At 68.1% G+C, this 109,895-nt stretch carries 111 protein-coding genes and 1 tRNA gene; 47 read left to right on the top strand and 65 right to left on the bottom strand.

The window, feature by feature from the left end; genetic code table 11:
- Positions 1 to 92 precede the first annotated feature (92 nt).
- On the top strand, positions 93 to 527 hold the full coding sequence (locus O5O43_RS12855) for a VOC family protein (RefSeq protein ID WP_271084289.1): 435 nt from the start codon (positions 93 to 95) through the stop codon (positions 525 to 527).
- A gap of 124 nt (positions 528 to 651) precedes the next feature.
- On the opposite strand, the gene O5O43_RS12860 is transcribed toward O5O43_RS12855, so the two are convergent.
- Positions 652 to 3,555 carry an ATP-dependent DNA helicase gene (locus O5O43_RS12860; RefSeq protein WP_271084290.1) on the bottom strand — a complete coding sequence of 968 codons (2,904 nt, stop codon included), beginning with the start codon at positions 3,553 to 3,555 and terminating at the stop codon, positions 652 to 654.
- Between the two features lie 97 nt (positions 3,556 to 3,652).
- Here O5O43_RS12860 and O5O43_RS12865 point away from each other — a divergent pair, with 97 nt between their 5' ends.
- From O5O43_RS12865 to pdeM, 4 genes are read left to right on the top strand one after another with little or no spacing between them, the layout of a single operon-like run.
- On the top strand, positions 3,653 to 3,904 hold the full coding sequence (locus O5O43_RS12865; protein WP_271084291.1) for a type II toxin-antitoxin system Phd/YefM family antitoxin: 252 nt from the start codon (positions 3,653 to 3,655) through the stop codon (positions 3,902 to 3,904).
- On the top strand, positions 3,904 to 4,320 hold the full coding sequence (locus O5O43_RS12870) for a type II toxin-antitoxin system VapC family toxin (protein WP_271084292.1): 417 nt from the start codon (positions 3,904 to 3,906) through the stop codon (positions 4,318 to 4,320). Before O5O43_RS12865 ends, O5O43_RS12870 begins: the two co-directional genes overlap by 1 nt.
- Positions 4,317 to 6,809, top strand: coding sequence for a ligase-associated DNA damage response DEXH box helicase (locus tag O5O43_RS12875; protein WP_271084293.1), 2,493 nt, complete (start codon positions 4,317 to 4,319; stop codon positions 6,807 to 6,809). The genes O5O43_RS12870 and O5O43_RS12875 overlap by 4 nt, the downstream gene beginning before the upstream one ends.
- Complete coding sequence (pdeM, locus tag O5O43_RS12880) at positions 6,806 to 7,549, top strand: ligase-associated DNA damage response endonuclease PdeM (RefSeq protein ID WP_271084294.1); 744 nt, start codon at positions 6,806 to 6,808, stop codon at positions 7,547 to 7,549. Before O5O43_RS12875 ends, pdeM begins: the two co-directional genes overlap by 4 nt.
- On the opposite strand, the gene O5O43_RS12885 is transcribed toward pdeM, so the two are convergent.
- From O5O43_RS12885 to O5O43_RS12900, 4 genes are all read right to left on the bottom strand, one after another.
- On the bottom strand, positions 7,546 to 7,962 hold the full coding sequence (locus O5O43_RS12885; protein ID WP_271084295.1) for a DUF3429 domain-containing protein: 417 nt from the start codon (positions 7,960 to 7,962) through the stop codon (positions 7,546 to 7,548). The two genes, pdeM and O5O43_RS12885, sit on opposite strands and share 4 nt — an antisense overlap.
- The gene (locus O5O43_RS12890; RefSeq protein ID WP_271084296.1) at positions 7,962 to 8,777 is read right to left on the bottom strand and encodes a TIGR02186 family protein; all 816 of its coding nucleotides are present in this window, start codon (positions 8,775 to 8,777) and stop codon (positions 7,962 to 7,964) included. The genes O5O43_RS12885 and O5O43_RS12890 overlap by 1 nt, the downstream gene beginning before the upstream one ends.
- Positions 8,774 to 9,700, bottom strand: a complete 927-nt coding sequence (locus O5O43_RS12895; protein ID WP_271084297.1) for a sulfite exporter TauE/SafE family protein — start codon at positions 9,698 to 9,700, stop codon at positions 8,774 to 8,776. The genes O5O43_RS12890 and O5O43_RS12895 overlap by 4 nt, the downstream gene beginning before the upstream one ends.
- Positions 9,701 to 9,796: 96 nt before the next feature.
- Entirely contained in the window at positions 9,797 to 12,835 is a 3,039-nt protein-coding gene (locus O5O43_RS12900; RefSeq protein WP_271084298.1) for a hypothetical protein, read from the bottom strand.
- A gap of 223 nt (positions 12,836 to 13,058) precedes the next feature.
- Here O5O43_RS12900 and O5O43_RS12905 point away from each other — a divergent pair, with 223 nt between their 5' ends.
- Together O5O43_RS12905 and O5O43_RS12910 are read left to right on the top strand one after the other, a co-directional pair.
- Positions 13,059 to 13,256 (top strand): hypothetical protein, encoded by a 198-nt coding sequence (locus tag O5O43_RS12905; protein WP_348637141.1) that lies wholly within the window; start codon positions 13,059 to 13,061, stop codon positions 13,254 to 13,256.
- A 57-nt stretch (positions 13,257 to 13,313) separates the two neighbouring features.
- Entirely contained in the window at positions 13,314 to 13,817 is a 504-nt protein-coding gene (locus O5O43_RS12910; RefSeq protein ID WP_271084300.1) for a pyridoxamine 5'-phosphate oxidase family protein, read from the top strand.
- A 65-nt stretch (positions 13,818 to 13,882) separates the two neighbouring features.
- Here the strand turns inward: O5O43_RS12910 and argF are convergent, their stop codons facing one another.
- From argF to O5O43_RS12930, 4 genes are all read right to left on the bottom strand, one after another.
- A complete protein-coding gene (gene argF / locus O5O43_RS12915; protein WP_271086436.1) occupies positions 13,883 to 14,797 on the bottom strand; it encodes an ornithine carbamoyltransferase in 915 nt (304 codons plus the stop codon).
- The gene (locus tag O5O43_RS12920) at positions 14,797 to 15,978 is read right to left on the bottom strand and encodes an aspartate aminotransferase family protein (protein WP_271086437.1); all 1,182 of its coding nucleotides are present in this window, start codon (positions 15,976 to 15,978) and stop codon (positions 14,797 to 14,799) included. Before O5O43_RS12920 ends, argF begins: the two co-directional genes overlap by 1 nt.
- A gap of 194 nt (positions 15,979 to 16,172) precedes the next feature.
- The gene (locus O5O43_RS12925) at positions 16,173 to 16,994 is read right to left on the bottom strand and encodes an ABC transporter permease (protein ID WP_271084301.1); all 822 of its coding nucleotides are present in this window, start codon (positions 16,992 to 16,994) and stop codon (positions 16,173 to 16,175) included.
- A 38-nt stretch (positions 16,995 to 17,032) separates the two neighbouring features.
- Entirely contained in the window at positions 17,033 to 17,179 is a 147-nt protein-coding gene (locus tag O5O43_RS12930; RefSeq protein WP_271084302.1) for a hypothetical protein, read from the bottom strand.
- A gap of 257 nt (positions 17,180 to 17,436) precedes the next feature.
- On the opposite strand from O5O43_RS12930, the gene O5O43_RS12935 reads away from it, so the two are divergent.
- Positions 17,437 to 17,970, top strand: a complete 534-nt coding sequence (locus O5O43_RS12935) for a GcrA family cell cycle regulator (RefSeq protein ID WP_271084303.1) — start codon at positions 17,437 to 17,439, stop codon at positions 17,968 to 17,970.
- Between the two features lie 204 nt (positions 17,971 to 18,174).
- Here the strand turns inward: O5O43_RS12935 and O5O43_RS12940 are convergent, their stop codons facing one another.
- The 3 genes from O5O43_RS12940 to apaG are packed head-to-tail and all read right to left on the bottom strand — an operon-like array spanning position 18,175 to position 19,303.
- Positions 18,175 to 18,555, bottom strand: a complete 381-nt coding sequence (locus tag O5O43_RS12940) for a helix-turn-helix domain-containing protein (protein WP_271084304.1) — start codon at positions 18,553 to 18,555, stop codon at positions 18,175 to 18,177.
- A gap of 14 nt (positions 18,556 to 18,569) precedes the next feature.
- On the bottom strand, positions 18,570 to 18,863 hold the full coding sequence (locus tag O5O43_RS12945) for a type II toxin-antitoxin system HigB family toxin (protein WP_271084305.1): 294 nt from the start codon (positions 18,861 to 18,863) through the stop codon (positions 18,570 to 18,572).
- Positions 18,864 to 18,898: 35 nt separating this feature from the next.
- Positions 18,899 to 19,303: a Co2+/Mg2+ efflux protein ApaG gene (apaG, locus tag O5O43_RS12950; RefSeq protein WP_271084306.1), complete on the bottom strand. Its 405-nt coding sequence runs from the start codon at positions 19,301 to 19,303 to the stop codon at positions 18,899 to 18,901.
- A 150-nt stretch (positions 19,304 to 19,453) separates the two neighbouring features.
- Between apaG and O5O43_RS12955 the strand changes: the two genes are divergently transcribed.
- Positions 19,454 to 20,476 (top strand): 2'-deoxycytidine 5'-triphosphate deaminase, encoded by a 1,023-nt coding sequence (locus tag O5O43_RS12955; protein ID WP_271084307.1) that lies wholly within the window; start codon positions 19,454 to 19,456, stop codon positions 20,474 to 20,476.
- A 74-nt stretch (positions 20,477 to 20,550) separates the two neighbouring features.
- Here O5O43_RS12955 and O5O43_RS12960 read toward each other — a convergent pair whose 3' ends face one another.
- Positions 20,551 to 21,846, bottom strand: a complete 1,296-nt coding sequence (locus tag O5O43_RS12960) for an MFS transporter (protein ID WP_271084308.1) — start codon at positions 21,844 to 21,846, stop codon at positions 20,551 to 20,553.
- A gap of 67 nt (positions 21,847 to 21,913) precedes the next feature.
- Between O5O43_RS12960 and dapE the strand changes: the two genes are divergently transcribed.
- On the top strand, positions 21,914 to 23,101 hold the full coding sequence (dapE, locus tag O5O43_RS12965; protein WP_271084309.1) for a succinyl-diaminopimelate desuccinylase: 1,188 nt from the start codon (positions 21,914 to 21,916) through the stop codon (positions 23,099 to 23,101).
- Here the strand turns inward: dapE and O5O43_RS12970 are convergent.
- The 3 genes from O5O43_RS12970 to O5O43_RS12980 form a co-directional block, all read right to left on the bottom strand.
- Entirely contained in the window at positions 23,098 to 23,322 is a 225-nt protein-coding gene (locus tag O5O43_RS12970) for a hypothetical protein (protein WP_271084310.1), read from the bottom strand. The genes dapE and O5O43_RS12970 overlap by 4 nt on opposite strands.
- A gap of 38 nt (positions 23,323 to 23,360) precedes the next feature.
- Entirely contained in the window at positions 23,361 to 23,510 is a 150-nt protein-coding gene (locus O5O43_RS12975) for a hypothetical protein (RefSeq protein WP_271084311.1), read from the bottom strand.
- Between the two features lie 84 nt (positions 23,511 to 23,594).
- A complete protein-coding gene (locus tag O5O43_RS12980) occupies positions 23,595 to 24,899 on the bottom strand; it encodes an amidohydrolase (RefSeq protein WP_271084312.1) in 1,305 nt (434 codons plus the stop codon).
- Positions 24,900 to 24,992: 93 nt separating this feature from the next.
- Here O5O43_RS12980 and O5O43_RS12985 point away from each other — a divergent pair, with 93 nt between their 5' ends.
- The 3 genes from O5O43_RS12985 to O5O43_RS12995 all read left to right on the top strand — a co-directional run bounded on the left by O5O43_RS12985 (position 24,993) and on the right by O5O43_RS12995 (position 27,870).
- On the top strand, positions 24,993 to 25,367 hold the full coding sequence (locus O5O43_RS12985) for a hypothetical protein (protein WP_271084313.1): 375 nt from the start codon (positions 24,993 to 24,995) through the stop codon (positions 25,365 to 25,367).
- 742 nt (positions 25,368 to 26,109) lie between these two features.
- The gene (locus tag O5O43_RS12990) at positions 26,110 to 27,399 is read left to right on the top strand and encodes an MFS transporter (RefSeq protein ID WP_271084314.1); all 1,290 of its coding nucleotides are present in this window, start codon (positions 26,110 to 26,112) and stop codon (positions 27,397 to 27,399) included.
- A gap of 39 nt (positions 27,400 to 27,438) precedes the next feature.
- Positions 27,439 to 27,870, top strand: a complete 432-nt coding sequence (locus O5O43_RS12995) for an SRPBCC domain-containing protein (protein ID WP_271084315.1) — start codon at positions 27,439 to 27,441, stop codon at positions 27,868 to 27,870.
- Here the strand turns inward: O5O43_RS12995 and O5O43_RS13000 are convergent, their stop codons facing one another.
- From O5O43_RS13000 to O5O43_RS13040, 9 genes are all read right to left on the bottom strand, one after another.
- Positions 27,871 to 28,890 carry a type II secretion system F family protein gene (locus tag O5O43_RS13000; protein ID WP_271084316.1) on the bottom strand — a complete coding sequence of 340 codons (1,020 nt, stop codon included), beginning with the start codon at positions 28,888 to 28,890 and terminating at the stop codon, positions 27,871 to 27,873.
- Positions 28,891 to 28,899: 9 nt separating this feature from the next.
- On the bottom strand, positions 28,900 to 29,880 hold the full coding sequence (locus O5O43_RS13005; RefSeq protein WP_271084317.1) for a type II secretion system F family protein: 981 nt from the start codon (positions 29,878 to 29,880) through the stop codon (positions 28,900 to 28,902).
- Positions 29,881 to 29,886: 6 nt separating this feature from the next.
- On the bottom strand, positions 29,887 to 31,518 hold the full coding sequence (locus tag O5O43_RS13010) for a CpaF family protein (protein WP_271084318.1): 1,632 nt from the start codon (positions 31,516 to 31,518) through the stop codon (positions 29,887 to 29,889).
- Between the two features lie 3 nt (positions 31,519 to 31,521).
- Complete coding sequence (locus O5O43_RS13015; RefSeq protein WP_271084319.1) at positions 31,522 to 33,054, bottom strand: CpaE family protein; 1,533 nt, start codon at positions 33,052 to 33,054, stop codon at positions 31,522 to 31,524.
- Between the two features lie 6 nt (positions 33,055 to 33,060).
- The gene (locus O5O43_RS13020; protein ID WP_271084320.1) at positions 33,061 to 33,738 is read right to left on the bottom strand and encodes a CpaD family pilus assembly protein; all 678 of its coding nucleotides are present in this window, start codon (positions 33,736 to 33,738) and stop codon (positions 33,061 to 33,063) included.
- A 20-nt stretch (positions 33,739 to 33,758) separates the two neighbouring features.
- A complete protein-coding gene (locus O5O43_RS13025; protein ID WP_271084321.1) occupies positions 33,759 to 35,318 on the bottom strand; it encodes a type II and III secretion system protein family protein in 1,560 nt (519 codons plus the stop codon).
- Complete coding sequence (cpaB, locus tag O5O43_RS13030; protein ID WP_271084322.1) at positions 35,315 to 36,256, bottom strand: Flp pilus assembly protein CpaB; 942 nt, start codon at positions 36,254 to 36,256, stop codon at positions 35,315 to 35,317. Before cpaB ends, O5O43_RS13025 begins: the two co-directional genes overlap by 4 nt.
- Positions 36,257 to 36,366: 110 nt before the next feature.
- The gene (locus O5O43_RS13035) at positions 36,367 to 36,879 is read right to left on the bottom strand and encodes a prepilin peptidase (protein WP_271084323.1); all 513 of its coding nucleotides are present in this window, start codon (positions 36,877 to 36,879) and stop codon (positions 36,367 to 36,369) included.
- Positions 36,880 to 36,992: 113 nt separating this feature from the next.
- Positions 36,993 to 37,157, bottom strand: a complete 165-nt coding sequence (locus tag O5O43_RS13040; protein ID WP_271084324.1) for a Flp family type IVb pilin — start codon at positions 37,155 to 37,157, stop codon at positions 36,993 to 36,995.
- 363 nt (positions 37,158 to 37,520) lie between these two features.
- Here O5O43_RS13040 and O5O43_RS13045 point away from each other — a divergent pair, with 363 nt between their 5' ends.
- From O5O43_RS13045 to O5O43_RS13055, 3 genes are read left to right on the top strand one after another with little or no spacing between them, the layout of a single operon-like run.
- A complete protein-coding gene (locus tag O5O43_RS13045; protein WP_271084325.1) occupies positions 37,521 to 37,940 on the top strand; it encodes a pilus assembly protein N-terminal domain-containing protein in 420 nt (139 codons plus the stop codon).
- A 13-nt stretch (positions 37,941 to 37,953) separates the two neighbouring features.
- Positions 37,954 to 38,520 (top strand): TadE/TadG family type IV pilus assembly protein, encoded by a 567-nt coding sequence (locus O5O43_RS13050; RefSeq protein WP_271084326.1) that lies wholly within the window; start codon positions 37,954 to 37,956, stop codon positions 38,518 to 38,520.
- On the top strand, positions 38,517 to 39,062 hold the full coding sequence (locus tag O5O43_RS13055; protein ID WP_271084327.1) for a TadE/TadG family type IV pilus assembly protein: 546 nt from the start codon (positions 38,517 to 38,519) through the stop codon (positions 39,060 to 39,062). The genes O5O43_RS13050 and O5O43_RS13055 overlap by 4 nt, the downstream gene beginning before the upstream one ends.
- Here O5O43_RS13055 and O5O43_RS13060 read toward each other — a convergent pair.
- From O5O43_RS13060 to O5O43_RS13080, 5 genes are read right to left on the bottom strand one after another with little or no spacing between them, the layout of a single operon-like run.
- On the bottom strand, positions 39,059 to 40,357 hold the full coding sequence (locus O5O43_RS13060; RefSeq protein WP_271084328.1) for an anthranilate synthase component I family protein: 1,299 nt from the start codon (positions 40,355 to 40,357) through the stop codon (positions 39,059 to 39,061). The two genes, O5O43_RS13055 and O5O43_RS13060, sit on opposite strands and share 4 nt — an antisense overlap.
- A complete protein-coding gene (locus O5O43_RS13065) occupies positions 40,354 to 41,133 on the bottom strand; it encodes a tyrosine-protein phosphatase (RefSeq protein ID WP_271084329.1) in 780 nt (259 codons plus the stop codon). Before O5O43_RS13065 ends, O5O43_RS13060 begins: the two co-directional genes overlap by 4 nt.
- Positions 41,134 to 41,152: 19 nt before the next feature.
- Positions 41,153 to 41,455, bottom strand: coding sequence for a transcriptional regulator (locus O5O43_RS13070; RefSeq protein ID WP_271084330.1), 303 nt, complete (start codon positions 41,453 to 41,455; stop codon positions 41,153 to 41,155).
- 2 nt (positions 41,456 to 41,457) lie between these two features.
- Positions 41,458 to 42,078 (bottom strand): hypothetical protein, encoded by a 621-nt coding sequence (locus O5O43_RS13075; protein ID WP_271084331.1) that lies wholly within the window; start codon positions 42,076 to 42,078, stop codon positions 41,458 to 41,460.
- Positions 42,079 to 42,106: 28 nt separating this feature from the next.
- Positions 42,107 to 42,679 carry a hypothetical protein gene (locus tag O5O43_RS13080; RefSeq protein WP_271084332.1) on the bottom strand — a complete coding sequence of 191 codons (573 nt, stop codon included), beginning with the start codon at positions 42,677 to 42,679 and terminating at the stop codon, positions 42,107 to 42,109.
- Positions 42,680 to 42,788: 109 nt separating this feature from the next.
- Between O5O43_RS13080 and O5O43_RS13085 the strand changes: the two genes are divergently transcribed.
- Positions 42,789 to 43,535, top strand: a complete 747-nt coding sequence (locus O5O43_RS13085; RefSeq protein WP_271084333.1) for a methyltransferase domain-containing protein — start codon at positions 42,789 to 42,791, stop codon at positions 43,533 to 43,535.
- A gap of 365 nt (positions 43,536 to 43,900) precedes the next feature.
- On the opposite strand, the gene O5O43_RS13090 is transcribed toward O5O43_RS13085, so the two are convergent.
- Positions 43,901 to 45,355, bottom strand: coding sequence for an AMP nucleosidase (locus O5O43_RS13090; protein ID WP_271084334.1), 1,455 nt, complete (start codon positions 45,353 to 45,355; stop codon positions 43,901 to 43,903).
- Positions 45,356 to 45,541: 186 nt separating this feature from the next.
- Between O5O43_RS13090 and O5O43_RS13095 the strand changes: the two genes are divergently transcribed.
- Complete coding sequence (locus tag O5O43_RS13095; protein WP_271084335.1) at positions 45,542 to 46,372, top strand: tetratricopeptide repeat protein; 831 nt, start codon at positions 45,542 to 45,544, stop codon at positions 46,370 to 46,372.
- A gap of 3 nt (positions 46,373 to 46,375) precedes the next feature.
- On the opposite strand, the gene O5O43_RS13100 is transcribed toward O5O43_RS13095, so the two are convergent.
- The gene (locus O5O43_RS13100) at positions 46,376 to 46,951 is read right to left on the bottom strand and encodes a hypothetical protein (RefSeq protein WP_271084336.1); all 576 of its coding nucleotides are present in this window, start codon (positions 46,949 to 46,951) and stop codon (positions 46,376 to 46,378) included.
- A 148-nt stretch (positions 46,952 to 47,099) separates the two neighbouring features.
- Between O5O43_RS13100 and O5O43_RS13105 the strand changes: the two genes are divergently transcribed.
- From O5O43_RS13105 to thrS, 3 genes are read left to right on the top strand one after another with little or no spacing between them, the layout of a single operon-like run.
- Complete coding sequence (locus O5O43_RS13105) at positions 47,100 to 47,555, top strand: iron-sulfur cluster assembly scaffold protein (protein WP_271084337.1); 456 nt, start codon at positions 47,100 to 47,102, stop codon at positions 47,553 to 47,555.
- 5 nt (positions 47,556 to 47,560) lie between these two features.
- Entirely contained in the window at positions 47,561 to 47,815 is a 255-nt protein-coding gene (gene yidD / locus O5O43_RS13110; RefSeq protein WP_271084338.1) for a membrane protein insertion efficiency factor YidD, read from the top strand.
- Positions 47,812 to 49,746, top strand: a complete 1,935-nt coding sequence (thrS, locus tag O5O43_RS13115; RefSeq protein WP_271084339.1) for a threonine--tRNA ligase — start codon at positions 47,812 to 47,814, stop codon at positions 49,744 to 49,746. The genes yidD and thrS overlap by 4 nt, the downstream gene beginning before the upstream one ends.
- Here the strand turns inward: thrS and O5O43_RS13120 are convergent.
- Positions 49,743 to 50,318 carry a hemerythrin domain-containing protein gene (locus O5O43_RS13120; RefSeq protein ID WP_271084340.1) on the bottom strand — a complete coding sequence of 192 codons (576 nt, stop codon included), beginning with the start codon at positions 50,316 to 50,318 and terminating at the stop codon, positions 49,743 to 49,745. The two genes, thrS and O5O43_RS13120, sit on opposite strands and share 4 nt — an antisense overlap.
- Before the next feature lie 291 nt (positions 50,319 to 50,609).
- Positions 50,610 to 51,209: a CAP family protein gene (locus O5O43_RS13125; RefSeq protein WP_271084341.1), complete on the bottom strand. Its 600-nt coding sequence runs from the start codon at positions 51,207 to 51,209 to the stop codon at positions 50,610 to 50,612.
- Positions 51,210 to 51,332: 123 nt separating this feature from the next.
- Here O5O43_RS13125 and O5O43_RS13130 point away from each other — a divergent pair, with 123 nt between their 5' ends.
- Both O5O43_RS13130 and O5O43_RS13135 read left to right on the top strand, forming a co-directional pair.
- Positions 51,333 to 52,538, top strand: coding sequence for an acetyl-CoA C-acetyltransferase (locus O5O43_RS13130; RefSeq protein WP_271084342.1), 1,206 nt, complete (start codon positions 51,333 to 51,335; stop codon positions 52,536 to 52,538).
- Between the two features lie 17 nt (positions 52,539 to 52,555).
- Positions 52,556 to 54,733, top strand: a complete 2,178-nt coding sequence (locus O5O43_RS13135) for a 3-hydroxyacyl-CoA dehydrogenase NAD-binding domain-containing protein (RefSeq protein ID WP_271084343.1) — start codon at positions 52,556 to 52,558, stop codon at positions 54,731 to 54,733.
- Positions 54,734 to 54,810: 77 nt separating this feature from the next.
- On the opposite strand, the gene O5O43_RS13140 is transcribed toward O5O43_RS13135, so the two are convergent.
- A complete protein-coding gene (locus tag O5O43_RS13140; RefSeq protein ID WP_271084344.1) occupies positions 54,811 to 55,146 on the bottom strand; it encodes a hypothetical protein in 336 nt (111 codons plus the stop codon).
- Positions 55,147 to 55,237: 91 nt separating this feature from the next.
- On the bottom strand, positions 55,238 to 56,101 hold the full coding sequence (locus O5O43_RS13145) for an aldo/keto reductase (RefSeq protein ID WP_271084345.1): 864 nt from the start codon (positions 56,099 to 56,101) through the stop codon (positions 55,238 to 55,240).
- Positions 56,102 to 56,161: 60 nt separating this feature from the next.
- On the opposite strand from O5O43_RS13145, the gene O5O43_RS13150 reads away from it, so the two are divergent.
- Complete coding sequence (locus O5O43_RS13150) at positions 56,162 to 57,163, top strand: alpha/beta hydrolase (RefSeq protein WP_271084346.1); 1,002 nt, start codon at positions 56,162 to 56,164, stop codon at positions 57,161 to 57,163.
- A 27-nt stretch (positions 57,164 to 57,190) separates the two neighbouring features.
- Positions 57,191 to 58,564, top strand: a complete 1,374-nt coding sequence (locus O5O43_RS13155; RefSeq protein ID WP_271084347.1) for an alpha/beta hydrolase — start codon at positions 57,191 to 57,193, stop codon at positions 58,562 to 58,564.
- Here the strand turns inward: O5O43_RS13155 and O5O43_RS13160 are convergent.
- Together O5O43_RS13160 and O5O43_RS13165 are read right to left on the bottom strand one after the other, a co-directional pair.
- Positions 58,561 to 59,502: a pirin family protein gene (locus O5O43_RS13160; protein WP_271084348.1), complete on the bottom strand. Its 942-nt coding sequence runs from the start codon at positions 59,500 to 59,502 to the stop codon at positions 58,561 to 58,563. The genes O5O43_RS13155 and O5O43_RS13160 overlap by 4 nt on opposite strands.
- A 28-nt stretch (positions 59,503 to 59,530) precedes the next feature.
- Positions 59,531 to 60,019 (bottom strand): Lrp/AsnC family transcriptional regulator, encoded by a 489-nt coding sequence (locus tag O5O43_RS13165; protein ID WP_271084349.1) that lies wholly within the window; start codon positions 60,017 to 60,019, stop codon positions 59,531 to 59,533.
- A gap of 145 nt (positions 60,020 to 60,164) precedes the next feature.
- On the opposite strand from O5O43_RS13165, the gene O5O43_RS13170 reads away from it, so the two are divergent.
- Genes O5O43_RS13170 through lpdA form a run of 4 tightly spaced genes read left to right on the top strand, consistent with a single transcriptional unit; the run spans position 60,165 to position 65,574 of the window.
- A complete protein-coding gene (locus O5O43_RS13170) occupies positions 60,165 to 61,397 on the top strand; it encodes a 3-methyl-2-oxobutanoate dehydrogenase (2-methylpropanoyl-transferring) subunit alpha (RefSeq protein ID WP_271084350.1) in 1,233 nt (410 codons plus the stop codon).
- A 58-nt stretch (positions 61,398 to 61,455) separates the two neighbouring features.
- Positions 61,456 to 62,526 carry an alpha-ketoacid dehydrogenase subunit beta gene (locus O5O43_RS13175; RefSeq protein WP_348637159.1) on the top strand — a complete coding sequence of 357 codons (1,071 nt, stop codon included), beginning with the start codon at positions 61,456 to 61,458 and terminating at the stop codon, positions 62,524 to 62,526.
- Complete coding sequence (locus O5O43_RS13180) at positions 62,526 to 64,178, top strand: 2-oxo acid dehydrogenase subunit E2 (RefSeq protein ID WP_271084352.1); 1,653 nt, start codon at positions 62,526 to 62,528, stop codon at positions 64,176 to 64,178. Before O5O43_RS13175 ends, O5O43_RS13180 begins: the two co-directional genes overlap by 1 nt.
- A gap of 1 nt (position 64,179) precedes the next feature.
- Complete coding sequence (gene lpdA / locus O5O43_RS13185; protein WP_271084353.1) at positions 64,180 to 65,574, top strand: dihydrolipoyl dehydrogenase; 1,395 nt, start codon at positions 64,180 to 64,182, stop codon at positions 65,572 to 65,574.
- A 32-nt stretch (positions 65,575 to 65,606) separates the two neighbouring features.
- Here lpdA and O5O43_RS13190 read toward each other — a convergent pair whose 3' ends face one another.
- On the bottom strand, positions 65,607 to 66,839 hold the full coding sequence (locus tag O5O43_RS13190) for a PQQ-dependent sugar dehydrogenase (RefSeq protein WP_271084354.1): 1,233 nt from the start codon (positions 66,837 to 66,839) through the stop codon (positions 65,607 to 65,609).
- A 195-nt stretch (positions 66,840 to 67,034) separates the two neighbouring features.
- On the opposite strand from O5O43_RS13190, the gene O5O43_RS13195 reads away from it, so the two are divergent.
- Positions 67,035 to 67,111 (top strand) — tRNA-Met (locus O5O43_RS13195).
- 86 nt (positions 67,112 to 67,197) lie between these two features.
- Positions 67,198 to 67,548, top strand: a complete 351-nt coding sequence (locus O5O43_RS13200; RefSeq protein ID WP_271084355.1) for a hypothetical protein — start codon at positions 67,198 to 67,200, stop codon at positions 67,546 to 67,548.
- Positions 67,549 to 67,700: 152 nt separating this feature from the next.
- Here the strand turns inward: O5O43_RS13200 and O5O43_RS13205 are convergent, their stop codons facing one another.
- Positions 67,701 to 68,333: a TlpA disulfide reductase family protein gene (locus O5O43_RS13205; protein WP_271084356.1), complete on the bottom strand. Its 633-nt coding sequence runs from the start codon at positions 68,331 to 68,333 to the stop codon at positions 67,701 to 67,703.
- Between O5O43_RS13205 and argH the strand changes: the two genes are divergently transcribed.
- From argH to lysA, 3 genes are read left to right on the top strand one after another with little or no spacing between them, the layout of a single operon-like run.
- Complete coding sequence (argH, locus tag O5O43_RS13210) at positions 68,332 to 69,756, top strand: argininosuccinate lyase (protein ID WP_271084357.1); 1,425 nt, start codon at positions 68,332 to 68,334, stop codon at positions 69,754 to 69,756. The genes O5O43_RS13205 and argH overlap by 2 nt on opposite strands.
- Positions 69,757 to 69,767: 11 nt before the next feature.
- The gene (locus O5O43_RS13215) at positions 69,768 to 70,007 is read left to right on the top strand and encodes a hypothetical protein (protein ID WP_271084358.1); all 240 of its coding nucleotides are present in this window, start codon (positions 69,768 to 69,770) and stop codon (positions 70,005 to 70,007) included.
- A gap of 3 nt (positions 70,008 to 70,010) precedes the next feature.
- Positions 70,011 to 71,285, top strand: coding sequence for a diaminopimelate decarboxylase (lysA, locus tag O5O43_RS13220; RefSeq protein WP_271084359.1), 1,275 nt, complete (start codon positions 70,011 to 70,013; stop codon positions 71,283 to 71,285).
- Here lysA and O5O43_RS13225 read toward each other — a convergent pair.
- Entirely contained in the window at positions 71,282 to 72,265 is a 984-nt protein-coding gene (locus O5O43_RS13225) for an alpha/beta hydrolase (RefSeq protein ID WP_271084360.1), read from the bottom strand. The two genes, lysA and O5O43_RS13225, sit on opposite strands and share 4 nt — an antisense overlap.
- Before the next feature lie 13 nt (positions 72,266 to 72,278).
- Here O5O43_RS13225 and O5O43_RS13230 point away from each other — a divergent pair, with 13 nt between their 5' ends.
- Positions 72,279 to 72,800: a hypothetical protein gene (locus tag O5O43_RS13230; protein WP_271084361.1), complete on the top strand. Its 522-nt coding sequence runs from the start codon at positions 72,279 to 72,281 to the stop codon at positions 72,798 to 72,800.
- Between the two features lie 71 nt (positions 72,801 to 72,871).
- Here the strand turns inward: O5O43_RS13230 and gyrB are convergent, their stop codons facing one another.
- The gene (gyrB, locus tag O5O43_RS13235) at positions 72,872 to 75,319 is read right to left on the bottom strand and encodes a DNA topoisomerase (ATP-hydrolyzing) subunit B (RefSeq protein WP_271084362.1); all 2,448 of its coding nucleotides are present in this window, start codon (positions 75,317 to 75,319) and stop codon (positions 72,872 to 72,874) included.
- 232 nt (positions 75,320 to 75,551) lie between these two features.
- On the opposite strand from gyrB, the gene O5O43_RS13240 reads away from it, so the two are divergent.
- On the top strand, positions 75,552 to 76,775 hold the full coding sequence (locus tag O5O43_RS13240) for a cation:proton antiporter (RefSeq protein ID WP_271084363.1): 1,224 nt from the start codon (positions 75,552 to 75,554) through the stop codon (positions 76,773 to 76,775).
- Here the strand turns inward: O5O43_RS13240 and recF are convergent.
- The 6 genes from recF to O5O43_RS13270 form a co-directional block, all read right to left on the bottom strand.
- The gene (recF, locus tag O5O43_RS13245; RefSeq protein WP_271084364.1) at positions 76,772 to 77,902 is read right to left on the bottom strand and encodes a DNA replication/repair protein RecF; all 1,131 of its coding nucleotides are present in this window, start codon (positions 77,900 to 77,902) and stop codon (positions 76,772 to 76,774) included. The two genes, O5O43_RS13240 and recF, sit on opposite strands and share 4 nt — an antisense overlap.
- A 25-nt stretch (positions 77,903 to 77,927) precedes the next feature.
- Complete coding sequence (gene dnaN, locus O5O43_RS13250) at positions 77,928 to 79,046, bottom strand: DNA polymerase III subunit beta (protein WP_271084365.1); 1,119 nt, start codon at positions 79,044 to 79,046, stop codon at positions 77,928 to 77,930.
- Between the two features lie 93 nt (positions 79,047 to 79,139).
- A complete protein-coding gene (locus O5O43_RS13255; RefSeq protein ID WP_271086438.1) occupies positions 79,140 to 79,937 on the bottom strand; it encodes an enoyl-ACP reductase in 798 nt (265 codons plus the stop codon).
- A 102-nt stretch (positions 79,938 to 80,039) separates the two neighbouring features.
- Positions 80,040 to 81,269 (bottom strand): beta-ketoacyl-ACP synthase I, encoded by a 1,230-nt coding sequence (gene fabB, locus O5O43_RS13260; RefSeq protein ID WP_271084366.1) that lies wholly within the window; start codon positions 81,267 to 81,269, stop codon positions 80,040 to 80,042.
- Between the two features lie 58 nt (positions 81,270 to 81,327).
- Entirely contained in the window at positions 81,328 to 81,861 is a 534-nt protein-coding gene (gene fabA, locus O5O43_RS13265; RefSeq protein WP_271084367.1) for a 3-hydroxyacyl-[acyl-carrier-protein] dehydratase FabA, read from the bottom strand.
- Positions 81,862 to 82,550: 689 nt separating this feature from the next.
- Positions 82,551 to 83,120: an SH3 domain-containing protein gene (locus tag O5O43_RS13270; RefSeq protein WP_271084368.1), complete on the bottom strand. Its 570-nt coding sequence runs from the start codon at positions 83,118 to 83,120 to the stop codon at positions 82,551 to 82,553.
- A gap of 61 nt (positions 83,121 to 83,181) precedes the next feature.
- Here O5O43_RS13270 and O5O43_RS13275 point away from each other — a divergent pair, with 61 nt between their 5' ends.
- Together O5O43_RS13275 and O5O43_RS13280 are read left to right on the top strand one after the other, a co-directional pair.
- A complete protein-coding gene (locus tag O5O43_RS13275) occupies positions 83,182 to 84,168 on the top strand; it encodes a D-glycerate dehydrogenase (RefSeq protein WP_271084369.1) in 987 nt (328 codons plus the stop codon).
- 135 nt (positions 84,169 to 84,303) lie between these two features.
- The gene (locus tag O5O43_RS13280; protein WP_271084370.1) at positions 84,304 to 84,798 is read left to right on the top strand and encodes a superoxide dismutase; all 495 of its coding nucleotides are present in this window, start codon (positions 84,304 to 84,306) and stop codon (positions 84,796 to 84,798) included.
- A 75-nt stretch (positions 84,799 to 84,873) separates the two neighbouring features.
- On the opposite strand, the gene O5O43_RS13285 is transcribed toward O5O43_RS13280, so the two are convergent.
- Positions 84,874 to 85,128 (bottom strand): GlsB/YeaQ/YmgE family stress response membrane protein, encoded by a 255-nt coding sequence (locus O5O43_RS13285; RefSeq protein WP_271084371.1) that lies wholly within the window; start codon positions 85,126 to 85,128, stop codon positions 84,874 to 84,876.
- A gap of 194 nt (positions 85,129 to 85,322) precedes the next feature.
- Between O5O43_RS13285 and O5O43_RS13290 the strand changes: the two genes are divergently transcribed.
- Positions 85,323 to 85,709, top strand: a complete 387-nt coding sequence (locus O5O43_RS13290) for a helix-turn-helix transcriptional regulator (RefSeq protein ID WP_271084372.1) — start codon at positions 85,323 to 85,325, stop codon at positions 85,707 to 85,709.
- 89 nt (positions 85,710 to 85,798) lie between these two features.
- Positions 85,799 to 86,584: a histidinol-phosphatase gene (hisN, locus tag O5O43_RS13295; RefSeq protein ID WP_271084373.1), complete on the top strand. Its 786-nt coding sequence runs from the start codon at positions 85,799 to 85,801 to the stop codon at positions 86,582 to 86,584.
- A gap of 6 nt (positions 86,585 to 86,590) precedes the next feature.
- Here the strand turns inward: hisN and O5O43_RS13300 are convergent, their stop codons facing one another.
- Entirely contained in the window at positions 86,591 to 87,205 is a 615-nt protein-coding gene (locus tag O5O43_RS13300) for a DUF1134 domain-containing protein (RefSeq protein ID WP_271084374.1), read from the bottom strand.
- Between the two features lie 115 nt (positions 87,206 to 87,320).
- Positions 87,321 to 87,671, bottom strand: a complete 351-nt coding sequence (locus O5O43_RS13305; protein ID WP_271084375.1) for a hypothetical protein — start codon at positions 87,669 to 87,671, stop codon at positions 87,321 to 87,323.
- Positions 87,672 to 87,807: 136 nt separating this feature from the next.
- Here O5O43_RS13305 and O5O43_RS13310 point away from each other — a divergent pair, with 136 nt between their 5' ends.
- The gene (locus O5O43_RS13310) at positions 87,808 to 88,353 is read left to right on the top strand and encodes a hypothetical protein (protein ID WP_271084376.1); all 546 of its coding nucleotides are present in this window, start codon (positions 87,808 to 87,810) and stop codon (positions 88,351 to 88,353) included.
- Positions 88,354 to 88,380: 27 nt separating this feature from the next.
- On the opposite strand, the gene O5O43_RS13315 is transcribed toward O5O43_RS13310, so the two are convergent.
- From O5O43_RS13315 to O5O43_RS13370, 12 genes are all read right to left on the bottom strand, one after another.
- Positions 88,381 to 88,920 carry a TIGR00645 family protein gene (locus O5O43_RS13315; protein WP_271084377.1) on the bottom strand — a complete coding sequence of 180 codons (540 nt, stop codon included), beginning with the start codon at positions 88,918 to 88,920 and terminating at the stop codon, positions 88,381 to 88,383.
- Positions 88,921 to 89,021: 101 nt separating this feature from the next.
- Positions 89,022 to 91,445 carry a phenylalanine--tRNA ligase subunit beta gene (pheT, locus tag O5O43_RS13320; protein WP_271084378.1) on the bottom strand — a complete coding sequence of 808 codons (2,424 nt, stop codon included), beginning with the start codon at positions 91,443 to 91,445 and terminating at the stop codon, positions 89,022 to 89,024.
- 4 nt (positions 91,446 to 91,449) lie between these two features.
- The gene (locus tag O5O43_RS13325; RefSeq protein WP_271084379.1) at positions 91,450 to 91,836 is read right to left on the bottom strand and encodes a hypothetical protein; all 387 of its coding nucleotides are present in this window, start codon (positions 91,834 to 91,836) and stop codon (positions 91,450 to 91,452) included.
- The gene (locus tag O5O43_RS13330) at positions 91,829 to 92,248 is read right to left on the bottom strand and encodes a hypothetical protein (RefSeq protein ID WP_271084380.1); all 420 of its coding nucleotides are present in this window, start codon (positions 92,246 to 92,248) and stop codon (positions 91,829 to 91,831) included. The genes O5O43_RS13325 and O5O43_RS13330 overlap by 8 nt, the downstream gene beginning before the upstream one ends.
- Before the next feature lie 9 nt (positions 92,249 to 92,257).
- Positions 92,258 to 93,334, bottom strand: a complete 1,077-nt coding sequence (gene pheS, locus O5O43_RS13335; RefSeq protein ID WP_271084381.1) for a phenylalanine--tRNA ligase subunit alpha — start codon at positions 93,332 to 93,334, stop codon at positions 92,258 to 92,260.
- Between the two features lie 59 nt (positions 93,335 to 93,393).
- Positions 93,394 to 94,380 carry a polysaccharide deacetylase family protein gene (locus O5O43_RS13340; RefSeq protein WP_271084382.1) on the bottom strand — a complete coding sequence of 329 codons (987 nt, stop codon included), beginning with the start codon at positions 94,378 to 94,380 and terminating at the stop codon, positions 93,394 to 93,396.
- A gap of 99 nt (positions 94,381 to 94,479) precedes the next feature.
- Entirely contained in the window at positions 94,480 to 94,833 is a 354-nt protein-coding gene (gene rplT, locus O5O43_RS13345) for a 50S ribosomal protein L20 (RefSeq protein ID WP_271084383.1), read from the bottom strand.
- 107 nt (positions 94,834 to 94,940) lie between these two features.
- A complete protein-coding gene (rpmI, locus tag O5O43_RS13350) occupies positions 94,941 to 95,138 on the bottom strand; it encodes a 50S ribosomal protein L35 (RefSeq protein WP_003166435.1) in 198 nt (65 codons plus the stop codon).
- A 165-nt stretch (positions 95,139 to 95,303) separates the two neighbouring features.
- Positions 95,304 to 97,262, bottom strand: a complete 1,959-nt coding sequence (locus O5O43_RS13355) for a prolyl oligopeptidase family serine peptidase (protein WP_271084384.1) — start codon at positions 97,260 to 97,262, stop codon at positions 95,304 to 95,306.
- Positions 97,263 to 97,302: 40 nt separating this feature from the next.
- Entirely contained in the window at positions 97,303 to 98,598 is a 1,296-nt protein-coding gene (locus O5O43_RS13360) for an MFS transporter (protein WP_271084385.1), read from the bottom strand.
- Between the two features lie 82 nt (positions 98,599 to 98,680).
- On the bottom strand, positions 98,681 to 99,202 hold the full coding sequence (gene infC, locus O5O43_RS13365; RefSeq protein WP_271084386.1) for a translation initiation factor IF-3: 522 nt from the start codon (positions 99,200 to 99,202) through the stop codon (positions 98,681 to 98,683).
- Between the two features lie 111 nt (positions 99,203 to 99,313).
- Entirely contained in the window at positions 99,314 to 100,273 is a 960-nt protein-coding gene (locus tag O5O43_RS13370) for a glycosyltransferase family 9 protein (protein ID WP_271084387.1), read from the bottom strand.
- A 72-nt stretch (positions 100,274 to 100,345) separates the two neighbouring features.
- On the opposite strand from O5O43_RS13370, the gene O5O43_RS13375 reads away from it, so the two are divergent.
- Complete coding sequence (locus O5O43_RS13375; RefSeq protein WP_271084388.1) at positions 100,346 to 101,089, top strand: alpha/beta hydrolase; 744 nt, start codon at positions 100,346 to 100,348, stop codon at positions 101,087 to 101,089.
- On the opposite strand, the gene O5O43_RS13380 is transcribed toward O5O43_RS13375, so the two are convergent.
- Positions 101,086 to 102,420 carry a M23 family metallopeptidase gene (locus O5O43_RS13380; protein WP_271084389.1) on the bottom strand — a complete coding sequence of 445 codons (1,335 nt, stop codon included), beginning with the start codon at positions 102,418 to 102,420 and terminating at the stop codon, positions 101,086 to 101,088. The genes O5O43_RS13375 and O5O43_RS13380 overlap by 4 nt on opposite strands.
- Positions 102,421 to 102,838: 418 nt before the next feature.
- Between O5O43_RS13380 and O5O43_RS13385 the strand changes: the two genes are divergently transcribed.
- The 5 genes from O5O43_RS13385 (at position 102,839) to O5O43_RS13405 (ending at position 109,362) form a co-directional block, all read left to right on the top strand.
- Positions 102,839 to 106,003: a YdbH domain-containing protein gene (locus O5O43_RS13385; protein WP_271084390.1), complete on the top strand. Its 3,165-nt coding sequence runs from the start codon at positions 102,839 to 102,841 to the stop codon at positions 106,001 to 106,003.
- 76 nt (positions 106,004 to 106,079) lie between these two features.
- A complete protein-coding gene (locus O5O43_RS13390; RefSeq protein WP_271084391.1) occupies positions 106,080 to 106,277 on the top strand; it encodes a YnbE family lipoprotein in 198 nt (65 codons plus the stop codon).
- Positions 106,278 to 106,294: 17 nt separating this feature from the next.
- Positions 106,295 to 106,654 carry a DUF1318 domain-containing protein gene (locus O5O43_RS13395; protein ID WP_271084392.1) on the top strand — a complete coding sequence of 120 codons (360 nt, stop codon included), beginning with the start codon at positions 106,295 to 106,297 and terminating at the stop codon, positions 106,652 to 106,654.
- A gap of 81 nt (positions 106,655 to 106,735) precedes the next feature.
- Positions 106,736 to 108,787, top strand: a complete 2,052-nt coding sequence (locus O5O43_RS13400; protein WP_271084393.1) for an oligopeptide transporter, OPT family — start codon at positions 106,736 to 106,738, stop codon at positions 108,785 to 108,787.
- Between the two features lie 38 nt (positions 108,788 to 108,825).
- Positions 108,826 to 109,362, top strand: a complete 537-nt coding sequence (locus O5O43_RS13405) for a biotin transporter BioY (RefSeq protein ID WP_271084394.1) — start codon at positions 108,826 to 108,828, stop codon at positions 109,360 to 109,362.
- On the opposite strand, the gene O5O43_RS13410 is transcribed toward O5O43_RS13405, so the two are convergent.
- Positions 109,310 to 109,771 (bottom strand): cytochrome c, encoded by a 462-nt coding sequence (locus O5O43_RS13410; RefSeq protein ID WP_271084395.1) that lies wholly within the window; start codon positions 109,769 to 109,771, stop codon positions 109,310 to 109,312. The two genes, O5O43_RS13405 and O5O43_RS13410, sit on opposite strands and share 53 nt — an antisense overlap.
- Positions 109,772 to 109,895 lie beyond the last annotated feature (124 nt).

Below are 109,895 nucleotides of genomic sequence, written 5' to 3' on the forward strand. Positions count from 1 at the left end.
AAGCTTTGCGGCAAGGCCTGCGCCCTGCTGACAAAGGCGGGATCGGCGCCGTGTTACGGCCGTTCCCACATCACCGACGAAGGGAGAACGTCATGGAGACGCAGTCGCTGCACCGAGGTCGTCTGATCGACCATATCCATCTGGTCGTCCGCGACCTGGACGCCAGCCGGCGATTCTACGAGGCCGTGTTCGGGGCGCTCGGTTTCAAGGTCGAGGGCGAGGGGCCGGGGTTCTTCTGGATCGACGAACTGTTCGTCTCGACGGCCCAGTCGGAGGCGGCAGCGGGCGAGCTGACCGGCCGAGTGCATCTGGCCTTTCAGGCCAAGGATCGGGCCGCGGTGGAAGCCTTCCACGCGGCGGGCCTCGCGGTCGGCGCCGAGGACCACGGCGCGCCGGGCGAACGCCCCTATCACCCGGGATACTACGCCGCCTTCCTGATCGACCCGGATGGCAACAACATCGAGGCGGTCTATCACGGGCCGCACATTCGATCGGCGGACAGCGTGGTGGTAAGTTTCGACAGCTGATCCCTCTCCCGGTGGGAGAGGGCTTGAGCGCCTGAGAGCCGAACGCGATCAGACTCCCGCGAAAGGGTGAGGGTCGCCCCTCATCGGAAACGCACGACCCTCACACTTTCGGCTATGCGCATCGCTATCGCTCTGCGAGCCTCAAGACATCTCCCAATGGGAGAGGGTTCAGGAACTCCTTCGTCACCTCGATCGCCTCGACCAGTCCCATCCGCTGCACCTCCGTCCCCGGGGGCAGGGCGGCGAACAGCCGGGTCGGGGTGGCGGCGTCCAGCATCACGAACACACCCTTGTCGTCCGCCCGTCGGATCAGCCGCCCGAAGGCCTGGGCGATCCGCGCACGCGCCAGGGCGTCGTCATAGCCCTTGGCCCCGAACTTCTCGCGCCGCGCCTTGTGCAGCAGGTCAGGCCTCGGCCACGGTACCCGGTCGAAGGCCAGCAGCCGCAATGATCGACCGGGCACATCGACCCCGTCCCGCACTGCGTCGGTGCCTAACAGACAGCTGTCCTGCTCCGCCCGGAAGATGTCGACCAGCGCCCCGACCTCCAGGGGATCGACGTGCTGGGCGTAGAGCGGGATGCCGGCCTTCGCCAGATCCGGCCCCAGCCGCTCGTAGACCGCCTTCAATCGGCGGATGGCGGTGAAGAGGCCCAGGCCCCCGCCCCCGGCCGCGAGGAAGAGTTCACGCATGGCCGCCGCGGTCTGGCGCGGGTCGTCCTTGCCCAGATCGTTGACGACGATGACCCGGCTGTTGGCCTCATAGTCGAACGGGCTTTCGACCTTCAGCGTCCGCGCCGGTTCGATCAGCCGCGCCGCCCCGGTCCGCATCCGCGCCATGCCGAAGGGATCGCCGCCGTCCGCCTCGGCCAGCGGATCGCTGAGCGTCGCCGAGGTCACCAGCACGCCGTGGCTGGGCAGGATCACCGCCGCCTCCAGCGGCACGGTCGGGTCGATCCAGTGGCGGCGCAGGGCCACGTCGTGGATGCGGCCGAACGCCGTCTCGACTGACAGCCAGTCGACGAAATCGGGGTCCGGCTCGTCCCCGCCCTCCTCCAGCGCCGCCAGCATGGAGCGCCAGCCGGGCAGGGTCATGCGGGCGCGCCGGTCCAGACCGCGCAAGGCCCCCTCGATCCGGGCCCGCGACGCCGGCTCCAGCTCGGCCGCCTCGTCGTCGAGAATGTCCTCCAGATGCCGGGCCAGGGCCAGCAACGGCGCCTCGACGGCGGCCAGGGCGCGGGCTGCGCCCCGCGCGGTCTCCAGCAAGGGTTCGGTCGCGGGGCGGACGGCGCACTCCGTGCCGAACTCCGACGCGCCGGATGACGCAGCCTCCGAGGTGCGGGCCCGGATCTGCTCCAGCGCGGCCATCAGGAACTGTTCGATCGGCCCGACCGGATTGACCTCGCCCGACGGCGGGGCGATGCGGCCGGACACCCCCTCTCCCGGCAGGGCGGCGGCGGCGCGGATCGCGTCCTGCAGGGACTTCAGCGCAGCCTCGTTGTCGGCGCAGAGGTCGCCGAGCCGCTGTTCCAGACCCCGCCCGCGACGGCCGCGCCCCTCGGGCCCCCGGATCCAGCGCCGCAACTCGGCCGCCTCCTGACCCGACAGGCAGGCGGAGAAGGCGCTGTCGGCCGCGTCGAACAGGTGGTGTCCCTCGTCGAACACGATGCGTTTCAGGGCGGCGGTCTCTCCGTCCTGCTTCAGGCCGCGCGCCGAGCGGGCGCCGTCGAAGGCGGCCTGGGTCATGACCAGCGCATGGTTGGCGACGACGAGGTCGGCCCGGCGGCTGGCGCGGATGGTCTTCTCGACGAAACAGGTGCGGTAGTGGGGGCAGGCGGCGTGGACGCACTCGCCGCGCCGGTCGACGAGGTTGCCGGCGCTGGCCTGGGCGCCCGCCGGCGTCGCGAACAATCCGGGCAGCCAGCCGGGGAAATCGCCGCCGGTCATGTCGCCGTCGCGCGTATGCATCGCCCAGCGGCTGGTCAGGGCCAGGCTGATCAGGTCGCCATTCCCCAGCTGGGCCGCCTGGACCATGTCCTGAAGGTTCAGCAGGCAAAGGTAGTTCTCGCGGCCCTTCCGGACCACGGTCTTGCGCCTCCGCTCGGCGGCGTCGGGCCACAGGGCCGCGCTCTCGCGGTCGATCTGGCGTTGCAGGGCGCGGGTGTAGGTCGAGACCCAGGCCGCCCCGGCGTTCCGCTCCGCCCAGAGCGAAGCGGGGGCCAGATAGCCCAGCGTCTTGCCCGTGCCGGTCCCCGCCTCGGCCAGAAGCATGCGCGGCCGCCCCTCCTCGTTGCGGGGCGAGAAGGCGTAGGCCGCCTCGGCGGCGTAGTCGGACTGGGTCGGGCGGGTCTCGTCCAGGCCCGAGGCCTGAAGCAGCTTCTCCAGCCGGATGCGGGCGGATTCGGAATCGACGGGGGCCGACCCAGCCTCCCCGCGCGGGGCCTCGTCCTCCCACTCCGCCAGACGGGACCAGGCGTCGAGGCCCGAGCCGCGATACTGACGCTGGCGAAGAGGCGCGGCCTGCAGCGCGCCCGAGACCCGCCAGGCCCAGGACCAGCCCGCTCGGCCCAGGGTCTCGGCCAGGGTGAAGGCGTCCTCACGATGCGGATAGGCCGGGTCGGCCAGTTCCCGCAGCAACATCGCCGCCGCATCGCGCAGAGCCGCCGACTGCGCCTCCGCCCCCTTGGGCTCCGCCATGCCGAGCGCGAGCGCCAGCCCGGACGGCGACGGGGCACAGAATGTGGCCGGCCGCACGAAGGCCCACAGCTCCAGCACGTCCAGCAGATCGCTCGACCGCGACGGCGCCTGAAGCCCCAGCCGCCGCGCCGTCAACGAGGCGTGGGCCACCAGCACCGGCCCGCCAGTGAAGACACCCTCGGCCGCGCCGCGCCCGATCCTGCGCGCGCCTTCATCATCGCAGATCGCTCCCGCCCCCGGCGGCACGGCGAGCGCGGCGGGCAGGACGAGCCACGGCTCGGCGCCGGTGAGGCTGCGGGTGGTGATGACGGATTCGTCGGACACCGTCTGCATGTAGCGATGAACGCCATGAAACGGAACGGGAACATTTGCTTGCTCCGAGACTTGCACGAGAGTATAGCCACAAAGCATAGCCATAAAGGAAAACGCTATGAGCTGGAGCGTCGCCAAGGCAAAGGACAATCTTTCCGAGGTCATTCGCCGCTCGCGAACTGAGGGACCGCAGGAAATCTCGCTGCACGGTGAAGCGGCGGCTGTCGTCTTGTCCGCCGAAGACTTCCGCCGCCTGAAGGACCCGCGTGCGTCGCGGGACTTCAAGGATTGGCTGCTGAACGGCCCCTCTCTCGAGGGCGTCGATCTGGAACGGGACCGGCGTCCGGCGCGGGAGATCGATCCCTTCTGATGTTTCTGCTCGACACCAATGCGATCAGCGAGCCCAAGCGCGCACGACCGGATCCCGGGGTTGTGGCGTGGCTGGGCGAACAACTTCTCTCCGACCTTCATCTCAGCGTCATCACCGTCGGCGAGTTGCGCCGAGGCATTGTGCGGCTCGAACCGAGCCGGCGGCGGGACGACCTGGATTTCTGGCTTGAGGATATGATCCTCAGGTACGACGAGCGTATCCTGCCGGTTGATCTGGATGTCACGGAACGCTGGGCGTCAATCGCGGAAGCTCAGAGAGCGGCGGGACGGGTCTCGGAAATGACCGACGAGCTGATCGCGGCGACTGCCCATGTTCACGGGCTTACCGTCGTCACGCGCAACGTCCGTCATTTCGAAAACACGGGCTGCCGCGTGTTATCGCCGTGGAGCGAATGACCGCCAGTTTGCCGCCGCTGTTCGCCGACTGGTTCGCCAGCCGAGGCTGGAGCCCGAGGCGGCACCAGCTCGAGATGATCGCGGCGGCGCAGGGCGGATCGCACGCCCTGCTGGTCGCGCCGACGGGGGGCGGCAAGACGCTGGCGGGGTTCTTGCCGTCGCTGATCGATCTCGCCGAACGTGGGCCTCGGCCGGAGTTCGGGCCGGGCAGCGGGATCCATACGATCTATGTCTCGCCGCTGAAGGCGCTGACGACCGACGTCGAGCGGAACCTGATGACGCCCATCCGCGAGATCGGGCTGAACATCCATGTCGAGAGCCGGACCGGCGACACCAAACAGTCGAAGAAGCAGCGCCAGAGGGACAATCCGCCGGACATCCTGCTGACCACGCCGGAACAGCTGGCCCTGTTCTGCGCCTGGAGCGGAGCGCGGGCCTATTTCGCCGACCTGAAATGCATCGTGCTGGACGAGGTCCACGCCATCTGGTCGGGCAAGCGGGGGGACCTGCTGAACCTCGGTCTCGCACGGCTGCAGAGCTTTTCGCCGGGGCTGAGACGGGTGGCGTTGTCGGCGACGATCGACGATCCGGGGCTGATCGCGGAGTGGCTCGCGGCGCAGGACGAGCCGGTCGCGATGGTCAAGGGCGATCCCGGCGCAGCGCCCCTGATCGACGTGCTGGTGTCCGAGGGCCGCGTGCCCTGGGCCGGGCACACCGGCCAGCATGCGATCCCCGAAGTCTATGACGCCATCAAGCGCGCCCAACTGGCTCTGATCTTCGTCAACACGCGGTGGCAGTCGGAGTTCGTCTTCCAGCAGCTGTGGGAGATCAATGACGAGAACCTGCCCATCGGCTTGCACCACGGCTCGCTAGCGGCCGAGCAGCGGCGGAAGGTCGAGGCGGCCATGGCGCGGGGCGACCTGCGCGCCGTGGTCTGCACCTCGACGCTGGACCTCGGCATCGACTGGGGCGACGTCGACCTGGTCATCCAGATGGCGGCGCCCAAGGGATCCAGCCGCCTCGTCCAGCGCATCGGCCGGGCCAATCACCGGCTCGACGAACCGAGCCGCGCCCTCATGGTGCCCGCCAGCCGGTTCGAACTGCTGGAATGCCAGGCGGCGCGCGAGGCGGTCGCCGACAACGCCTTCGACTGGGAGCCGCACCACATCGGCACCCTCGATACCCTGGCCCAGCACGTCATGGGGGTCGCCTGTTCGGAGCCGTTCGACCTCGACGCCCTGCACGCCGAGGTGACGTCCTGCAGCCCCTATCGCGGCCTGACCTATGAGGCGTTCGAGGAGGTGGTGGATTTCGTCGCCACGGGCGGATATGCGCTGCGCACCTACGACCGGTTCGCCCGCATCGTCCGGACGCCCGAAGGCCAGTGGACCGTGCGAAACCAACTGGTCGCGCAGCGCCACCGCATGAATGTCGGGGCCATCGTGGCGGCCGGCACCCTGAACGTGAAGGTCGCCTCGCGACGCGGCGGCGCGTCGAAACAACTGGTCGGCGGGCGGAAGGTCGGCGAGGCCGAGGAGTGGTATTTCGAACAGCTCACGCCCGGCGACACCTTCGTCTTCGCCGGGCAGGTCTGGGCCTTCCAGGGCATCGTCGGCATGGACGCCCTGGTCACTCACGCCGCCGACAAGGACCCCAAGATCCCAAGCTGGGGCGGGTCGCAGTTTCCGCTCGGCACGTCTCTAGCCGCCCGCGTCCGCGCCATGGTCCAGGACCGCGACCATTGGCGCGTCCTGCCGCCCGACGTGCAGGAGTGGCTGGAGCTTCAGGATCAGCGCAGCCTGATCCCCGACGCCGACAGTTTGCTGGTCGAGACCTTCCCGCGCGGCAGCCGCCATTTCCTCGTCGCCTATCCGTTCGAGGGGCGGCTGGCCCATTCGACGCTCTGCATGCTGCTGACGCGCAGGCTGGATCGGCTGGGCGTCGGGCCGCTGGGGTTCGTCGTGACCGACTATTCGCTGGCCATCTGGGCCATCAAGCCGATGGACGGGCTGGACTGGGACGCTTTGTTCCAGCCCGACATGCTGGGCGACGATCTGGAAGCCTGGCTGGAGGAGAGCTTCATGATGAAGCGCACCTTCCGCAATTGCGCCCTCGTTTCGGGCTTGATCGAGCGCCGACAGCCGGGCGCCGAGAAGACGGGGCGCCAGGTGACCTTCTCCACCGACCTGATCTACGACGTGCTCCGCCGCCACCAGCCCGATCATCTGCTGCTCCGCACCGCCCGCGCCGACGCCGCGTCGGGCCTGCTGGACGTCGCGCGTCTGGGTCAGTTGCTGAGCCGGATCGCGGGCCACATCCGCCCCATCGCCCTGGAGCGGCCCTCGCCCTTCTGCGTGCCCGTCCTGGTCCAGATCGGACGCGAGCGGGTCGGGGGCGACGCGGCTGAAATGATCCTCGAAGCCTCGGCGCAGGAGCTGATCGACGAGGTCATGGAGGACGCCCCGCCTGAACTGCAGGGGGCGGCATGAACGCGGCCCTGAGAGCGACCCTGACCCCGGCGCGTCGCGTTTGCGGATCGCTGTCCGTGCGGGTCATGGGCGAGCACTGCGTGCTGCGCTGCTCGGGCGCACTGTGGCTGCCGGATTTCTTAACCTTGGTTGCAGGCGACCTCCACCTGGAGAAGGGCTCGGCCTTCGCCGCGCGCGGCCAGATGCTGCCCCCCTACGACAGCCGCGCGACGCTGGATCGGCTGGAGGCGGAGATCGCCGAGCTGAAGCCGGGGCGGGTCGTCCTGCTCGGCGACAGCTTCCACGATTCCAAATCCATCGGCCGGATGGCGGCGGACGACCGCGAGCGGCTCGATCGCCTGGCCTTCGGGCGCGACTGGGTCTGGCTGGAGGGCAACCACGACCGCGAGGCGCTCAACGTCGCCGATGCGGACGCCGTCTCGCGTCTGCCCGGCCGGATCGTCGGCGAGATGCGGCTGGGCGCCCTGTTTCTGACCCACGAGCCGATGCCGGAGGCTCAGAACGGCGAGGTTGCGGGACACCTCCACCCCTGCGCCCGGGTCGTCGCCCATGCGCGAATGGTGCGTCGGTCGTGCTTCGTTACGGACGGGCGGCGGCTGATCCTGCCGGCGTTCGGAGCGTTCACCGGGGGGCTGAACGTGCTGGATGCGGCCATCGCCGGCCTGTTCCGCGAACCTCCGATGGCGGCGGCTCTGGGCAAGGATCGGGTCCACGCCCTCGCTTGGGCCGGGCTCGTCTAGAGCGCCTGCAGGACCGCCAGCAGACTCAGGATCGCGCCCGCCGTCGCCACGCTGCGGAGCGTCCGATACCACGTCGGCGAAGCACGGAAGTCCCAGTACACCATGGCGACCAGGGCGAAGATCAGCACCACCAGCCGGAACTCATAAGGCACGCCCGGCAGGAAGGTCAGCCAGGCTGCGACCGGCGGCGCGTTGCTGAGGATCAGGGTCGCTGGACGCGGATCGCGCTCGGCCAGGCCCTTGCCCCACCGCGTACCCGCCAGAAAAGACACGATGACCGCGGCGTAGATCGTGAGCGGGTCCAGCCACTCGGCGCTTTCGTCCCGTTTCAGCAGAATCCAGCCCGCCAAGCCCACGAAGGGAATGAGGCCGGCCAGCGTCAGCCCCCAGGCCGTCAAGCGGGTCCGGTCCATCAGTTTCTCCTGAACACGCGACTGGCCAGATACCCCATCCCGGCGGCCAGCAGGACGCACAGGACGCCGTAGCTCCAGGGACGCCGATGGGCGAACTCGTAGACGTCGCGTTCGAAGCCGACCTTCTCGACCGTCAGGGTCAGGTTCGACACGCCCGCCGGTTCGCCGTCGCGGAACAGCCAGACCTCGGCGTGGTACTCGCCCGTCGGGGCCGTGGCCGGCAGTTCGACCTGGGCGCGGAACAGGCCGCGATCGACGAAGGTCACCCCTTCCGGATCGGTGTCGTAGAGCGCCGCCGCCTCCTTCAGCCGGATCACGGCGCGACGCCAGTCGAGATAGTCTTCGCCGAGACGCGAGATGACCACGTCGCGTACGCCGTAGCGGGTGACGGTGCGGCTCTCCTCCGGCGCGTCGATGCGCAGGTGATCGACCCCGACGCCGAGCCTGCGCAGCTGACCGAAGCCCGCGATGTCCGGCAGGGGTCGGGTCGAGGCGGTCATGTAAAAACCGGGGGCGCCCTCGAACAGGACCGGGCGACTGTTCAGCCAGACGCCGAGGTTGCGCGTCTTCTTGACGAGACGGATCGGAGCGTCGGGCCCGCGCACCACGACCACCACGTCGGTCGGATCGTCGGTCGGATTGAAGACCGCGCCGTAGAGGACGATGTTCGCGCCCCGGAAGCTGGAGTCGACCTGGACCCTCGCATCGGTCAGGGCGGCGGCGACGCGCAACTCGGCCGCGGTATCGACCGACTGTTCGGGCGCTGGGGCGACCGCTTCGATCAGTGGGGCGGGCGGGGGAATATCCTGGATCATCCGTCGGACACCCCGGGCGCCACAAGGAAGATGTCGGTCGGCCGCACGAACAGCTCCAGCCCCATCTGGATGCCGACGAAGAGGATCAGCAGACCCAGGGCCGCGCGCAGGATGTCGGCGCGGAACCGACCGGCGTATTTGGCGCCCAGCTGCGCCCCTACGACCCCGCCGATGAGGAGCAGGGTCGACAGGACGATGTCGACCGTCTGGTTCCGGCCCGCCTGCAAGATGGTGGTCATGGCCGTGGTGATGATGATCTGGAACAGGCTGGTGCCCACCACGACCCCCGCCTTCATGCGCAGGGCATAGAGCATCACCGGCACCAGGATGAAGCCGCCGCCGACCCCCATGATGGCCGACAGAACGCCCGCGAAGATTCCCAGGACCAGCGGCGGAATGGCGGAGATGTAGAGACCGGATTTTGGGAACCGCACCTTCCACGGCAGGCCGTAGAGCCAGAGCGGACGGCGACGTTCCTTGTGCGGAGCGATCTCGCCGCGATGCCGGCGCAGGATCTCGGTCAGGCTTTCCTGCAGCATCAGCAGACCGATGGCGCCGAGGAACAGCAGGTAGGACAAGGCCACGACCAGATCGGCCTGACCCAGGAGGCGTAGGTAGCGGAACACCTCGACGCCGGCGAGGGCGCCGATGACCCCGCCGGCGGCCATGATGCCGCCCATCTTGAAATCGACCGCGCCCTGGCCCGTGTAGCGGATGACGCCGGAGGTGGAGGAGGCCACGACGTGGCTGGCCTGGCTGGCGACGGCCACGGTCGGAGGAATGCCGAGGAAGACCAGCACCGGCGCCATCAGGAAGCCGCCGCCGATGCCGAACAGTCCGGACACGAATCCGACCAGCGCGCCCAGCAGAACCAGGAACGGCCAGTTCACCGAAACCTCGGCGATCGGCAGATAGATCTCCAAAGGGCGGGCCTTCGGCTGAAGATTACGCGAAACGCCGGAAGGCGACTGCTGGATGTCTTATCGGCGCGGCCTTTTCAGGGCTACCCACCAAGCGTGTCAGGCGAGCGGTTCCAGGGCGAAGGCCTCGGCCTGGGCGCGGGCGGTCTGGCGCGCGGCGGCCGGGATGGTCGGGGCCAGACGGTCGACGGCGGCCTGGGCCTGGGGATCGCCGGCGCGGGCGGCGATCAGATACCAGCGGTAGGCTTGCGTCGGATTGGGCGCGATGCCCTCGTCTCCGTTCTCGTAGATGCGGGCGACATTGTACTGGCTGTCGACCAGACCCTGATCGGCGGCCTTCTTGAGCCAGTCCAGGGCCTCGGGCCGGTTGCGCGCGCCGCCGACGCCGTCGAACAGATACATGCCGTAGGCATGCTCGCCGCCCGCGTCGCCGCCCTCGGCCGCACGGCGGGCCCACAGGCGGCTTTCCTGCAGGTTCCGGGCGACGCCGTTCTCACCCGACTGGAACAGGCCGGCCAGTTTCAGCTGAGCCTGGGGCTCGCCCAGATTGGCCGCCCGGGTCAGGGTCTCGACCCCGGCCGGATCGTTGCGGTCCAGTTGCTCGGTCGCCTGGGCGAACAGGGTCTGGGCCTCGGTCGCGTCGGCCGGCGAGGCGTCCAGCGGCGCGTCCGCAGGCGCCAGCGCCAGGGCCGCGATGGGCGTCGCACTGTCGGCCTCGGGGGCGCCGCCGACCAGACGGCTCAGGTCGTTGACGTCATACCCGGTGATGCGACCCAGCGAGATGACGCCGGCGACCACGGCGATGCCGGTGACCGAGGCCAGAAAGGCCTTCTTGGCCGTGCCGTCGCGCGAGGCCTGCTTGTCCAGTCGCTCCTGCAGGCGCGACTTGCCGCCCTTCTTGGCGCCGCCCAGGCCGAAGCCGGACCGTGGCGCGACTTCGGCAGCGGCGGCCTGCGGGGTGTTCATGGCCGCGCGGGCGGCGGAGATGGCGTCGCGGGTCGAGGCGCGACCGGCGGCCGCCCCTCCGCCCAGACCGGCGCGCAGCCGACGGGTGTCGACGAACTCGGTCTCGGCGGCGAAATCGTCATCGCCGCTGTCAAAGGTGCGGGTCGAAGGGAAGGCCTCGGCGACGGGCGCGGCGAAGGTCGGCTGGGGCGAGACCTCGGCGATGGCGTCCAGCGCGTCGGAAACATCCGCGCCGCCGAAGCCGCCGAAGGGCTGGGTCGCCGAGCCGAAGGGGGTCGGCTCGGGCGCCGTCGGTTCGAAGCGGCGCGGCAAGGCTTCGAAACTGTCCTCGGTCGGTTCAGCCGCCTCAGGCTCGCCCCAGGGTTCGATCTTGCGCTCGGACGACGCTGCAGCGGCGAACGGCGCCTCGGGGAAGGGTTCGATATCCGCAGCGAGAGAGTCGATCGACCAACCGTCGTCGTTCTGGCTGGGCGCGAAATCTTCCTCGGGGAAGGCCGCGGAGCGCCAGTCCGGTTGGGCGAACTCGGCGGCCATCGCCGGAGGGACGGCGGCGCGTTCGGGTATGGGGTCCGGAAGAGGCTGCGGCGTCGGATCGAAGGCGGGCGTCGCCGTGACCGGAGCGGCGACCCGCTGGTCCAGCGTCTCACGCGCCTCGGCCAGCAGTTTGGCGGTCCGTTCCTCGGACAGACGCATCCGCTCGGCCAGCTCGCCCGAGGCCCGGTCGTAGCGCTGCTCGATCCGCTCCGAACCCTCCATCATGCGCCGACCGATGTCCTCCAGCGCCTGGGCGGACTTCCGCTCCGACTGAGCGATGCGGTCGGCGAGACGGTCGGAGATGCGGGTGATCTCCACGCCGAGCTTCTCGATGGCGATGGCGTGCTGGTCGTCGGCGCGGTTCAGGCGGTGTTCGATCGCCTGGCCGTAGCGGCTCATGTCGCGGTCGATCTTGTCCGAAAGCGTCTGGGTCAGCGATCGCGCCAGCCCGGCTTCCAGCTTCTCCAGACGGCTATCGCCGACGGTCTCGACCTTGGCGACGCGGCTGTCCAGGTTCTGGGCGATGCGCAGGACCTCGCGGCCCATGGCGTCGATGCCCTGGGCGGAGCGCTGCTCGGCCGAGCGGGCCTGCTCGCCCAACGAGGCGATGGTGGCCTCGATGCGAGCCATCCGGCCTTCGCTCTCGGCCGTCTCGAGCTTGCGCAGCATCTCGGTGCGGTTGGCGTCGACCTGACGCGACAGGGTCTCGGCCAGTTTCTCGAAGCGGGCGGCCTCTCGCGAGCCTTCCGGCTCGACCCGGGTTTCGGCGGCGCGCAGACGCTGGTCCAGCCCGGCGAAGGAGCGTTCCAGGTTGCGAAGGGCCTCGGTCGTCTGGCTTTGGGCGGCGTCCAGCCGTTGACCGACGCGGGCCAGCAAGTCCGAACCGGCGCCCGCGCCGGCGGCCTTCTCGACCGCCTCGATGCGCGACAACAGGGTCTGGCCGTGGGCGCGGTTGCGTTCCTCCAGATCGTAGAGACGGCTGGTCAGGGCGGCGACGGCGGTGTCTGTCTTGCCCCAGGCGTCGGCCTTCTCGACGCCGTCGAGACGCTGGCGGACCTCCATCAGGCCCGAGCGCTGGCGCTCCTCGATGTCATACAGACGCCCCGCCAGACCGCCCAGGGCCTGTTCGACCTTGGTTATGGTCTCGGTGGTCTTGGGGCCGGCTTCCTGTTCGAACCGACGCAGGCGCTTGTGGCCTTCCTTCAGTTCGTCGGAGATGTCGTCGATGCGGCGGCCGTACTGACCGGCCTGCTGGTCCTGCGCCTCCATGCGTCGCACCAGACCGGCGACGGCCTGGTCCACGCCCTGGATCGCCAGGGTGGAGCGACGCTCTGCGGCCTCCAGACGGGCAGCGATGGCCTCGACCGAGGCGGCGACGCGCATCAGGGTCTCGTCGTCGCGCGAGCCCATGTCGTAGGCGTCGTCCAGGCGGCGCGAGCGGCCCCGACGCTCGAAGGTCTCGGAGGCGTGCGGACGGCGCGGCAACGGCGAGACGCCGTCGTCCTCGTCGTCCATGATCATGGTGTTGAGCCATTCGCCCAGCGTCATGCCGGATCGGCGCGCCAGGTCCTTGGCCACCTCACGCGCCTTCGGGTCGATCCCCTTTACGCTCCAAGGCGCTGCGGCGGCTGCGCTCACTGATTCGGCTCCCGACCCATACGACGCACGGTATATCGCCCATATCCGGGGTGTAAACGGACTGTTAACCCCAACATCTTGACGGTTCGCCATTCACCTGTGGATAGGCCGCGCCGCTACTCATTTCATCGGGCCGACATGGTTAACGCGGGATGAAGATTAAGACATCGGAAAGGGTTGGCTTGCGTCTGCGCGGGGTTCTCGCCACAGGACGCCGATGTCGATGACCCTGACCCTTTCGCTGCTGGCCGGCGCCCTGATCGTGGGCGTCTTCGCCGGATGGCGCGGCGCGCGACCCAGCGACTTCCTGAGGCCGCGCATGGTGCCGTGGCGGTTCATCATGCTGCTGGCGGGAGCGCTGGCCTTCCTGCTCATCATCCACCTCGGAACATTGCTCGGGGTCACGCCGCGCGGGACCTGACGGAACGGCGTGACGGCTGGGCGGTTATCCCCGCCGACCCATCACGAAGGAGCCGACATGGCCGACGAAACCCTCCCCGCCGCCGACGCCGAAAAGGAATTCTGGAAACATCTGAAGGATTCCAACACCGGCATGCTGGGCATCGACACGCCCGGGTATCATTCGCAGCCGATGACGGCCTATCGCGAGGAGGAGACCGGCACGATCTGGTTCTTCACCCTGGACACGACCGACCTGGCCAAGGACATCGCCAATGGCCAGACCCAGGGCATGTTCACCTACGGCTCCAAGGACCAACACGTCTGGGCCTGTATCCACGGCTCGCTGTCGCTGCGTCGCGACCAGGACGTCATCGACAAGCACTGGAACCCGATCCTCGCCGCCTGGTACCCCGAGGGCAAGGACGACCCACACCTGACCATCATCCGCTTCGACGGAGATGATGGCCGCATCTGGGTCTCCAAGAAGAGCGCTGCAGGATTCTTCTTCGAGATCGCCAAGGCTAATCTGACCAAGACCATGCCCGACGTCGGCGGCGTGGCGGACGTCAATCTGGGCTGAGACCCGGCTTTACATGAAGGGCGCCGTCTCGGGACGGCGCCCTTCATGTCGCGAACTCGGCCCGATCAGCCCGCGAAACACCAGGCCAGGACGGCCTTCTGGGCGTGGATGCGGTTTTCCGCCTCATCCCAGACCAGCGAGCGCGGCCCGTCGATCACCGCGTCGGTGACCTCTTCGCCCCGGTGCGCCGGCAGGCAGTGCAGGAAGACCGCGTCCGGATCGGCCAAGTCCATCAGGGCCTCGTCCACGGTGTAGCTCTCGAACGCGTGCAGGCGATCCTCGTAGTCGCTGTCGCCCATCGACACCCAGGTGTCGGTGATGACGACGTCCGCGCCCTTGACCGCATCGCGCGGGTCCGAGGTCAGGCTGACGGCGTTGCCGCCCTTGGCCAGGTCGTGCAGGTCCGGATGATATTCCGCCGGGCAGGCCACGTTCAGGTGGAAGCCCAGCTTCGGCGCCGCATGCATGAAGCTGTGGCAGACGTTGTTGCCGTCGCCGATCCACGCCAGCGTCTTGCCGGCGATCGGCCCGCGCTGCTCCTCGATGGTCATGATGTCGGCCAGGATCTGGCACGGGTGGGACCGGTCGGTCAGGCCGTTGACCACCGGCACGGTGGCGACGCGGGCGAACCGCTCCACGTCCTCGTGATCGTTGGCGCGGATCATGACGGCGTCGACCATGCGCGACAGGACCTTGGCCGTGTCCTCGACCGGCTCGCCCCGCCCCAGCTGCATGTCCGAGGCCGTAGCGATGATCGAGGCGCCGCCCAGTTGGCGGATGGCCGCGTCGAAGCTGAAGCGCGTTCGGGTCGAGTTCTTCTCGAAGATCATCGCCAACACGCGATCCTTCGCCGGCGCATCGGCGTCGACCCAGCCCTGGGGCCTGCCCTTGCGGGCGGCCTTGCGGGCGTGGGCGTCGTCGAGAATGGCGCGCAACTCGGCAGCGTCGAGCCGGTGGATGTCGAGGAAGTGCCGCACCATCAGACCGCCGCCTTGATCTTCGTCCGTGCGAACTCGCACGTCCGCTCCAGCCGCTCGACGGCCTCGCGGGCCTCGTCCAGCGTCAGGTTCAGCGGCGGCAGCATGCGCACACAGTTGTCGCCGCCGCCGGCGATCAGCAGGCGCTGATCGTCGCGCGCCCAGCCCATGAAGTCGCGGTTGTTCGGAACCAGCTTCAGCCCGATCAGCAGCCCCTTGCCGCGCACGTCCACGATCACGTCGGGGAAACGCTCGGCCAGACCGTTCAGCTGCTGTTTCAGATAGGCGGCGATCTCGGACACATTGCCCAGGATTTCCGGCGTGTTGATCGCGCCGAAGGCCGCCTTGCCGACCGCCATGGCCAGCGGGTTGCCGCCGAAGGTCGAGCCGTGGGCGCCGACCGTCATCCCCTTGGCGGCATGGGTGGTCGCCAGACAGGCGCCGACGGGAAAGCCGCCGCCCAGCGCCTTGGCCACGGCCATGATGTCGGGCGCCATGCCGGCCCACTCATGCGCCCACAGCTTGCCGGTCCGGCCCATGCCGCACTGGACCTCGTCGAAGATGATCAGCACGCCGTGCTCGTCGCACAGGTCGCGCAGGCCCCGCAGGCAGTGTTCCGGCATGGCGCGACAGCCGCCCTCGCCCTGCACCGGCTCGACGATGATCGCCGCCGTCGTCGACTGGGCGATGGCCGCCTTGATCGCTTCGTGGTCGCCCCAGGTCAGCTGGTGGAAGCCCTGCATCTTGGGCCCGAAGCCTTCGGTGTAGCTGGGGTTGGCCGCCGCGTTGATCGCGCCATAGGTCCGGCCGTGGAAGGCCCCGTCGAAGCCGTAGATGTCGATCCGATCCGGCTGACCATTCGCTGCGTGGAATTTCCGCGCCGTCTTCAGCGCGCACTCGACGGCTTCCGTGCCCGAGTTGGTGAAGAAGACGACGTCGGCGAAGCTGTTGGCCGTCAACGCGTCGGCTAGCTCTTCCTGACCGGGGATCTTGTAGATGTTGGAGACGTGCCAGAGCTTTTCGGCCTGGGCCTTCACCGCCTCGACCAGCACCGGATGGGCGTGGCCCAGGCCGTTGGTGGAGATGCCCTGGACGCAGTCCAGATACTCGGTCCCGTCCTTGCCCCACAGACGCGCGCCTCGCCCGCGATCCACTTCCAGCGGCGCGCGATTGTAGACACCCATCAAATGACCGGACACGGACGTACCTCCAAAAGAAACGAAGCCCCGCACGCGGAGCGGCGGGACTTTCTCAAAAAGGGGTTGTCGGGCGGGGGTGGGTCTGAGTCAACACCAGGCGGCGAGGCAAGAGGGAACAGGCAATAGGCGACAGGAGGCAGTGATCGCATTACGACACCGGCTCGCCCTGTTGCCTCCGCTCAGCTCTTCAGCCGCCAGCCCGACTTGAACACCAGCCAACAGCAGACGGCCATGACCACCGTCAGGGCGCCGGACATGACCACGCCGATCATCAGATTGCCCTCCGCATGGCCGATGAAGCCGTAGCGGAAGCCGTCGATCAGATAGAAGAAGGGGTTCCAGTGGCTGATGGCCGCGAACGGCTGGGGCAGGTTCTCGACCAGATAGAAGGCGCCCGACAGGAAGGTCATCGGCAGGACGACGAAGTTCTGGACCGCCGCCAGCTGGTCGAACTTCTCGGACCACAGGCCGGCCAGCACCCCGATCATCCCCATCAGGAGCGAGGCGATCAGGGCGAAATAGAGGATGGCCGCGACGTTGGTGACGCCCAGCTTCGCGAACGGCATGACGCAGACGGCGGTGACCAGACCCACCGCGATGCCCCGCGTCGCGGCGCCCAGCGAAAAGCCGATCGTCAGCTCAAGCGGCGACAGCGGCGGGGTCAGGAAGTCGGTCGAGGTGCCCATGATCTTGGCCTGGATCAGGCTCGACGAGGCGTTGGCGAAGGCGTTGTTCAGGATGGCCATCATGATCAGGCCGGGGGCCACGAACTCGGCGAAGGGCGTGCCGTGCAGGGGCGGCCGCGCCCCCTTCAAGGCCACGACGAAGACCAGCATGTAGAGCAGGGTCGTGACCACCGGTGCGGCGACCGTCTGGGCCCCCACCTTCCAGAAGCGGCGGACTTCGCGCAGATAAAGCGTCTGAACCCCGATCCAGTTGACCCCGGCATAGTGGCGCGGGGTCGGAAGGCCCGAAGGGCGGGTCGAGGCAAGATCGGTCATGACGCCCAGATGCGGCCGCAACTGGCGGGACGCAAGGCCTAGAGGGTCGGGTTGGCCTTGCGCCGCGCCGCGTCGGCCTCGGCGATCAGACGAAGGCCCGAAATCTCTGCGGCGTCCGCGGTCATGATGATCGGCGCGGAGGGAGGATCGACGACGGTCACCAAGCCCTCACCGGCCTTGGGCATCAATGGCTTACGCTGGATCGGCGGGTCGTTTGGAGCATCGGCGGGCATGCAAAACGAACACGAGACCCTTGGGCGGGTTCCGTATCGCGCCGCTTCGCGTCGGTCACAGAACACCGATTCAATATCTAGTTCCTGTGGACGACTGATTCGCACATCTTGCGTCTGTTAAGGTCTCGTTTACGATTAGTTGTGGCCGAAGGGATCCGGAGGGGACCTCGGGCGCCAGATATTGAATCAGATCGTACCCGGAGGGTGTCATGACCGCAGGCTGGACCGAGGATCGCGTCGGCGCGCTGAAGAAGCTGTGGCTGGAGGGGCAGTCGGCCTCGCAGATCGCCAAACAGCTGGGCGGCGGCGTCACCCGCAACGCCGTCATCGGCAAGGTTCACCGCCTGGGCCTGTCGGGCCGCGCCACCCCGTCGCAGCCGGCCCGCGCCGCCACGACCTTCCGTCCGGCCCGCACCCGCACGACCCCGCCGGCCCAGCCGTCGGCGCCCAGACGTCTCGAGGGGGGCCGCGTCGAGGCCGCCGCCCCCGCGCCGCGCCCGGTCGCCGTGGCTCCGACCCTGCCGAGCGTCGCCGAGCTGCCAGGCACCGCCACGGTGATGACCCTCGGCGCCCACATGTGCAAATGGCCGATCGGCGACCCGTCCTCGACCGAGTTCAGCTTCTGCGGCCGTCGCGCCTCGGAAGGCGTCTACTGCGTCGAACACGCCCGCGTCGCCTACCAGCCCGCCCTCAAGCGCGGCGGCAAGGAAGAACTGGCGCGGAGCCTGCGTCGGTACATTTAACGGGCGCTATCGCTCCCGACGCGGTCGCTCGCTGCTTGAGCGCATGTCGTGGGCGCGACCGTTCAGCGCGCGGCGCTTCACTGCTTGAGCGCTTGTCATCCCCGCGAAAGCGGGGACGGGGCGGGGCCATGGTTCTCCGGGTTGACGCGGCCCCAACTCTTTCGACCCTCCTCCGCCCTGCGGGGGAGGGTCTTCTATTTGGCGTCAGGCGGCCTGCGCCGTCCCGATCAGGGCGCCGGCCGGCACGCCCCACGCCGCGCTGATCGTGCGGATGTGATCGACGGACAGTCCACGTCGCCCACTGAGAATTTCCGAGGCCCGCGACCGCGACCCCAGCAATGACGCGAGGTCGGCCTGACTATAGCCCCGCCCCTCCATCACCAGACGCAGCACGTCGCGCGGAGCCGCAGCCCCGATCGGCCAACACCGCTCCTCATAAGCTGCTATGACCAGGCCGAGCAGTTCGAACCGGTCCCCTTCCGGCGTTCCCGGCTGGGGCTCGTCGTCGAACAAGGCCTCGTACGCGGCCATGGCGGCGGCCAGCTGCTCGTCGTCATGGATCACCCGAACGGTGAACGGGGTCATGGTCGCCTCTCCTTTCACACCGAGGCCGGATCGATCCGGTCGTATTCGGCATGGGTCCCGACAAACTTCACCAGCACCTGTTTGAACGGATAGGAAATCCGAACGACCAGCCGATAGTTGTTTCCGCCGATGTCGAAGATGACCCGGGTGTCACCGACGAAATCGACGGAGTTGAAGTCGTCGCGCACATCCTGCGGCGTCCGCCATTCGGCGGCACGGGCCAGGTCGTACCAGGCCGAGAGCGGACCCCTGGCGCGCGGGTGCCGGGTCCAGAACTCGACGAGCGTACGGCGCGCCACGACGTTCATGGATAGACCCTAACATGTTCCCGTATTGGGAGCAACTAGTTCAGGACCCGCCCACCCGGCACATCCAGGCTGAAGGCCGGGATCGCGGCCTCGAACGACCGACCGTCGGCGGCGGTCATCGTATAGGCCCCCTCCATCGACCCCGACGGCGTCGGGAGCGGACAACCTGAGGCGTAGGAATAGCTGTCGCCCGGCGCGATCAGGGGCTGTTCGCCGACCACGCCTGGCCCGCGCACCGTCTCCACATGGCCCGTGGCGTCGGTGATGATCCAGCGCCGCGCCATCAGCCGAACGGCCTCGTCGCCCCGGTTCTCGATCTCCACCTGATAGGCCCAGACCCAGCGGCCCTCGGCCGGATCGGACTGTCCGGCCAGATAGCTGGGGCGAACGCGGACGACGACGCCTTCCGTTTCAGCCACATAGGGGTTCGTGTCGTGCATGACCTATGGTCGCCTGACGCAAGCCAGAGTTCAAGCGCGCGCAAGTGGCGAGCGACCGCGCCCGCGCTCAAGCAGCGAGACGCCGCGCGTCGAGCGGTAGCGCTTCAGCCGGACGTGCGTCCGGCGACATCAGTGTGTAAGGCTCATTCCATGACTCTTGAATTCCCTACGCCCGGCATCCTGCCCGCCCAGTCCATCGAAGCCCTGATCGCGGGCGGCGCCATCACCTCCGCCACGGAATGGGATGCCGATCAGGTCCAGCCAGCCAGCCTGGACCTGCGTCTGTCCGAGCGCGCCTGGCGCGTCCGCGCCTCCTTCCTGCCCGGCAAGCGGCTGGTCGCCGACCGGATCGCCGACGTCTCCATGCACCCGATCGACCTCTCGGACGGCTATGTGCTGGAGAAGGGCTGCGTTTACATCGCCGAGCTGCAGGAGCGGCTGAGCCTGCCCAAGGGCCTGATCGCCCGCGCCAATCCCAAATCCTCGACCGGCCGCGTCGACGTCTTCGTGCGCCTGCTGACCGATCGCGGCGGCGCCTTCGACGACGTGGACGAGGGCTATGAGGGACCGCTGTATCTCGAGATCGCGCCCCAGACCTTCTCCATCCTGGTCCGCCCCGGCACCCGCCTGAACCAGTTGCGCCTCAAGGCCGGGGAGCCGCCGAAGCTGGAGACCCGCTCGGTCGGCGTCGACCTCCAGTCCGGCGACATCGTGGGTTTTCGCGGCCGTCGCCACGCCGGCGTCGTCGATCTGGACAACATCGACGGCCATGACCCGAAAGACTTCTGGGAGCCGCTGACGCTGCGTCGCGGCGAACTGCTGCTGGATCCGGGCGAGTTCTATATCTTGGCCTCCAACGAGGCGGTCGAGATCCCGGTCATGCAGGCCGCCGAGATGACCCCGATCGACCCCTCGGTCGGCGAGTTCCGTGTCCACTACGCCGGCTTCTTCGACCCCGGCTTCGGCACGGACGAAGCCCATGGTGCGGGCTCCAAGGGCGTGCTCGAGGTCCGCACCCACGACACGCCGTTCCTACTCGAACACGGCCAGATCGTCGCCCGACTGGTCTACGAACCCCTGACCGAACGGCCCAGCCGCCTCTATGGCGAAAGCGGCAGCCACTATCAGAGCCAGGGGCTGAAGCTGTCGAAGCACTTCAAGGTGTGGGGCTGAGGCAAGGCAACAGGGATCAGGCAACAGAGCTGCACGACCTCTGTTGCCTGTTGCCTAGTGCCTATTGCCTCGATCTAGATCAGCTTGTCCGCCTTCCGCAGCCCCGGGAACAGCTTCGCCCAGACCCCCGTCGCAGCCAGGGCCCCGAACCCGCCGAACACGGCCGCGCCGATGGGACCCAGGAACCGCACCATCACCCCGGAATAGGCCTCGCCGAGTTCATTGGACGCGCCGATGAACAGCATCGACACGGAGCTGACCCGCCCGCGCATGTGATCCGGCGTCGACAGCTGGATCAGGGTCTGGCGGATGTTGACGCTGACCATGTCGGCCATGCCGCCGACGAACAGGGCCGCCGCCGAGAGCCAGACGATCTTCGACAGGCCGAACACGACGGTGCAGATGCCGAACACGGCGACCGAGGCGAACATGATCATCCCGCCGCGTCCGGGCAGGGGATAGCGCGCCAGGACCAGCGCCATCAGGAAGGCCCCGCCCCCGAACGCCGCGCGCAAGAGGCCGAACCCTTCGGGACCGACATGCAGAATGTCGCGCGCGAAGATCGGCGTCAGCAGGGCGACCCCCGCGAACAGCACCACGATCAGATCCAGCGAGATCGCGCCCAGCACGATCTTGGTGTTCCAGACGTATTTCAGCCCGTCCTTGACTGCCTCCCAGCGATCGCCGGACGCCTCGATCGGGGTCGGCTTGCCGCTGGTGCGGATAATCAGGAAACAGATCAGGCCGACGGCGAACAGGCCCAACGACACCCCATAGGCCAGCGGCACATTGATCCCGACGATCACCCCGCCCAGGGCCGGCCCGGCGATGGCCCCGGTCTGGAAGGCGATCGACTGGGCCGCGATGGCGCGCGGCAGGGCGGCACGGCCGACCACCATCGGCAGATAGGCCTGGCTGGCGGGCGCCAGGAAGGCGCGCGACGCGCCGAAGCCGACCGCTACGGCCAGCAGCCCCCAGAGCGGCGGATGGCCGTGGATCGCCATGGCGAGAAAGGAGAGGGCGCACAGCGCCTCGGCCATGACCGACAGGATCACCGTCCGACGCCGGTCGCGCCGGTCCGCCATCTCCCCGGCCGGAAGGGTCAGCAGCAGAAGCGGAATGAACTGGGCCAGCCCGACCATGCCGAGATACAGGCTGGCCTGTTCGATCGGATGATCGCGGCGTGCGATCTCATAGACCTGCCACAACAGGGCCGAGGACTGGATCTGGATCGCCAGCACGGCCGACAGCCGGCCCAGCCAGATCAGGCGAAAGTCGTTGATCGCCCAGGGATTGGTCCCGTGAGCGGCGAGGGCGGCCTCGGCGTTCGGCTTGGTGATCGGCTCGGGCGTCTCGGGAGAATCGGTCATGCTGAGGGCGTCTCGTGGGGAGGCCCGGTCTTTGCGCCCGGTCGCGATCCCCGTAAAGCATGACCGCATGAGCGCCCCCGTCCCGACCGTCATCGATCCCGTAGACCTCTGTCGCGACCTGATCCGCCGGCCCTCCGTCACCCCGGCCGACGAAGGCGCGATGGACACGCTCCAGCGCGTGCTCGAGGGCCTCGGCTTCGCCTGCCGCCGCATGGCCTTCGAGGGGCCGGGCGGCGAGGGCAAGGAGGCGCGGATCGAGAACCTCTACGCCCGGCGCGGGACCGCTTCGCCCAACCTCTGTTTCGCCGGCCACACCGACGTCGTGCCGACCGGCGAAGCCGGCGCCTGGTCGTCCGATCCGTTCGAGGCCGAGGTCAAGGACGGCGTCCTCTACGGCCGGGGGGCGGTGGACATGAAGGGCGGCATCGCCGCCTGGGTCGCTGCGGTGTCCGAGGTGCTGGCGGCAGGCGAGGTGGAGGGCTCCCTCTCCTTCCTCATCACCGGCGACGAGGAAGGCCCGGCCCTGCACGGCACCAAGCGCGTCGTCGAGACCCTGATGGCCGAGGGCGAGGGCATCGACGCCTGCATCGTCGGCGAACCGTCGTCCCAGCAGCAGCTCGGCGACATGATCAAGATCGGCCGGCGCGGATCGCTCAACACCTGGATCACCGTCCACGGCAAACAGGGTCACGTCGCCTATCCCGACCGCGCGGCCAATCCGGCCCCGGTCCTGGTGCGTCTGCTGAGCCGTCTGGACGCCCACGTCCTGGATGCCGGCTACGAGGCCTTCCAGCCGTCGAATCTGGAGATCACCACCGTCGACATCGCCAATCCGGCGACGAACGTGATCCCGTCCGAGGCCCGCGCCCGGCTCAATATCCGCTTCAACCCGGCCCAGACCGGCGACGGCCTGATCGACTGGCTGAACCGCGAGGCGGGCCGCGTGCAGGCCGAGACGGGTCTGCAGATCACCCTCGAACACATGTGCTCCGGCGAGGCCTTCCTGACGCCCCACGGCGCCTTCGTCACGGCCGTGCAGGATGCGGTGGAACAGACGACCGGCCTCCGCCCCGACGCCTCGACCACCGGCGGTACGTCGGACGCCCGCTTCATCCGCGCCATGTGCCCGGTGCTGGAACTGGGTCTGGTCGGACAGACCATGCACCAGATCGACGAGCGGGTTCCGATCGCCGAGCTTCAGGCCCTAGCCGCGACCTACCGACGGGTCATCGAGACGGTCTTCGCCCGCACCTAGTTCAGCGGCCCGGTCGCCTTCGCGGCGGCCAGCTCCAGTCTGGCGATCCGGCGGTCCATGCCGGCGACGACCTCTTCCAGCCGCGCCTTCTCGGAGGCCATGTCGACGGGCGTCCCGTCCTCGTAGACGATCTGCGCGCCCTGCTCGATCAGGCGCAGGCGATGGATGGCCGTGTCGCGCGCGGCCTTGAAGCGGGCCAGTTCGGTGTCGGAGGCGGTCATCGCCTTCCCCTCGCCGCCCTTGCGCCGCAGGTCAAGCTTCAGGCCAGCACCGCCGCGGCGTGGTTCATCATCACCACGGCCCCGCCCAGGGTCGCGAGGAATGAGGCGAGGAAGAAGCCGGTCTCCCGCCACAGCTCGCGGCGCGGCTGGCGTTCGATGGGCGGCAGCTGGAAGTTCAGGACCCTCATGGTCGGTCTCCGGGCGTAACCCTCAAAGGCTGCGCCCATCGCCTTGAGCGTTCGCAAACAAACGTGGGCAACGCCCCGTTGACCCTACTGCCGCTCGAGGAACCTCAGCGCCGACATCGCGTGGGTCTTCACCCCCAGCACCAGCACGTCCTCGTTGACGTCGAACTGAGGCGAATGGTTCGGCGCCGTCGTGGCCGGATCGACCCCGTCCGCCGTCCCACCCAGGTGATAGAAGACGCCCGGGACCTCGTTTTGGAAATAGGAGAAGTCCTCCGCCACCGTTGTCGGCGGGGTGGCCGGATTGACGTTGCCTGCCCCCGCGACCTCGGTCAAAACCGGAGCCAGCCAGGCGGAGAGTTCCTCGTTGTTGAACACCAGGGCCGCGTTCTGGCGGATGGCAAAGTCGGCAGTCGCGCCGTAAGCCTCGGCCACATGGTCGATCGCCGCCTCGGCGCGGCGCACCAGATCGTCGCGCTGCGCCACGTCGAAGGTCCGCAGCGTCCCCGACATCACCGCCTCGTCGGGGATGATGTTGTAGCGGACCCCGGCGTTGACCGTGGCGATGGTGAAGACGGTCGGGGTCGTCGTCGGGTCGATGGTCCGCGCCGTCAGGGTGTTGACCGTGGAGATCACCTGCCCCGCCACCGCCACCACGTCGATGCCGCGCCACGGCCAGGCGCCGTGCGTCTGGCGTCCATGCAGGGTGATGTCCACCCGGTCCGAGGCCGCCATGAAGCCCTGCGGCCGATAGAAGACGGTCCCGGCCTTACCCGGTACGACGTGCAGACCGAAGATCGCCTCGACCTTGGGGTTCTCCAGCGCCCCGTCCTGGATCATCAGCTTGGCCCCGCCCATCGGCTCTCCCGGAGGCGCGCCCTCCTCCGCCGGCTGGAAGAGGAAGACGACGGTCCCGCTGAAGCGATCCTTCATTCCGCTCAGCACCTGGGCGGCGCCCAGCAGCATGGCGACGTGGGCGTCGTGGCCGCAGGCGTGGGCGACCGGCACGGTCTGGCCTTGATACGTCCCCGTCGCGGTCGAGGCGAACGGCAGGCCCGTCGTCTCCAGCACCGGCAGGGCGTCCATGTCGGCGCGCAGGGCGACCACATGCTGCGGTCCCGCCCCGGTCCCGCGCAGGACGCCGACGACCCCGGTCCGCCCGACCTGCTCTCGCACCTCGATCCCCATGCCGCGCAGATGTTCGGCCACGAAGGCGGCGGTGCGGGTTTCGGCGAAGCCCAGCTCCGGATGGGCGTGCAGGTCGCGGCGCCAGGCGATGACATCGGCCTCGATCCCTTGCGCGGCGGTCGCGACGTCGGCCGCCGGAACCTGTGCGAGGGCGGGCGCGGCCATGAGGGTCAGGGCGGCGGCGATGGCGGCGGTACGGATCATGAAAGCTCCCCGATCGGTGCGGGATGATGACGGTGTCGCGCCCGCCGACGCAAGCGTCTTGCGCCCGTCGCAGACGCAGCCGACATATCCGCCATGGCCGTGAAGATCTCGAAGACGAAATGGCGCGACGTCGTCCTGGTCTGCAGGAAATGCCAGAAGAAGCTCGACGGCGGCTTCGGCCCGCACGGCGACAAGAGCCTCAAGAAGGCCCTGAAGACATATCTGAAACCCGGCGACGGCAAGGGCCGCAAGGCCGAGCTGGCCGTGATCGAGACCGCCTGTTTCGACGTCTGTCCCAAGAACGCCGTGGTCTGCGTCAACGCCGCCGAGCCCAAGGCCCTCCTGATCGTCCCCGTCGGCGCGGACCTGTTCGAGGTCAAGGCCCGCCTGAACCTCGACGACGGGCGAAGACTGAAGCCGACCCTGAGCGTCGTCGGCGAAGGCCAACCCCTTTCCATCGACGCCTAGATCGCGTCCGGGCCTGGACGAGTCTCCGGGTCGGAATGGTCGCCAGACGTGGCCCTCTCGGTGCATCCCAGCGCAGGCTGGGGTCCGGAGGGAGGATTCCACCGTTGCGACCATCCCAGCCGCCTCAAGCCGCGACCTGGACCTCAGCCATTGCTGGGGTGCACGGGGCGATTTTGGTCGATACCCATCAATGGACACCCGAATTCGCCCAACGAATTCAACGCCCGGCTCTGATTAAGGCCTTTATCGCAGGCGCCCTGGATTCCTCCGTTACACTACTCGCATCCCGTCGTTGGGGAAGGCGTCCTGGGCCCAGGACCCGGACGTGCGGCGGGGCCGATCGTAGCGGGGTTGTCCGAGGGGCGTGAAACCTCGGAGCCCGGCGGGCCTGAGCCCGCCGCCCGTCGCGGGCCTATCGCCTGAGGGTCCAAAGGACCCGGGACCTGTGCCGACCTTCGCCGAGGCGGAGAGACCGGCCCTCCCGGGGTGTCCGTACACCCGCTGGGCGACGCTCGCGGACCCGGTCGGGGACGGAGCCTCGGCGCGAGCCGAAAAACATTTCATCGGTCCCCGTAACGCGAAAGCAGGGGGCCACCTGGTTCCGGGCGACCGCCCAGGCTCCGTCGACTTCCCCAACCCGTTCGCAGCGGAGGAGCGATGAGGCGTGTCTAGTGTTCTCTCTGCCCTCGCAGAAGGGAGAAGACCGTGCGACTCCCCCGGACATTGGGCTATGCATGACCCCATGTCTCCCCGCTCCCCCGCCTTCATGATCCTGTTCGTCGTCAGCCTGATCGCGTCGGCGGGGAACATGGGGTTGCAGTCGGTGCTGCCGAACATCGGGCGGGAGTTCCATCTCGCCGACACCCTGGTGTCCGCCGCCTTCGCCATCTCGGCCTTGATGTGGACCTTCACCTCGCCGATCTGGGCGCGTTGGTCGGACAAGATCGGACGCAAGAAGGTCATCCTGATCGGCCTTACCGGCTTCGTCGTCTCCATGACCGGCTTCGGCCTGGCCGCCACATCGGGCATCGAAGGCTGGCTGGGCGCCCTGGTCGCCTTCGGGCTGATGGCCACGGCGCGGACGGTCTACGGCGTCTTCGGCTCCGCGTCCCCCATCGCTTCCCAGGCCTATGTCGCCGACCGCACCAGCCCGGAACAGCGGACTCAGGCCATGTCTCTGCTGGCCTCGGCGCAAGGGCTAGGCACGGTCATCGGGCCGGTCGTCTCTCCCCTGTTCATCCTGCCGCTCGTGGGTCTGGCCGGACCCATGTACGCCTACGCCATCCTCGGTCTGATCGTCCTGCTGGCGGTCTGGAAACAGCTTCCCAGCGGCGATGTCGTCCGCACCCCCTCGCCCAGCGGCGACCGCGGCGACAAGGGGCTGTGGCGCGATCCGCGCGTGCGCGACTACCTGCTGTACGGCCTCTTGATCACAAGCGCTCAGGCGGTGAACATCTCGGTCCTGGGCTTCCACATCATCGACGAGATGGCGGCCACGGGTCTCCAGCCGCGACAGGCCCAGCCCTTCATCGCCGTGGCCATGTTCGCCGGCGCCGCCGCCACCCTGATGGTCCAGTGGGGGCTGATCCCTCTGCTGAAGATGCAGCCGCGCGAGCTGATGCGCTGGGGCGGCGCCCTCGCCCTCCTCGGCAATCTGATCAGCATCGGCGCGCCCGGCTATTACGGCGTGGTCGTCGGCTATGCCGTCGTCTCGATGGGCGTCGGTTTCGCCCGACCGGGCTTTACCGCCGGTTCCTCCATCGCGGTCCGTCCGCACGAACAGGGCGCCGTCGCGGGTCTGATGATGTCGCTGGCCGGCATCGGCTTCCTCGTGCCGCCCGTCGCCGGCGTCGCCCTCTACCAGATGGCCGAATGGGGCCCGTTCGCGGGCAACGCCCTGCTGCTGGCCGTGGCCACAGTCCTCGCCTTCCTCAGCCCGGTCCTGCGCTTCGATCCGACGCCGGGCGTGGAGGACAACCCGGCCCCAGACGCCCCGCCCGCCTCACAGCCGGGTCCGGAGGGCAACCGCTAGGGGCTTGTGACTTCGAGCCCGACTTGCGAGATGGACCGTATGGACTTCAAGATCGAAAAGCGCGTCGGCGTCCGCGCCACCTCCGAAAAAATCTGGGAGATCATCGCCGACCTGCCCGGCTGGGATCGCTGGAATCCGGTCGAGACCGGGGTCTCGGGAACCATCGCCTTCGGCGGGACGATCACCCTGACCGAGACCATCGAAGGTCTGCCCGCTAGGCAGTCGACCGGACGTGTCGCCGACTGGCAGCCCTATTCGCAGCTGGTCTGGACCGAGAAGCGCGGCTTCCTGTTCAACGTGATCCGCTACTACGAGATCGAGGAACTGGAGCCTGGCAGCTGCATCGTCGCCAACGGCTTCATCTTCTCGGGCTTCATGGGCGAAGGCTTTCACGAAAAGCATCGCAAGAAGCTCAAGACCGCCACCGAGGCGATCGGCGAGGCGCTCCGGGCCGCGTCCGAGGCGACCTGATTACCGCTCGGCGCCCTGTTCGGCGCGGGGCACGTCCTTGGCCGCGTTCGACTTCATCGTGTCCTGGATCTGGATGATCGCCGGCCCCAGAATGACGGTGAACAGCACCGGCAGGAAGAACAGGATCATCGGCACGGTCAGCTGGGCCGGAAGGGCCGCGGCCTTCTTCTCCGCCGCCGACAGACGCAGGTCGCGGTTTTCCTTGGCCATGGTTCGCAGCGCGGACCCCAGCGGCGTCCCGTACTGCTCGGCCTGGACCATGGCGGTGGCGACGGCGCGCACGCCCGGATGGTTGGTCCGTTTCGCCAGCCCCTCATAGGCCATGCGCCGCTCCGGCAGATAGCTGAGTTCGGCCGACAGCAGGCTGAGTTCCTCCGCCAGGGCAATGGAGTTGGTCCCGATCTCCTGGGACACCTTCACGATGGCGCTTTCGATCGACATCCCCGCCTCGACGCAGATCAGCATCAGGTCGAGCGCATCGGGAAACGCCTGCATGATCGACTGCTTGCGCTTGGCGATCACGTTCTGGATGAACATGTTGGGCGCGTAGAAGCCGCCTACGGCGCCCGCCATGACGATGGCCACCTTGACCATCAGCGGCTGGCCGAAATCGTTGACGAAGAAGATGTAGACGCCGGTCAGCAGGAACCCGATGAAGGGGGAGGCGAAGCGGAAGAAGTAGAATGTCGTCAGCGGCCGGGGGCCCCGGAAGCCGGCTTGGCTCATCTGCTCGGCGACCTTCGGGTCCTCCAGCATCTTGGTCAGGTTCAGCCGATCGACGACGGTCTTCTTGAAGCCGTCGTCGGTGTGACGCAGGCCGCCGGTCCCGGCCGCGATGGCCTGGCGGTTGCGGCGCTTCAGCTCCTCGCGCCGCTGGCCCACGGCCTTCATCCGGGTTTCCAGTTTCACGCCGGACGTGATCCCGCCCATCAGGGTCAGGATGGTGGCGAAGACCAGAACCGCGACGGCCCCGCTGATCAGGTTCACCGGGTCGACGATGGCGCGCATGATCGATTCCATGTCGCCCTCCTAGAACTTGAACGAGATCATGCGCTTCATCACGAAGATGCCGATCGCCATCCAGGTGCCGCCCACCAGAAGCATGATCTGGCCGCGGAAGTCGGTGAACATCAGCAGCATGTAGCTGGGCGTGGTGAACGACACGAGGATCATGACCACCGGCGGCATGGAGCCGATGATGCCGGCGGAGGCCACGGCTTCGGACGACAGGGCCTTGATCTTCTCGCCCATCATCCGGCGGGCGCGCAGCACGGTCGACAGGTTGCCCAGCGCTTCGGCCAGGTTGCCGCCGGTCTTCTGCTGGATGGCGATGACGATGGAGAAGAAGCGCAGCTCCGGCGTGGGCATCCGCTCGTACATCTTGTCCAGCGCCTGAGACAGGGTCAGACCGACGCCCAATCCCTCGACCAGCTTCTGGAACTCCGGGCCCAAGGGCGCGGGACTTTCCTTGGCGATGATCTTGAAGCAGTCGTGGACCGGCAGGCCGGTCTTGATGCCGCGCACGATGACGTCGACGGCGTTGGGAAATTCGGCGGCGAACTTCTTCATTCGACCAGCGGCGATGAAGCCTACAACCCAGCGCGGCAGGCCCAGACCCGCCACCAGCCCGGCGCCCAGAGCGACGAGGAGGTTCGGCCCGAACAGGAAGGCCAGCAGGAAGACGACCACCCCGGCCCCGATGCTGATGAGGGTGAAGGTCTTGATCGTCATCGACAGACCGGCGTGCTTGAGCTTGGCCGCCATGGTCATGCGGGCCTTGCGCTCCTGGCGGTCGGCCTCCTTGAGCTGAAGCTCGATGGCCTTGCGTCGCGCTTCGGGCGTATTGGCCTCGGCCTTGGCCGCCTTGGCGCGGGCATTGCGCTGGTTGGGCGTGGTGAAACCCTCGGCGCGCTTCAGCGCGGTGGCGCTGGAATCGTCGCCGCCCACGAAGGCCCAGCCCAGGCCGCCGATGGTGATGAAGGCGAGGATCGCTGCGAGGATGGGGAGCATCGCCGCCTACTCCGCCGCGTCCAGGGCTTCGGCCAGTTCGCGCTCCAGGCCGTAGTAGCGGGCGCGGTCCCAGAAGCGGGGACGGGCGATGCCTGTCGAGCGGTGACGGCCGACGATCTTGCCGTTCTCGTCCTCGCCCGTGATCTCGTAGATGAACAGGTCCTGGGTCACGATCACATCGCCTTCCAGACCCACAACCTCGGTGATGTGGGTGATGCGGCGCGAACCGTCGCGCAGGCGGGCGGCTTGGATGATCACGTCGACCGAGCCGACGATCATCTCGCGGATGGTCTTGGACGGAAGCCCGTAGCCGCCCATGGTGATCATGGACTCCATCCGGCTGATGGCTTCGCGCGGGGAGTTGGCATGCAACGTCCCCATCGAGCCGTCGTGGCCGGTGTTCATGGCCTGCAGCAGGTCGAAGGCTTCCGGTCCGCGCACCTCGCCGACGATGATCCGCTCGGGGCGCATCCGCAGGCAGTTCTTGACCAAATCCCGCATGGTGATCGTGCCCTGGCCCTCGAGGTTGGGCGGGCGGGTTTCCAGACGGACGACGTGCGGCTGCTGCAGCTGCAGTTCGGCGGCGTCCTCGCAGGTGATGACGCGCTCGGTCGGGTCGATGAAGGCGGTCAGGGTGTTCAAGAGCGTCGTCTTGCCCGAACCCGTGCCGCCCGAGATGACGATGTTGCAGCGGCAGGCGCCGATGACGCCCAGAACCCGCGCCCCTTCCGGACTGATGGAGGCGTACTCCACCAGGTTCTTCATCGTCAGCTTGTCTTTCTTGAACTTCCGGATCGTCAGGGTCGCGCCGTCGATGGCCAGAGGCGGGGCGATGACGTTGACGCGGGAGCCGTCGGGCAGACGGGCGTCGCAGATCGGGGAGCTCTCGTCCACGCGGCGGCCGACCTGGCTCACGATCCGCTGGCAGATGTTCATCAGCTGGGTGTTGTCGCGGAAGCGGACGTTGGTCAGCTGGACCTTGCCGTTCACCTCGATGAACACACGGCCGGCGCCGTTGACCATGATGTCGGCGATGTCGTCCCGACCCAGCAAGGGCTCCAGCGGGCCGTAGCCCAGGACGTCGTTGACGATGTCCTGAACCAGGTGCTCCTGCTCGGCCACCGACATGGAGACGTTCTTGATCGCCACCAGCTCGGCGACGATGTCGCGGATCTCTTCGGACGCCGCCTTCGTATCGAGCTGGGCCAGCTGGGCCAGGTCGATGGTGTTCATCAGGGCGTTGAAGATCGTCGTCTTGGTGGCGTGGTAGTAGTCGCTCTGCTCGCGCACGATCTCGGCGACGGCCTGGGCCTTCTTCAGTTGTTCGAAGCCGGCCGTGGCCTTTGGGCCGGGCCCGCTGCTGGCCGGCGGAGGCGCGGCGGCTTTCGGCCGTGCGGCCAGGGCGTCGAGACGGTCGGCGGCGGGCGAGGACGGGGCCGAGGCCGCGCGGCCCGACGTATGGGCGAAGGCGTTCTGGGGCTCGGAAGCCTCGGCGTTGAAGGCGAAAGCCTGGGTCTGCGTGCCCTGCTGGGGTTGCGACGGGAAGGACTCCTCGAAGGCCTGCGCCGGCGGCGGAGCAGGCGCAGGCCGGGGCTCGGTCGCCACGCCTCCGGGTCCGGATGTGCGTTTGCCGAACACGCCTTACGACTTCTTCTTGAACAGACCGGCGAACATCGACTTCGACTCGCCCCCCGAGGCCTTGGCGCCTCCCTTGCCGGGCGCGGCCAGCATCGGCAGTTCGCGACGCGAGACGATCTGGGCCAGGGTCGAAAAGGCCTCGGCGGCCTTGGACTTGGCCCCGGCGTCGAGGATCATCTGGCCGTTGTTGGCGGCCGCGCCGAACAGCTTGGCGTCGAAGGGGATCGACAGGCTGGGGTGGACGCCCAGGGCCGCGCCGAAATCCTTGGCCGGGATTTCCGGACGACCCGGCACGCCGACCTGATTGAGCACCAGACGCGGCGGCGCGTCGTTCGGACGGCCAGAGCGGATCAGGTCGATCATGTTCTTGGCGTTGCGCAAGGACGCCAGATCCGGCGTCGCCACCACCACGACCTCGTCGGCCGAGATCAGGGTCTTGCGCATCCACCCGGTCCAGATGTGCGGCAGGTCCAGCACCACGAAGGGCGCGGTGCCCCGGATCTGGCTGGTCACCTCCTCGAAGGCGTCGGGCGAGATGTCCCAGTCGGTGTCCAGGGTCGCGGGCGCCGCGAACAGGCTGAGCTTGTCGGTGCAGCGGACCATCATCCGGTCCAGCAGGACCGCGTCCAGACGGTCGGGCTGGCCCAGGGCCTCGGCGATGCCCGACAGCGGGTCCTGGTTGAAGTCCAGGCCCGCCGTGCCGAATGGGAGGTCGTAGTCGACGATGACCGTATTGGCGCCGATCCGCTCGGACATCGCGTAGGCGGTGTTGTGCGCGACCGACGAAGCCCCCGCTCCGCCCCGGGCGCCCACGAAGGCGATGGAGCGCCCGACGAACGGCTGGGCCGGGTCGGAGAACAGCCCGCCGATGGCCGCGATCAGCTGCAGCGGCTGTACCGGAGCGACCAGATACTCGCTGACGCCGCGCTTCATCAGTTCGCGGAACAGGATGATGTCGTTGGTCGCGCCGATGACGACGACCTTGGTGCCGGCGTCGCAGACCTCGGCCAGCCGGTCGACCTGCCACAGGAGGGTCTGCGGATCCTCCATGCACTCGACGATAATCAGGGGCGGTGTCGGTTCGTGAGCATAGGCGTCCAGCGCGCCCGGGATGCCGCCGACGCGGATCTGGGTCGTGGCGCGCGACATCCGCCGGTCCTGGCCCGCGCGCTCGGCGGCGGCCAGGGTGTCCTGACGCTCGCCGAAGACGTGGATGGCGATGCGAGGCACGGTGACCTCGACCTGCAGGCCGCTCGGCGCGAGGGCGGAAGCCGCCCCGGCGACCAGTTCGCCGACCGGATTGTAACCGGCGGGCGCTCCGCCCTGAGGCATGGGCAAGCCGCCCGGATGGGCCACGACCGCGCCGACCGGAGCCGACGGCGCCCCGGCGGGGGCTGTGAACTGCAGGGGTTCGCGCGGATTGATGTCCCCGCCCGCCATGGGCTGGGGCGCGACGGCGGCCGGCATGAAGTCCAGGTCGGCGTCGAACTCGTCGTCGAGATCGTCGAATGGGCGCGAGGCGAAGGCGTTGCTCATGTCGCGTCAGTCCACCGCATTCGAGACGCGCCCGCGATCCACGAGCGTTTCGCGCACCGCCGCCGTCTGTTCGCCCGCCCGGTAATGATCGAACACCACCGACCGCCGCGCGGCGTCCGAAGGCGTCATGGCGCGGGGCGTGACGATGTCGCGCGGGTTGGCGATCTGCGCGGCCAGGTTGGCGTTGACGGCGCAGCCGAAGTTGGCGCTGCCGGCGTTGTTTCCGGTCCGGGTCAGATTGGTCCACGACTGACCGCATTGGGGCACCACGGCGCGGACGGTCTCGAAGCCGACCAGGACAGGCGCGCGGGGATCCGGCGCAAAATAGGTCACGACCCGAACCTGAGACGGCGGTACGCCCTGGGCTTCCAGGGCGCCCTTGACGGCCCAGGCGGCGGCCGAAGAAACGGGATCGTCGCCCGACGGCGCCTCGACCGTCAGCATCGGCGCGCCCTCGACGGCGAAGCGATTAACCATGTCGCGCAAGGCCAGGGTCTGGTTTTGCGACAGACCCTCCTCGTGCACGGCCAGGGCCACCCGGTCCAGACCGGGCTCGACCTGCAGGGAGAAACGCGATGTCGGATTGATCGGAACCGGGCCGAAGCCCTCGGCCGGGGCGCCCATGCAGCCGGCCAGGCTGACGGCGGCCGTGACGGCGCCGACGAGGAAAAGGGTGCGGGTCATGCGGGGTATCATGGGCGCGCTCACTCGATCACATAGCCCACCGGCCCCTGCCAGCCGGCGGTCGGCGAGGCGGTCGGGGCGGGCGAACCGTAGGCCTGGTTCAACTGTCCGAAGAAGATGGTCTGGGCGTCGGTCGCGATCCGAAGGCCGTCGGCCGGGGTCTGCAGGCGATCGCGCGAGGTCGGGTTGACGATGAAGGGTTCGACGATGACGGCCAGCTCGGTCTCGCCCGACAGATAGTCGCGCGAACGGAACAGCTGCCCGAGGACCGGCAGGGCGCCGATGCCCGGAAGGCCGTCGATGGTCTGGCGCGTCTCTTCCTGCAGCAATCCGGCGATCATCATCGACCCGCCGGACGGAATTTCGACGGTGTTCTGCACGCGACGCACGTTCAGGCCGGCGATGCTCAGCGCGCCCGCCGTCCCCGCCCCCAGAGTAATGCCGCCAGTCTGGGTCAGCTCCGAGACCTCAACATTGATCTGCAGCGAGATCCGGCCGCCGGACAGAACCACGGGCCGGAAGGCCAGGTTCACGCCGTATGGCTTGAACTCGATCGTGACATTGCCGTCGCGGTCGCGACCCGTCGGCACGGGATATTCGCCGCCGGCGAGGAAGCTGGCGCTCTCGCCGTTGACCGAGGTCAGGTTCGGTTCGGCCAGGGTGCGGATCAAACCGACCCGCTCGAAGGCCTTGATGGTGGCGTTTCCGCGGTTCAGCCCGTCGTCGCCGACGGTCTCGCGCGCGGTGGCGGTATCCCAGTTCTCGATGTTGTAGCGATTGTTAGGGCCGTCGATCACACCGTAGCAGGTGCCGGTCACGCCGGGCGAACAGGGAATGACCAACTGCGGCTGGAAACGGGTGTCGCGGCTGATGCCGCCGGTTAGCCCGCCCAGCAGGCTTCCGTTGGTGGCGAAGTTCGCGGCTTGCCCGAGCATGAACTGGGCGTTGCCGACCCGGCCCAGCACCGCATTGGTGTCGAAGCCCAGTTGCTTGATGGCGTCGCGCTGCACCTCGACGACGCGGACCCGCAGGGTGACCTGATCGCTGTCGGCCACCGTCATCATGTTCAGCACCTTCTCGGGCGCCGAGACGAAGGCCCGCGCCACCGAGACGGCGCGTTCCGCCTCGGCCGAGGAGGTGACCAGGCCGGTCAGGACGATGCTGTCGTTGACGGCCTCGGCGTGGATCTGGGCGCCAGGCGCGACGCGGCTCAGCGTGTCCTGCAGGGCGGAGACCCCCGCATCGACGCGGATGCGCAGGGTCAGGATCTGGCGTCCGGCGGCGTCCAGGAAGACCGCGTCGGTCTCGCCCGGCGCGATGCCGATGACGGTGATGCGGCGCGGCGAATGCACATTGGCCTCGGCCACGGCCGGGTTCGACACGATCACGTCCCGCGCATCGGCGGGCAGATCGACCGAGAAGGAGGTGCCGCGCGGCAGATTGATGAGGCGCGGGCCCGAGCCGGCGGCCACCGTCTGGCGCTCCCCGCCATAGGTCTGGGCCTGAAGGGGCGCGGCCGAGCCGGCGACGACCAACCCGGCGCAGGCGAGGGACAGGATACGCTTCACGGCGGGGCTCATGGGATGCTCACCACTTCGGGCTCTCCGCCGCGGAAGACGCGAACCTGCGAGGGGCGCTGGGCTACGGGCGTGCGGGCGACCGGCCCCACCCGGCCTGACGGCCCGGCCGTGTCGGCATAGGAGCGCAGCGTCAGGGACAGGGTCCCGGCCGCCTTGGCCAGGGCCAGGGTCTCGGTGTCGTTCGGGGCGATCTCCAGGGTGGCGGTGGCGCCGACCACGGCCTGCTGGTCGTCCTCGGCGCGGGTCGACTGGTCGATGGCCAGGACCTTCACATTCTGCAGCACCAGACGGCTCGCGAATTTCGGCTGGTTCGCGTCGTCTTCGGAGCGCCGCTCCAGCTCGACGGTCACGATCACATCGACCCGGTCGCCCGGCAGGATGAAGCCCCCGGCGGCGGTCTCGGTCGAGACGGCGATCGACATGGCCCGCATGCCGGGCTCCAGATAGGCGGCCATATAGCCGCTGTCCCCGGCGCGCACGATCTTGCGGCTGACGATGGGCTCACCCGCCAGGATCGGTTCGCGCACGACCGAGCCGAGATATTCGCTCTTGGCTCCGCCGCCGGTCAGTTCCTCGGCGGCGCGGGTGACGCGGGCGACCGCGCCTTCGGGCTTGGCCTCTTCCTCGGGCTTGGCGGCCTCTTCGCCCTCGGCGGCGGCTTCGGCCTGCGGCACAGGCACCGACCCGTCGGTGATGAAGGCCGGATTGACCTCGTCGGCGGGCCAGTCCTTCCATTCCAGATCGGCGTCGGTCAGGCGCTGACCGGGGGCCAGGTCACGCGCGGCGACCAGAACCTTGGCCATCGGGCGCGCGGGTTCGGCGGCGGCGGCGACTGCTGCGGGCTCGCCCGAGGACGATCCCATGGCGCGCACGACCAGGGCCAGGCCGATGGCGGCCACGGCGGCGATGCAGATGACGGCGATACGGGCGGGCTTCATCGACGGTCTCCGGTGAGACCAAGCGCGATTCGGAACGCGGGCGGTCTACCGTTAACGACCATGGAGGGCGCGGGTTAACGCGACCCTAAACGCCGGACCGGGATCGGATTCTATCCTGCGGCGAATGTCGCCAGCAGCGCGCTGGACGGAAACGCCATCAGGGCGCCGACGCAGATGGCGATGCCGTAGGGGATGTCGCCCTTGGCCTCCAGAAGCGTGTGCAGCCACCCCGGTCCGCCGACGATGTGCGGCGCGACATCGCGACGGGCGACGATCAGCGCCAGCGACAGCAATCCTCCGAACACGGCGGTCCAGAGAATGAATTGGAAAGAGGCCGACGGCCCCAGCCACAGACAGGCCGCGGCGATCAGCTTGGCGTCTCCCCCGCCGATGACCCGCAGGGCGAACAGACCCATGCCGACCAGAAGGGCGACAAAGGCCACGGCGCCGTGCATGCCGACGGTTTCCAGCGGCAGGCCCACGGCCAGGGCGGCCGGAAAGAAACCGACGATCAGTGATCCCGACAGCCAGTTCGGGATCCGCATCGTGGTCAGGTCCGACAGGGCGGCGGCGATGACCAGGCCCGGCAGGATGCTGAGAAGAATGAGAGAGACGATGTCCATGCCCGTATCCTGCACGCGGACGCGTTAAATCCGGGTTGCCGACGATGCACCGGGCAAAAGCAAAGGGCCGGCGCGTTTCCGCGCCGGCCCCCGTTTTCAAGACCCGTGTGGGCTTAGCCGAGCTTGGCCGAGACCTTGCCGAACGTGGCCGACAGGTTGGTGCCGACCAGCTGGACGGCGCCGATGATCACGACGGCGATCAGGGCGGCGATCAGGCCATACTCGATGGCGGTGGCGCCGGACTCGTCCTTGACGAAACGCGAAACGAACTTGGTCATGATATCTTCCTTTTGAAATCTGTGAAGCGAGCTACCGATTGGCTGGGAGGCTCGGTCGCCCGCTTTCCCCCAAACGCAGGATCATAATCGCCGGGATCGGTTAAGACCGACCTAGAAGGCGTGGTTACCGCGTTGTTTACTGTAAAAACTTGCTCTGATTTCTCGCGAAGACCAGCAAGAAGGCCCGCCGACACTGGATTTGGCCATGCAGACGTCAGAACTTGTCGTGTCGCCTGTTAACCCCCGTTCACAGGTTTGAACGAAAGGCTGCTTCGTTTCTCAGACTTCAGGGTTTGTAGAGATTTCCGGTCGATCTTCGCGTCTCGCGTTCGCGCGCGCCCGTTCAGAGCAAGGATGCCCGTCATGGCCGGATCGATCGTCGCCCGCCTCCGCCCCGCCCTCGTCGCCGGCCTGTTGCTGGCCGCCGGCGCGGCCCACGCACAGACCCTCAATGTCGAGATCGACCGGTCGGCCCGCATCGGTCTGACGGGATCCGCCGCCTCGGTCATCGTCGGCAATCCGGCCATCGCCGATGTGACGGTGGTGGACGCCAACACCCTGTTCGTCACCGGCAAGGGCTATGGCGTCACCGAGGTCGCCGTCGTCGACGGCGTGGGCCGCACCATCTACCAGGGCGAGGTCGTCGTCACCGGCGGCTCGACCGGCTCGGTTCGCGTGTGGCGCGGCGCCCAGGCGACGGAGATGGCCTGCGCCGCCTCCTGCGCGCCCAGCATCCGCAACGTCCCGGCGGCCGCCACGGCCGCCGCCGCCCCGACGCCGTAGGCCTCTCCACGCCATGCGCCTGTTCTCGCTACGCCGACGCGGCCAGCCCGCTTCCGACACGCCTCGCTCGCGCAAGCGGCGCGAGGGCGCGGCCGCGGTCGAGTTCGCCATGGTCGCCACGCCCTTCTTCCTGATGATCTTCGCGGTGCTGGAGCTGGGCCTCGTCTTCCTCGTGGATTCCGTTCTGGAAAACGCCGTGGTGGAGGCCAGCCGGGTCGTGCGCACGGGTCAGGCGGACGAGAGCAACCTGAGCGCCGCCCAGTTCAAGTCCGCCCTCTGCGCCGAAATGAGCGTCTTCGCCGGCGACTGCGCCAGCCGCGCCGATGTCGACGTCCGAGTGATGCCGGAGTTCAGCGACGGCATCCCGGCCAGCCCGATCAAGAACGGCGTGCTGGACAAGAGCGACATGCAGTACGATCGCGGCGGTCCCGGCGACCTGATGCTGGTCCGCGTCTTTTACTCCCAGCCGCTGGTCACCCCCTTCATGCAGCAGGCGATGTCGCGACTGAACTCGGGCGCGGCCGTCATCTCCGTCGCCACGGCCTTCCGCAACGAACCCTATCGCGGACCGAACCCTTGACCGCCCGCCGCACCAGCCTCGGCTTCCTCCGCCGCTTTGGGCGCGACCGTTCGGGCGTGTCGGCGGTCGAGTTCGCCATGATCGCCCCGGTGCTGATCCTGATCTATTTCGGTCTGGCCGAGTTCTGTCAGGCCTATATGGCCCAGCGCCGCATGAGCCATTCGACGTCCCAGGTCGCCGACATCGTGGCCCAGTACCAGACGGTCGACGCCGCCCTGATCGACGACACCTTCGCGCTGGGAGGCCTGGTCATGTCGCCCTTTCCCGACAGCGCCCTGAACCTTCGGGTCACGGCCATCACGCGCGGGACCGACGGCGTCGCCCGCGTCACCTGGAGCCGGGGCAAGGGGATGACAAAGCTCAACGGAACGGTCGCCGTCCCCGCCGGCCTGATCGCCAACGGTGAAAGCATCATCATGAGCGAGGGGACCTACGACTATGTCTCGCCGCTCAATCAGGTCCTGCCGGGCGCCAAGCGGTTCAGCCACACCTTCTGGCTTCGGCCTCGTCTGGTGAACACCATCACCTGCACCAACTGCTAGCCGGTTAGAGCCCGCCGGATCGCCGCGATCTTGGCCTCGGTTTCGGCCAGCTCAGACGCCGGATCGCTGTCGGCCACGATTCCCGCCCCTGCCAAGGTCCGGAAAGCCCAGCCGGCGCCCTCGCGGTGAAAGCCGATGGTCCGGATCAGCACCGAGGCCGTCAGCGCCCCCTCATGTTCCAGCAGGAACAGGCTCCCGCACCACGGCCCGCGCGGCGGCTCGTGTTCGGCGATGACCCGCATGGCCTGATGCTTGGGAGCCCCTGTAATCGAGCCCGGCGGGAAGGCGGCGGCCAGCACCTCGGCGGCCCCCACGCCATCTTGCGCCTCCGCCGTCACAGTCGAGACGAGGTGGTGGACGGTGGCGAAGCTCTCAAGGGCGAACAGCTTTTCGACCCGCACCGACCCGGGCCGCGCCGCCCGCGACAGGTCGTTGCGCATCAGGTCGACGATCATCAGGTTTTCGGCCCGGTCCTTGGCGCTGGCGACCAGGTCGGCTGCGTTGGCCGCATCCACCCCTGAGTCGGCATCGCGCGGCCGGGTGCCCTTGATCGGCCGCGTCTCGATCCGCCGCCCGGCCGGATCGAAGATCAGGAACAGCTCGGGCGAATTCGAGACCAGCACCCGCTCCCCCATCCGCCAGAAGGCCCCATAGGGCGCCGCCCCCGCCGCCAGCCGCACAAAGACCTCGAACGGATCGGCGCCGGGTTTCAGCTCGCCTCTCCAGGCCCGCGCGATATTGGCCTGAAAAATCTCACCCGCCGCGATCCGCTCCACCACGTCGGCGACGGCCCGGAGATAGTCGTCCCCCGACCGCTCCGGCTCGAGTTCCGTCGCGGGCGCCTCTCCCGGGCGGGGCGTCGCCGCCTCGGCGATCCAGTCGGTAGCCCGCCCGGCGGCCTCCCCCGCCTCGACCTCGTCCGCCCCCAGCCCCAAGGCCGAGACCAGGCCCGCCTGATGATCGAACACCAGCATCGCCGGATACCGGGCGAGCGTCAGGTCGGGCCAGTCGCCGGGCGCCGCGCCTCGATCCCCCGTCGCGCCCCGCGCCCCGGCGTCATAGGTCGCCAGTCCGATCAGGAACCGGTCCATCCCGGCTTCGGCCAGGAGGGCGAAGGGCCGGTCCGCCGCCATCCGCGCGGTCACGACCCGGTCCGGCTCGCACGCGACATAGGACTGTCGCCCGTTCGCGCCCCCGTCGGACAACAGACACACCGCGCCGTCGCGGTCCGCCAGCCCGGCCGCGACCGCCAGCGGATCGATCCAGTCGAGCGTCCTGACGACCCGCGCCGTCACGCCGCCAGCCGCTCCCCAATCCGGTCGCGCAGGGCCGCATCGACCCCCAGCGCCTGTTCCAGATAGCCGTCGATCGACCCGTGCCGCGCCTCGATCGATCCGACGGCCGCCTCCAGATAGGCCGCCTCCACCCCCATGAAGGCGACTACGGCGTCGTTCGAGGCCTCGCGCCCGGTGAAGCCCTTCAGCTGCTCGGCGATGGCCGGCGCCCGCCCGACCAGATCCACCGCCGTATTGGTCAGCAGATAGTCCTCCATCAGGTCGTCATGGTGCACGCCGACCAGATGATGGGTCAGGGCCGCCAGCATCCCGGTCCGATCCTTGCCTGCCGCGCAGTGGATCAACACCGGCCGGTCCGTCTTTCCCAGCGCCTGGAAATAACGGCTGAACAGCTCGAGGTGCGCCGCGGCGAAAGGCAGGTCGCGATAGAGGTCGGTCATGAACCGCCGCCCCGAATCCGGCGTCAGGTCCGCGCTTTTCAAAAAGGTGATGTGCGGCGCCTCGCCCCGCTCGTCGAGATCGCTCTCCAGCACCTCACCGGTGAAATTCGCCGCACGCTTCGACGGCTGGCGACGGCGCTCGACCGGCCGCCTCAGGTCGACGATGACGCCGAAATCCAGCGCCGCCAGCCGCTCCAGATCGGCCTCCGATACCGAGGCCTGATGCGCCGAGCGGAACAGCCGCCCGGTCTTCAGCGCCCGTCCGGCGGCGATGTCGTACCCGCCGTAGTCGCGAAAATTGTCGAGCGCGTCGAAGGCGTGGATGCGGGAAGTCATGCCCTCCCTATAGGCCGTATCAGCGCGGCCCGACCAGCCCGGCCATGGCGTCGAGATAGGCGACAAAGGCCTTGCGCCCCGGCTCGGTCATCGACGCCTCGGTCAGAGGCTTTCGACCCACGAACCGCTTGGTGACCGAGACGAACCCCGCCTCCTCCAGCTTCCGCAGATGGACCGACAGATTGCCGTCGGTCGTCTGCAGCCTCGCCTTCAGCGTGCCGAAGTCCGCGCTCTCCACCCCCGACAGGGCGGCCATGATGCCGAGGCGGACCCGGCCGTGGATGACGTCGTCGATCCGGCCGATATCGAAATCGTCGGCCATCCTCAGCCCCGCTTCGCGGCGCGCATCAGCAGATAGCCGGGCAGCGCCATCAGCAGGAACAGGGCGGCGGCATAGGCCAGATACAGGGCCGGCTGGTCGGTCAGCAGGGCCAGCAACGGCGCAGCCACGAAGGACGCGGCCGCAAGACCGGCCAACATCTTCGAGCGCGTCATCGCCGCACTGACCGCCCAGCCTAGACCGTAGAAGACCATGATTATGGACGGAGCCAGCGACAGCAGGATCAGGCTTTCGATCCCGATCCGCGTCGCAACGACCGCGATGGAGCTGAACAGGGCGAAGATGCCCCACCCGACGGCGGACCAGGCCGCGCGGCTCGCCCGGTCGGCGGCTGTGGTGACGCCGCCCGCCTGCTTCTTGCGATAGATCAGGAAGCTCAGGGTTCCCAGGAAGACCACCACGGCCCCCAGCCACAGAATGCTGAACGCCTGTGGCGCCAGCTCGACGAGGCCGGCGGCCACGCTCCAGTGGACGATCGAGGCGACGCCGAAGATCAGGCCGGCGGCCATCAGGATGGATCCTCCGCCCATGGGGTTGGACGCCCCCTCGGCCGCGAGATTTCGGAGCCAGGCGATGTCGGCGGCGTCGTCGCGAGAATCGGTCATGTCAGGTCTTTCCGAACAGGGTCTTTGATCAGCGCGCGCGGCCGAAGGCGAGGATCGCGCCGGGGATAAGGGCGAAGGCGACCAAGCCACCGGCATAGGCAAGGTATTGCTGGGGCGTTCCAACCAGTTGCGCCACACCGGCCGCCGCGATGAACGACCCCAGGGCGAGCCCGCCCAGCCATTTCGGTCCGCCACGCGCGACGGCGACTGCGAAAGCCACTCCGTAGAAGCCAAGCCCGATCGGCGACATCCAGCGCATCAATTCCCAGTTCCCGGTCAGGCCCGATGCGGCGGCCAGCGAAAGGGCCGCTGCGATCTGGGCGGCGATGCTCCAGCGCGACCACGAGGCGGCGCGGATGGCGTGCTGCCCGCCCAGCGACCGCAGGCGTCGCACTGTGACGATGAACACCGTCACGGCGACAGGCCAGCTGAGCGCCAGCAGAGCTGGATGCAGATGCAGGGCCCCGCTCAGCACGCCCCACTGAAACAGGTTGGCGGCGCCGAAGATGGACCCGGCTGCGATGAGGTTGCGCCCTGCCGCGACCGCGAGGGTCGGCTGGCCGGACTGGGCAACGGGGGTGTCGAGGGTGGCGGCGGTCATGTTCGGGAAATCCGTGAGTGATGATCCTCACTACCGCCAATCGCTTTGCATTGTAAAGTTCTTTTTGTGAGGTGGATGCAGCGGCTGGACGGCTCAGCTACAAGACTCCATGCCCCCGACCTACCACAGCATCGCCTACGCCGGTTTCGAGGTCGCCAACCCGGTCACCCTCGCGGCCATTCAGGCGCTGGTCGCCCGAACGGCGCTGCCGCCCGGCGCCGTGGCGCTCGACATCGGGGCGGGCGCCGGCGGGGTCTCGGTGGCCTTGGCCCGCGACTTCGGCCTTCAGGTGCAAGCGATCGAACGCTACCCCGACATGGCCGACATGATCCGCGCCCGCGCCGAGGCCGCCGACGTCTCCGACCGCGTCGCCGTGGTCGCGGAGGGTTCAGCCACCGCCCTCGCGCGCCTCTCTCCCGCGGACCTGATCGTGGCCCTGGGCTCGACCGAGCCCGCCGGGCCCGGCGTCCGCTCCGCCGACGCCATCTTCGCCAAACTCGCCGACAGCCTCGCCTCGCCCGGCTGGCTTCTTTGGGGCGACCTGACCTGGAAGGGCGACCCGCCACAGCCCCTGCGTCAGGTCATCGCCGCCGCCGGCGACTACGCCACCCACGACGGCTGGCTGGCGGCCGCTCAGGCCGCAGGACTGGACGTCGTCGCCGCCGAAATCGCACCCGACGCCGACTGGGACGCCTTCTTCGGCGGCGCCGACGCCCGCGTGCGCGACTGGCTGGACGCTCACTCCGACCACCCCTCAGCCTCTTCGATTCGCCAACGCGCCGACCTGTCGAAGGCCACGTTCGACTTCGGACGGGAGTGGTTGAGCTTCGGGCTGTACCTGTTCCGCAAAGCCTGACCCTCTCCTGTCGGGAGAGGGCATGAGCGTCCAAGAGCGCAGTGACTGGAAACGCGAAAGGGTGAAGGGTCGTCCCTCACCGGCAACGCACGACTCTCACCCTTTCGGCCAAGGCGCATCGCTTCGCTCTGCGGGCCTCAAGCCCTCTCCCACCGAGAGAGGGAGAACCGATACCCATCAACGGACACCCGAATTCGCGCAATGAGTTCAACGGCCGGATCTATTTAAGCGCCTTATCTTCGACGCGCCCTCCAGCGGGGTTAGACTTCATCCAAACCCGGCTTTCGCCGGCCGCCAAGCAAAGGAGTTTCGTCCGTTTCGTCACGTTTCGTCACCACACGCGCGTCATGACGAAACGGACGAAATCACCGGAACGGCGGCTCGTCGAAGGCGCGCAGCTTCCGGGAGTGAAGGCTGGCTCCCTCCTTCCGCAGCAGGTCGATGGCCTGAATGCCGATCTGCAAATGCTCCGAAATGGAGCCCTCGTAGAAGCGGTTGGCCTGACCCGGCAGCTTGATTTCGCCGTGCAGCGGCTTGTCGGACACGCACAGCAGCGTCCCGTACGGCACCCGGAAGCGATAGCCTTGGGCCGCGATGGTCGCGCTCTCCATGTCGATGGCGACGGCTCGGCTCTGGTTGAAGCGCAGCGCCGACTTCGAATAGCGCAGCTCCCAGTTTCGGTCGTCGGTGGTCACCACCGTGCCGGTGCGGAGGCGGCGCTTGACCTCCTCGCCCGGCGCGCCGGAGACCATCTTGGCGGCGTCGTACAGCGCCCGCTGGACCTCGGCGATCGAGGGGATGGGGATGTCGGGCGGCAGGACCGCGTCCAGCACATGGTCGTCGCGCAGATAGGCGTGGGCCAGGACGTAGTCGCCGATGGTTTGGGAGGGACGCAGGCCGCCGCAGTGGCCGATCATCATCCAGGCGTGCGGCCGCGTGACGGCCAGGTGGTCGCAGATGGTCTTGGCGTTCGACGGCCCCACCCCGATGTTGACCAGGGTGATGCCGTTATGGCCCGGCGCCGTCAGGTGATAGGCGGGCATCTGGTGCTTCTTCCAGGCCGCATCCATCACCGCATCGGCGTCGGCGGTCTCCCGCGTGATCACCACCCCGCCGGCGCACGACAGGGTCTCATAGATGCTGTTCGGGTCCTTCAGCTGCTCCACCGCCCAGCGCACGAAGTCGTCGACGTAGCGGTTGTAGTTCGTGAACAGCACATAGGACTGGACGTGCTCGACCGGGGTCCCGGTGTAGTGCCGGAGCCGCGCCAGGGAGAAGTCGGTCCTGAGGCCGTCGAACTGCGACAGGGGGAAGTCCTCGCCCAGGTCGAACAGACCGTCGGAGATCTCGTCGCCGATATGGGCCAGGTCGGTCGTGGGGAAGTATCGGGCGATGGCCGCGGTCTGCGACGGGTTCAGGACCACATCGGAGCCGTCCAGCACATAGGGGAAGGGGATTTCCTGTTCGGACGGTCCGACCTCGAATGCGACATCGTAGTCCTGCTGGAGCAACGTCAGCTGCTCCAACAGATAGGGGCGATAGAGGTCCGGTCGGGTGATGGTGGTCGAATAGACGCCCTGTCTCGACATCCGGGCATAGGAGCGGATCGGCAGGTTGGTCGGCCGGTCGCCGAACCAACTGATGGTCAGCGAAGGGTAGGAAAAGAGGCCCTTGGCGCGGGCTTCGGGATCCGCCTTCTCGCCTGTGGCGAGGAAGGTCCGCACTGCTTCACGCAGGCTGGCGACGGATTGAGTGTAGAGGGCTTCGAGGCGATCCAGCGCCTCGGGCGCGCCCAGCGCCCCTGTTTTCTGTTCTGTCATGACCTCCCCTACCGGACGATCGTGACCTTGGCGAGACGGCCAAGGTTCAACACGGCTTGCATCTTGTTACGGCCCGCGCGTCAGCCCGCCCGGGCCGGCAACCCGTCTCCCGAGGTCCGGATGTTAACCAATGCTTGACGCGATGGCCCGATTCTCGAGGCCGTAGATCTTCGACGGAACCGTCCCATGTCGCACACCCGGACCCTGTGCTCCCTGATCGCTCTCGGGCTCGGTCTGTGGACGCCGGCCCAGGCCCAGGCCCAGACCGCCCCGGCCGCCCAGGCCCAGGCCCCCGCGCCGCGCGTCCCCGCCGGCGCCGAGGAGCGCGCCGCCTACAGCCGTCTCGACCCGCTGGCCCGGTCGGTCTTCTGGTCGCGCGAGGCCGAGATCAATCCCGCCGATCCGGTCGCCGGAGTGAAACTGGCCGAGGCGCTGCGCCAGCTGGGTCAGAACGATCAGGCCGCGAGCACCGCCCAGCAGGTTCTGGTGACCCAGCCTCAGAACATCGACGCCATGCTGGAACTGGGCCGTGCGCATATCGCCCGCGGCCAGGCCTTCTACGGCATTGCCGCCCTGGAACAGGCGAAGGCGCTCGCGCCCAACGACTGGCGGCCGCTGTCGCTGCTGGGCGTGGCCTACCAGCAGGTGCGCCGCGCCGACGACGCCCGCGCCGTCTGGAACGAGGCCCTTCGCCTATCGCCCGACAATGCCGAGGTGATGAACAACGCCGCCATGGCCCAGATGACCGGCGGCGATCCTGCCGGGGCCGAGACCTTGCTGCGCCGCGCCGTGGCCCAGCCGACCGCCTCGATCCAGATGCGGTTGAACCTGGCCATGGCGTTGGGGCTTCAGGGCAAGATCGGCGAGGCTGAACAGATCATCCGCCGCGACCTGCCGCCCGAGGCCGCCGAGCGCAATCTGGAATGGCTGAGGAACCAGGTTCGGCCGGCGGCGACTGCAACCGACGCCGCCTCCCCGGCCCTCGTGCGGACCTGGTCCTCGCTACAGGGCCAATAGGCTTCAGTCCGCCTTGGCGGCGGCGAGATCCAGACGGGCTCGCAGACGCTCGTCGCTCGAGACGGCGCCCGAAATCGCATTGAACCGATCCAGGGCCAGGCCAGAAGACGAGACAGCGGCGGCCATAGCGGCCTGCTGCTCGGCGGTCGGCGTCTGGCCCGCAGCCGGCCCGGCCGCGCGCACTGCGGTCATGGCGGCGGCGAACTGGGCCACCTCGGCGTCGGTCACGGAGGCGGCGACCGAGCCGGCCGGCGATTCCGGCGTAGCGAAAACGGCGAGGCGGGCCTGCAGCACTTCATCGGTCGAGACGGCGGTGGCCAAGGCGTTGAACGATGTGATGTCCATGCCGGCGGCCTGGATGGCCGAAGCCATGGCGGCCTGCTGCTCTGCGGTCGGGGCAGTGCCGTCGGTCGGGGAGGCGGCGCGGACGGCGGTCATGGCCGTGCCGAAGGCCTGAAGCTGGGCGTCGGAATATTCGGTCGCCTGGATCGCGGCGGCCAGCGGACCGGCGGCCGACGCCTGGGCGGCTCCGCCCATCAGGGCGACAGCGGAAACGGCGGCGATCAGAGTCAGGCGCATAGGGTATCCTTGGCAGACTGGAGACAAACGTGTCGGGGACGGAAAGAACGCTAACCCGGCAATCGTTCCGGTGGCAAATCACGGGACCTGACGTCCCCGTGACGCCGCCGCCTTCTCCGTTCGCCCCGCAGCGCCTATATCGGCGACCATGATCGACGACCTCTACAGCGCGCGCATTCTGACGCTTGCGGCCAACCTGCCGCACGCCGGCCGCCTGCCTTCGCCTGGGGGCACGGGCGAACGGGTCGCCAAGCTCTGCGGGTCGAAGGCGACGGTCGATGTGGTTCTGGACGCCGGCGGCCGCATCGCCGACTTCGCCCAGGACGTGAAGGCCTGCGCCCTCGGTCAGGCGGCGGCGGGCGTGATCGGCGAAGTCGTCATCGGCGCCACGACCGAGGAACTGCAATCCGCCCGCGACGCCATGCTCGCCATGCTTAAGTCCGGCGGCGAAGGTCCGGACGGCCGGTTTGAAGGCTTGCGCGCCCTGAAACAGGTCGCCGACTACCCGGCGCGACACGCCTCCACCATGGTCGCCATCGAGGCGACGCTGGACGCCGTCAGTCAGGCCATGAGCGCACGAACTAGCCTCGCCGGCGCCGCCTGATTTCAATGGCCAGCTCCGGCAGCACCCTCTTCGAACGCAGCGTCCGCGCGGCCCATCGCGGCTACAAGGTGACGCTCAGCCCCTTCTTCGGCCAGTCGTGCCGGTTTCTGCCCACCTGTTCGGACTATGGCCGCGACGCCCTGATCCAGCATGGATTGCGAAAAGGAGGGTGGCTGACCGTGCGTCGGCTCTGTAAATGCCACCCCTTCGGCGGGTCGGGATACGACCCGGTTCCGCCAGTCGAGACCAAGACCCCATGATTGAACTGAAATTCCCCGACGGGGCCGTGCGTGAATATCCGGCCGGCTCCACCGCCCGCGACGTGGCCCACGCCATCTCGCCGTCCCTGGCCAAGAAGGCCGTGCTGGCCGAGTTGAACGGGGAGCAGCGCGACCTGAACCGGGTCCTGGAGACGGGCGGGTCCTTCCGCCTGATCATGCGCGACGATCCCGAGGCGCTCTATACCATCCGCCACGACACGGCCCACGTCCTGGCCGAAGCCGTCCAGACCCTGTTCCCCGGCACCCAGGTGACGATCGGACCGGCCATCGACGACGGCTTCTATTACGACTTCTACCGGGAGACGCCGTTCTCGACCGACGACTTCGCCGCCATCGAAAAGGAGATGGGTCGGATCGTGGATCGCGACGCCAAGTTCGAACGCGAGGTCTGGGACCGCGACGAGGCCATCGTCTTCTTCGAAGCCCGGGGCGAGAAGTTCAAGGCCGAGCTGATCCGCGACCTGCCTGCCGACCAGACCATAACGCTGTATCGCCAGGGCGACTGGATCGACCTGTGCCGCGGCCCGCACTTCCCCTCTACGAAGTCGGTCGGGAAGGCGTTCAAGCTGACCAAGCTGGCGGGGGCCTACTGGCGTGGGGATTCAAACCGCGAACAGCTGCAGCGTATCTACGGCACCGCCTGGGCGACGAAGGAAGATCTGGACGCCCACCTCCAGCGTCTGGAGGAGGCCGAGAAGCGGGACCACCGCAAGGTCGGCAGGGCCATGGAGCTCTTCCACATGCAGGAAGAGGGCCGGGGGATGGTCTTCTGGCATCCCAAGGGCTGGGTCCTGTGGCGCATCCTGGAGGCCTATATGCGCCGCCGCCTCGACGCCGCCGGCTATGTCGAGGTCAAGACGCCCCAGGTGCTGGACCGGAAGTTCTGGGAACAGAGCGGTCACTGGGACAAGTACCGCCCCAACATGTTCGTCTGCGAGACGGTCGAGGGCGAGGAGCTCTCCCTCAAGCCCATGAACTGCCCCGGCCACGTCCAGATCTTCGATCAGGGTCAGCGGTCGTATCGCGAACTGCCGCTGCGCATGGCCGAGTTCGGGGCCTGCCACCGATATGAGCCGTCGGGGTCGCTGCACGGCCTGATGCGAGTGCGCGGCTTCACCCAAGATGACGCCCACATCTTCTGCCGCGAAGACCAGATCGTCGAGGAGACGGCCGAGTTCATCAAACTGGCCCGCAGCGTCCATGCCGACCTGGGCATGGAGACGGCCTACATCAGCCTGGGCACTCGGCCCGAAAATCGCGCCGGCTCGGACGAGTTCTGGGACAAGGCCGAGGCCCTGATGGCCGAGGCCGCCCGCGCCGCCGGGACCGAGCCGGTCGTCACCGAGGGCGACGGCGCCTTCTATGCTCCGAAGCTCGACTTCATCGTCAAGGACGCCATCGGCCGCGAATGGACCTGCGGGACGATCCAACTGGACTACGTCCTGCCGGAGCGGCTGAACGCCACCTATATCGCTGAGGATGGCCAGAAGCACCGCCCGGTCATGCTGCACCGGGCGATCCTGGGCAGCTTCGAGCGCTTCATCGGCATCATGATCGAGAACTACGCCGGGGCCTTCCCCCTGTGGCTGGCGCCGACCCAGGCCGTGGTGGCGACCATCACCTCCGACGCCGACGGCTATGCCGAGGAGGTGGCGGCCAAGTTCCGCGCCGCCGGCCTTCGGGTGGAGACCGACCTGCGCAACGAGAAGGTCGGCTACAAGGTGCGCGAACACTCGGTCGGCAAGGTGCCCGTCATCGCCGTCGTCGGCCGAAACGAGGCTGAGAAGGGCGAGGTGGCCATCCGTCGTCTGGGCTCGCAGGCCCAGGAGGTGGTGTCCGTCGAAGAAGCGATCCGCATCCTCACCGACGAAGCCACCCCGCCGGACCTCAAGCGCCTCAAGGCCGACTAGCGCGCGTCGAGGTCGGGGGCGGCGGACCGATCCACGCCATCGTCCTCGATCAGGGCCGAGTCCATATCGTCGCCCTCGAAGGTCCTCGTCTCCGCCGGCGCGCCGGCCTTGAACTCCGCCATCGCCGTCTGTTTGCGCGCACGCATCCGCTCGGCCAGGGCGTCCATGTCGAGGCCGGCCGCGCGGGCCTGGGCGAAGAGGCCCTCGGAGCGCTTCTCCTCTTCCTCAACGTGGTGCTCGATCATCTCGGACAGGACCTTGACCTTGGCGTCGTAGAAGGCCTCGTCCGGGCCGCCCGCCTCGATGTCGTTGATCAGGACCTTGGCCGCGTCGTGCTCGACATAGGCCTCGTCGATATCGTCGCTCTCGACGTCCGCGCCGCGGCATGCGGGATAGAAGATTTCTTCCTCGATGATCGTGTGGACCTTCAACTCCAGACAGGCCTGTTCGGCCAGGGACTGCTTCCTCGCCTTGCCGGTCGCCTTTTCGAACGATGCGAAGATGTCTTCCACCTTGCGGTGATCGGCCTTCAGCATCGCGATCGCGTCCATCTGTTCGTAGGTCTGGGCCATGGCTTCTTCCTCCAGGATTGAAACGTCAGAGCCCGAAAAGGCGTGGCGCCGCTGCCTGTTCCGACCGCCAAGCTAGGTGAGAGTCGTTCTTCTCCGTTCGCTATTGGACGTATCGCCGGCTTCAGGTCTTGATCACGCGATCGATGGAGAGGACTTGATGCTCGACCCCATCTGCGTCGATGTCAGTGACATCGACCGGTCCCGCGCCGTCTACGAGGCGCCTCTTGCGCCCCTCGACTATCGCGTCCTGACGTTTTCGCTATCGAGGCGGTCTGCCGCGCCCCAGCGTGATCAGGGCCGCTGGCCGTCGACGTTCCCCGGCGGCGAATAGCGACAGGCGAGGATCGACGTGTCGCCCCGGCTCGCGATCGCGCAGCCGACGTGAGTCGTGCCGCGCCAGATCAGCTGGGTGTAGTGGCCCACATCCACCCAGTCGCGCGTCCGGCTGACGGCCGGAAACACGCCGGGGCGATAGTCCCGCCGCTCCTCGATCCAGGCGCCGACCATGTCTTCGGGCGTGAACACCCGCCGGCCCCAGCCCATCCACAGATTTTCGCCATGCCCGTGCGGGCGTGGATCGTGGGCGAAGCGATTGCTGGCGATCAGTTCGCGGGCCCAGTCGCGCGCCTCGGATTCCAGCGCCTCGCTCCAGATGAGGGGGCGGACATTGGCGCCGGCCCGCTCGCGATTGTGGGCGATCAGGAGCCGGGTCTCGATCTCGTCGGACGGCCGGGCGTCGTCCGCCGGAACGACGGATCTCAGCGTCCTCGCCTCTTCCGAAGCCGGCTCGATCAACACCGACTGCGCCCTCGTATCGGACTGGCCCCTGACGGCGACCGGAGCCGCCAGGCCTGTCAGGAGTACGGAGGCGAGAAAGGCACGAAGGATCATCGTTGAGATATCTCCCGCGTCTGGGGCTGTTCCAAGGCGCGACAACTCTTATCTTGACGTTGACGTAAACGTCGGCTTTAGACGCTTCACGCTCGATCCGTCCTCATTGGAGACTGACTCACCATGACCGAGGCCTATATCTATGACGCCGTGCGGACGCCGCGCGGCAAGGGCAAGAAGGACGGATCGCTGCACGAGATCACCGCCCTGTCGCTGGCCACCCAGGTGCTGGAGGCCCTGCGTGATCGCAATGGGCTGGAAACCTCCAAGGTCGACGACGTCATCCTGGGCTGCGTCTCGCCGGTGGGCGAGCAGGGGTCCGACATCGCCCGCACCGCCGTGCTGAACGCCGGCTGGGCCCAGACGGTCGCGGGCGTGCAGATCAACCGCTTCTGCGCCTCGGGCCTGGAAGCCGTGAACATGGCCGCCGCCAAGGTGAAGGCCGGCGAGGCCGATTTCGCCGTCGGCGGCGGCATCGAGGCCATGAGCCGGGTGCCCATGGGCTCGGACGGCGGCGCTTGGCCGGTCGATCCGAACTCAGCCTTCCCGACCTATTTCGTTCCCCAGGGCGTCTCGGCGGACATGATCGCGTCGAAGTACGGCTTCAGCCGCGACGACGTGGACGCCTATTCAATGGAATCGCACAAGCGCGCCGCGGCCGCCTGGGCCGAGGGCCGGTTCACGGGGTCGGTCGTGCCGGTGAAGGACCAGCTGGGCCTGACCATCCTGGATCGTGACGAGACCATCCGTCCGAACACGGACATGCAGACCCTCGGCGCCTTGAATCCCTCCTTCGCCATGATGGGCGAGATGGCCTTCGACGCCGTGATCAACCAGCGCTACCCCGAGGTCGAGCGCGTCAACCACGTCCACACGCCCGGGAACTCGTCCGGCATCGTCGATGGTTCGGCCGGCGTCCTGATCGGTTCGCTGGAGGCCGGCAAGGCTCTGGGCCTCAAGCCCCGCGCCCGCATCAAGGGCGCGGCCTCGATCGGCTCGGAGCCCTCGATCATGCTGACGGGCCCCGAGTTCGTGACCCAGAAGCTGCTGAACAAGCTCGGCATGACCGTCGCCGACATCGACGTCTGGGAGCTGAACGAGGCCTTCGCCGCCGTGGTCCTGCGCTACATGCAGGCGCTGAACATCCCGCACGACAAGATCAACGTGAACGGCGGCGGCATCTCCATGGGTCACCCCCTGGGCGCCACCGGCGCCATGATCACCGGCATCGCCCTGGACGAGCTGGAACGCTCGAACAAGGAAACCGCCCTCATCACCCTGTGCATCGGCGGCGGCATGGGCACCGCCACCGTCATCGAACGCGTTTGATCCGGGAGCGAATGGATATGGAAAACTTCAAGATCGACGTCGACGCCGACGGCATCGCCCTGGTCACCTTCGACGTGCCGGGCCGCTCGATGAACACCTTGACCGGCACGGTCATGGACGAGCTGCCGCAGCTGGTCGAACGCATCAAGACCGACGACGCCATCAAGGGCGCGGTCATCACCTCGGGCAAGGCCTCGGGCTTCTGCGCCGGCGCCGACCTCGGCGACATGGCCGCGGGCCTGCTTTCGGGCTCGGGCGACCTGCAGACGGCGTTCGACGCCGGCTGGAAAATGAACGGCTCGCTGCGCGCGCTGGAGACCTGCGGCAAGCCGGTGGCGGCGGCTATCAACGGTCTGGCGCTCGGCGGCGGTCTGGAATTGACCCTGGCCTGCCACTACCGCGTCGCGGGCGACAGCCCGAAGATCCAGCTGGGTCTGCCGGAGATCAAGGTCGGCCTGTTCCCCGGGGGCGGCGGCACCCAGCGCCTGCCGCGCCTGATCGGCGTGCAGGCGGCCATGATGGCCATGACCGAGGGCAAGTCCTTCCGTCCGGCAGAAGCCAAGTCGAGCGGCTTCATCCATGAGGTCGTCCCGGCGGGCTCCGAGGTCGAGGCCGCCAAGACCTGGATCAAGGGTGGCGGCAAGGCGCAGCAGCCCTGGGACGACAAGGGCTTCAAACAGCCAGGCGGCGGCCCCTACCACCCGGTGGGCGTGCAGAATTTCATCGTCGGCAATGCCATGATCCGCAAACAGACCTACGGCAACTATCCGGCCGCGACCAACCTGATGAAGGCCGTTTACGAAGGCCTGCAGGTGCCGATGGACGCGGCCCTGCGCATCGAAACCCGCTACTTCATCAAGACACTGATGACGCCGCAGGCGCAGGGGATGATTCGCAGCCTGTTCCTGTCGAAGCAGGAGCTGGACAAGGGCGCCGTGCGTCCCGCCAACGTGCCGCCTTCGGACGCTAAGAAGGTCACCGTCATCGGCGCCGGCATGATGGGCGCAGGGATAGCCTATGTGCAGGCCTTGGCCGGCATCCAGACCATCCTGATCGACCGCACCCAGGAAGACGCCGACAAGGGCAAGGCCCACGTCGAGGAACTGCTGAAAAAGCGTCTGTCGCGCGGTCAGCTGTCGCAGGACAAGTATGACGCCCTGCTGGCCTCGGTCCTCGCCACCACCGACTACGACCAGATCAAGGGCTCGGACCTGGTGATCGAGGCCGTGTTCGAAAACCGCGAGATCAAGGCGGACGTGACCAAGCGCGCCGAAGCCCAGCTGGAGCCGGGCGCGGTGTTCGGATCGAACACCTCGACCCTGCCGATCACCGGCCTGGCCGAGGCGAGCGTGCGCCCCGAGGACTTCATCGGCATCCACTTCTTCTCGCCGGTCGACAAGATGATGCTGGTCGAGATCATTCTGGGCGAGAAGACCGGCGAGGCGGCGATCGCGAAGTCGTTGGACTACGTCATGAAGATCAAGAAGACCCCGATCGTCGTCAACGACGGCCGCGGCTTCTACACCTCGCGCTGCTTCGCCACCTATATTGCCGAAGGTCTGGCGATGCTGGAGGAGGGCTATGCCCCGGCTCTGATCGACAACATCGGTCGCGCCACCGGCATGCCGCGCGGCCCGCTGGAGATGCACGACGACGTCGCGCTCGACCTGTCGGTCAAGGTGTCGAAACAGACCGCCATCGACCTCGGCGACCAATACGTGCCCCTGCCGGGCGCCGAGATCGTCCGCACCATGGTGGAAGACCTCAGCCGCTACGGTCGCAAGAACGGCAAGGGCTTCTACGACTACGAGACCAAGCCGAAGACGCTCTGGAAGGGTCTATCCGAGCTGGCGCCGGTCAAGATCGACGACTCGACGCCGGAACTGGTCGAGGACCAGAAGCAGCGCCTGCTCTATCGCCAGGCGGTGGAGGTCGCGAAATGCTGGGAAGAGGGCGTCATCGACGACCCGCGCGAGGCCGATGTCGGCGCCATCCTGGCCTGGGGCTTCGCGCCCTGGACCGGCGGCCCGATCACCTACATCGACCAGATCGGCGTGGCGGCCTTCGTGGAACAGGCGGACAAATACGCCGCCCAGTACGGCGACCGCTTCACCCCGCCGCAGCTGCTGCGCGACATGGCGGCGCAGGGCGAGACCTTCTACGGCAAGTTCACGGGGGCCAAGGCCGCGGCCTGACCGCGGTCACGCCTGGAAACGACAACGGCCCCGGGATCGCTCCCGGGGCCGTATTTCGTTCGCGATCGGTTGAGGGGTCAGCCGCCGGTGAACTCGAACGTTTCGCCGTTGATCTCGCACATATCGACGCGCTCGACGTAGTGGGTGTCGTCGTCGAACGAGTAGAAGAAGTCGTACATGCAGTCCTCAAGGTCGTCGTCGACCTCGACGTGGACGGTCTGGCCCGGTTCGATGATGCCTTCCAGAATGTCGTCGCTCCAGTCTTCCGACGACGACTGGCCGTACAGGATCGAGACGATGGTCTTGTCCGAGTTGTTCTCGATCGAGAACGAGACGGCTTCGGTCTGGGCCGAGGCGGCGACCGGAGCGGCGAACGCGGCGACGGCCGCGATGGTCAGGAACAGGTTACGCATTGAAATTCCCCCAACGCCGGCGACATGCTGGCGTAATGGCGATTTTTGTAGCTGACCGACGCTCAGTGTCAAAGCGTGGCCGTACGCCGCGTCAGGCTCCGTCAGCCTTCGTTACGACATCAGATGATGTCGAGCGGCTGTGCGGTCGTGGGGGCGGGAAGGCGCGATCCAGGGCCTCGATATCCTCCGGGTCGAGCTTGATCTCCAGAGCGGCGGCGTTCGCCTCCACGTGTGCGATGCTGGAGGCTTTGGGGATCGCGATGACGCCCTCGTGGCGCAGCACAAACGCCAGCGCGATCTGGGCCGGAGCGGCGTCGTGTCGATCGGCTACGGCGAGCAGGGTCGGATGCTCCAGCAATCCGCCCCGGCCAAGCGGCGAATAGGCCATCACCGGCATCAACTGTTCCTGCGACCACGGCAGAAGGTCGAACTCAATCCCTCGCGACCCGAGATTGTAGAGGAGCTGGTTCGCGGCGCAGCGCTCGCCGCCCTCGACCTCCATCAGCCGGTTCATGGCGCGCAGGTCCAGGTTCGATACGCCCCAGCGCGCGATCATCCCCTCGTCGATCAGTTCCTCGAACCCGGCGACGATTTCCTCCATCGGAAACCGGCTTTCCCAGTGCAGCAGATAGAGGTCGATCCGGTCGACACCGAGACGCTCCAGCGACTTCTCGGCGTGCAGCATCATGGTCATCTCGCCGGCGTGCTCGGGCCGGATCTTGGAGACGAGGAAGACCTCATCCCGCCGTCCCTGGATGACTTCCCCGACCAGCCGTTCGGCCCGGCCGTCACCATACAGTTCGGCGGTGTCGATCAAGGTCAGACCCAGGTCGAGACCGCGCGACAAGGACGCCTGTTCGGCGTCCCGGGTCTTGGGATCGTCGCCGATCATCCATGTCCCTTGGCCGAGAACCGGAACGATCGTACCGTCGGAAAAGCTGGTCATGCGGGTCATTGCGACATCAATGCACGACGCGGCGTCCGGCTTCAAAGGCCCCGTTCGGAGACCGACGCCATGCAGACCCGGATCGTAACGACCGATGGCCTTAAACAGCAGGTGCTGGAAGCGGGCGAAGGCCCTCTCGTCCTCCTGATCCACGGCTTCCCGGAGTTGGGAATCAGCTGGCGCGCGCAAGTGAAGGCGTTGGCCGAGGCCGGCTATCACGCAGTCGCCCCAGATATGCGCGGCTATGGCGGCACGGAAAAGCCGGCGGAAACCGGGGCCTACACGATCCTCGACCTCGTCGGCGACATGGTCGATCTGGTCCGGGCGCTCGGAGAGACCCGTTGCGCCGTCGTCGGTCACGACTGGGGAGCGCCGGTCGCCTGGCACTGCGCCCTGATGAGGCCGGACGTCTTTACCGCCGTCGCCGGCCTGTCGGTGCCGTTTCAGCCGCGTCGTCCGGGCGGCGCCCCGACCCCGATCATGGCGGCCATGTCGAAGCGTGCGGGTCTCGGCGAGCTGTATATCAACCAGTTTCAAGACCCGGACCATCATCGGATCTTCGAGGCGGATGTCCCCAACGGCCTACGCAAGGGCTTCTACGCCTACGACGGCGCGACCCCGACCGAGCGTCAATCCACCGGCTTCATCGCGCCCGGCCACAACTTCCTGTCTGAGGTCGCCGAGGACGCGACCCTGCCGCCGTGGATGAGCGAGGCGCACCACGGCGAATACGTCGCGGCTTTCACTGCCGGCGGTTTCAAGGGGCCCCTCGACTGGTATCGCAACATCGATCGCAACTGGGCCCTGACCGCCTTCCTGCAGGACGCCAGGATCCGTCAGCCCTCGATGTTCATCGTTGGCGAGAGGGACCCGGTTCGCCACTACGCCGGCCAGCATGAAGCGACCCTCAAGGACTGGCTGACCGATCTTCGCTTCCAGACCGTCCTGCCCGGTGCAGGTCACTGGCTGCAGCAGGAACGCCCTGGAGAGGTCAATGCGGCCCTGATCGGATTTCTGAAAAGCCTCGGGGCCGAGCGCGGACTTGCCCCGCCCCCCACCGGTCTGATCTAGTCAGGCCTGTTGAGGGGGAGACCGACCATGATCGAAGCAATGGCTATGGCTGAGGCTCCGGCCCAGGCGACGATCGCCGATTTGGCCGGTCGCTGGGAGGGCGTCATTCGCGTCGGCGAAGCTTCCATTCCGATCGTCATTCGCGTTGCTCAAGCGCCGGACGGTTTCGTCGCCATGATGGACAGCCCGACGCAGAACGCCCGCGATATCCCGGTGACAGGCCTGTCGGAATCGTCGGGCGTCGTCCGCTTCACGGCGCCCGCGGTAGGCGGCCGGTTCGAGGGTGCGCGATCGGCGGACGGCTCGACCTGGACCGGGACCCTGGCCCAGGGCGGAGGGTCGCTACCCCTGATCCTGACCCGCGCGGCGCCGGCCGCCGACGTCGCGGTTTCTGCGCCGCCCAGCCGACCCCAGACGCCCGTCCCGCCCCTTCCCTACGCCTCCGAAGACGTAACCTTCGCGAACACCGGCGCCGGCATCACCCTGGCCGGGACTTTGACGGTCCCTGCGGGAGCGGGGCCTTTCCCGGCTGTCGTGCTGCTGACGGGGTCGGGCGCGCAGGATCGGGACGAGACGATCTTCAACCACAAGCCCTTCGCTGTCTGGGCCGACGCCCTGACCCGGCGCGGCGTGGCGGTGTTGCGCTTCGATGATCGGGGCGTGGGCGGATCCGGCGGAGGCACGGCGAGCGAAACCTCCGAGGACTTCGCCGGCGACGCGGCCGCGGCTATGGCCTTCCTGCGGACCCGGCCCGAAATCGACCCCGCGGGTATCGGTTTCGTGGGCCATAGCGAGGGCGGCATGACCGGACCCCTGGCCGTGTCGAAAGGCGCGCCCGCGGCCTTCATCGTCATGATCGCCGGACAGGCCGTATCCGGCGCCGACATCATCACCGAACAAGCCGCCCGTCTGGCCCAGGCCGGCGGCGCTTCACCCGATCAGGTGGCGGAGGCGCGTCGTGTCCAGGGTGAGGTCATGGCCGCTGTCGTTCGCAACAAGAACGACGGCCCCGCCGCCGCTCGCGAGGCCGAGGCGGTCCTGGTCGCCGCCGGACAGCCTGCCGCCCAGGCCCAGGCGGGCGTACGCCTGCTAAGTTCACCCTGGTACCGCTGGTTCGCCTCGCACGATCCTGCACCCGCTCTCGCAGAACTGCGCGTTCCGCTGCTGGCGCTCTACGGCGGCAAGGACCTCCAGGTGCCGGCCGACCAGAACGCCGAAGCCCTGGCGCGGGTCCAGCCCGCCGCCGAGGTCGTCGTCCTGCCGGGCCTCAACCACCTCATGCAGCACGCGACCACCGGTCTGCCCAACGAATATGGATCAAACACCGAGACCCTGGCCCCGGAAGCGATCTCGACCGTGGTGGATTGGGTGGTGCGCACGACAGGCGCCAGGCAGCCCTAGACCGGATGCGTCGGCTCAGGCCTCGGCGGAAGGGGCTCCGACCGCGTCGTCACCGCCGCATCTTCCGGCAGCGGGATGAATTCCAGATCGTCCTCGTCCGGCAGCTTCATCCGACCCTGTTTCCAGTCTTCCTTGGCCTGATCCAGACGGGCCTGCGACGACGCCACGAAATTCCACCAGATCAGCCGCTGGCCGATCGGCTCGCCGCCCAGAACCATGACCGTCGACTGTGTCAGGGATTTCACCGTCGGCTCGGCGTGCGGTTCCAGCACGATCATCTGACCTTCGTGGAAGGTGCGGTCGCCGACCTCGACCTGGCCCTTGGCGACATAGAGCGCGCGTTCGGACATGCCGCCCGCGCCCTTGCCCGGAGGCGGCGCGGTGCGCACCCCCTCCTGCATCTCCCAGTGCACATAGAACAGCGGCGACGAGGTGTTCACATTGGCCTTGGCGCCGTAGGCTTCGCCCGCCACCAGCCGCGCGAACAGGCCGCCGTTCTCATAGGCCGGCAGGGCGTCCTCGCCATAGTGCTGGAAGGACGGATCGATCTCCTCGGCCTCGTCGGGCAGGGCGATCCAGGCCTGCATCCCGTTCATCGGGCCCCCTTGTGCCTTCTTCAGCGGGTCGGTGCGTTCGGAGTGGACGATGCCCTTGCCGGCCGTCATCCAGTTGACCTCGCCCGGCCGGATCGCCTGGGTATAGCCCAGGCTGTCACGGTGCATGATCTCGCCCTCGAACAGATAGGTCAGGGTCGACAGGCCGATGTGGGGATGAGGGCGGACATTGATCGCCTCTGAACCCGGTGCGAACTCGGCCGGCCCCATGTGATCCAGGAAGATGAAGGGCCCGACCATCCGGCGCGAGTGGAACGGCAGGATCCGCCCGACCTCGAAGCCGCCGAGGTCCTTCTTGCGGGCGTCGATCACCATCTCGATCATAGGGGGGCTCCTCTATCTGTAACCGAATCTATTGCACGTGAGGCGTGATGATGCCCAGCGGCAGGGTGGTCACATTCTTCACGCCGCGCGTGACGATGTGGCTCTCGCAGTCGGAGACGATGCCCAGGCTGAGCAGCTTCTCGCGCAGGAACTGGTCGAAGGCGTGCATGTCCGAAGTGATGATCCGCAACACATAGTCCTCGCGGCCCGTGATGGTGGCGCACTGGACCACTTCGGGCCAGGTCGCGACGGCCGCCTCGAACACGTCGAGGTTCTCCTTGGACGGCAGCATCAGCTTGACGATGGCGTAGACCTCGAAGTCCAGACCCAGCAAGACGGCGTCGAGCAGAGTGACACGCTTGCGAATGAGACCGGAATCTTCCAGTCTCTTTATCCGGCGCCAGCACGGCGAGGCCGACAAACCCACGCGCTCGGCGACTTCCGCGACCGACAATCCAGCGTCCTGCTGCAGGATGTCGAGAATTCGAGCGTCGATGGGATCCAGTTCGTCCGCCAATGCGTTTCTCCATTTATCGTTATTGCGCAATAAAATACCCTAAACTGGGATGGTGCAAGGCGAAAATAGGCGAGCCTTGATTTGAAGCCCATGCTATCCAGCCGCCAATAGTTATGCGGTCGGATCAACCGAACGGCAGGATGGAATGACCAGGAACACCAAGCCGCTCTCCCTGCGCGTGCCGGAGCCCTCAGGGCGTCCCGGCGACACGCCTGATTTCAGTCACCTGAAACTCGACGTCGCGGGCGCCGTGGACCGGCCGCCGGTCGATGCGCGGCCCGTGCAGATGCTGGACCTGGCCTTCCGCCTGGTTCGCGTGCTGGACGATGAGGGCACCGCGGTCGGTCCGTGGAACCCGCGTTTGGACGCCGAAACCCTGAAGAAGGGTCTGAAGGCGATGATCCTGACCCGCGCCTTCGACGATCGGATGCATCGCGCCCATCGCCAGGGCAAGACCAGCTTCTATATGAAATGCACCGGCGAGGAGGCGATCGCGGTCGCGCAGGGGATGATCCTGAGCCGCGAGGACATGGGCTTCCCCACCTATCGCCAGCAGGGGCTTCTGATCGCGCGCGGCTATCCGCTCGTCGAGATGATGAACCAGATCTATTCCAACGCCTCGGACCCGATCAAAGGCCGCCAGCTGCCGATCATGTATTCGGCCAAGGACTATGGCTTCTTCACCATCTCGGGGAACCTCGGCACCCAGGTGCCGCAGGCCGTCGGCTGGGCCATGGCCTCGGCCTACAAGGGTGACGACAAGATCGCCATCAGCTGGATCGGCGACGGCGCCACGGCGGAAGGCGACTTCCACAACGCGCTTACCTTCGCCGCCGTCTATCGCGCGCCGGTGATCCTGAACGTCGTCAACAACCAGTGGGCCATCTCGTCCTTCCAGGGCATCGCCGGCGGGATGGAGACGACCTTCGCCTCCAAGGCCATCGGCTACGGCCTCCCGGCCCTGCGCGTCGATGGCAACGACTTCCTGGCCGTCTGGGCCGCGACCCAGTGGGCCGAGGAGCGCGCCCGCTCGAACCAGGGCGCCACGGTGATCGAGCTCTTCACCTATCGCGGCGCCCCGCACTCCACCTCCGACGACCCCAGCCGCTACCGCCCCGGCGACGAGCACGAGAAATGGCCGCTGGGCGACCCGATCGTCCGCCTGAAGCAGCACCTGATCGCGCTCGGCGAATGGTCGGACGAACAGCAGGCGGAAGCCGAGGCTGACGCCGTCGAACAGGTCCGCGCCGCCGGCAAGGCGTCCGAGGCCATCGGCACCCTCGGCCAGTCGCGCCCCTCGGTGAAGACCATGTTCGAGGACGTCTTCGCCACCGACGACTGGCGCCTGACCGAACAGCGCCGCGAAGTGGGAGTCTGACCCGATGACCGAACAGACTTTCACCGACGCCGACCGCGCCGACGGCATCGAACCCGACATGGTCGATCAGACCCACGCCCCGGCCTCGGAAGCGCCCGAGGCTCCGGCCGTCGCGCCGATGAACATGATCCAGGCGCTGAACTCCGCCATCGACGTCAAGATGGCCGAGGATCCCAACGTCCTCTCCTTCGGCGAGGACGCCGGCTATTTCGGCGGCGTGTTCCGCGTCACTGACAAGCTGCAGGAAAAGCACGGCCTGACCCGCAGCTTTGACGCGCCGATCTCAGAATGCGGCATCGTCGCCGCCGCCATCGGCATGGGCGCCTACGGCATCCGTCCGGTCGTGGAGATCCAGTTCGCCGACTACATCTATCCGGCCTACGACCAGATCGTCAGTGAAGCGGCCAAGATGCGCTATCGCTCGGGCGGTCAGTTCACCTCGCCGATCACGATCCGCAGCCCCTACGGCGGCGGCATCTTCGGCGGCCAGACCCACTCCCAGTCGCCCGAAGCCCTCTTCACCCATATCGCGGGTCTGAAGGTCGTCATTCCGTCCAACCCCTATGACGCCAAAGGCCTGCTGACCGCGGCCATCGAGGACGACGATCCGGTCGTCTTCTTCGAACCGAAACGCCTCTACAACGGCCCTTTCGACGGCTGGCACCAGAACCCGGTCTCGCCCTGGAAGACCCAGGAGCTGGCCCAGGTCCCGACCGGCAAATATTCGATTCCTCTGGGCAAGGCGCGGGTCATGCGCGAGGGCAATGACGTTACCGTCCTGGCCTACGGCTCCATGGTCTGGGTGTCGCTGGCCGGCGCCGACCACGCGGGCGTGGACGCCGAGGTCATCGACCTGCGCTCGCTCGTGCCGCTCGACATCGAGACCATCGAGGCCTCGGTGAAGAAGACTGGGCGCTGCGTCATCGTGCACGAGGCACCGAAGACGTCCGGGTACGGAGGAGAGCTCAGCGCCCTGGTCCAGGAACGCTGCTTCTACCATCTAGAAGCGCCGGTCACCCGCGTCGCCGGGTGGGATACGCCGTATCCGCACGCCTTCGAGTGGGAATACTTCCCCGGCCCGCAACGGGTTTCCGACGCGCTGAAGTCCGTCATGGCGGGAGGCCGGTAATGGGACGCTATGTCTTCAAACTGCCCGACGTGGGTGAAGGCACCGCCGAGGCCGAGCTCGTCGGCTGGCACGTCAAGGTGGGCGACACGGTCTCGGAAGATCAGCTTCTGGCCGACGTCATGACCGACAAGGCGACCGTCGAACTGACGTCGCCCGTCAGCGGCGTGGTCACTGCCCTGCACGGCGAACCCGGCGTCATGTCGCCGGTCGGCGGCCCATTGGTGGAATTCGAGATCGAGGGCGCGGGCAACGCCTCCGCCGAACCCGAGCCCGCCCCGGTCGCCGAACCGGAACTTGAAGCCGCCCCCGCTCTGGAAGCCCCCGAGGTCGAAGACGTCATCGAGGCCGCTCCGACGGCGACCGCCGCCGGCAACTACGTCTTCAAACTGCCCGACGTCGGCGAAGGCACGGCCGAGGCCGAACTGGTCGCCTGGCACGTCGCGGTCGGCGACATGGTGGAGGAGGATCAACTCCTGGCCGAGGTCATGACCGACAAGGCCACCGTCGAACTGACCTCGCCGGTCTCCGGTCGTGTCGCGGCCCTCTACGGCGAAGTGGGCAAGGCCTCGGCCGTCGGTGGCGCCCTGGTCGGCTTCGACGTTGAAGGCGCCGGCAATATGGCCGCTGCGCCGAAGCCTGCCCCAGTCCCCGCCCCGGCTCCAGCCCCGGCCGCCGCTCCCGCGCCGAAGGTCGAAGCGCCCAAGGCCAAGCCGGCGCCGGCCGCCGAAGCCGCGCCCGTCGCCCGCAAGGCCCAGACGCCCGGCGTTCGTCCTCTGGCCTCCCCGGCGGTGCGCAAGCGCGCCCGCGAACTGGGTCTGGAACTGCAGTTCGTGCCCGGCTCGGGCCCGGCCGGTCGCATCGAGCACGGCGACCTGGACGCCTTCGTCGCTCATGGCGCGCGCGGACCTTCCGAACACGGAGCATCGCCCCTTTCGACCTACGCCAAGGCCGAAGGCACGACGGAAGTCCGCATCATCGGCCTGCGCCGCAAGATCGCGGAGAAGATGGCCGAGAGCGTCCGGCGCATCCCGCACATCACCTATGTCGAAGAGATCGACATGACGGCGCTGGAGGAGCTGCGCGCCCATCTGAACGCCCAGGCGAAACAGACCGGCAAGCCCAAGCTCAACGTCCTGCCCTTCATCGCCCGCGCCATCGTCGTGGCCCTGCGCGGACAGCCGCAGATCAACGCGACCTATGACGACGAGGGCGGCGTCCTGACCCAGCACGCCGCCGTCCATCTGGGCATCGCCGCCCAGACGCCGAACGGCCTGATGGTGCCGGTCGTCCGCCACGCCGAAGCGCGCGATCCCTACGACACCGCGACCGAGATCGCCCGCGTCTCCGGCGCGGCCAAGGACGGTTCGGCCAAGCGCGAGGAGCTGTCCGGCTCGACCATCACCATCACCTCCCTGGGCACCCTCGGCGGCGTCGTCCACACCCCGATCATCAATCACCCCGAGGTCGCCATCGTCGGCCCCAACAAGATCGAGGAGCGGGTCGTGGTGCGGAACGGCCAGATGGTGGTCCGCAAGATGATGAACCTGTCGTCCAGCTTCGATCACCGCATCGTCGACGGCCACGACGCCGCCGTCTTCGTGCAGCGGATCAAGGGACTGCTCGAGCATCCCGCCACCCTATGGATGGGCTGAGATGCAGCAGATCAAGACCAAAGTCCTCATCATCGGCGCCGGCACTGGCGGCTACGTCGCCGGCATTCGTTGCGGCCAGCTGGGGCTGGACACCGTGCTCGTTGACGGCTCCGACGGTCTCGGCGGCACCTGCCTGAACGTCGGCTGCATTCCATCGAAGGCCATCATCCACGCAGCGTCGAAGTTCGAGACCGTGTCCAAGGCCGCCGGCGACGGTACTCTGGGCATAACGGCGTCCGAACCGGCGATCGACCTGTCAAAGACCGTCGCGTGGAAGGACGGCATCGTCCGTAAGCTAAACGGCGGCGTCGCGGCCCTGCTGAAGAAGGCCAAGGTCAAGGTCATCAAGGGCTGGGCGACCTTCCAGGACGCCAAGACCTGCCGCGTGGAGAGCGCCGACGGCCCCATCACGATCAGCGCCGAACACGTCATCTTGGCCACGGGATCCGAGCCTGTGGAACTGCCCTTCCTGCCGTTTGGCGGCGACGTCATCTCCTCGACCGAGGCCCTGTCGCTGGACGCCGTGCCGGGCAAGCTGGTCGTCGTCGGCGGCGGCTATATCGGGCTGGAGCTGGGCATCGCCTATCGCAAACTGGGCGCCCAGGTCGCCATCGTCGAGATGGCCGAGCGCATCCTGCCTCTCTACGACAAGGCCCTGACCGACCCGGTCGCCAAATGGCTGACCGACCACGGCGTGGAGCTGCACCTCGGCGCCCGCGCGGGCGGGTTCGGGGACGGCAAACTGTCGATCACGACCAAGGACGGCGAGCCGCTGCAACTGGACGCCGACAAGGTCCTGGTCACCGTGGGCCGTCGTCCGCGCACCCAGGGCTGGGGTCTGGAGAACATGGGCGTGGCCATGGCCGGGCCGTTCGTGAAGGTCGACGACCGCTGCGCCACCTCGATGAAGAATGTCTGGGCGGTCGGCGACCTGACCGGCGAACCCATGCTGGCCCACAAGGGCTCGGCGCAGGGAGAGGTCGTAGCCGAGATCATCGCCGGTCACGACAGGCGATTCGACCCCGTCACCATCGCCGCCGTCTGTTTCACCGAGCCGGAGATCGTCTCGGCCGGCCTTGGCCCGCTCGATGTTTCGGGCCGTGACGACGTCATCACCGCCGTCTTCCCCCTCGCCGCCATCGGCCGCGCCCTGGCCATCGAGGCGGGCGAGGACGGCGGCTTCGTCCGCGTGCTGGCGTCCAAGACCGATCACCGGATCCTGGGCGTCCAGGCCGTGGGCCAGCACGTCGCCGAACTGTCCAACAGCTTCGCCCAGATGCTGGAGATGGGGGCGGTGCTGGAGGACGTCGCGGGGGTCATCCACGTTCACCCGACCCTGGGCGAGGCCTTCCATGAGGCCAGCCTGCGCGCCCTCGGCCACGCGATCCACATCTGACCCCAGGAACCCTCTCCCTTGCGGGAGAGGGGCTATTCAGCCTTCGCCAGCCGCACCAGTTTGCCGTCTTCCTCGTCGGTGATCACCCACACCGCCCCGTCGCTCGCCACGGCCACGTCGCGGATCCGCTCGCCCAGCCCGGTCAGCAGCCGCTCCTCGCCGACTACCCGATCGCCCTCCAGCACCAGCCGCGTCAGCGACTTTCCGGCCAGACCGCCGATCAGCAGATTGCCCTCCCAGCCTGGGAACATGGTGCCCGAATAAAAGGTCTGGCCGCCCGGCGCGATCACCGGATCCCAGTAGTAGACCGGTTGTTCCAGCCCCTCGCGCGCCGTGATCCCCTCGTTGATCGGTCCGCCCCGATATTCGATGCCATAGGCGATGATCGGCCAGCCGTAGTTCTTGCCGGCCTGCGGCCGGTTGAGCTCGTCGCCGCCGCGTGTTCCGTGTTCGATGGTCCAGACCGCGCCCGTGCCCGGCTGCACCGCGACGCCCTGCACATTGCGGTGGCCCAGGGACCAGATTTCCGGCCGTGCCCCGGCCTGGCCGACGAAGGGGTTGTCTTGGGGCACGCTGCCGTCGGCGTTGATGCGGATCACCTTGCCCATGTGCGAGCCCAGATCCTGGGCCTGCGGCCGCATCGGCGCATCGGAGCGTTCGCCGAGCGTGATGAACAGATGCCCGGCCGGATCGAAGGCCAGCGAAGAGCCGAAATGCTTGTCGCCGTCATAGGTCGGCATGGCCCGGAAGATCACCCGCACGTCCGACACCCGCGACCCGTCCTCCGACAGGACGCCGCGCGCTACGGCCGTCGCGTTGCCGCCCTCGCGCGGCTCGGCATAACTCCAGAAGATGGTGCGATCGGTGGCGAAGCCCGGCGACAGGATCACATCCAGCAGCCCTCCCTGACCTCGCGCATCGACGGCGGGCAGGCCGGCGATCGGCTCGCCCAGCGTTCCCGTGGCGCTGACGATCCGCATCCGCCCCGGCCGCTCGGTGACCAGCCAGTTCCCGTCGGGCAGCAGGGCCAGACCCCACGGATGGACCAGTCCCGAGGCCACCACCGAATGCGTCAGGGTCCCTTCCGTCGTCACGCCCGGCGCGCGGGTCTGGCCGGGGAAGGCCGGCGTCTGATTGGCGCCGTTGGCCTCGCGCGTCTCGACGGAGGCTGCCGATCCCGGCGCATCCTGCGGTTCTCCATTGGCTCCGCAGGCGGCGGCCAGAAAGAGCAGAGACGTGGTGGCGGCGAAAAGCATCGGGCGCATGGAAACTCCGGGAAAAACTGGGCGGCCAGCGCCATGGAACGGTCCGTAAGCTCGGCCGTTCCCGCGCCCGGCTCCACGCGACAGCAGGTCGCAGATCACCTCGCACGTTCAAGCGACTTGAACCGGAGGGGCGGCGACTATATACGCACGCCTCTCGCGTCGTCCGGCCTTGGCCAGACGATGGCCGATGCGCTGGGCTGGGTAGCTCAGATGGTTAGAGCGGTGGATTCATAACCCACAGGTCGGCGGTTCGATCCCGCCTCCAGCCACCAGCGCATCCCCTGCCAGGTCCGGCTCCGCAACCCAATGTAACTCGCGGCGTTCACGGCCAAGGTTCAACCTTGTCCGGGAGCTTCCCATGACCATCCGTATTCCGTCGCTGCTGGCCGCCTCCGCCATCGCCGCCCTCTCGCTGGGCGCCGTGGCCTGCACCCAGGCCGAACAGGAACAAACAGAAGCCAAAGCCGAGGTGGCCGGCGACAAGGCCGAGGTCGCGGCCGGCGAAGCTGCCGACAAGGCGGGCGAGGTCGCGGCACAGGCCGGTGAAGTCCTCGAAGCCGGCGCGATGAAGGCGGCCCAAGCGGTCGAGACCGGCGCCGGCAACGTCGCCGATCATCTGGAGGCCAATCAGGCCGAGGCCGCCGCCGAAGGCAAGCCCGGCGCCGTCAACCCCTCCACCGACCAACGCGTCCCCGCCCCGACGCACTAGTCATCCATGTCCGAGCACCCTGGCCTTCGCTGGGGTGCAACGGTGATACAGGCCCGATTCATGTCGAGGATAAAAATCCATTCGACAGTCCGAACACGGCCCCGCCTGCCTCAGACGCCCGTGTCGACCGGACCGGATGGACGAACGGAGATTTAGGTCGCGGCGGGTTCCGCCAGCACCGCGTCGATCAGCGCCCTGGCTTCTGCGCTGTTCCAGTCCGCCTCGCCGGCGAAGGCCGCACGGATTCGCCCCTGACGGTCCAGCAGGATCGTCTGGGGCATCTTGCCCTTGCCCGGAAACTCGAACGGCAGCTGGAATTTCGGGTCGCCGTAGAAGGGCAGTGGGTCGTGCACGTCCAGGAAGCTCCTCGCGTCCGCCACCTTGTCGTCGCCCGTATCGACATTGATCGGCAGCACCATCAGGTCGCCACCCGGATAGGCCGTGGCCAGCGCTGCGATCGTCGGCATCTCGGTCCGGCATGGCGAGCACCACATGGCCCATAGATTGACCAGCACCACCTTGCCCCGGAAGTCGGCGAAGCGGACATCGCCGCCCTCGCGATCCTTGAAGATATAGTCGGGCGCGGGGTCCAGCACTGCGGGGGTGTCCAGGGAAGCCAGCGATCCGACCGCGAAACGGCTCAGTTCGCTCTTTTCCGCCGCCGGGGGCGTCGCGGCTTTGAAAGGACCGGCTTGCATGGCGTATAGGGTCCCGACCGTTCCGCCGGCGACAACCGCCAGCGCGAGCGCTCCCCCGATCCAGACGCCCCTTTTCGAGCCGCTCATGTCCAACCCCCAAGACCCGGCGAAAGCCGGGCAGTCGCCGCAATCCGGCCAGACCCTATGGGGCGGACGCTTTTCCGCCAAGCCCGCCGACATCATGCAGGCGATCAACGTCTCCATCAGCGTCGACAAGCGCCTGTGGGCCCAGGATTTGGCGGGCTCGCGCGCCCATTGCCGCATGCTGATCGACCGGGGCATCGTGAGGCCTGAGGACGGCGCCGCGATCCTGGGCGGGCTCGACGCCATCCAGTCCGAGATCGAAGCCGGGACCTTCCCCTTCCGCGACGAATACGAAGACATCCACCTGAACGTCGAGGCGCGGCTATCGGAGCTGATCGGCGAAGCCTCGGGTCGCCTGCACACCGCCCGCAGCCGCAACGATCAGGTCGCCTTAGACTTCCGCCTCTGGGTCCGCGACGCCTGCGACCGCTCGGTGCAGCAGTTGAAGGCCCTGCAACGAGCCCTGCTGGAGCGCGCGGAACAGCACGCCGGCGACCTGATGCCCGGCTTCACCCATCTGCAAACCGCCCAGCCGGTGACCCTTGGCCACCACCTGATGGCCTATGTCGAGATGGCCGGTCGCGACGCCGGGCGGTTCGTCGACGCCCGCGCCCGGATGAACGAGAGCCCGCTCGGCGCCGCCGCCCTGGCCGGGTCGCCCTTCCCCATTGACCGCCACGCGACGGCCGCCGCGCTCGGCTTCGACCGCCCCATGGCCAACTCGCTGGACTCAGTCTCCGACCGTGATTTCGCCTTGGAGACCCTGGCCGCCGCCTCGATCACGGCCGGACACCTATCGCGTCTGGCCGAGGAGATCGTGGTCTGGATGACGCCCATGTTCGGCTTCGTGACCCTGCCCGACGACCTGACCACCGGCTCTTCGATCATGCCGCAAAAGCGCAACCCCGACGCCGCCGAACTGGTCCGCGCCAAGACCGGCCGGATCATTGGGTCGTTCGTCGCCCTGTCGACCGTGATGAAGGGCCTGCCGCTCGCCTATTCCAAGGACATGCAGGAGGACAAGCCGCCGGTCTTCGAGGCTATGGACGCGTTGGACCTGGCCCTGACAGCCATGACGGCCATGGCGTCCGCCTTCCGTCCGAACACGGAACGGATGGCCGAGGCGGCCTCTTGGGGCTTCTCCACCGCCACCGATCTCGCCGACTGGCTTGTGCGCGAGGCTGACCTTCCCTTCCGCCAGGCGCACCATGTCACGGGCGCGGCCGTCAAGCGCGCGGAACAGCTGGGCGTGGGCCTGGCGCAACTGCCGCTCGCCGAATTGCAGAGCCTGCATCCCGGCGTGACCGAAGCCGTTTACAAGGTGCTCACCCCTGAGGCTTCCTGCGCCAGCCGCCAGAGCTTCGGGGGGACCGCGCCGGAACAGGTTCGCGCGCGCATCGCCGAGTGGAAGACGCGTCTCGCGTGAAGGACATCGTGATGAAGAAACTGATCGCCGCCGGCGCCCTCGTTCTGATCGGCGTTTTCGCCGCCGCCTGCGGCCGCATGGCCGACCTCGAAGCCCCCGCCCCGCGCGAGACCGAGCGCGCCCCGCGCGACGCCCGCGCGCCCCACCTGCCCGATCCGGCCACCGTCAACCGCCCGTCCAGCCAGGTCCCGATCGACGGCGGCCCCGCCGACCTGATCGGCGGCACGGCCGCGGGCCGCGAGCCTCAATAAGCCTTGGACCATTTCGACCTACGGGACGGCGCCCTCCACGCGGAGGGCGTCGACCTGAGCACCCTGGCGGCCGAGGTCGGCACGCCGGTCTATGTCTATTCAACCGCCACCCTGACGCGGCACTACACCGTGCTGCGCGAGGCGCTGGACGCCCATCCGTCGGTGCTGGGCGACAGCCTGATCGCCTATGCGGTCAAGGCGAACTCCAACCTGTCGGTGCTGGCGACGCTTGCCCGGCTCGGCTGCGGCGCGGACACGGTCTCCGAGGGCGAAATCCGTCGCGCGCTGAAGGCAGGCATCCCCGCTGGTCGCATCATCTTCTCGGGCGTGGGCAAGACCGACGCTGAACTGACCTTCGCGCTCGAGGTCGGGGTACGCCAGATCAATGTCGAGAGCGTGCCCGAGCTCGACCGCCTGGCGGCCCTCGCGGCGGGCATGGGCGTCGTCGCCGACATCGCCATCCGCGTGAATCCCAAGATCGGCGCCGGCGGCCACGCCAAGATCACGACGGGCGGAGAGGGCGACAAGTTCGGCGTCCCCGCCGACGAAGCCTTGGACCTTTACGCCCGCGCGGCGGCCAGCCCGCACCTGAACCCCGTAGGTCTGGGGTGTCACATCGGCAGCCAGATCACCGACTTGACCCCGCTGGAGTCCGCCTTCGGCCTGCTGCGCAAGCTGACCGAGACCCTGCGTCAACAGGGCCTGCCCGTGCCTCGCATCGACCTCGGCGGCGGCCTGGGCGTGCCCTACACCGGCGGGGCCAAGACCGCCTCGCCCGCCGAATACGCCGCGATGGTCGCACGCGTCCTCGACGGCCTGAACGTCGAGGCTGCCTTCGAGCCCGGCCGCCTTCTCGCCGCCAACGCCGGCGTCCTGCTGACCCGCGTCATCCAGATCACCGAGCGTGCCGACGGCCGTCGCTTCCTGGTTCTCGACGCGGCCATGAACGACCTGCTGCGCCCCGCCATGTACGACGCCTTTCACGAGATGAAGCCCGTCGTCCCGCGCGAGGGGGCCGAGATCGCCTACGACATCGTCGGTCCCGTCTGCGAGACCGGCGACACCTTCGCCCGGGGGCGCGTCCTGCCGCAGCTCCAGGCCGGAGACCTCGTCGTCTTCACCGGCGCGGGGGCGTATGGCGCGACCATGTCGAGCGAGTACAACTCCCGGCCCCTGGTCCCCGAGGTTCTGGTCGACGGCAACCGCTGGGCCGTCGTCCGGGCGCGCCCGTCGTATGAAGAGATGCTGGACCGCGAGACACGGGCCGGCTGGCTTTAGCTCAGGAAACGGTTCAGCGCCGCCATGAACCGCGTCGGCTGGTCGATCATCACCATGTGTTCGGCGCCCTCGATCCTCTCGAACCGGGCGGGGCGGCGCAGGTTTCGATAACCGGCGGCGAACAGACCATCCAGATGAGCGCGCGGCGAGGCGTCGTCGGGACTCCAGCCGTAGACCACCGTCACCGGCGCCGAGATGTCGGGCAGGCGGCTTCGCAGGTCCGTGGTCATCACCTCGTACAGGCCCTGGGCCAGAACCTGTCGGTCGCCGCCCTGCCAGCCCAGCGAGCCGAAGACATTGTCCGCCGCCCCGCCCAACTGGTCGCCCAGCACCGTCCCCTGCGTCCGCAGAGCCTCGTCGCCCAGGAAAAGCAGGGCCTGATAGGCGATCCGGGCCAGGGGCTCGACGTCGCCGACCGTGGCGCCCGGGCTGATCAGGGACGGGAAGAAGGGCGTCGCATCAACCACCATGACGCGGCCGACCTGTGCGCCCCGGCGGTCCCGCCCGGCGTCTGCGGCAGCCCTCAGCGCCACCAGCCCGCCCATCGAATGGCCGATGACGGCTGGTTGCTCCAACCTTTGGGAGGCGATGTAGCGCCTGAGCTCGGCCGCCACCGGGGCTACCAGGGCTCCATCTCCATTGGCTCCGGCCGGCACGTTGCCGAACCCTCGGACCGACACCAGATGCACGCGGTAGCGGTCGTCCAGCCGGTTGGCCGTGCGCGACCACACCTCGCTGGTCGACGCCAGCCCCGGGATCAGAATGACGTCCGGGCCCTCGCCCTGCGTGGTCACCACGATCCGGTCCGATCGAAACGCCGGCGCTTGCGCCGTCGCGACGGCCGGGACCAGGAACAGGACGAATGAGACGATCAGGGCGCGTAGCATGTCAGGACCCTGAACGGCGAAGTGGGCGAACGGTTGACCACGACCCTTGATCTTCTCGTCCGACAGGCGCGAAATATGTCCGGAAAAAGTCATCCGGGGAGTATTCATGACTGTCCAGAAATATGCGGCCGTTCTGAACGCGGTCACTTTGGGCGCCGCGTTGTGGGCCGGCGTCGCTGCGGCGCAGGTCGCCCCGCCCCCGCCTCCTGTCGAGGCGCTCGACGCGTCGCCCGCCACGCCCGCGGCTCCGCCCGGACCCGAATGGTGGATCTTCTCGCGCGGGGCGCAGCGTCATTACCTGATCGACGTCAACAGCGTGGTGAAGACCGGCGACGAGGCGACCGTCATGGTCGCGCGCATCCCGACCGACAGCGCGTCCGGCGACTACACCCACACCCTGGACCAGTTCGGCATCCGTTGCTCGGCCCGACAGTCGCATGTGGTCCTGTCCAGCGAAGCCTCCGAGGACGGCGTCCCCGAAGAGCCCTATGCGACCGATGAGCCGTGGGAGCCCATCGCCGCGCAGAGCTTCGATGACGCCATCCGTCAGATCGCCTGCGAGGACATGCGCCCCGAGCCGCCCACCTTCCCGACGGTGAAGGCCTATATCGACGCGGGAAGGCCGTAGATTTCAGAGCTTAGGGCTTAGAGGAGGGCGGACCTGACCAATCCCTACTCACTAAGCCCTACCACCGACCCTTAGACGTCCACCGCCGCGTCGAGGGCGTTCTCCTGGATGAACTCGCGGCGCGGTTCGACCACGTCGCCCATCAGCTTGGCGAACAGGTCGTCGGCGTCGTCGCCATGCTCGACCTTGACCTGCAGCAGGGTGCGGGCGTTGACGTCCAGCGTCGTTTCCCACAGCTGCTCAGGGTTCATCTCGCCCAGACCCTTGTAGCGCTGGATCGACAGGCCCTTCTTGCCGGCTTCCAGCACCGCGTTCAACAGGTCGAGCGGCCCGCGAATGGTCGTGGACTTGTCCTTCCGCCGATAGGTGGCGGGCGCGGCGAACACACCGTCGAAGGCATGGGCCCGCTCGGCCAGACGGCGGGCGTCCAGCGACCGGATCAGGGTCTCTTCCAGCACGATCGTCTCCTGCACCGCGCGGCGGGTGCGGCTGAAGACCACCGCCCCCTGTTCGCCCGGCGCGCCCGTCCAGACCCCGTCCCCCTCTTCTGCGTAGAGATTCAGGCGTTCGGCGGCCGCCGCCGAGGTCGCGACCACGTCGCTGTTCTCCTCGAACAGACCGGCCAGGGCCGCTTGTTCGATGGCGAAGGCCGGGGCGCGCTGGCTCAGGCGATCGACGCCCGCTGAATAGGCCTTGGCCTCGCGGACCAGCGACTGCAGGTCCAGCCCCATGCGGCGCTCGCCGTTCACGAGGTCCAGTTCGGCCTCCGCCGAACCCTCTTCGATCAGATAGGCGTCCATATCCGCCTGATCCTTCAGGTAGCGGCTCTGCTTGCCCTTCGAGACCTTATAGAGCGGCGGCTGGGCGATGTAGACGTGGCCGCGCGTGATCAGCTCCGGCATTTGCCGGTAGAAGAAGGTCAGCAGCAGGGTCCGGATGTGCGCCCCGTCGACGTCGGCGTCGGCCATCAGGATGATCTTGTGATAGCGCAGCTTGTCGGCGTCGAAGTCGTCCCGACCGATGCCCGTACCCAGCGCCAGGATCAGGGTCCCGATCAGCTCGGACGACAGCATCCGGTCGAACCGCGCCCGCTCCACGTTCAGAATCTTGCCCCGCAGCGGCAGGACGGCCTGGTTCTCGCGGTTCCTCGCCTGCTTGGCCGAGCCGCCGGCCGAGTCGCCCTCGACGATGAACAGTTCGGACTTGGCCGGATCGCGTTCCTGACAGTCGGCCAGCTTGCCGGGCAGGCTGGAGATATCCAGCGCCGACTTGCGGCGGGTCAGGTCGCGGGCCTTGCGGGCCGCTTCACGGGCGGAGGCCGCCTCGATGATCTTGGCGACGATAGCCTTGGCCTCGACCGGGTGTTCCTCGAACCACTGCGACAGGCCTTCGGTGCACAGGCCCTCGACGGCCGGGCGCACTTCCGACGAGACCAGCTTGTCCTTGGTCTGGGAGCTGAATTTGGGATCCGGCACCTTGACCGACAGGACGCAGGTCAGGCCCTCGCGCGCGTCCTCGCCGGACGGCGCGACCTTCTCCTTCTTCAGGGCGCCCGAGCTTTCCATATAGGCGCTCATGACCCGCGTCAGACTGGTGCGGAAGGCCGACAGGTGGGTGCCTCCGTCGCGCTGGGGGATGTTGTTGGTGAAGCACAACATCGTCTCGTGGTAGGAGTCGTTCCACCACAGTGCCATGTCGATTTCGATGTTGTCGCGCTTGCCGCGAATGACGATCACGTCCTTCAGCAGCGGCGTCTTGGACTTGTCGAGGTGGCGCACGAAGGCCTCCACCCCGCCCTCGTAGTGCAGCAGGATGTCGATCGGCTCGGCGTGCCTGTGGTCCTGCAGCTTGATGACCACGCCCGAGTTCAGGAAGGCCAGCTCGCGCAGGCGGTGCTCCAGCGTCTTCAGATCGAAGTCGATGTGCGAAAAGGTCGTCACCGACGGATAGAAGGTCACCTGCGTCCCCGACAGCACCTTGCCGTTGTCGCGCAACGGCGCATCGCCGGTGACGACCAGGCTCTCGACCGTGTCGCCGCGCTCAAACTTCATCTCGTGGCGCTTGCCGTTCCGGAAGATCACCAGCTTCAGCCAGTCGGACAGGGCGTTGACCACCGACACGCCCACGCCGTGGAGGCCGCCAGAGACCTTGTAGGAGTTCTGGTCGAATTTCCCGCCCGCGTGCAGCTGGGTCATGATGACCTCGGCCGCCGAGACGCCCTCTTCGGCGTGGATGTCGACCGGGATGCCGCGCCCGTTGTCGGTCACGGTCACCGATCCGTCGGCGTTCAGGATCACCTCAACCAGGTCGGCGTGACCGGCCAGAGCCTCGTCGATGGCGTTGTCGACCACCTCATAGACCATGTGGTGCAGGCCCGAGCCGTCGTCGGTGTCGCCGATATACATGCCCGGGCGTTTGCGAACGGCATCCAGGCCCTTGAGAACCTTGATGGATTCCGCGCCGTAGGCGGCCTCTTCGGCCGTGTCTTCATGGCGATCGGTGGGGGTCTGGTCGGTCATTCAGTCGTCCGGGGACGCGGGCCTGACGGACGTCGCCGCGCGACATCCGACCCGCTGAAAAATGGCATTCGCCGGAGGTCTGAATCAGGCCGTCCGGATGCGTCGTTTATATAGGAATCCTACGGCAAAAAGCGAGCCGTAGAGGCGTTTTGCCGCCTTGTGCCGCGACGCTTCAGCCCCAATATGTTGCGCTCACCCATCAAGAGACACCCCGCCCATCGTAGGAGCGCCGATGCCGCATGCCGACAGCCTGATTTCCACCTTGGTCGGCGGATTTGTGCTGGCCTTTGTGTTCGGCATGTTGGCCAACCGGCTGAAGCTGTCGCCCCTCGTCGGCTATCTGATCGCCGGCGTGATCGTGGGTCCGCATACGGCCGGTTTCGTCGCCGACACCACGCTTGCACCCCAGTTGGCGGAGATCGGCGTCATCCTCCTGATGTTCGGCGTGGGCCTGCATTTCTCGCCCGCCGACCTGATGAAGGTCAGGAAGGTCGCCCTGCCCGGTGCCCTGGTCCAGATCGCCTCGGCCACCGTCATGGGCTGGGCTCTGGGCCGTTTCCTCATGGGGATGTCGGACATGGAAGGCCTGCTGATGGGCTTCGCCCTGTCGGTCGCGTCTACCGTTGTCCTGATGCGCGCCCTTGAAGAGCGGCGTCAGAACAAGGGCGAGGTCGGGCGCATCGCCGTCGGCTGGCTGATCGTCGAGGACCTGGTCATCGTCATCGCCCTGGTCATGCTGCCCATGATCATCATCCAGGAAGGCGAGGCGGTCGATCCGGGTCAGCTTGCGCTCAACGTCGGCTGGACCTTGGTGAAGGTCGCTGGCTTCGTCGCCGCCATGCTCTTCGTCGGGGGCCGCGTCCTCCCCTGGGTGCTGGTCCGCATCGCCCATACCCGGTCGCGCGAGCTGTTCACCCTCGGCGTCCTGGCCATCGCGCTCGGCATCGCCTGGGTCGCCTACTACCTGTTCCACTCCTTCGCGCTCGGCGCCTTCCTGGCCGGCCTGGTGCTCAACGGCACGCCTCTGGGTCACAATGCGGCCGAGCGGTCCCTGCCGCTCCGCGACGCCTTCGCCGTCCTGTTCTTCGTCTCGGTCGGCATGCTGTTCGACCCGATGATCATCGTTGAGCGGCCCCTTTCGGTGCTGGGCGTCCTCGGCATCGTCATCGTCGGCAAGACCATCGCGGCGCTGGCCATCACCAAACTGTTCGGCCTGGACCGCGCCACCGGCTTGACGGTCGGCGCCAGCCTGGCCCAGGTCGGGGAGTTCTCCTTTATCCTCGCCGCACTTGGCGTCTCGCTCGGCGCCCTGCGTCAGGAGACCCACGACCTGATCCTCGCCGCCGCCCTGCTGTCGATTTCGCTGAACCCGTTCGTCTTCGCCTTCATGGACAGGATCGGGGGCAAGCCCCCCAACCCTCGTGTCGAGGGCGAGGCCAATCCGGCGACGGCCTAACCCGGCGTCAGCGCGCCGCCTTCGACCCGGACGAAGGCGGCGCGTCCGGCCAGGGGCTCGAACAGATCGGCCTCTGTCCCGGTCATGAAGGCCTGCAGCCCCAAAGCTGTGATTTCGTCGAACAGGGCCGCCCGCCGTCCCGCATCCAGGTGCGCCGGCGCCTCGTCCAAGAGCAGGATCGGCCGGGCCGCCCCGCCCGACAGCCGCCCGACCTGAGCCAGGATCAGGTTCAACACCAACGCCTTCTGCTCTCCCGAAGACCCCTCCGCCGCCGGCCGGTTCTTCTCGCGATGCAGGGCCGTCAGATCGGCCCGGTGCGGCCCGAACAGCGAGCGACCCGCCGCCCCGTCGCGGTTCCGCGCCTTCAGCATACCTTCGCGGATCGCGCCTGCCAGAGCCGCCTCGTCGGCCCCCTCCGCCGCCAGCTGTTCGGTCTCTCCGACCAGGGCCAGATCGGCTTGCGGAAACGGCCGCTCGGACCGGGCGTCGATCGCGGCCTGAAGCACGCTCAGCGCCCGGGCCCGCGCCATGGCCGCTCGTGCTCCAGTCTCGGACAGCCGCGCCTCCAGCGCATCCAGCCACAGCGGGTCGGCCTCGCGCCCCTCGGCCCCGTCGATGAGGAGCCGCAGCCGCTCGCGCAGCGCCTTTTCGTAGCCCGACACCACAGCTGCGTGACCGGGCTCCGCCGCGAACACCAGCCGGTCGAAGAATTTCAGCCGCTCGGCCCGCGCGTCCGAAAACAGTCGATCCTGCTCCGGCGTCGCCCAGACCGGCCGCAGAAAGTCGAGCAACCGCCCTGGCTGGGCCGTCTCCCCGTCGATCCGCACCATCCGCCGCCCGGCTCCGGCGACCTGCACCCCGGTGCCCAGCCGCACCTCGTCACCCTCATAGTCCAGGGTCAGGGCCACGGCCCAGGCCCTTCCCCCGACCTCGCCCGGCTCACGCCGCCCCATCTCCTGCGCCGTCGCCGCCCTCAGCCCCTTGCCGGGGGTGAACAGGCTCAGCGCCTCCAGCAGATTGGTCTTGCCCGCCCCGTTCGGCCCATGCAGCACCACCGGCCCCGCCGGGATCGGCAGGCTCGCGGACGCATAGGACCGGAAATCGGTGAGGGTGAGGGAGGTGATCACGAGGGGCGAACCCGCCGCCCCGGGCTTAGACCCGCAGCGGCATCAGCACATACTGGACGCCCGGATCGCCTGGGTCGAGGACCAGGGTCGGGCTGGCCGGGTCGGCGAACATGAAGGTCGCGTTCTCGCCCGTGATCTGGCCGGCGACGTCCAGCAGGTAGCGGGCGTTGAAACCGATCTCGAACGGAGCCTCGGAATAGCCGATCTCGACCTCCTCGACGCCCTGCCCGGCTTCCATGTTGCGGACGGTCAGGGTGACGCGGTCCAGCTCGAAGGCCAGTTTCACCGAGCGGCTCTTCTCGGCCGAGATGGTGGCGACGCGGTCGACGGCCGAGGCGAAGACGGCGTTGTCGATATCGGCCTGCTTGTCGTTCCCCTTGGGGATGACGCGCATGTAGTCGGGGAAGGCGCCGTCGATGACCTTGGAGGTCAGGGAGGCCGCCCCGAACTCGAAGCGGATCTTCTGCGGCGAGACCTGGACCTCGACCGGGCCGGAGCCGTCGTCGAGCAGGCGGCGAACCTGATCGACGGTCTTCCTGGGCACGATCACGCCGGGACCACCCGCCGCACCCTCCGGCGCCGGGGTCTCGGCTAGGGCCAGACGGTGACCATCGGTCGCCACGGCCCGCAGCAGCGGAATGCCTGCCTCCGCCACCGTGTGGAGGTAGAGGCCGTTCAGGTAGTAGCGGGTCTCTTCGGTCGAGACGGCGAAGCGGGTCTTGTCGATCAGCCGCGCCAGGTCTTCCTTCATCAGGGTGAAGCGGGTCCCCGAGTTCTCGGTCGACATGACCGGGAAGTCGCCCGCCGGCAGGACCGGCAGGTTGAACTTGGACCGGCCCGCCTGGACCGTCAGGCGCGGGTCGTCGCCGTTGTAGGTCAGGGCGACCTCGGCCCCGTCGGGAAGCTTGCGGACGATCTCGTAGAGGGTGTGGGCCGGGGCGGTGATCTGGCCCTCGACCTGGACGGTCGCCTCGGCCTCGTCGACCATCTCCATGTCGAGGTCTGTGGCGGCGAAGCTCAGCTTGTCCCGGCCCGCCGACAGCAGGACGTTGGACAGGATCGGAATAGTGTTCCGACGCTCGACCACGCTCTGAACGTGGCCGAGGGCCTTCAGGAGCGCGGAACGTTCGATGGTCAGTTGCATGTCGTCTCGGGGCCCGGGGCGAGGCTGAATCAGCCCTCGCCGAATACTTGGCTCAGGACACTAAAGGATTGGCGGCGGGGAGCAACCACAGGGTCAGCCCTCATCGTCCCCGGCCAGGCCCATCATGTGGAAGCCGGCGTCGACATGGATGACTTCGCCCGTGGTCGAGAAGCCGAGGTCGGAGCACAGCCACAGGGCGGCGCCGGCGACGCCCTCCATCGAGGTGTCCTCCTTCATGGCCGACATGGCGCGGCCCTGACTGATCATGCCCCGGCCGCCCGAGATGCCGGCGAGCGACAGCGTGCGCATGGCGCCGGCCGAGATGGCGTTGACGCGGATGCCCTTGGGACCCAGGTCGCGGGCGATGTAGCGGGTCGCCGCTTCCAGCGCCGCCTTGGCCACGCCCATGGTGTTGTAGTTGGGGATGGCCCGCTCGGAGCCGAGGTAGGTCATGGTGATCATCGACCCGCCGTTCGGCATCAGCTTCGAGGCGCGTCTGGCGACGTCGACGAAGCTGAAGCAGGAGATGTTCATCGCCAGCAGGAAGCTGTCGCGGCTGGTGTTCTCGATGAAGGAGCCCTTCAGCTCGTCCTTGTTGGCGAACGCCACGGAGTGGACGACGAAGTCGATCGTGCCGAACTCGGCTTCCAGCTGGTCGAAAGCCGCGTCCATCGAGGCGTCGTCGGTGACGTCGGCCTGGATCAGCAGCTTGGCGCCGACGCTTTCGGCCAACGGGCGCACACGGCGCTCAAGCCCCTCGCCGAGGTAGGTGAAGGCCAGCTCGGCGCCCTGCGCCGCCAGCTGGGAGGCGATGCCCCAGGCGATGGAGTTGGAGTTGGCGACCCCCATGACCAGGCCCTTCTTGCCCTTCATGAGTTCGCCTGCGGGCATGTTCCAGCTGGATTCACCGGCCATGGATCGTCTTCCTTTTTAGTGGCCTACCGCTCGCGACGCGGTCGCTCGCTGCTTGAGGCCGGACGTGTATGCGTGGGTCTAGACCTTCGAGAAGATGACCGTGCCGTTGGTGCCGCCGAAGCCGAAGCTGTTGGACATGACCGTGGTCATCGCGCCGTCGTGGCGTTGGCGCAGGATCGGCATGCCCTCGAACTCGGGATCGAGGGTCTCGATGTGGGCGCTTTCCGAGGCGAAGTCGTTGTCGAGCATCAGCAGCGAATAGATCGCCTCCTGCGCCCCGGCGGCGCCCAGCGAATGGCCCGTCAGCGACTTGGTCGAGGAGATCATCGGCATGTCGGAGCCGAAGACCTCGCGCACCGCGCCCATCTCCTTGGCGTCGCCGACCGGGGTCGAGGTGCCGTGGGGATTGAGGTAGTCGATCTTGCGGTCGCCCGCCTGTTCGAGAGCAATGCGCATGCAACGGGCCGCGCCTTCGCCCGACGGGGCGACCATGTCGTAGCCGTCGGAGTTGGCGCCGTAGCCGACGACCTCGCCGTAGATCTTCGCGCCGCGAGCGACGGCGCGCTCGTACTCTTCCAGCACCACGATGCCGGCGCCGCCGGCGATGACGAAGCCGTCGCGATTGGCGTCATAGGCGCGGGACGCGACCGAGGGGGTGTCGTTGAAGTTGGAGGACATGGCGCCCATGGCGTCGAACATGTTCGACATCGACCAGTCGATGTCCTCGCAGCCGCCGGCGAAGACGACGTCCTGCTTGCCCCACTGGATCTGTTCGGCGCCGGCGCCGATGCAGTGGACCGAGGTCGCGCAGGCCGAGGAGATCGAATAGTTGATGCCGCGCATCTCGAACCAGGTCGACAGGACCGCCGAGGGGCCGGACGCCATGGCCTTGGGCACCGCGAACGGGCCGATGCGCTTGGGCGAGCCGCGCTCGACCGTGGTCTGGGCCGCCTGCAGGATCACCTGGGTGGAGGGCCCGCCCTCGCCAACGATCAGGCCGATGCGGTCGTCCTTGATCTCTTCCGGGGTCATGCCGGAATCCTTCAGCGCTTCCTCGAAGGCGATGTGGCCCCAGGCCGTGCCGTTGGCGAGGAAGCGGGCCGCGCGACGGTCCACCAGCGGCGCCCAGTCCTCGGCCGTGACGCCCAGCGACGGGGGCGCCCAGACCTGGGAGCGGAAGCCATGCTGGATGTGATCGGGAGCCGAGACCACGCCCGACTTGGCATTGCGCAGAGAGGCCGTGACCTCTTCCCGGCCGGTGCCGATGGAGGAGACGATGCCCAGACCCGTGACGACGACACGCCGCATTAGAGTTTCCTTCTCTTGTCAGTCTTGATCCGCGTTGACCGCGGTTATTGTGTGTTGGTCAGGCGTCGGTGGCGGATTCGCCCGCCTGGAACAGGCCGACGCGCATGTCCGTGGCCGTATAGATAGGCACGCCGTCGGCTTCCATCACCCCGTCGGCGATGCCCATGACGAGGCGACGGTTGATGACCCGCTTGAGGGTGATCTTGTAGGTGACTTTCTTCACATCCGGCTGGACCTGGCCCGTGAACTTGACCTCGCCGACGCCGAGCGCCCGGCCGCGACCGGGACCGCCGATCCAGCCGAGGTAGAAACCGACCAGCTGCCACATGGCGTCGAGGCCCAGGCAGCCCGGCATGACCGGGTCGCCGATGAAGTGGCATTGGAAGAACCAGAGGTCTGGATGGATGTCGAGTTCGGCCTCGACATAGCCCTTCCCGTGTTCGCCGCCGTCGCCGTTGATCTGGGTGATCCGGTCGAACATCAGCATCGGCGGGGCCGGCAGCTGGGCGTTGCCCGGCCCGAACAGCTCGCCACGGCCCGAGGCCAGGAGGGCGGCGTGGTCGAACGACGAAGGGTATTTCGAGGTGCTCAAGACGGTCGCGGCTCCAGGTGTTCGAGACTGAGACAACGCGCGGCGGCGAGACTCGGGCCCCTGTGTTGCGCCGGAGTTACACGAGGGGGGCGGGCGGCTCAACCGTGCAGGGACGGGACGCTTGGCGGTTTGGCCGGGAACTCCCTCTCCCGGCGGGAGAGGGAGGCGCGCCTCATCGCTCCTCCGCTGCGAACGGGTGTGGGGAAGTCGACGGAGCCTGGGCGGTCGCCCGGAACCGAGGTGGCCCCCTGCTTTCGCGTTACGGGGACCGATGAATGTTTTTCGGCTCGCGCCGAGGCTCCGTCCCCGACCGGGTCCGCGAGCGTCGCCCAGCGGGTGTACGGACACCCCGGGAGGGCCGGTCTCTCCGCCTCGGCGAAGGTCGGCACAGGTCCCGGGTCCTTTGGACCCTCAGGCGATAGGCCCGCGACGGGCGGCGGGCTCAGGCCCGCCGGGCTCCGAGGTTTCACGCCCCTCGGACAACCCCGTTGCGATCGGCCCCGCCGCACGTCCGGGTCCTGGGCCCAGGACGCCTTCCCCAACGACGGGATGGGAGCAGTGTAACGGAGGAATCCGGGGCGCCTGCAATATAGGTCCTAATCAGAGCCGGGCGTTGATTTCGTTGGGCGAATTCGGGTGTCTGTTGATGGGTGTGGCCGTCTGCGCCGTCTCCCAGAGGGAGAGGGTTGTTATTCTGCTTCCCCCGCCGGGCGGGACGCGTCGCACAGAGGGCGGTCGCCGGCGCCGAAGATCGAACTTTCGGGAACCCAGCCGCGCAGTTTCCTCGCACGGACCTCGCACCAGCCGTCCTTGCAGTCGTCGAGCGAGATGACCGAGCGGGGCGAGAAGCGGGCCTTGACGCCGGCCTCTTCGGAGCGATGCGAACGGACCGGGATTTCGTCGGTCGAGGCGTTGAAGGCGCCGCGACGGGCCGAGACGACGCTGCGGTGGACCCAGGCGACGGAGCCTTCGGGGTCGCAGATCTTACGCCACTCGCGGGTCTCGGCGATGACCTGGATCGGCAGGCCGGCGGCGCGGTATTCCCACAGGATGCCGTAGTCGAGACCGGGTCCGGTGCGGGCGCGGACTTCGGAGGACTTGAGCGAAACCCAGCGCGGCACCTCAAGGCCGGTCGGGGTCGGGCGGCCGTCGGGCATGGTGGCGCCGGCTCCGGCCATGACGCCGAGGCACAGGATCGCGCCTGCGCCGGCGATGCGACGCGAGAGGCTTTGGAAGCGGCTGCGAGACTTGCTAGACACCGGCTGGGATCCGTCACACGCGGCCCGCCCTGCGACGCCCGCGAAATCATCCAAGGTCCCCATGTCCCACCCCCGGCTTAAGGTCGTCTTAACCAGAAGGTTGCCCGACGCGGTCGAGACGCGGATGCGCGAACTTTTCGACGCGGAACTGAACCTGAAAGACGTCCCGATGGACCGGGCGGCGCTGGAAGCGGCGGTGCAGAGGGCCGATGTCCTGGCGCCCACCATCACCGACGAGATCGACGCGAACTTGATCGCCAAGGCCGGCGATCAGCTGAAGATGATCGCCAATTTCGGCGCGGGTGTGGACCACATCGACATCGATGCAGCCGTCGCGCGCGGCATCATCGTCACCAATACGCCCGGCGTCCTGACCGAGGACACCGCCGATCTGGCGATGAGCCTGATCCTCGCGGTCAGCCGTCGACTGGTGGAGGGCGCCAATATCGTCCAAAGCGGGGACTTCCAGGGTTGGACCCCGACCTGGATGTGCGGGCGCAAGCTCTGGGGCAAGCGGCTGGGCATCGTCGGCATGGGCCGGATCGGCCAGGCCCTGGCGCGGCGAGCCAGGGCTTTCGGGATGCAGGTCCACTATCATAACCGCAAGCCCGTCTCGGAGCGGATCGCAGAGGAACTCGGCGCGACCTACTGGGACGACCTGGACCAGATGCTGGCGCGGATGGACGTGATCTCGCTGAACTGTCCGGCGACGAGGGAGACGCATCACCTGTTGTCGGCCGAGCGGCTGGCCCGGCTGCAGCCGCACGCCATCCTGATCAATACCGCGCGGGGCGAGCTGATCGACGAGGCGGCCCTGGCCGAGGTGGTGGGGCGGCGCGGGATCGCGGGCGTCGGTCTGGACGTCTACGAGAACGAGCCGGCGATTCATCCCGGGCTGATGGGGCATGCGAACGTGGTGCTGTTGCCCCACCTCGGCTCGGCCACCCTGGAGGCGCGCCAGGACATGGGCGATCGCGTCATTTTGAACGTAATGACGTTCCAGAACGGCCATCGTCCGCCCGATCGTGTCATTCCGGCGATGCTCTGAGGGCCGGACTCCGGCGTGATCCGGGCCATGCGGGGCGACCCCGAGGTCATTTCGGGGCGGCTGAAACAATCGGTAACGGATGTGGTTAGGTCTGTCAGCGGGCGCTTTGGTCCCGTGTCATCAAACGACAGAATCATGATCCGCAAGACCGTACTTCTGGCCGGTGTGACCGCCGCCCTTCTCACCGCCGCTCCGGCCCTGGCCCAGGACGCGCCTGCCGCTCCGGCTGCCCAGGCCCAGGCCTCGGGTTCGATCCAGCTTCAGCCCGGCGCCAGCGTCAAGGGTTCGGACGGGGCCGTTCTCGGTACGCTGGAAGGCGTCCAGAACAACGCCGCCGGCGAACAGGAGCTGACGGTTCGCGGTTCTGACGGAGCTTTGCGCGGGGTGGGCCTCGCCGGCCTGACGCAACAGGGCGCCGATGTCGTGGTGGGCGTTTCCTCCGCCGAGTTCGCGACCGCGCCGGTCGTGGAGGACTCGGCTCCGGCGACCACGGACGATATGGCCCCGACGCCGGGCGACGCGACCGCCAATCCTTCGCCGATCCCGGGCCAGCCTGTGACAAAGCCGGCCGAGGACACCACCGAGCCGGAAGCGACCGAGCCGGAAGCCTCGCCGACGCCCCAGGGCTAAGCGACGCTCAGCAGCACGACGAAAAAAGGGGCGGCCCGACGGGCCGCCCCTTCTTTTGTGTCCGAAAGGATCGGATCAGGCGCGACGCTTGACCAGACCCAGGAGGAACAGCAGCAGGCAGGCGCCCAGGAAGGCGACCAGCAGGGTGATCAGGTTGAAACCGCCGACGGCGATGCCGAGCAGGTTGCCGGCGATGAAGCCGCCGAGCAGGGCGCCGATGACGCCGACGATGAGGTTGGTGACGAGGCCGTGGTTACGACCCATGACTTTTTCAGCCAGCCAGCCGGCGACGATGCCGATGACGATCCAGCCGATGATTCCGAGACCCATAGTTCCATTCCTTCCAAAGCTAAGGTGCCTCGATAATGCGCACCACCGGCCAAGGTTGCCTGATTGCGACTCGCAACGTCGTCGATCCGCGTTCGACGGTTCTCCCCTGCCAAGCGAAGTCGGCACGGTCGTTGCGCGAGTTCAGGCGAGCCGTGCCGCTTTGGCACAGCCCTCTAGAACAAGGGGAATGGGCAATGGCCACCGATATCGATCTCCACCTGGGCCGCCGTCTGCGCCGTCGTCGTCGCCTGCTGGGCCTGACGCAGCAGCAGCTGGCCATCCAGGTCGGCATCCGTTTCCAGCAGATCCAGAAATACGAGTGCGGCGCGAACCGCATCTCGGCCGCCCGCCTGTGGCAGCTGGCCGAGGCGCTCGAAACGCCGATCAGCTATTTCTACGACGGCCTGGCCGAGGCGATGGAACGCAAGGAACAGGCGGGCGCCAACGGCGGCGAGATGTTTTCCCGCAAGGAAACCCTCGACCTGATCCAGGCCTACTACCAGCTGGGCGAACGCCCGCGTCGCCGTCTGCTCGACCTGGCGAAGTCGCTGCATACGGAAGGCGACGTGGTCGCTTCCTAGGGCTTAGGTCGTAGGTGTTAGGGCTTAGTAGGGGAGTGAGTTCAGGGCGGCTTGACTAAGCCCTACTCCCTAAGCCCTAAGCCCTACCTATGACCGAATTCGAATCCTTCGCCGTCGAACTGGCCGCCGAGGCCGCCAAGGTGACCTTGCCGTTCTTCCGGGGCGACTATGCCGAGGAGAACAAGGCGGGTGCGGGCGTCTTCGATCCGGTCACGGAAGCGGACAAGGGGGCGGAAGCCGCCATCCGGCGACTGATCGCCAGCCGGTATCCCGACCACGGGGTCATCGGCGAGGAGTATGGAGAAGACCGGCCGGACGCAGAACACGTCTGGATCCTGGACCCCATCGACGGAACCCGCGCCTTCATCGCGGGCCTGCCGATGTGGACGACCCTGATTGCACTCAGGGAAGGTGGACGATCCACTGTCGGCGCCATCTCCCAGCCGTACATCGGCGAACTGTTCCTGGGCGGACCTTCGGGCGCGGTCCTGATGAGCCGGGGCCAGACGCGGCCGATCCGCGTGCGCGCTTGCGAGAAACTCACCGACGCGATCATCGCCACGACCGCGCCGGAGATCTTCACCCCGCCGGAGTTCGGCGCCTGGACCCAGGTGATGGCGGCCGCGCGGCTGGCCCGCTACGGCTGCGACGCCTATGCCTACGCCATGCTGGCCATGGGCCGGATCGACATGGTGGCCGAGACCGGGCTGAAGCTGTGGGACTGGTCCGCCCTCATCCCCGTGGTCGAGGCGGCCGGGGGCGAGGTCACCGACTGGCGCGGGGAGGCCGTGTCGGGCGACGGGCGCATTATCGCCGTGGGCGACCCCCGCGTGCGCGAACAGGCGCTGGTCGCGTTCCGCCGCGGGGCCCAGTAAGTCCGACTAGAACGGCAGGATATTGCGCTGGCGGCTGTAGGCCATGGTGCCGACGTTGGCGCCGAGGCGCAGGCCCACGCCCGTGCGGACCGGAGCCAGGACGATGCCGTCGGCGCGCTGGTAGTTCACGCCCAGACCCGCGATCAGATAGGCCGTGCCCTCCACGCCCGGGTAGCGGCGATAGATCGCGTCCGGGGCGTAGAGACCATAGACGAGGGTGAAGACGCGCGAGGCGTTGCCGCCGATGTCCCAGCCGATCGAGGTTCCCTGCCAGTAGACGTCCTGCGAGGCCGAATGGTCCTTCATGTGCAGGGCGCCGCGGCCGTAGCGCAGGCCGATGACGGCCGCGCCGGCGCCCTCCTCGCCGGCGATATAGGCGGTGGGGGCGTCGCCCTGGTCGCGGAAGATGCGTTCGATGGCCGCGCCCATGGCCTCGGCGGCGATGCCGAGCTCGCGCGAGCCGGCCGCGACCAGTTCGTCGGCCGTATAGGCCTGGGCGTTGGCGTCCGAGGCGATCGGATAGTTCGGCTCGGTCGGCTGACGCGGGCCGGTGGCGCAGGCGCCGAGCGCGGTCATGGAGGCGGCGGCGAAACCGGTCTGGATCAGGTGGCGGCGGTGCATTTCGGTGTCCCCAAATCTCTTGGCCCGTCCCTGTCGAGCGTGACGGGAAGGTCGCCGGGCTTTGCGTCAGCCTTGGGGCGGCGAGGTTAACGAGAGGTTGCCGGACTTGCCGCTATTACCGATCCCGCGCCGCTTGAGTCTCGGCCTCGTCTGCCTTTCGGCATTGCCCGATCACCTGATGACCATCGCGATCCGATCGGTACGCCAGCGTCCTACGGTCGATGTGGTTCGTGCCGTAGGCGTCGTGCCTGTAGTCTTCCCAGGACCATCCCGTGTGATCCATCGTCACCGCCGTGGATGAGGATCGGAACGTTTCCGACAGGGTGACGGCGTTGAGAGAACCCGGTCGCAGTGAGAGGGTGACGTTCATCCTGTAAGGTGGGAAGGCCTCGACATCGCACTCGAACTCAAGCGGGCTGGTCTCCAGCGGGCCCGTCAGGGCCGCCGTCATCAAGAGTGCAATCATCAGCTGGTCCCTTCATCGGCGACAGGGGGCGCGTCCCACTCTCGAACGCCGCCGACGCGGTGTCTGCTTCCCGGTCCTGACGGTCGTCGCGATCCTTGCGGTGTCCTCGCGGTCGGGATGGTTCTAGAGGGAGCCGATGGAGCTTCCCCTGATCCCCGGCCGCGAGTGTGGGCCTTGCGTCGAGTGCTGCCGTTTCATTCCGCTGGACCTGCCGGAGCTGTCGAAGCCGACGGGCAAGCTGTGCGGCTATTGCGTGGATGGGGCCGGGTGTTCGGTCCATGCGGTGCGGCCCCAGACGTGCCGGACGTGGTTCTGCGTCTGGCGGGTGGTGGAGCTGGACGAGGCGTGGCGGCCGGATTTGAGCGGGATCATCGTACGGCCGGACGGACTGCTGACCGGGCAGATGACGCTGTACGTCGTGCGGCGGACCGACTTCCTGAGGTCGGCGCTGCTGTTCGACACCGTGGCGCAATGGCTGGGCGAGGGCTTGAGAATGGCGATCAGCGTGCCGGGACCGGTGGGAACCCTGCCGGTGCGGGCGGAGGTGACGGAGTTCCTCCTGCCAGCGGTGGCGGCGGGGGATGACGTTGGGTTTGCGACGTTGTTCGAGCGGGTCCTGGATAGCCTCGATCAACATGATTTCGAACCGGACGGGATCGAGGAGCGGTACGCGGTGATCTGAACCCTCTCCCGGACGGAGAGGGTCGTTTCAGTGCTTGTCGGTCTTGCCGGTGATCCAGTCCATCAGGGCCAGCATGACGCCGGAGGCGACGAAGGTCAGGTGGATGATGACGCCCCACATGGCCTCGACCTCGTTGATCTGGCCGCCCTCGGAGAAATGCATGAAGAATTTCAGGAGCTGGATGCCCGAGATCGCGACGATGGAGGCGATCAGCTTCATCTTAAGGCCCGAGAAGTCGACCGTGCCCATCCACGGCGGCCGGTCCGTCTCACCCTCGAGATCGAGCTTGGAGACGAAATTCTCGTAGCCCGAGAACATCACGATCAGCAGCAGATTGCCGGCCAGCGACAGGTCCACCAGCGACAGGACTGCGAGGATGGCGTCGTTGGAGCTCATGCCGTGCCCGGCCGTGAAAGCCTGGGGCACGTAATAGATCAGCTCGCGAACGAAGACGATCAGCAGCATGAACAGGGCCGCCGCCAGACCGACGTAGAAGGGCGCCATCAGCCAGCGCGATCGGAACAGCGCGCGTTCGAACGCGGTTTCCAGTCTCGGTTTGATGCTCACGGCGACGCCCTCCCCTGCTTCGCTTGGTTCTGGCCGAAAGCGTGCGGGGAGATCAACCCTTTACCCGAACCGCCCAGCCTGCGCCGGGCAGTTCGGACAGGTCAGGAGCGGAGCACCGCACCCAGCTTGGTCGCCGCGGCGACGATCCTGGCCGACAGGGCCTCGATCTCCACTTCGGTCAGGGTGGCTTCGCGGGGCTGGATCGCGACCTCGAGCGCGACGGACTTGGAGCCCTCGGGCACGCCCGGACCGCGATAGACGTCGAAGACGCGAACCTCGGCGATCAGGGCCTTGTCGGCGCCCTGGACGGCGCGAACCAGATCGCCGGCGGCCTTGGCTTCCTCGACCACGAAGGCGAAGTCGCGGGTCAGGGGCATGAGATTCGGCAGGTCGGCGTTGCCGCGCGCCTTGGTCGCCTTGGACTTGGGCTCGGGGACGGCGTCCAGCACGATCTCGAAGGCCAGGATCGGGCCGTCGGCGTCGAGCGCCTTGAGCACGCGCGGGTGGACGGCGCCGAACTCGGCGATGATCGTCTTGGGGCCGAGTTGGAGACGGGCCGAACGGCCGGGGTGCCACCAGTCGCGGTTCTGACCTTGGGCCAGCTGCAGCGAGGCTACGGGTGCGCCGATCGCATCCAGCACGGCGATCAGATCGGCCTTGAGCGCGAACATGGGATCCTCTCCCGCGCCGGTCCAGCTGCGGGCCGCGCGGGGGCTGACGAGGCCGGCGATGACGGTGCGCTGGTCGTTCGGCTCGTCGCCCAGATAGATGGGGCCGATCTCGAACAGGGCGACGTCGCCGTGGCCCCGCGCGGCGTTGCGGGCCGCCGCCTGGATCAGATTCGGCAGGGCCGAGGGGCGCATGCAGTCGAGGTCGGAGGCGATGGGGTTCTCAAGGACCAGTTTGTCGCCGCCGCCGCCGAACAGGGTCGCGATCGACTGTTTGGTGAAGGACCATGTGACGGCTTCGGCATAGCCCAGCGATGCCAGCGCCCGGCGGGCCGTGCGGACGCGGGCCTGACGCGGGCTGAGCACGCCTTTCGAAGGCGCGCCCTGATCGGGCAGCGGGGTGTTCGGCAGGTGCTGGAAGCCGTGGATGCGGGCGACCTCTTCCACGAGATCGGCCTTGCCCTCGACGTCGCGACGCCAGGACGGCGGGGTGACGATCCAGGGCTTGTCCGAACCGGCGGGCGCGGCCTGAACGAGGAAGCCGAGCTGGCCCAGGATGGTGCCGATGCGGTCGGTCTCGAGGTCCATGCCGGACAGCTGTTTGACGTAGGCCGGGTCAAAGGCGAAGGGCGTCGGGTTGGCTGGGTGCTCTCCGGCCAGGACGATCTCGGACGGCTCGCCGCCGCAGAGGTCGAGGATCAGCCGAGTGGCCAGTTCGATGCCGGGGATGACCGAGGCCGGGTCGACGCCGCGCGCGAACCGGTACTGCGCATCCGACGAGATGGTCAGGGTGCGGCCGGTCTGGGCCGTGACGATGGGGTCGAACCAGGCGCTCTCAAGGAAGACGTCGGTGGTCTCGTCAGAGCAGCCGGTGGACTCCCCGCCCATGACGCCGCCGAGGCCGATGGGCCGTTCGCCGCCGGCGTCCGCGATGACGCTCATGCTCGGGTCGACGGTGTAGGTCTTGCCGTCCAGGGCGATCAGATGCTCGTGTTCGCCCGTCGCGGCCGAAATCTGGCCGCCGCGCACGACGATCTCGGAGCCGACCAGCTTGTTCAGGTCATAGACGTGCAGAGGCCGGGCGCGATCGTAGGCGATCAGATTGGTGACATCGACCAGACGGTTGATGGAGCGCAGGCCGATGGCTTGCAGACGAGTCTGGAGCCAGGCGGGCGACGGGCCGTTCTTCACGCCCCAGATGACGCGGCCGGCGAAGACCGGGCATTGTTGCGGGGCCTCGAGCCGGACTGAAACGGTCGAGGGGAAGCCGCCGCGCACGGTGGCGACGTCATAGTGCTTCAGCTTGCCCACCCCGGCGGCGGCCAGGTCGCGGGCGATGCCGGCGACGCCCAGCCAGTCGGGGCGGTTGGGCGTGACCTCGAAGTCGATGACGGGCTCGGCGCCGAACAGTTTGGCGACGGGCGTGCCGACCGGAATCTCGGGCGGGAGTTCCTGGATGCCGTCCGATTCCTCGGACAGGTTCAACTCGGAGGCCGAGCAGAGCATGCCGTTCGACACGACGCCGCGCACCGGCTTCTCGACCAGGGTGACGCCAAGGCCCGGCACATAGGCGCCGATGGGGGCGTAGATGGTGGTCAGGCCTGCCCGGGCGTTCGGGGCGCCGCAGACGATCTCCTTCATGCCGTCGACGGTCTCGACCTGACAGACCTGGAGCCGGTCGGCGTTGGGGTGCCGGGCCGCCGAGACGATCCTGGCCACGGTGAACGGGGCGAGCGCGGCGGCCGGATCGGCCACATGCTCGACCTCCAGCCCGGCCATGGTCATGGCCTCGGCGACCGCATGGACGTCGGCGTCGGTTTCGAGATGGTCCTTGAGCCAGGACAGGGTGAATTTCACGGGATCAGGCCTTGGCTGGCGACAGGGACTTCACCATCGCGTCCACATAGCCGTCCGTGCCGGCGAAGCCGATGCCGATGAACAGACACCCTTCGAACACGCAGTCGTTCAGCGCCACGCAACCCACCAGCATCGGGCCGGCCGCGCGCAGGAACAGGTTCCGGACATCGCCGGACGCGTCGCCAAGGTTGCAGTTGTGCAGCAGGCCGTGGTCGGCCTGGACCACGACGGCGGGACCGGTGATGACGCAATCGACGAAGCGGCGACCGCGCAGGCCGCCCGTGGCGTCCAGGGCCAGCGCCAGGTCGGCGATGGGAATGCGGACGTTCTCGAACACCAGGGGCGTGACCAGGTCGGCCGGCACGGGGCCCGTCTTGTTGAGATCAAACATTGGTCACGCTCCGGATCGCCGACAGTTCGTTGATGATGTTCTCGCTGCCGGTGAAGCCCAGGGCGTGGAACTCGCAGCCCACGAAGGTGCAGTTGACCACCGGGATCGCGCCGATCGCCATGTTGCGCACCGGGCGCAGCAGCATGTTGCCGATGTCGCCGCGCGACTCCCCGAAATTCACGTTGTCGAACGTCGTGCCCGGCAGGATCAGCATGATCGACGGACCCTCGATGCGGCAGCCGGTGAAGGTGACGCCGTCGATCTGGGCGCGACCGGCGCGCATGTAGTGCATGAACAGCTCGTAGAGCGCCATGTCCTCGTTCACGAAGGCGCGCTTGGAGAAGTCGCTCGCCAGGTTCAGGCGGCGGCCCAGGCCGGTCAGCATGGGCATGTCGGAGGCGGTGTCGGTCATGGCGTGTCCTCAGCTGAGGCCGGAAGCGGGGTTGGGGGCGGCGAAGGCCGAGAAGCCGTAGTGGGCCAGCCAGCGGACGTCGGCCTCGAACATGGGGCGCAGGTCCGGCACGCCGTACTTCAGCATGGCCATGCGATCCACGCCCATGCCGAAGGCGAAGCCCTGCCATTCGTCCGGATCGATGCCCGACTGACGCAGCACATTGGGATGAACCATGCCGCAGCCCAGGATCTCCAGCCAGTCGTCGCCCTCGTTCAGCACCAGCTTGCCGCCCGAGCGGTCGCAACGGATGTCCATCTCGGCCGAGGGCTCGGTGAAGGGGAAGTGGTGGGGGCGGAAGCGGGCGTCGACGCCGTCCAGCTCGAAGAACCGCGCGACGAAGGTCTCCAGGGTCGTCTTCAGGTGACCCATGTGGATGTCCTTGCCGATCACCAGACCCTCGATCTGGTGGAACATCGGAGTGTGGGTAGCGTCCGAATCCTTCCGGAAGGTGCGGCCCGGCGCGATGATGCGGATCGGCGGCTGCTGGCTCAGCATCGTGCGGATCTGCACCGGCGAGGTGTGGGTGCGCAGCACCTTGCGCTCGCCCGTCTCCGGGTCGGGCTTCAGGAAGAAGGTGTCGTGCATCTCCCGCGCCGGATGCTTGGGCGGGAAGTTCAGGGCGGTGAAGTTGTGGAAGTCGTCCTCGATGTCCGGGCCTTCGGCGACGGCGAAGCCCATCTCGGCGAACAGGGCGATCATCTCGTCCATGACCTGCATGGTCGGGTGGACCCCGCCCTTGCGACGCGGACGGGCCGGCAGGGTCAGGTCGACCGTCTCGGACAGCAGGCGGGCGTCGAGCTCGGCGGCCTCGAGCGCCGCCTTTTTGTCGGCGAGCGCGGCGGCGACGCGGTCGCGCAGACCGTTGATCATCGGCCCCTGTTCCCGGCGCTGTTCCGGGCTCATGGCGCCCATGCCCTTGAGCAGGCCCGAGATGGTCCCGGTCTTGCCGAGCGCGGCGACACGCACGGCCTCGACCTCGCCGACGGTGGCCGCCGAGCCGATGGCGTTGATCAGTTCGAGTTCGAGGGTCGCGAGATCGGTCATGGTGCGGACCGTCTAGCGATCCGAGGCGCGTTCGTCACGTCCGGCGGGGCGGAAAGCGATCAGGGCCCGGCGGTCCCGGCGGCGATGGCGGCGGCGAGGTCCTCGGTCGTGCCGGCGTTGGCCGCGACGATCCAGGCGGGCGGCTCGGGCTCCCAGCGAATGGGGCGGCCGTCCGTATGGGTCCAGCGGTGCAGCCAGGAGACGCCATTCCGCCGAACGTATGTGTCGGCGTGGGCGTAGATTGGGTCTTCGAGCGCCTGTTCGAGGGTCACGAACCGATAGCCGCGCGCCAGGTAGAGGGCGTGGATCTGCGGGTACCAGTCGCGGTTCAGGGTCGAGGCGTGCAGCAGCAGGGTCTGGGCCGGTTCGCGGCCGCCGGTGATCTCCGCCCCATACGGTTCGAAGAAATCCAGCACCGTGGTCATGTAGGCGACATAGGCCTCGCCCACCCGCCGCTTGAGAGCCTCGTCGCCGAGGCGGTCGGCCTTGCGATAGACGTCGGCGAACATCCAGTCGACGTTGTCGATGGTGACCGGGGCCACGGTGTAGTTCCGCTCGGCCAGACCGGCGGCGATGGCGTCGTGCTTCGCCTGGGTGTCTCCGGTGAACAGGTAGGGATGGCGGAACCAGCGCAGGGTCCGGCCGCGCGCTTCCAGAACGGAGCGCAACTCCGGCGCGCCCGCATCGGTGTCGGCGAGGTAGGCCTCGGCCGTGTTCGAATGGATGTTGATATGGCTGTCGGTGTGGTTGCCGAGGTCGATGCCGGCGTCGAGCCAGGCGTTCAGGATCTGCGGCAGCAGGGTCGGGCGCTGGGTCGCGCAGACCTTGCCGGCGTTGACGAAGGCCGACGCATGGCTGTCGAGCGGTTCCAGCATGGCCAGGAAGTCGCGGGTCAGGGTCATGGCCTGAACCGGATCGCACATCGCCTCGGCCGGGGCCTGATACGGGAGGTCGTCGAAGGTGACGGCGACGGTGCGCTGCTGGGCCGCGACCGGCCCGGCCATCAGGGCGGCGCAGAGGCTGAGGATCAGGCGTCTGGACATCATGGGCGCACTCCGACTGTGCGCCGACCCTAGCCCACCCGAAACGAAAACGCCCGCTCCGGTGACGGAGCGGGCGCTTCATTTCGTCAAAGACGAAAGGTCCTACTTCAGGGCTTCGCGCACCTTGGCGGCGATGTCCGAGAAGCCCGCGCCTTCCATGGCGATGGCGGCCAGAACCTTGCGGTCCAGCTCGATCCCGGCTTTCGACAGGCCGTGCATGAACTGCGAGTAGGTGAAGCCTTCCTGACGGGCGGCGGCGTTGATGCGCTGGATCCACAGGGCGCGGAAGTTGCGCTTGTTCACGCGGCGGTCGCGGTAGGCGTATTGCCCGGCGCGATCGACGGCGGCCTTGGCCGTGCGGATGGTGTTCTTGCGGCGGCCGGAGAAGCCCTTGGCCTGCTCCAGAACCTTCTTGTGCTTGGCGTGGGACGTTACGCCCCGTTTGACGCGTGCCATAATTTTATTTCCTTCGGAGGGGCCTACCGCGCGCGACGCGGTCGCTTGCTACTTGAGGCCCGAGTTCAAATTCGTTGGGTTGAGATCAGATCAGATGCGCGCGCCGATCAGGCGTACGGCATGTAGGATTTGATCTTCTTGGCGTCGGCGTCGGCCATGACCGAAGTGCCGCGGTTCTGGCGGATGTACTTCGAGTTGTGGCTGATCAGACGGTGGCGCTTGCCGGCGACGCCAGCCTTGACCTTGCCCGTGGCCGTGAATTTGAAGCGCTTTTTGGCGCCCGACTTCGTCTTCAGTTTCGGCATTTTGTCTCTCTGTCTTAGAGGGCCGCCGTTCGGACCGAAATCCGTGCGCCAGCCTGATTAAGAACCGCCCAGGCATGCCTGTTCGCCCGGCGGTTCGGTACGCGAAGGCGCGGCTAGTAGTAGAACCGGCGCGCAAACGCAAGCGGAGTCTGGATCAGGACCGCATCAGTCGGCCGGGTTGTGCCGGGCCAAAAAGGCCGTCGTCTCGGTCAGCATCTGCAACCGCTCGCCGACGCCCTGATCGCTAAGGCTGTGGTTCTGACCGGACAGGGCGGCCAGATGAGCCCTTTCGCCTTCCCCGCCCAGGGCGCGCAGCATCAACTCGCTCTGGGCGAAGGGAACGACGGTGTCGTTCCGACCGTGAATGAGCAGGATCGGCCCCGTCTCGGGCGTGACGAGCCGAGCCGGAGACAGGGTAACGAGCCGGGGATCGTTCGACCCATCGACGCCCATGAACCGCTTCCAGTACCGGATCGCGGCGTTCTCGTCGCCACGGCTGTAGTCGCGGCGCTCGGTGTCCCGCAGCATGGCCTGCAGATCCGATATCCCCGCGATCGAGACGCCGCAGCGATAGGTTCCCGCCTCGAGCGTCATTCCCGCCAGCGCGGCATAGCCGCCGTAACTCCAGCCGACGATGCAGGCGCGGGACGGGTCCACGATCCCTTGAGCCGCGAGATACCGCAGGCCGTCGGAGACGTCCGACTGCATCTTGCGGCCCCATTCGCCATAACCCGCGCGGGTGAGATCGTCGCCGAACCCGGCCGACCCGCGGAACTGGGGCTGGAAGACCGCATAGCCGCGCGAGGCGATGCCCTGGGCCAGCCAGTCGAAGCCGGCGGTGTCGCGCGATTCCGGCCCGCCGTGCGGCAACATCACCACCGGCAGGTTCCGGGTCGCACGCCCGGGCGGCAGGGTCAGATAGCCCACCAGCTGGCGGCCGTCGGCGGCCGTGTAGCGGATCAGGCGAACCTCGCCGACGACGTCGCCGGGCACGCCGGGATAGGCACGCCCCACGATCGACAACCGCTGACGATCGGCGTCGAACAGATAGTAGCCGCCCGTCTCCCCGGGGGCTTCGACGTAGAGGACGACGACCTTGTAGTCGTCGCTGGCCGAAACAAAGGTCAGCTGCGCCTCGGGCGGGAAGGTCGCCTTCAGCGTGTCCCAGACCGCCGCCAGTTCGGGACGGAAGATTTCATACTCCTGGCGCAGGTCCGTGTAGCCGATGGCCGCCAGTGTCCCGTCCGGGGCGTAGATGGCCGAGTCGATGCTGTGCTCGGAATCCAGGGTGTCGCCGACCTCGCCGGTCGCCAGCGAAACCTCGCGGGTGCGCCAGCCGTTTTCGACGTGGGTGCTGACCAGAAGGGTGTCCGCCGTCCGGCCCAGCCCCCAGACCGAAGGCGCATCCAGAAGCGCGCGGTCCTGCATGATCTCGCGCCAGCCGGAACCGGTCCGGGCCGAGAGCCGGTAGAGGCCATTGTCGGCCTGGTAGGCCTGACGCGCGATCGCCTGACCGTCTCGTGTGAGGACGTAGGAACGGGTGTCGCTGGCCCCGGTCAGCTCGCGCCAGCCACGACCGGTGTCGAGTTCGATCCGGTAGACATCGGTCGTGAGGTCGCCGTTCTCATAGGTCGGGGCCACGACCCAGGCCACGGGCTGACCGCGATAGACGCCCCGGGACATCTGGTAGACGGTGTTGATGGCGTTGTGGTCGGCGCGTCGCAGGACCCGTTCATAGCCCCGGGTCCGGACGTTCAGGATCTCCACCGCGCGATAGGCGCCCTGGAACCCGCCCAGGGGCGAATGCTCGGTCGAGACCCGGGACACGGCGACATGGTCGTTCGAAAGCCAGCGGACGCCGGTGATGTTGATGATGCCGGTCTCGACGGCCGCCAGAACCTCGCCGCCGCGCGTCTGGGCGATGACGCGGTTCTGTTCACCCTCGCGTCGCACATAGGCCAGGGTCGCGCCGTCCGGCGAGATCGACACGTTCGAGACCGCCGGCAAGGCGGCGTAGGCCGTCAGGGGCGGGATGGCGGAGACCTCGGTCTGGGCCGCGGCGATTCCGCCGAAGGCGGCGCCGGCCATCGCCAGGATCGCGGTCAGGAGACGAACGCCACGCATCGGAATACTCCCTGTTGCAAGGCTTTCTAGCGAATATCCGTCAGGGTTGCGAGATGGGGGCCGTCACCTGACCCCGTCGCAAGGCCCTGCCCGCGTTGACCGCGATGACAGCCGCCGGGACCGTCAGCAGGGCGCCGACGAGGAAGGGCCAGTCGTGGCCGAGGCCCGAGAACAGGGCGCCGGCGATCAGGGGGCCGAAGATGCGGGCGATCGAGCCCGCGGCCATGTTCAGGCCCAGCATGGCGCCCTGACGATCCGGCGGGGTGGCTCTGGAGATCATGGCCGAGATGTTAGGCATGGCCATCGACATGCCGCAGGCGCCGATGGCCATGATGATCGGGATGCTCCAGCCCTGGACGATGGGCAGGGTGAAGGCGCCGAGGTCGAGGGAGACCGCCGGAAACCAGGCCACGGGGGCCAGGACCTGAAGCACCAGAGAGCCGCCGAACAGCAGCATGCCCGTGGCCAGCACCCGGGTCTCGCCGAACCGCCTGGCCAGCTTGCCGGTGAAGACGCCCTGGTTCAGGGCCGAGACGATGCCGACGATCATGAAGCTGAGCCCCACCTCTCGCGCGCCCCAGGCGTAGCGATCCTCGGCCCAGAGGCCGAAGACGCTTTCCATCGCCGAGAAGCCGGCCATGTAGATGAGGGTGACCAGAAGGACGCGGGACACCACGGGATCGGCGCGAGCGTCGCGGAGGCCGGCCATGAAGGCGGGACGCGGCGCGGCCGGATCGGCCTTGGCGCGGCTTTCCTCGAGGAACAGGAGCACGCCGATGGCGGCCAGAGCCGCCAGTCCGGAGGCCACGAAGATCGGCAGCTGATAGCCGAGGTGGCCGAGTTGCGGCTGGGTCAGGACGCCGCCGAGGCCGGGGCCGACGATGAAGCCCATGCCGAAGGCGGCGCCGATCATCCCCATCCGCCCGGCGCGCTCGGCCGGGGGCGTGACGTCGGCCACATAGCCCTGGACCGTCGAGATGTTGCCGGCGCCCAGACCCGTGAACAGCCGCACCGCCACCGCCAGCCAGATGTTCGGCACGAAGGCGAGCGCCAGATAGCCGACTGCGTTGGAGACCAGGGTGATCAGGAGGACGGGCTTCCTGCCGATCCGGTCGGACAGACGGCCCCAGAAGGGTTCGGCGAAGAACTGCCCCAGCGAATAGGCCGAGAACATGACCGTGATCTGCCACGGCTCGGCGTTCAGGCTCTGGGCGAAGAAGGGCAGGAGCGGGACGACCAGGCCGAACCCGACCAGGTTGATGAACACGATGAGGAACAGCATCGCCAGCGCCGGGGCCTTGGTCTTCGGAGCGCGTGCGGCGGGCGTGTCGGTCATGGGGCCTTCTAGCCGAGGTCGCCGGATACGAAAACGCCCCGGACGATGCCGGGGCGTTTGAGGTGGTCTGATCTGTCAGAGCCTATTTCGGCGCCAGGATCATGATCATCTGGCGGCCTTCCATACGCGGCGCGTATTCGACCTTGGCGATTTCGTCGAAGTCTTCCTGGACCTTGTTCAGCAGCTTCATGCCCAGTTCGGGGTGGGCCATCTCGCGGCCGCGGAAGCGCAGGGTGACCTTCACCTTGTCGCCTTCGTCGAAGAAGCGGTGCATGGCCTTGGCCTTCACCTCATAGTCGTGGGTGTCGATGTTCGGACGAAGCTTGATCTCTTTCAGCTCGACGACCTTCTGGCGCTTGCGGGCCTCGGCCTTCTTCTTTTGCTCCTGGAAGCGGAATTTGCCGTAGTCGAGGATCTTGGCGACGGGCGGTTCGGACGTCGAGACGATCTGGACCAGATCCATGCCCGCCTCCTCGGCGGCCTCCAGCGCAGCGGAGGTCGGCATGACCCCCTGTTTCTCGCCATTCTGATCGATCAACAGAACGCGGGGCGCGCGGATATCCTGGTTCATGGGGGGGCCGTCCTTGACGGGCGGCTGGTTCATCGGACGGCGAATGGGCGTCGTTTCCTTATGTTTTCGAACTTGCAAGGGTCAGCGCGCGGTGCTCTGCCGCGTTCCCCAAGGCGGGCTATATGCGCCCGAAAAGCCCGATCTTCAAGGCTTGGCGGCGTCGGGAGCGCCGACCCAGACGTCATGGAGCGCGATCACGGCCTCGAAGACACGCTCCGAGGTCAGGGCCTCGATGGGGGCGAACTCGCCCCGGACGGGGTTGGAGGCGGCGATCGAGGTCTTGGGACCGCGCGGGCCGTACAGCCACCATTCGGTCGGGCCGAACAGGCCGAGCGTCGGCTTCCCGGCGGCGGCGGCGACATGCATCAGGCCGGAATCGTTGCCGACGAAGAGGGTCGCCCGGTCGATGGCGGCGGCCGAGGCCAGGATGTCGCCCTTGCCCACGAAGTCGATGGCCAGCAGTCCGGCGGCTTCCAGAGCGGGCGTGGCGGGCGGGCGGTCGCCGGGGCCGCCGACGGGCATGAACCGCCAGCCGGCGAAACGGGGCTCGGCCTTGAGCTTCTCGACCAGTTCGCCCCAGCGATCGGCGGGCCAGCTCTTGCCCGGCTGGTGGGCGATGGGAGCCAGGGCGATGATCGGGCCGGGGGCGGCCGCCAGGGCCGGGGCGATGATCGCCGCGGCCTCGGCGCGCGCCCGGTCGTCGATGAAGAGTTCGGGCTCCAGCGGGGCGGGGGCGCCCATCAGCCGGGTGACCATGTCGACCTTGGCGAGGCCCGTCTCATGGCTGCGGTTGTAGATCACGCGGCGGTCGGCCTTCAGCAGATAGGCGAGCGCCGAGCCGCGAATGTCGATGACCAGGGCCCAGTGGGTTCCGACGACCTGGCGCCACAGGTCGAACCAGTGTCCGGCGGCCTTCTTCTTGTCGAGGATGATGACGCGCTCGACGCCGGGGGCGGAGCGGAAGAAGGGCGCGGGCGGGCGGCCGCAGGCGACGGTGATCTTCGCCCCCGGGACCTGGCGGGAGATCTCGCGGATGATCCCCGACGATATGACGCAGTCGCCGATGCGGTTGGAGGTGACGAACAGGACCTTGTTGGACGGCACGCGGTTTCGCTTTCGCTTCTATCGACCCGTTCGCTATCAGGCGAAGAGCCATCGCGCGAGAGGATCACGGTCATGAACGACATCCAACGCCTGACCCGCCCCGACCGCGAAACCCTGGCCTACAAGCGGGTCGAGGGCTCCGGACCGACCATCGTCTGGATCGGCGGGTTCCGGTCGGACATGGAGGGGACCAAGGCCCTGGCTCTGGAGGCGGCCGCGCGGGAGCGGGGCTGGTCCTACGTCCGGTATGACCATTTCGCCCACGGCCTGTCCTCGGGCGACTGGCGTCAGGCCACCATCGGTCGTTGGCGCGAGGATGCGATCGGCCTGATCGACAGCCTGGGAGGACCGGTCATACCGGTCGGATCGTCGATGGGCGGCTGGGTCGCCCTGCTGCTGGCCCAGGCGCGACCGGATCCGGTGAAGGGGCTGGTGCTGATCAACCCGGCGCAGGACTTCACCGAGAAACTGATGTGGCCGTCCCTGCCCGACCACGTGCGTCAGGCCATCCTGCGCGACGGGGAGGCGCTGATCGTCGAGGAGGGGCTGGGGGAATACACGCTGACGAAGCGCATGTTCGACGAGGCGAAGGACTGGCTGCTGCTCGACCGGCCGATCGAGATCGCGGCGCCCGTGCACATTCTTCAGGGGCGTGCGGATCAGATCGTGCCCGAAGCCCATGCTCTGGAACTGGTCGCGCGCCTGACCGGCGGCGACGTGACGCTGGACCTCATCGAGGGCGGCGACCATCGGCTGTCGACGCCGCGCGACCTGGCGCGGCTGGTCGAGGCGGTAGAAGCGCTAAGGCACCCTTAGGTGGCGCGAGCCGCCGCCGGGCGCAGGCCTTCGACATTGGCCTGGAGCACCGTCGGGCGACGCTCGCCGCCCGAGGCGATGATGCGGTCGATGCGGGCCTTCTCGGCGCGGAAGGCGGCCAGATCGGCGCCTTCGAGCACGCTGGACTGGTCCATGCGGATGCCGGACGGATTGATCCGCTGTCCGTTGCGCCAGATTTCATAGTGCAGGTGCGGACCGGTCGAGGCGCCGGTCGAACCGACATAGGCGACGACCTGGCCTTGCGAAACGCGCTGCCCGGCGCGGATGCCCGAGCCGTAGCGCGACAGGTGGCCGTAGCCGCTTTCCAGACCGTTGGCGTGACGGATGCGCAGCCAGTTGCCGTAGCCGCCCCAGCGACGCGCTTCGACGACGACGCCATCGGCGGGCGCCACGACCGGCGTGCCGGTGCCGGCGGCGAAGTCGATGCCCTGGTGCATCTTGCGATAGCCCGAGATCGGGTGGACGCGGAAACCGAAGCTGGACGAGATGCGGGCCGCGCGGTCCAGAGGCGTGCGCATCATCGAGGAGCGCATGTTCTTGCCGGTGGCGTCGTAATACTGGGCCTCACGGGCGCCCGCGGGCTGGAAGCGATAGAAGACCACGCCCTTCATCTCGGCGTACAGCAGGTCGCCGGTGTCGACGGTGCGGCCGTTCTCGGTGACCGAACGGTCAAAGACGAGGGTGAACTCGTCGGCGGCGCGGACGTCGCGGTCCAGGTCGAAGCGGTGGGCGAACAGCTGGGTCGCCTTGCGACGCACGGCGGCGTCGGCGCCCATGCGCTGGGCCGTGGCCGAGAGCGAACCGCGCACTTCGGATTTCAGGACGACGGTCTCGTGCGTGACACGCTCCTCCAGAGCGCGAAGGCGCAGGGCGCCGTCGAAGCTGCGCGAGACGGTCAGCTGGCTGGCCGGGCCGGTGCGCATCGTCAGGCCGATCAGGCGAGCGTCGCCGCGGCCGCCGCGCGGGCGGGCGATGGCGGTCTCGAACTTCAGGCCGGCGCGCATCTGCGACAGGTCGAAGGCGTTGGACAGGGTGGCGGCGACGGCCGAGGCGTCGGCGGCGCCGATGCCGGTGCGGCGGACGGCCTCTTCAAAGGTCTCGCCGCGGCGGATCTGGACAGGAATGGCTTCGGGGGCGGTCAGTCCGGCGGGGGCCCCGGCGGCGTCGAACGCGCGGGCCTCCAGCGAGGCGACCTGCAGAGCGGTCAGTTCGGGAACGACTTCGGCCTGGGCGGGTTGGTACACTCGGCCGGCGAGCATGGCCACCGTCACGGCGGCGGCTGCGGTCAGCAGGTGAGGCGCGAAACGCATCGGCTGACGTCGCGGATCGAACTGGGCCATCGGTCCCCGGCATATAACGACGCCACGCGGCGCCCAACACACTGAAAGCAAGGATCGCGCCCAAGTCCCCCCGGCCACGAAGCGCGTTCTATACCTTCTGCCCCCCATCATGGGAAGACGGGTCGTTACAAATGATTAACCCCGGCCAAGCTCGCCTGTAATCCCGTCTGTGATTGGATATTCCGGCAGGTCGGACGACAGTCTATGACTAAAGTTACAGACCCTGTTCTGTGCCTTTTGAATCAAGCAGAGGCCTCTTGAAGACCGTCTTCACTCAACGTGACCGTGGCGCCACTCGTTGTGGCCTGTCGGCAACGGACATTTCGCCGCGCCACACCTTGACGATGCTGAAGGGCGCCGCTGTCCTGATCAGGAACGGCGCGGGCGCATGAGCGAGGCGAACACAGCGAAGAAGGCCGTTCGAAAGCGCGACGTGGCGCGGGCCGCGGGCATCGGTCTCGGCGTCATCCTTGTCGTTCTGTCGCTGCTGGTCGCGGCGGCCTGGCTGAACCGGCGGGCGGCGGCGCGTCAGGTGCTGGTCGGATGGCTGGACCAGCGCGGGATCCAGGCCGATGTGGAGATCGAACGGCTGGAGTTGAACGGCTTCGTCGGCAGCGTGCGGATCGGCGACGAAGCGGACCCGGACGTCACGGTCCAGCGGGTCGAAGTCGACTATGCGCTGAGCCTGCCCTGGTCCTCCACCGGTCTGGGCGTGGCGCCAAGCCGTATCCGGCTCGTGCGGCCGGTGGTGCGGGCCAGTTGGAAGGATGGAAAGCTCTCGTTCGGCTCGCTGGATCCCCTGATCGAGGAGTTCACCGGCAAGCCGCCTCGGCCGGACAGCCGGGGTCCTGTCGTCATCGTCGAGACCGGGCGGCTGAGGCTCGACACCGAGTACGGCCCCGTATCCCTGCTGGCCGATGCGCGAGTGGACGACGGCAAGCTGATGCGGCTCGCGGCGCGAATGCCGTCGGCCGCGCTGAAGAGCGGGGACATCGAGGCGCGCGGGCTGGCCGGGTCGCTGGACCTGACCACTAGGGGCGACCGGGTCGCGGTGCGGGTCGATCTGAACGCCGAGGGGTTCGCGGCGCCGGGCGTGGGCGGGGACGGGGTGCGGCTGTCGGGAACGGCGGACCTGCCCTACCCCGACTTCAAGACGCGACGCGGCGACGGGCGGGCGGTCGTCGACCTGACCCTGTCCGGCGACCGGCTGGCGGTGGGCGAGAGTTCGGCGAGCGGTGCGGTGCTGGCGCTCGCGGCCGATGGACAGACCAGCGGCTGGATCGAGACCCTGGCTTTCAATGGGACGGCCTCGACACGGCTGCGGGCGGCCGGCCTGACGGCGCCGGGCCTGAGCGCACGGGGCGCCGAGGTGACGGCCAACGAGGCGCGGGTCGCCCGGTTGCGTCGCGCCGACGGCTTCGACTGGAGCGTCGAGGGACCGGCGCGGTTGCGGGCCGCGTCAGGCCGGGCGGGCGATCTGGTCCTGACGGATGCGGACGCGACCTCGCCGCGGCTGGCTCTGAGTGGTTCGGGGGGCGGGGTCGAGGCCTCGGGCGCCCTGTCGGCGCGGCTCGCGCGGGCGGCGTTCGACACTTTGCAACTGAACCAGACGACCGGACGGTTCGATCTCGATTTCGCCTCGGGACGGCGCGAGGCCCTGATCGTAACCGGCTCATTGAACGCGGCGCGAGGCGCCTGGCCTCTGTTCGGGCCGGTGACGCGCGACGACGTGCCGGAACTGGCGGATATGAAGCGGGCGCTCGGGGCCTTCGCCGTTGATATTCCCGCCCTGAGACTGAGCAGCGGCGAGGCGGGTGTGGCGGTGACCCTGCCCCGCGCGGCGCGGGTGACCCCGGCCAACGGCGGCGCCCTGACCGTCAATCCCGTCGCCACGCCGATCTTCTCTGCACGGCCCGGCGAGCGGGGCGGCGGGGCGCTGAACGTCGTCGCCACGCGCGGGCGAGGCCTGCCCGAGGCGACCTTCGCGGTTCCGGCGTGGCGGCTGACGGCGGGCGGGTTCGAAGCGACGCTGGACGGACGTGCGGCGCTCGACTTCGGCCTGGCGCGCGGGCTGGACGTCCGGACGCGGGGCGTGCTGGCGACCAATAGGGGGCGGCTGACCTATGCCGCGTCCGACTGTCTGACTTTCACGGCCGAGCGCTTGGAGTTGGACGCCAACGACGTCATGGACCTGTCCGGCGGCCTGTGCGCCTCGGGCGGACCGCTGGTGGTGTCCCAGAACGGACGCTGGCGCGCCGGCGGGCGGCTGACAGACGTGAAGGCCTCGGCGCCCTTCCTCGCCATGCAGTTCGAGGACGTGCAGGGCACGGCCTTCGCCACGGGCTCCAAGGCGGGCCTCGGGCTGGAGGCGACCGTCGCCTCGGCCCATGTCGAGGACGCGACCCGGCCGCGCCGGTTCAACGTCCTGACCGCCTCGGGCACGGCGAGGCTGGCCGACGAACAGTGGAGCGGCGCCTTCGACCTGGCGCGAAACGAGACGACGCTGGGTCGGCTGACCCTGGCGCACGACGGCCTGACCGGAGAGGGCGGGATCGTCATCGACGCGCCGGATCTGGTCTTCGCCGAGGAGGGGTTGCAGCCCTCGGACCTGTCGCCCCTGGCCGCCGATTTCGTCCAGTCGCCGGCGACCGGCTCGGCTTCGTTCATGGGCCGACTGAACTGGAACAAGGACCCGAACGCCGGGACCAGTTCGGGCCGGCTGGTCATTCCGGGCCTCGACTTCACCAGCCCGGCGGGAGGGGTGAAAGGGCTTTCGGGGACCATCGAGTTCACCAATCTGGCGCCCCTGACCACGGCCCCCAACCAGACCCTGAGGATCGCGACGCTGGAATCGATCGCCGACTTCACCGATCTCGACGTGACCTTCTCGCTCGACAAGGCGGCCTTGACGATCGCGGGCGGGGAGATCGATGCGGCGGGCGGCACGGTGAGCGTGGAGCCTTTCTCCGTTCCCCTGGATCGCCGCCCGTTCTCCGGCGTCGTCGTCCTCGACCGGGTGCAGCTGGGAGACCTGATCGCCGGCTCGGGCTTCGGCGACAGGGTCGAGCTGGACGCCGTGGTTTCGGGCCGCATCCCCTTCACCTCGGACCCGGACACGGGCGTGCGGATCAGCGGCGGAACCCTTTACGCCGCCCAACCGGGACGACTGTCGATCAAGCGCGACGCCCTGACGGACCTCGAGGCCGGCGGCGGAGGGGACGTGCCGCCCAATACGGTCGAGGACCTGGCCTACCAGGCGATGGAGAACCTGGCCTTCGACACTCTGACGGCGGACGTCGACAGTCAGGACGGCGGGCGGCTGGGGGTGCGCTTCCATATCGTCGGGCGGCACGATCCGCCTCAGCGACAGGAGTTGCGCCTCACCCTGGCCGAGTTGATCAGTCGCCAGTTCCTCAATCGGACACTGCCCCTGCCGTCGGGCACGGGCATCAACCTGACGCTCGACACCACCCTGAACCTGAATCAGCTCGTCTCGGATCTCCTGGCCGTCAATCGCGCCCGGAACGGCGACGCCGAAGACGGCCAGCCTTGAGCGTTCAGAACCCGTTCACACCCGCTGGCGCATCCCTCGCGTCAGTAGAAGCGTTGATGTCTTCGGAGACCGCCGCATGATCCCCTCTCTGACCCGCACCGCCCGACTGGGACTTCTGGCGCTCGCCGCCGCGACGCTCACGGGCGCCTGCACCCCCACCGTCCGGCTGGAGGTCGCGCCGATCCAGATCTACGCCAAACTCGACGCCGACGTGCGGGTGCGGCTGGATCGCGAGCTGCAGGACCTGCTGGCCGAAAATCCCAATCTGTTCTGATGGAAAAGACGTCTCACATGACCTTCCGCAAGCTCTTCGTTCTGGGCGCCGCCGTGGTGGCGCTGGGCGTAGCCGCCGGAGCCGCGATGGCCCAGACCCCCGCCCAGAAGTCTTTGATCGACGCCGCCAAGTCCGCCGGGACCGTCGGCGAACAGGCCGACGGCTACGTCGGGGTCCGCACGTCGGTCAGCGCCGACGTTCAGACCGCGATCACCGCGACCAACAGCGCGCGTCGCCGCGCCTATGCCGCCTCGGCCGCCGACGTCGGCACTTCCACCGAGGTCGCCGCCGCCCGAATGTTCGAAAGCCAGCTGCTGCCCCGCATCACCTCGGGCCAATGGTATCGCAACGCCTCAGGCCAGTGGGTGCAGCGCTAGCGCAAACCTCTTCTGCGCCGCAGCGTTGCTAGCGACGACGTTTCGGGATTAGGTCTGCGGCTTGTTCGAGGGGACCGCCTGATGACCGATACGCCCGCAGTCGCGCCGAAGAAGCGCGTCGAGCTTACATTCCGCGCCCTGATTCTGGGCTGTCTGCTGGCGGTCGTGTTCACGGCCGCCAACACCTATCTGGGGCTGAAGGTCGGGCTGACCTTCGCCTCGGCCATTCCGGCGGCGGTCATCTCCATGGCCATCCTCAGGGCCTTCAAGACCTCCACCATCTGGGAGAACATGACCGTCCAGACCGTGGCCTCGGTCGGCGGGGCCATGAGCTCGATCATCTTCGTCCTGCCGGGCCTGGTCATGGTCGGCTGGTGGATGGAGTTCCCGTTCTGGGAATCGGTGCTCATCTGCGTGTTCGGCGGCGTCCTGGGCGTGACCTTCTCCATTCCGCTGCGCCGCGCCCTGGTGGTCGAGGCGAACCTGCCCTACCCCGAGGGCGTCGCGGCCGCCGAGGTTCTGACCGTGGGCTCGCGCGGAGCGGAACAGACCGACAGCGCCGTGCGCGAGAACAAGGCGGGGCTCTGGGTCGTCATCGTGGGCTCGCTGGTCTCGGCCGGCTACGCCCTGTTGGTCGCCGGCAAGGTGTTCGCCGGCGAGGCCGCCAAGTTCGTCAAGCTTCCCGCCGGTCTCGGCGGCGGCGCGACAGGCATGGGCTTCGGCATGCAGTTCGCGCTTCTGGGCGCCGGCCACCTGATCGGCCTGACCGTAGGCCTGGCCCAGCTGTTCGGCCTGATCGTGGCCTGGTTCGTCTTCGTGCCCCTGATGACATCGCCCGACGTGGTCGCCTGGCTGGCCTCGCACGGCATTTCGTCCATCGCCTCGACCGTCGCGGCCGGAGCCCCGCCGGAAGAGCTGGCCGTCACCGTCTGGCGCAACGAGGTCCGCTTCATGGGCGCCGGCGTCATCGGCGTCGCCGCCATCTGGACCCTGATCAAACTGGCCGGGCCGCTGATCGGCGGACTGACGTCGGCGCTCGCCGCCAACCGGCGCCGAAACTCGGGCGAGGTTCTGGACCGGACCGAGCAGGACATTCCGATCAACATCGTCGCCGGCCTGTCGGTCGCCTGCCTGATCGGCATCGGCGGCATCCTGGCCTTCTTCGCCCAGGGCAATCCGACGCTGGCGAGCTCGACCCTGCTGCTGGTCGCCGGCGGGCTGGTCTATGTGATCCTGATCGGCTTCGCCGTGGCCGCCATCTGCGGCTACATGGCCGGCCTGATCGGGTCGTCGAACAGCCCCGTGTCGGGCGTCGGCATCCTGGCCATCGTCATCGCCTCGGTCCTGATGCTGGGCGTGCTGGCCGTGGCCGGCCTGCCCGCCGACCCGTCGGTCGTGGCCTTCGCCCTGATCGTGACGGCGGTGGTCTTCGCCGTGGCCGTCATCGCCAACGACAACCTGCAGGACCTCAAGACCGGGCAACTGGTCGAGGCCACCCCCTGGCGCCAGCAGACGGCCCTGATCGTCGGCGTGGGCGCCGGCGCCATCGTCATCCCCTTGATCCTGAACCTGCTGAACAAGGCCTTCGGCTTCGAAGGCGGACCGGCCGGCATCGCGGCCGAGCCGCTGGCCGCGCCTCAGGCCACCCTGATCTCGGCCCTGGCGCGCGGCGTCATCGGCGGCGATCTGCGCTGGGACCTGATCGGCATCGGCGCGGTGATCGGCGTGGTCATCATCCTGCTGGACATGGCCCTGAACGCCTCGACCAGGGGCAAGGTCAAGCTGCCGCCGCTGGCCGTCGGCATCGGCTTCTACCTGCCGGCCGCGGTGACCACGATGCTGGTGATCGGCGCCGTCTGCGGCTGGTTCTACGACCGGGCCATCAAGACGACCCGCTTCGCCGACGTCGGACGCCGCATGGGCGTGCTCTTGGCCTCGGGCCTGATCGTGGGCGAGAGCCTGTTCCTGGTCATGACCGCCGGGATCATCGTCGGCACCGGCGATGACGAGCCCTTCGCCCGCTTCTTCCCGGTCGGAGACAGCTGGCCGGCGATGACGGCGGGAATCGTCGCCTTCGCGGTGCTGGTCGTGGCCCTCTACGCCTGGGTGCGCGGTCGCTCGGCCAAGGTCTGAGTCCGATCCCGACAAGCGAAAGACGGAAGGCGCCCGGGGTGAAAGCCCTGGGCGTCGTGCTGTTCGCTGTCCTGACGGCGGCGGGGGCGCAGGTCAGCCTGCCGATGGTCCCCGTGCCGATGACCCTGCAGAGCCTCGCGGTCGTCCTGGCCGGCGGGGCGCTGGGTCCGCGTCTCGGCGTGGCGGCGATGCTGCTGTATCTGGGCGCCGCCGCTCTCGGCCTGCCCGTGCTGTCCGAAGGGCGGAGCGGGATCGAGGCCCTGACCGGGCCGACCGCCGGCTATCTGGCCGGGTTCGTACTGGCCGCCTGGGCCTGCGGGGCGGCGGGCGAGCGGGGTTGGCTCCTTCGCCCTGTCATGGGGATCGGCGTCCTGAGCGCGGCCCATCTGCTCATCCTGCTGCCCGGCGCGGCGTGGCTGGCGCACGGTATCGGCTGGACAGACGCGCTTGAGGGTGGAGTTGCGCCCTTTCTGATCGGGGCGGCGGTCAAGGCCTCGGCGGCCTGGCTGATCCTGAGGGGACTCAGGACCGATAGGCGTCGTGACAGGCCTGGCAGGACGCCCGCACCACGTTGAACTGCTCCAGGGCGGCGGCGTTGTCGCCCGCTGCGATCAGCTCCTGCAGCCGGGCGGCGGCGGCGGCATAGTCGTCGGCCTTGGACTTGAACCCGGTCCAGTCGGTCCAGATCTCGGCCTTGGCGCGCGTCGCGGGGACGGCGTCGGGTCCCGTCCCGGCAGGGAACAGGTTGGTCATCGACGACGACCAGCGCTTCAGGGCGTTGGAGCTGAAGCCCATCGACTGGGCCGGAGCGTCTGAATCCAGGCTCGCCTTGATCGAACCCACGGTCACGCCCGACATCATGAAGGCCGCCTGGCGCGCGGCGACAATCTCGGCGCCGACCTCAGGCGAGACCGGGTCCTGGGCCCCCGCCGCACCGCCCGCACACATCAGGGCCACGGCCCCCACCACGATGAAACGCTTCATTCGGCCGCTCCCAAAGATCAGATCCGAACGCTGCTCTACGACCGGAGCCCTGTCAAACGCTCGCCATCTTAGCGGCCTATGGCGTTTCCGGCGCGAGGCCTGTATGAGGCGCGCGCTTCCCCAT

Origin of the sequence: Brevundimonas sp. NIBR11, assembly GCF_027912535.1 — a bacterium.
GTDB lineage: Bacteria > Pseudomonadota > Alphaproteobacteria > Caulobacterales > Caulobacteraceae > Brevundimonas.

Bases quoted from the DNA above. Each gene is read 5' to 3' on its own strand.
- O5O43_RS12855 (WP_271084289.1), top strand. From the start codon at position 93: ATGGAGACGCAGTCGCTGCACCGAGGTCGTCTGATCGACCATATCCAT.
- O5O43_RS12860 (WP_271084290.1), bottom strand. From the start codon at position 3,555: ATGCAGACGGTGTCCGACGAATCCGTCATCACCACCCGCAGCCTCACC.
- O5O43_RS12865 (WP_271084291.1), top strand. From the start codon at position 3,653: ATGAGCTGGAGCGTCGCCAAGGCAAAGGACAATCTTTCCGAGGTCATT.
- O5O43_RS12870 (WP_271084292.1), top strand. From the start codon at position 3,904: ATGTTTCTGCTCGACACCAATGCGATCAGCGAGCCCAAGCGCGCACGA.
- O5O43_RS12875 (WP_271084293.1), top strand. From the start codon at position 4,317: ATGACCGCCAGTTTGCCGCCGCTGTTCGCCGACTGGTTCGCCAGCCGA.
- pdeM (WP_271084294.1), top strand. From the start codon at position 6,806: ATGAACGCGGCCCTGAGAGCGACCCTGACCCCGGCGCGTCGCGTTTGC.
- O5O43_RS12885 (WP_271084295.1), bottom strand. From the start codon at position 7,962: ATGGACCGGACCCGCTTGACGGCCTGGGGGCTGACGCTGGCCGGCCTC.
- O5O43_RS12890 (WP_271084296.1), bottom strand. From the start codon at position 8,777: ATGATCCAGGATATTCCCCCGCCCGCCCCACTGATCGAAGCGGTCGCC.
- O5O43_RS12905 (WP_348637141.1), top strand. From the start codon at position 13,059: ATGACCCTGACCCTTTCGCTGCTGGCCGGCGCCCTGATCGTGGGCGTC.
- O5O43_RS12910 (WP_271084300.1), top strand. From the start codon at position 13,314: ATGGCCGACGAAACCCTCCCCGCCGCCGACGCCGAAAAGGAATTCTGG.
- argF (WP_271086436.1), bottom strand. From the start codon at position 14,797: ATGGTGCGGCACTTCCTCGACATCCACCGGCTCGACGCTGCCGAGTTG.
- O5O43_RS12920 (WP_271086437.1), bottom strand. From the start codon at position 15,978: ATGGGTGTCTACAATCGCGCGCCGCTGGAAGTGGATCGCGGGCGAGGC.
- O5O43_RS12925 (WP_271084301.1), bottom strand. From the start codon at position 16,994: ATGACCGATCTTGCCTCGACCCGCCCTTCGGGCCTTCCGACCCCGCGC.
- O5O43_RS12930 (WP_271084302.1), bottom strand. From the start codon at position 17,179: ATGCCCAAGGCCGGTGAGGGCTTGGTGACCGTCGTCGATCCTCCCTCC.
- O5O43_RS12935 (WP_271084303.1), top strand. From the start codon at position 17,437: ATGACCGCAGGCTGGACCGAGGATCGCGTCGGCGCGCTGAAGAAGCTG.
- O5O43_RS12940 (WP_271084304.1), bottom strand. From the start codon at position 18,555: ATGACCCCGTTCACCGTTCGGGTGATCCATGACGACGAGCAGCTGGCC.
- O5O43_RS12945 (WP_271084305.1), bottom strand. From the start codon at position 18,863: ATGAACGTCGTGGCGCGCCGTACGCTCGTCGAGTTCTGGACCCGGCAC.
- apaG (WP_271084306.1), bottom strand. From the start codon at position 19,303: ATGCACGACACGAACCCCTATGTGGCTGAAACGGAAGGCGTCGTCGTC.
- O5O43_RS12955 (WP_271084307.1), top strand. From the start codon at position 19,454: ATGACTCTTGAATTCCCTACGCCCGGCATCCTGCCCGCCCAGTCCATC.
- O5O43_RS12960 (WP_271084308.1), bottom strand. From the start codon at position 21,846: ATGACCGATTCTCCCGAGACGCCCGAGCCGATCACCAAGCCGAACGCC.
- dapE (WP_271084309.1), top strand. From the start codon at position 21,914: ATGAGCGCCCCCGTCCCGACCGTCATCGATCCCGTAGACCTCTGTCGC.
- O5O43_RS12970 (WP_271084310.1), bottom strand. From the start codon at position 23,322: ATGACCGCCTCCGACACCGAACTGGCCCGCTTCAAGGCCGCGCGCGAC.
- O5O43_RS12975 (WP_271084311.1), bottom strand. From the start codon at position 23,510: ATGAGGGTCCTGAACTTCCAGCTGCCGCCCATCGAACGCCAGCCGCGC.
- O5O43_RS12980 (WP_271084312.1), bottom strand. From the start codon at position 24,899: ATGATCCGTACCGCCGCCATCGCCGCCGCCCTGACCCTCATGGCCGCG.
- O5O43_RS12985 (WP_271084313.1), top strand. From the start codon at position 24,993: ATGGCCGTGAAGATCTCGAAGACGAAATGGCGCGACGTCGTCCTGGTC.
- O5O43_RS12990 (WP_271084314.1), top strand. From the start codon at position 26,110: ATGTCTCCCCGCTCCCCCGCCTTCATGATCCTGTTCGTCGTCAGCCTG.
- O5O43_RS12995 (WP_271084315.1), top strand. From the start codon at position 27,439: ATGGACTTCAAGATCGAAAAGCGCGTCGGCGTCCGCGCCACCTCCGAA.
- O5O43_RS13000 (WP_271084316.1), bottom strand. From the start codon at position 28,890: ATGGAATCGATCATGCGCGCCATCGTCGACCCGGTGAACCTGATCAGC.
- O5O43_RS13005 (WP_271084317.1), bottom strand. From the start codon at position 29,880: ATGCTCCCCATCCTCGCAGCGATCCTCGCCTTCATCACCATCGGCGGC.
- O5O43_RS13015 (WP_271084319.1), bottom strand. From the start codon at position 33,054: ATGAGCAACGCCTTCGCCTCGCGCCCATTCGACGATCTCGACGACGAG.
- O5O43_RS13020 (WP_271084320.1), bottom strand. From the start codon at position 33,738: ATGACCCGCACCCTTTTCCTCGTCGGCGCCGTCACGGCCGCCGTCAGC.
- O5O43_RS13025 (WP_271084321.1), bottom strand. From the start codon at position 35,318: ATGAGCCCCGCCGTGAAGCGTATCCTGTCCCTCGCCTGCGCCGGGTTG.
- cpaB (WP_271084322.1), bottom strand. From the start codon at position 36,256: ATGAAGCCCGCCCGTATCGCCGTCATCTGCATCGCCGCCGTGGCCGCC.
- O5O43_RS13035 (WP_271084323.1), bottom strand. From the start codon at position 36,879: ATGGACATCGTCTCTCTCATTCTTCTCAGCATCCTGCCGGGCCTGGTC.
- O5O43_RS13040 (WP_271084324.1), bottom strand. From the start codon at position 37,157: ATGACCAAGTTCGTTTCGCGTTTCGTCAAGGACGAGTCCGGCGCCACC.
- O5O43_RS13045 (WP_271084325.1), top strand. From the start codon at position 37,521: ATGGCCGGATCGATCGTCGCCCGCCTCCGCCCCGCCCTCGTCGCCGGC.
- O5O43_RS13050 (WP_271084326.1), top strand. From the start codon at position 37,954: ATGCGCCTGTTCTCGCTACGCCGACGCGGCCAGCCCGCTTCCGACACG.
- O5O43_RS13065 (WP_271084329.1), bottom strand. From the start codon at position 41,133: ATGACTTCCCGCATCCACGCCTTCGACGCGCTCGACAATTTTCGCGAC.
- O5O43_RS13070 (WP_271084330.1), bottom strand. From the start codon at position 41,455: ATGGCCGACGATTTCGATATCGGCCGGATCGACGACGTCATCCACGGC.
- O5O43_RS13075 (WP_271084331.1), bottom strand. From the start codon at position 42,078: ATGACCGATTCTCGCGACGACGCCGCCGACATCGCCTGGCTCCGAAAT.
- O5O43_RS13080 (WP_271084332.1), bottom strand. From the start codon at position 42,679: ATGACCGCCGCCACCCTCGACACCCCCGTTGCCCAGTCCGGCCAGCCG.
- O5O43_RS13085 (WP_271084333.1), top strand. From the start codon at position 42,789: ATGCCCCCGACCTACCACAGCATCGCCTACGCCGGTTTCGAGGTCGCC.
- O5O43_RS13090 (WP_271084334.1), bottom strand. From the start codon at position 45,355: ATGACAGAACAGAAAACAGGGGCGCTGGGCGCGCCCGAGGCGCTGGAT.
- O5O43_RS13095 (WP_271084335.1), top strand. From the start codon at position 45,542: ATGTCGCACACCCGGACCCTGTGCTCCCTGATCGCTCTCGGGCTCGGT.
- O5O43_RS13100 (WP_271084336.1), bottom strand. From the start codon at position 46,951: ATGCGCCTGACTCTGATCGCCGCCGTTTCCGCTGTCGCCCTGATGGGC.
- O5O43_RS13105 (WP_271084337.1), top strand. From the start codon at position 47,100: ATGATCGACGACCTCTACAGCGCGCGCATTCTGACGCTTGCGGCCAAC.
- yidD (WP_271084338.1), top strand. From the start codon at position 47,561: ATGGCCAGCTCCGGCAGCACCCTCTTCGAACGCAGCGTCCGCGCGGCC.
- thrS (WP_271084339.1), top strand. From the start codon at position 47,812: ATGATTGAACTGAAATTCCCCGACGGGGCCGTGCGTGAATATCCGGCC.
- O5O43_RS13120 (WP_271084340.1), bottom strand. From the start codon at position 50,318: ATGGCCCAGACCTACGAACAGATGGACGCGATCGCGATGCTGAAGGCC.
- O5O43_RS13125 (WP_271084341.1), bottom strand. From the start codon at position 51,209: ATGATCCTTCGTGCCTTTCTCGCCTCCGTACTCCTGACAGGCCTGGCG.
- O5O43_RS13130 (WP_271084342.1), top strand. From the start codon at position 51,333: ATGACCGAGGCCTATATCTATGACGCCGTGCGGACGCCGCGCGGCAAG.
- O5O43_RS13135 (WP_271084343.1), top strand. From the start codon at position 52,556: ATGGAAAACTTCAAGATCGACGTCGACGCCGACGGCATCGCCCTGGTC.
- O5O43_RS13140 (WP_271084344.1), bottom strand. From the start codon at position 55,146: ATGCGTAACCTGTTCCTGACCATCGCGGCCGTCGCCGCGTTCGCCGCT.
- O5O43_RS13145 (WP_271084345.1), bottom strand. From the start codon at position 56,101: ATGACCCGCATGACCAGCTTTTCCGACGGTACGATCGTTCCGGTTCTC.
- O5O43_RS13150 (WP_271084346.1), top strand. From the start codon at position 56,162: ATGCAGACCCGGATCGTAACGACCGATGGCCTTAAACAGCAGGTGCTG.
- O5O43_RS13155 (WP_271084347.1), top strand. From the start codon at position 57,191: ATGATCGAAGCAATGGCTATGGCTGAGGCTCCGGCCCAGGCGACGATC.
- O5O43_RS13160 (WP_271084348.1), bottom strand. From the start codon at position 59,502: ATGATCGAGATGGTGATCGACGCCCGCAAGAAGGACCTCGGCGGCTTC.
- O5O43_RS13170 (WP_271084350.1), top strand. From the start codon at position 60,165: ATGACCAGGAACACCAAGCCGCTCTCCCTGCGCGTGCCGGAGCCCTCA.
- O5O43_RS13175 (WP_348637159.1), top strand. From the start codon at position 61,456: ATGGTCGATCAGACCCACGCCCCGGCCTCGGAAGCGCCCGAGGCTCCG.
- O5O43_RS13180 (WP_271084352.1), top strand. From the start codon at position 62,526: ATGGGACGCTATGTCTTCAAACTGCCCGACGTGGGTGAAGGCACCGCC.
- lpdA (WP_271084353.1), top strand. From the start codon at position 64,180: ATGCAGCAGATCAAGACCAAAGTCCTCATCATCGGCGCCGGCACTGGC.
- O5O43_RS13190 (WP_271084354.1), bottom strand. From the start codon at position 66,839: ATGCGCCCGATGCTTTTCGCCGCCACCACGTCTCTGCTCTTTCTGGCC.
- O5O43_RS13200 (WP_271084355.1), top strand. From the start codon at position 67,198: ATGACCATCCGTATTCCGTCGCTGCTGGCCGCCTCCGCCATCGCCGCC.
- argH (WP_271084357.1), top strand. From the start codon at position 68,332: ATGTCCAACCCCCAAGACCCGGCGAAAGCCGGGCAGTCGCCGCAATCC.
- O5O43_RS13205 (WP_271084356.1), bottom strand. From the start codon at position 68,333: ATGAGCGGCTCGAAAAGGGGCGTCTGGATCGGGGGAGCGCTCGCGCTG.
- O5O43_RS13215 (WP_271084358.1), top strand. From the start codon at position 69,768: ATGAAGAAACTGATCGCCGCCGGCGCCCTCGTTCTGATCGGCGTTTTC.
- O5O43_RS13225 (WP_271084360.1), bottom strand. From the start codon at position 72,265: ATGACTTTTTCCGGACATATTTCGCGCCTGTCGGACGAGAAGATCAAG.
- O5O43_RS13230 (WP_271084361.1), top strand. From the start codon at position 72,279: ATGACTGTCCAGAAATATGCGGCCGTTCTGAACGCGGTCACTTTGGGC.
- gyrB (WP_271084362.1), bottom strand. From the start codon at position 75,319: ATGACCGACCAGACCCCCACCGATCGCCATGAAGACACGGCCGAAGAG.
- O5O43_RS13240 (WP_271084363.1), top strand. From the start codon at position 75,552: ATGCCGCATGCCGACAGCCTGATTTCCACCTTGGTCGGCGGATTTGTG.
- dnaN (WP_271084365.1), bottom strand. From the start codon at position 79,046: ATGCAACTGACCATCGAACGTTCCGCGCTCCTGAAGGCCCTCGGCCAC.
- O5O43_RS13255 (WP_271086438.1), bottom strand. From the start codon at position 79,937: ATGCCCGCAGGCGAACTCATGAAGGGCAAGAAGGGCCTGGTCATGGGG.
- fabB (WP_271084366.1), bottom strand. From the start codon at position 81,269: ATGCGGCGTGTCGTCGTCACGGGTCTGGGCATCGTCTCCTCCATCGGC.
- O5O43_RS13275 (WP_271084369.1), top strand. From the start codon at position 83,182: ATGTCCCACCCCCGGCTTAAGGTCGTCTTAACCAGAAGGTTGCCCGAC.
- O5O43_RS13280 (WP_271084370.1), top strand. From the start codon at position 84,304: ATGATCCGCAAGACCGTACTTCTGGCCGGTGTGACCGCCGCCCTTCTC.
- O5O43_RS13285 (WP_271084371.1), bottom strand. From the start codon at position 85,128: ATGGGTCTCGGAATCATCGGCTGGATCGTCATCGGCATCGTCGCCGGC.
- O5O43_RS13290 (WP_271084372.1), top strand. From the start codon at position 85,323: ATGGCCACCGATATCGATCTCCACCTGGGCCGCCGTCTGCGCCGTCGT.
- hisN (WP_271084373.1), top strand. From the start codon at position 85,799: ATGACCGAATTCGAATCCTTCGCCGTCGAACTGGCCGCCGAGGCCGCC.
- O5O43_RS13300 (WP_271084374.1), bottom strand. From the start codon at position 87,205: ATGCACCGCCGCCACCTGATCCAGACCGGTTTCGCCGCCGCCTCCATG.
- O5O43_RS13305 (WP_271084375.1), bottom strand. From the start codon at position 87,671: ATGATTGCACTCTTGATGACGGCGGCCCTGACGGGCCCGCTGGAGACC.
- O5O43_RS13310 (WP_271084376.1), top strand. From the start codon at position 87,808: ATGGAGCTTCCCCTGATCCCCGGCCGCGAGTGTGGGCCTTGCGTCGAG.
- O5O43_RS13325 (WP_271084379.1), bottom strand. From the start codon at position 91,836: ATGTTTGATCTCAACAAGACGGGCCCCGTGCCGGCCGACCTGGTCACG.
- O5O43_RS13330 (WP_271084380.1), bottom strand. From the start codon at position 92,248: ATGACCGACACCGCCTCCGACATGCCCATGCTGACCGGCCTGGGCCGC.
- pheS (WP_271084381.1), bottom strand. From the start codon at position 93,334: ATGACCGATCTCGCGACCCTCGAACTCGAACTGATCAACGCCATCGGC.
- O5O43_RS13340 (WP_271084382.1), bottom strand. From the start codon at position 94,380: ATGATGTCCAGACGCCTGATCCTCAGCCTCTGCGCCGCCCTGATGGCC.
- rplT (WP_271084383.1), bottom strand. From the start codon at position 94,833: ATGGCACGCGTCAAACGGGGCGTAACGTCCCACGCCAAGCACAAGAAG.
- rpmI (WP_003166435.1), bottom strand. From the start codon at position 95,138: ATGCCGAAACTGAAGACGAAGTCGGGCGCCAAAAAGCGCTTCAAATTC.
- O5O43_RS13355 (WP_271084384.1), bottom strand. From the start codon at position 97,262: ATGCGTGGCGTTCGTCTCCTGACCGCGATCCTGGCGATGGCCGGCGCC.
- O5O43_RS13360 (WP_271084385.1), bottom strand. From the start codon at position 98,598: ATGACCGACACGCCCGCCGCACGCGCTCCGAAGACCAAGGCCCCGGCG.
- infC (WP_271084386.1), bottom strand. From the start codon at position 99,202: ATGAACCAGCCGCCCGTCAAGGACGGCCCCCCCATGAACCAGGATATC.
- O5O43_RS13375 (WP_271084388.1), top strand. From the start codon at position 100,346: ATGAACGACATCCAACGCCTGACCCGCCCCGACCGCGAAACCCTGGCC.
- O5O43_RS13380 (WP_271084389.1), bottom strand. From the start codon at position 102,420: ATGCGTTTCGCGCCTCACCTGCTGACCGCAGCCGCCGCCGTGACGGTG.
- O5O43_RS13385 (WP_271084390.1), top strand. From the start codon at position 102,839: ATGAGCGAGGCGAACACAGCGAAGAAGGCCGTTCGAAAGCGCGACGTG.
- O5O43_RS13390 (WP_271084391.1), top strand. From the start codon at position 106,080: ATGATCCCCTCTCTGACCCGCACCGCCCGACTGGGACTTCTGGCGCTC.
- O5O43_RS13395 (WP_271084392.1), top strand. From the start codon at position 106,295: ATGACCTTCCGCAAGCTCTTCGTTCTGGGCGCCGCCGTGGTGGCGCTG.
- O5O43_RS13400 (WP_271084393.1), top strand. From the start codon at position 106,736: ATGACCGATACGCCCGCAGTCGCGCCGAAGAAGCGCGTCGAGCTTACA.
- O5O43_RS13410 (WP_271084395.1), bottom strand. From the start codon at position 109,771: ATGAAGCGTTTCATCGTGGTGGGGGCCGTGGCCCTGATGTGTGCGGGC.